Genomic DNA, 115343 nt, shown 5'->3' with positions numbered 1-115343 from the left:
GCACCATGTTGATCTTCAATGGCGTCGAGTTCAAATTCAATTTTGGCCACATCGCCTTTCGCCGCTGAAAGATCGAGGTTGAGCTCATCACGCTGCTCTTTCCACTCTTCATCCAACTGACGTAACTGCTGACCCAACGACTTTGATTGTTGCTGGTGTTCTTCCTGGCGCACCACTTCTTGCGTTTCGTCGCGCACATAGCCGCGCTTTAATCCGCCTAGCCGCTGCTCAACACTCAGTAGTTGGTTAAACTCCTGCTCAAGCTTTTCAAACTCTGGGCGAATTTGTTCAAAACCTTGTATGAGCTGGCTTTCGCGGATCCACGCTTCTACTCGTTGCGGATTTAAACGTGAAGCAGGCGGATTAACCCCATCCTCTTCTAAAATGGCAGCGATCATCGACTTGATGGTTTCCATCTTGCCTTCTTTTGAATGCACCGCTTTGGCGAGCTTTTCAATATGGCGCAATGAATGCTGACTTTCGCACAAGCTAAATTGACGCGCATAATTCCGCAGTTCAGTGCGATTACTCCCGGTACTAAGCAAAGTGCGGTCATTTTGAATAATGGCACGAAACTCTCGGGTATTAAGCAAATTGGTCACGCTGACACCAGCGCTTTTCATTTTTCTACCTAGCTCTGCCATCGTGTGGCATATAACGGTTTCGCCTTGCTGGGTTTTAATATAGTCATCAAGCTCAAACGCTTTGGCGATAAAGCGGTAGTTCACCCCTTTACCTTCACCGGCTGAAGCCAATACCGCCTGGTTAAGCTGGCCGTCGTCACGCTTATACTCATAGATGATAAAACTTGAATCGTGGGGCAAATACCAGCGCTCGAAACTATCTCGCGTTGAGGGCACAACACGACTGGGGTATTCACCATAAAACACCGGGACCAAACGCTGTAAGGTGGTTTTACCCGAAGCATTGGTACCACAAATGTTGGTATGGCCATCTAATAGTAATTCAACGACGCCAGGAAGGTGGGTGTTAATCAACACGATTCGATTCAAGCTTGGCATTTTTATCCTTATCCAAACAGTGCCGCAAGTAGGCGACATAAAACCAGCGGTATTAAGCCGTAATCTAAGGACTATAAGCGACTTAATGGGGCAAAACTATCCCTAAAATAAAACAAAAACAGCACACTTGGCAATGATATGCACCGCTGAGTGTTATCTAAGGATTAATAGCCGAGTATCATACGCTAATTTGACGAAAATCAGTGTTCAAGGAAGGAGCAGATAACTTAAGTTGTCGATGAAGATTTTAGCCGCTTGGGCAAAACAAAAACAGGATTGGCACGACGAAGTCGAATCACACCTTAGCGGGCAGAACAGTACAGGGACGCAGCGCCATAAGTCTGTTGACGCGACGGCGGCAAAATTTAACTTAGTGTCGATAAAAAAGCGCGCTAGGCGCGCTTATTTATATAGAGATTCAGTTACGCCGCTTCAAAGGCATGACGATAGCTTTCATAGTCTGCGACCATGCCAGCGGCCTTTTCAGCCTCATAAGGACGCAAGCCACTCATCACTAATGTTTTAACCCCAGTTCCCACTACACGGTCGTTGGCAAGCAGCTCAAAGCTCAATGTAACATCACCACGCTTACCCGTAATCTCAAGTTGTTGATCAACCAGCTTTAAAGACACTTGGTCAAAATCGAGGGTATGCAAATCAAACGACATGCTTTCATAAATGACCAATGGACGTGCAGGATTAATCATCATCTGATGTTGTTTCATCATGGGTACCAGCACATGAATGAAATTCAAACCTGAAAAGGCCACGTAACTGCGTACAAAAGACTCTATTTGGGTCGCGCAGTGCACCTTATCGCCGCTGGTTTCGACCTGCAGGTAGGTTTTATCACGTGAATCGCTAATAGCAAACTGACTAGCAACCGAATCGGCAAACTGTAATTCAACTCCATCGCCCACCATACCTTCAAATGTAAAATGCATTTTTTGATGCAAACCATATTGATTTAGGACCAAAGCAAACAATAGGTCTCCCGGTACACAAAAGCGCTTCGCGCCGACGTTATGAATGGGATTAAAATCACTGGCAATCGCTTTAGCAAAGTCACTGGCTTGCTGCGCTGTTACGTGAACGGTTTGGTCTTGCTTGGAAAAATAGGGCGTTAAAAACATGTCTACTCATCGGTTGTTAGCACTTCTGGGCGCATATTCTATAGCAGAACAGCAAAACAACTCACCCGATGACTTAACAGAGCCATTTTTTACCGTGAGCCTCACCATAGACTCTGTTGCAAACCAACCAAAATACAACTTCTCCTGCGACACAGATCACACCAAACGAACAAAACTGCCACTTTTGTAAAGAAAATGAGCGATTAAGTTAATTTTAATTTACCTTCTTTACAATTAAGACTTATAATGCGAATCAATCTCATTAGTGACAACATTAACCTTTATATTGGCTAACATTCGGAGAAACCATGTCTAAGCCTAAAGCTCTTCCTCTAAGCGTACTTTCAGTCGCTCTATTAACCGCCATGTCTCAAACTGCATTCGCGGATGAGTCTGCAGATACCTCAACCATGGAACAGATAACTATCTTTGGTAAAAAAAATCCATTGAACACCGTTCCTGGTAGTGGTCACCAAATTACTGAAGCTGAGTTAGAACAGTTTAAATATACCGACATTATGCGCACTCTTGCTTCTGTTCCGGGTGTCTATATTCAAGAAGAAGATGGCTATGGTTTGCGCCCTAATTTGGGTATGCGAGGCACCGGACAAAACCGCTCAGAGAAAATTACCGTAATGGAAGACGGTGTGTTAGCTGCACCAGCGCCATACGCCTCTCCAGCGGCATATTACTTCCCGACTTCGGGTCGTATGCAATCGGTTGAAGTGCTTAAAGGTAGCTCCACAGTTAAATATGGACCACGTACAACCGGTGGTGTGATCAACTTACTATCGCGTCAAATTCCAGAAGAAGATCTAGCCGGTAAAGTTGATGTAGCCGCAGGTCAAGATGGCTTTGCTAAGCTTCATGGCTGGGCTGGTGGTCAAGGTGAGCGTGTCGGTGGTGTGGTTGACCTATATCGCTATCAAGCAGACGGTTTCCGCAGTATCAATGGTGTCGGTGGTGACACTGGCTTTAAGAAAAATGATGCACTTGCTAAATTTAGCGTACGTTCTGCAAAAGATGCCAAGTTCAACCAGGTACTTGAGTTTAAGCTTAAGTATTCAGATGAAACTTCAAATGAGACCTACATGGGTCTAACCGATGAAGATTACGCAGCCAACCCTTATAGCCGCTACAGTGCATCTCAAAAAGATGTGATGGATACTGAACACAAACAGCTTCAGGTTAACCACATCATCGATTTCAGCGACAATGTCACTTTAGGCACCACCGCTTATTACAATGACTTTAAGCGTAACTGGTACAAAACCAGTAAAGTTGGCGGCGAAAGTATCAGCGGCGACGGCACGCAAATAGCGGCAGATTTTGATAAAGATCCAAGCAGCGGTGATTTAGAAGTTCAAGTTAAAGCCAATAACCGTGCGTACCTGTCTCAAGGTATTCAAACCGAACTAAATTGGTATCTAGATAGTCACGAGCTGGCATTTGGTGCACGTTATCATGAAGATGAGATGGATCGTTTCCAGTGGGTTGATAAATATAACTTAGGTTCAAACCAAGTTATGACCCTCACTGAAGCTGGTGTACCAGGTACCGATTCAAACCGTATCGATAGCGCTAAAGCTTTAGCCTTATATGTGCAAGATAAAATCTCTTTAGGTGACTTCAACATTACTGCTGGCTTGCGTTATGAAGATGTCGAAACCAACCGCGTTGATTGGGGTAAGACTAATCCTGGTCGCGATGGTCAGCCAAGTAAAGATATTAGCAACAGCTTCTCCGCAGTACTACCTTCACTATCAGCTACTTATCAAATCAATGATGAGCTATTGGTACTTGCCGGTGTACAAAAAGGTTTCTCACCTGCAGCACCGGGTAACGCTGATAGCCAAGAAGAAGAGAGCTGGAACTACGAAGCAGGTGCACGCTTCAATAACGGTGACTTCACATCAGAAGCGATTTTCTTCTACAGCGACTACAGCAATATGCATGGTGATTGTACTGCCTCAAAAGGATGTGACGACGATAACATTGGCAACCAATACAACGGTGGTGAAGTCGATGTTACCGGTCTAGAACTCAGCTTAGGTTACAGCTTTAACACTGCTGGCGACATTAGTTTCCCTGTGAAGGTGGCTTATACCTATACCAACGCAGAATTTGGCAATAGTTTTGAGTCTGATTTTGACCCTTGGGGGGATGTTAAGAAAGGTTACAAACTGCCTTACCTACCAGAGAACATGTTGTTTGCCTCTGCCGGTATTAAGGGCGGTAGCTGGGAATTGACCCTAGCAGGTCGCTACACCGATGATATCCGCACCCAAGCAGGTCAAGGCAGCATAGCTCAAGAGCAACTCATTGAAGCAAAAACAGTATTTGACCTATCGGGTCGCTACTACATTTCAGAGCAACAAGAAGTGTACCTAACAGCGGAAAACTTGTTTGATGAGAAGTATGTAACCACTAAAATCCATGGTTCAAACTTCGCTGGTAAGCCAATGACTGTAACTGTCGGTTATAGCTACCAGTTCTAATCGATACCACAGAGTTAAACTCAAGTGCCCGAAAGGTTAACTTTCGGGCGCTTTTTTATTTGATCTATCGATTACAGACCCTATATGCCACCGATGTCGCAAAAAGCTAACCACATCTCGACTAATATCGACCTCACTACAACGGGCGACACTGCGCATTTAACACATAAACTGCCCCTAAATCGCTCTTCGCAACCTATTATCTATTAAGGGCAATGATTGCTGCGAGTACACATGAAACATTGGACCAAAACCGAAAAACTTCACCTCAGTGTCAGCAACCCCAATATTCATATCAGTGGCACTCACAGCTACTACAGTGATTACTGGGATAGTGGATTTGAAAAGTCAGTGGTGCGTTACCTGCATGGCGACGAGATGACCCGAGATAACCCACCACCTTGGCCTGTCGACCAACTCTATATTGGTAATTATGTCTGTATAGGTGCAGAAGCCGTGATTTTAATGGGCGGCAATCACACCCACCGTACTGACTGGTTGTGCCTTTACCCATTTATGCAAACTATTACGGAAGCTTACCAGAGCAAAGGCGATACCAGGTTAGCTGACAATTGTTGGATAGGGATGCGGGCGATGTTAATGCCCGGCATCAGCATAGGTGAAGGCGCAGTTGTGGCCGCTAACGCTGTGGTGACCAAAGATGTACCTGCTTACAGCATTGTGGCGGGCAACCCGGCTAAAGTGATTAAGCACCGCTTTGATGAACATACCATCACGCGTTTGCTCGCACTTAAGCTATACCAACGTCCGGAATCTGAAATCATCAAGCTGATTCCCTACTTGTCAGCCACAGATATTGCAGGGTTAGAACAAGCAATTAGCCAGCTTGAGGCGTCAAACAATACTTGACGCCATCGCTACGCCTATTAGCCACCAGTCAGTTTTTGCCACCAAGACAGCGGCTCACCGCAGTTTTTTGCTGGCTGGTAGCTTACCGAGAGTGCCGGTAAGCGCTGAACATTGCCACAATCAGGTTCCATAGCTTGGCCTGTGGTTTTATCAAAGTAACCATTAACGATACCGTCAACCGGCGTGCGCCTTAGGCTAATTGGCGCACGATTGTTTAAAAACGTTTGATAAACCGCCATAGCACCGCTGCTGCCATACAATCCTGTTTTGCCATTATCATCCAGCCCGACCCACACCGCCGCGACATTCCGCTCATCAAACCCGGCAAACCATGAATCTCGCGAATCATTACTGGTGCCGGTTTTGCCCGCTAATGTCACCCGAGGAAACGCCTGCCCTAGACGTTTAGCCGTGCCCTGCTCAACCACTTGTGTCATCGCATGTTGCACTAAGAAATTAGGCGCTGCTTCAATCGCTTGGCTTTGCGGCACTCTTTCTACCGCGAGTGGATTGTCATGACTATCAAGCACTGCGGTTACCGAAGACAACTGCCGATAACGACCATTGTCAGCAACGGTTTGATAAACCTGCGCCACCATTAATGGCGATCCATTTACCGCACCAAGTAACATAGAAGGATACTGCGGTATGGTATCGCGCCAACCAGCTTTATCTAGCACACTGGCGACACTGCCGGTGCCCACCTGCATGCCTAAATTGACGGTAGGCACATTCATCGACTTCATAAACGCGGTCATTAGCGGCACTTCACCGCGAAATTGTCGATCGACATTTTGCGGCGACCAAGTGTTGCCTTGGCCATTTTTTAAGGTAATCGGTTTATCTGCCAGCGGCGTTGCTAAACTGTATTTGTCGCCCTGCGACAAGGCAGCCGCATACACAAACGGTTTCATCAACGAGCCGATAGGACGACGTATTTCAACCGCGCGGTTAAAACCTTGATACCCTGGTACCTTGTCACCGACCATTGCGGCAATACCTGCACTGTATTTATCTGTTACCACCATGCCCACTTGCAAGGCTTCGTCTCGCTGACCTAGCTGTTTCATAGTGGTCACCACCGCTTTTTCAGCCGCTTCCTGGGCCAGTGGATCGAGTGTGGTGTATACCTTAATGCCAGATTGCTGCAGCAGTTGGTCGCCAAAACGACGATTGAGCTCATGTTTCACTACGGCAAAAAACGCCGGCAGTTTTTGATGAACCGGCTTGCTTGCTTTACGTAAACCTAATGGTGACTCAACCGCGGCTTTATATTCAGCGACCGTGAGCTTGCCATCTTCCATCAAGAGTCGCAGCACCAAATCGCGACGCTGTTGAGCGCGCTCAGGGTAACGCCACGGGTTGTAATAGGATGGGCCTTTAATAACTGCAATCAAAAAAGCTTGCTGGGGCACGGTGAGCTCGGCAATCGGGCGGCCAAAATAAAACTGCGATGCCAACCCCATACCGTGCACGCCACGAGCTTTGTCTTGCCCCATGTAAACTTCGTTTAAATACGCCTCGAGGATTTCATCTTTGTCATAACGAAAATCAATGATCACCGCCATCAAAGCTTCGCGAACCTTGCGCACTAACGAGCGCTCACTCGATAAGAAAAAGTTTTTCGCCAACTGCTGCGTCAAAGTTGAGCCACCTTGCACTGTGCGCCCAGCGCTAATATTGACCATAGCGGCACGCACAATCGCAAATGGATTAACCCCATGATGCTGATAGAAACTGCGATCTTCGACCAAAATCAACGCATCGACAATCGCTTGCGGCATTTTGTCTGTGCTAACAAATAAGCGGTCTTCGTCGTTGCCAGTCACAATGCGATCAAGCAACACTGGCTCAAGGTGGAATACAGCAAGCTGGCGTTGGTCCGTATGCCGGCTCACTTTGCTGACGCCTTGGCTATCAAAACTTATCATCACCCGCTGCGCATCTTGCTCACCTTGAGGGTGCAAAAACGGGCGGCGCCATAAATCGACTTTGGTTTTAGAGGCAGAGAACTCCCCAACCTGACGAGGATTGGCGACTTTGCGATACCCCAACAGTTTAAGCTCAGCAATTAACTGCTGATGACTCACCGCTGCACCGGGATACAAGGCCATAGAGCGGCTGAAAACTTGTGCCGGCAAATGCCATTTTTGCCCTTCAAACTTACGCGCAATGATTTGATCTAAATAGATACAATAAAAAACCACCGCCGTGAGACCAATCAGTGACAGCTTCCAGGTCAACGACCACAACTTAGCCCAATGACTTCTGCTCTTCGCTTTGGGCTTAGTTTTAGCCGTCTTAGCTCTAGGCTTTGCTGGGCGTTTCTTGGCTGTTTGTTTACTTGTCATTACTATTCCATTACTACAGATAAATCATCACAGCCATTACTGCGCACGATTGAGAGTTTTCTTTTTGGTATATTTAGTTGGATTGGTATTAGCCGGATCGTCCGGCCACAGATGCTTGGGATAGCGCCCCTTCATCTCTTTTTTAACCTCAACATACGCCCCTTGCCAAAATGCTGATAGATCTGCAGTTAAGGCTATCGGTCGCTGTGCCGGCGATAACAACTCCATGGTGGCAACCAAATTGCCATTGGCCAACTGCGGACTTTGAGCCATACCGAGTGCTTCTTGTAGACGGACACTTAATAACGCACGTCCGGCATCATCGTATCGGATAGGTGAGCGTGTTCCCGTCGCCATAGGCCAATGCGTGGGTAACCATTGACTGAGTAACTGCTGTTGCTCCCAGGTCAGTCGGTTCAGCAGCAAGGTATAAAAATCAAGCTTAAGTAACTGTGGTAAGCGGCTAATATCCGTCAGGTAAGGCTGCAGCCAATCTGAGACTTCCGCCAACAACGACGGTTCATCATAGGCCGGCCACTGTGGATGCCATTGCTGCATTAGCTGGGCGCGCATCATCAGCTGCTGGGTTTTATCATTCAGTTGCAACCAGGTAAGCCCTCGCTCGACAACCAGTGCACACAATGCTGGCGCAATAAGTTGTGCATCGAGTTTACTAGGACGGCAGCTTAAAGTGATCTCACCAACACTGCGGCGCCATTGCGCATCGAACTTCTGCTTCGTATCGTCCCAGCCACATATTTGTTGCTCGTTCACCAATGACGCTAGCGGACCATCAAACAGTTCGTTATCCAACTCTGCTGCAAGGTAGACTCGGCCACTGGCTTGACCTTGGGTTTCTTGAAAATCCGCCACCACTAACCAAGGTTGATTGGCCAACGGATCTTGCTCATTAATACTGACCCCTGAACCACAGGCCAACTGAAACCCTTGACCACGTTTTTTGGCAATGCGGTCGGGATAGGCAAAGGCGAGTAACATGGCCACATCGCGACTATTGGCTGCATTTAGCAACTCTGCATCACTGCAATTAAGATTGAAATGACGTAACCACTGCCTAACTCTTTGTCCCGCTTCGCCGCGCAGTGCTTCGGCTAAATAACCCTGAATATCCGCGCCTTTTCTTGAGCGACTGCGCGATTCAATCACGCCAACTAATAGCGCTGCTAAACCAACCAGCATAGGTTGCTGTTGCGCATCGGCTAATAACTTGGCTTTTAATAGCATATGCGCCAAACGGGGTTCACAACCAAGCTGATAAGCCGCTTGTCCATGGGCGGTTATTTTGTGCTGATTGTCAGTTAACTCTAGTTGCTGCAGAAGTTGCCACGCAATTTGCTCATTAGCCGGTGCAGCTGCGGTTAATAATGGTAAGGCCGACAGTTGATTTACTCCCCAAAGCGCCGCATCTAGGCACATTGAAGTCAGATCATTATGGCTTATTTCTGGTTCGTCACTGCTCAGCAGTCGGTCATGTTGCTCTTTGCTCCACAAGCGAATACACACTCCTGGGGCAATACGTCCGGCACGTCCACTACGCTGGGCAGCAGAAGACTGACTAATGCGTTTCATCGACAGGCGAGTGACACCGGTTTTAGGGTTAAAGCTCGCCTGACGCTTATAGCCGCTGTCGACCACATAGGTTATCCCTTCAATGGTTAAGCTCGACTCTGCAACATTGGTCGCCAGCACAATTTTATTGCAGCCATCGATTGCTGGGGCGATGGCTAAATCTTGCTGTTTGGCCGTCAGTGCACCATATAATGGGGTAATAACAAACTGTGCATCATCGATTCGCGCGCTTAAATAACGCTGCAGCTGCATAATTTCACGTTGACCCGGTAAAAATGCTAACAATGAGCCGTCGATTCCGTTGCTACACAACTCGCTAATGACCGCCCCCATATGGTTTAGCCAATCGTCAGTCGCCTTTGCTGCGCGATATTGCACATCGACCGGAAAACTGCGGCCTTCACTGCGTAACTGAGCTGCATCGGGCATCAGAGATTGTAATGGTAAACCGGTTAAGGTGGCCGACATCGCTATCAAGGTTAAATCTTCCCTTAACGATGCTTGCACCTCTAGCGCTAAAGCGAGGCCTAAATCTGTGGTTAAATGACGCTCATGGATCTCATCAAAGATGACCGCAGCAATCCCTGTTAGTTCAGGGTCTTGCTGTATCATCCGCGTGAGTACGCCCTCAGTAACCACTTCTAATCTGGTATTTTGACTCACTTTAGTTTCACCACGGACGCGAAAACCGACTTCATCCCCTAAGCGACAACCACGCTGTTTAGCAATAAACTGCGCTACGCTACGTGCCGCGACTCGGCGAGGTTCTAACATCAATATTTTGCCGTCTATCTCTGGCCAATCAAGCATAGCCAACGGCAGAGCCGTTGACTTACCTGCCCCTGTGGGGGCTTCAATAATCAACTGCTGATGGCTTGATAATGCCTGACGAATTGGCTCAAAAAGGGAAAATATTGGAATGTGGTTCACAACAGGTAATCAACTATAAAATCCAGCAGCCAGTGTACTAGGATTCAGCACAAAGCGAAACTTGCCCTAGGCGGTTATTGCGCTTTATTGAGTTAAACAATATTCATGCTGACGGACTTAACGTGGCTGCCCATTGCAAATTATCAGCGCAGGTTAACTGGGTTAACGGTTGTGGTTTTGCAATACCGTATCCTTGTGCAAAATCGACACCGAAAGAGTGGACTAACTTACCTATATCTTCAGATTCTACAAACTCTGCCACCGTTTGAAAGTGCATATCTTTTGCTAACTCGCAAATGGCTTTCACAATAGCCTGATCCGCTGGGGTACTGCATATTTGACTGATGAACTGGCCGTCAATTTTAACAAAATCAACATCTAATAGTTTAAGGTAGGCAAAGCTAGAAAAGCCGGATCCAAAGTCATCTAAGGCTAAACTACAGCCCATAGGGTGAATGATATCAATCAGTCGCGTGGCATTATCAAGCTGGCTCACCGCTGCTGTTTCAGTAATTTCAAAACACAATTTGGCAACCAACTCTGGTTCAGATAGCAATCGCATTTCTAACCATTCCATGAACTCATCATCATCGAGTGACAACGCCGACAAGTTTATTGCCACCATCGACATGCTTTGCCAGGTTTCGAGATGGGCGTTTCCCCAACGCAGCACATGTTCAATCACCCACCGATCGACCTTTGCCGCTAAGTTAAAACGCTCCGCAGCGGGCAGAAAAATACCCGGTGCCACCAGCTCGCCGTCCTCATTGATCATCCGTAATAGTATTTCAACATGCAAACCAGCATCGCTGGTATTCACTGGCTCAATGGGCTGGTAAAACAAGGTAAAATGGTTCAGAGCAAGCGCGCCAACAATATCAACTGAAGCGCTCATATCCGTATGTATTCTATCCATCAATGGGTCGCCAAGGCGATAAAAATGCCAACCATTGCGGCCACCTTCTTTAACCACTCGACAGGCGGCATCCGCGCGACCCAGTACTTGGGTAATATCATCATCGGGATTGATGGCAGCCAGCCCCATACTCACAGTGACAGCGTGAGTTCGCCCTTGCCAAATAAACTCATGCCCTGCCAGCGCCTGGCAAATCCTTCCGGCCACTTGCTCTGCGGTATTTTGGCTAATGCCGTGCATGAGTATGCCGTACTCATCACTGCCCAAACGGGCCACCACATCACCTTTTCGTACCAGTTTCTTGAGCCGTTGCGCGACCTCGATTAGCAACTGATCACCGGCCTTATGGCCACTGATGTTATTAACGATTTGAAACTGATCGAGATTGATAAAGCCAATGAAGTTAAGCTCGTTCGCCTGCGACTGCTGACCACTACTAAAAATTGACTCAAAATAGGTTCGATTGGGTAATCCGGTTAGGGCATCAAAGTTTGCCTGTAATTGCTGACCGTGGCCGTCGACTTCATTACTGCTGCACTGCTCAGCAATCATCAGTAACATGCCATCATTGCTGGGCATGCGGCTAAAATTGAGTTTAAACCAGTTATATTTATCGGCTCCGGCCACAGTAGGTAATTCACACCATGCTTGCCCAAGAATGCGGTCGCGGACTAGCTGAATAGTATCAAGCAGTATGCCCCTTTCGGCCTCGCGCACTAACTCCTGCACCGCTTGCTGCTCACTAACAAGAAAGCCATGTTGTGCGGCATGGTTAAAAACACTGATTTGGTTGTGCTTATCTATGAGCACTGCCGCCATAGGCAGACGATACAAAATTTCGGTACTTGACTGATGATTGGCTTGTAATTCATTGAGTAAAAATTCGCTTTCAAAGCGTAACCCAAGCTGCTGCACCGCAAGTGATAATAGCTGCAACAACTCGGCCGGACACTGCCACTGTCTATCGCCGTTAGCAATACCAAGCAGGTAATCATGCATTGCAAGACGCTGCCTTGGCAATAAAGTTAACCGTTCAATGCTGGCAGATTGCAACAGCCTTGCTTCTTGAGAATTGGCTTCGGGCCAGCGTTCATCAATACGTAATAGCTGTAATCTATCTTGATTGATCAACTGAGTGAAATAGCGACTGGCCGCAGCCATTCGCGACAGTTCGTTAGTGGGAGGAACGGTTAGATCTTGTTGCTGATATTCACAAAACGTGATGTGACCATCAGGCTTAATTCGCATAAAGAACAGCCCATCACATTTAAGCAATGCACTTAACCTGTGCAGCAGAGTGGCATTATCTGATTGCTGCAGCAATTCAATAAATTCGTGCAGCCAATTATCTGATATTTTGGACACGCTGTTGGACATGGTGCGCCAAACCCTCAAAAACTTAGTTAAAATGATGAGTTAAGTATAGGCACAACAAATGAAACTGCCTGACTAAAGCAAAAAAACTCAATATGATGCAGCTATCTTGCTGACAGGCGCATTCGAATAAGGAGGGTCTATGAACAGAAGGTTATTTTTAGGCTTTGGTTTATCCGCAGCACAGCAACAGCAGTGCCAACAGCTACAACAAGCCATAGGTGCACCGTATCGCGCTGTTATTAGCGAAAACTTGCATGTAACGGCGCTATTCATTGGCCAGCTTAATGAGCCCCAAATACAGCGCCTTATTAGCGGCATCAGTGAGTCAATCTCAGCCCAACAGCTAGTGGGGTTTCAGATAGTATTTGATACATTAGTTTATTGGTCGAAGCCACAAATACTGGCACTTGAAGCCAGTTATTGTCCCGCTGCGTTACTGAATATACATACTTGCCTCACCCAATTGGCGGCACCCTTGACTGAGCTGCCAGCTCATGAGCAATACCGGCCCCATATTACCTTGTTTCGTAAAGCCAAGACGTTGATGCCTATGCCTATGCCTAACACTAGTGTTAAAGCATCGATGAACTCACTGGCGCTATATGAATCGGTCTCTACGACGCAGGGCGTGCAATATCAGGTACTAGAGCAGTGGTCACTTGCGAACAGCTAAAAACAAAAAACTCAGGTAAGCAAATGAGCTGCTCACCTGAGTTTTGTTACCTTGCACTGCCACCCTTGATGGCAGGCAACGATTGTTTAGCTATCTTACAATGGGTTGAGGTAAGACTTAACTGCTTGTAGCCTCACGGTTGCGCCACCGATAATATCGAGAAAGCCTAAAATACTATGAGGCTTTTCAGCACTAACCCATGCAGAGCCCGTGGCACCAATTGGCAACATATCCATGGTGGCTTTATCAATCTCTAATACTACAGTTCGACCAACCGGCATGGCTCCCATACTGATGTGTCTTGATACCATCTGCTCTCGTGGTAACAAATCGCCCTGCGCTTCACCGGTTGCCTCAACTTTACTGTGCACTCTCGCACGGAAAATCTGACCTGGATAGGCATCAATGTAAAACTCGGCAAACTGGCCGGTCTTAATATTGGCAAATGATTGATCTGGAATACGCATCTCGACAAACTTTCTCCCGGTATCCCATAAATGCATAGCGCCAATACGTGAGCCCCCAGCAAGATACACATGGGTCACCATGCCATCGAATGGTGCACGAACTTGCAAACGTTCAAGCTCAAATTGCTGTTTGCGCATCTGGGCGTATTGCACTTCAAGTTGCGCGCGCTGCACCTGCAAGTCTGCAGCGCAGATTTCTACTTGGTCTTCAGCGGTCTCTAAATCATGATCACTGACATGCTCACCTAAGTTCTGGCTGCGGATCAGTGTTCGCTTAGCTTGAGCAAGACGGACTTCAGCCGCCTCAATATTACGCTTTACCTCATTAATTTTGGCATTAATCCCATCGATGGCACTACTCACCTTATCGTCCACTAAGGTGTAGAGCAGCTCGCCCTTCTTGACGTGCTGGTTATGGTCAACATAAATATCACCAATCTGCTGACCAATGGTTGACGATAATACCGCATGCGGTGCACGTACTGTGGTTGATTGAGTTAAATCTGCTGGCGAATAAAATCGATGTGCAATAAATAGTGTCCCCGCAATTAACACTCCAATAAGCACACTAATGAAATAGTTTCTTGGGCGAGATTTGACCACTTTAAACTTAAACAGTAACCAAACAATCAAAATATAGGGCAACATGATCTCTTTCATTAACGCGTCCCCCTAAGCCATTCTTGTACTCGGTCCCAGTCGGTCACAATTGCTACCACCGCCAGTACCCATAGCGGCTTCCATGCTAAGCCCAGCATACATAACCAAAAGACGAGTTTCGCTTGGCGCATGCCTTTTTCTTTCGCAAGATACTTGGGCAACGAGTGCAAATGCCACAGCTTTAATAATACCCAGGCAAAAATGGCCACAGTCACTATGGTAACAAACCACATAAAGCCGACAGACTCTAACAGCGGCATAACGCTGGGGGTTTGATCATATAATAAATCAGTTGGATGGATGTTCATTGCACTCTCTAGTTGGCTATTCAAAGTTTGGCTACCAAAGGCGACAAACAGCGCGCGGTAACCCAATGGCTGAACTATACTGATTGAATGCTGAACCCAAGTTGAACTGGAAATTGTGCTGGAGGAGCCTTTAGCCTAGTCGAGGTGAGATTTGTGACAAAGTTAACATAAAAAAAAGCCACCCTGTTCAAGGGCAGCAATTGAAGAATACTTACGAACTGGTCCATACGTAGCAAACTGTTAATATTGATAACACACTGGAAAAAATTGATCATGGCTATAGATTTGAAAGAATTTGAAAAGTTTTGAATACCACTACTGACTACCGTTAGAAAACGTGAACTACCACCCTCCCAGTAAGAACAGTAAGATACTGATTTTATTTGCCATAAAATCAAAATCGCCCCAAATAACTCCCATTTAAAAATGCGATAGCACCAACTTGTAAAGCTGATTTGAGGTGACTGCCGCTCCTTGACCATCATGCTGACTCAAGGTGTCTCTAAGCCCCGGCGATGCCGCAATGGTATACAGATAAAAAGGGTTAGCATGTTGCGCCGCACGCATACGCTGCAATAACTTCATTCCAGCTAGTGGGTCACCATGACGCCCCATGTCAGAAATCACCACATCATAGTGATACATGCCAAGCAGTTTCAACGCCTCTTCTGAAGTAACCACAGAATAGACTGACAACTGTTTGTCATTAAAAAATTGCCGTTCGATATCATTGTTACTGGGGTTATCATCAACCCAGAGAATACGTCCGAGACTGCCAGCTGACTCACTGTGGATTAAGTCGGGTCGACTGGTAAATTGAACAAAACTAATCCCTAATACCAGTACCATAGTCGTGACCAGCAAGGGCCATTTAAATGTACTAACAAGCCGCTGATATTGTGGGACTTGCGGTGAGATTAGTGCTTGGTTGTGATGCGTCTCATCTTCCGATGACTGGCGAGTACGCAACTTAAGTTCATTAGATAAACGATAACCACGGCCATGTACCGTTTCAATCACATTGATTTGGCAACCAGATTGCTTAAATAACTTGCGCCCTTGCGATACTAATTTAGACAGCGATAGATCAGACACCACCGTATCCGGCCAACAAACCTGTAAACATTGTTGCTTACTGACCCAATTAGGCGCGTTGGCAATTAACAACGCCATCAAACTAAACAGCCTATCGTCGGCAGGAACTTTTTTCCCATTAATCAATAACTTACGAGACTCGCAATCTATCGAAAACGGCTCAAACTCAACCCACATATGCACTTTTCTCTACAGTGACAATTTATCCTCTTAAGGTTAAATAACTTGCCACTGAAACCTGCAACTGGCAACCGTAACGCATAGTGATGCCACTGAATATCGTTGCGACAAAATAAAAAGCGGACCCTAAGGTCCGCTTTTTGCCGATAGCCTATTTAGTGACAATGCTTATTCAGACTCAATTAAATTGGCAATGGTCAATACACCGTGGGTCGTTGCACCTGCCGCCCAAAGCTCATTAGCACTGTCAGCAAAAGCCGATGCTAAGTCCATGTGCAGCCATTGCACATCAGGTCTCACAAAGCGAGCTAAGAAACCCGCGGCATTAGATGCTCCGCCTGCTCCGCCACCTTTCATCGGCCGGCTATTGGCAGTATCTGCATAGGCTGATGGGCACATATCTTGATGCCAACGCTCTAATGGTAGAGGCCAAACTCGCTCCGCCACTTCAGCCGCTTTGGTTTGAGTGTGAGCCAGTAACTCGCTACTTGGCGAGAAAATAGCATTGTAGTTAGTGCCAACAGCCATGACCGCAGCGCCAGTTAAGGTGGCTGCATCGATAATTAGTGGCGCGCCTGTTTCAGATGCGGCTTGCAGGCCGTCAGCTAACACCAAGCGACCTTCTGCGTCAGTATTAACCACTTCAACCGTCACGCCATTTTTATAAGTGAGAATGTCACCAAGCTTATAGGCATGCCCACTAATGAGGTTCTCGGCACAACATAAGAATAACTTCACGCGCTTGTTAAGCCCTGACTTCATGGCTAAACCCAGGGCTGCGGTAACGGTAGCCGCACCACCCATGTCGCACTTCATTCCCAACATACCTTCAGAGGCCTTGATGCTGTATCCACCTGAATCAAACGTGATGCCTTTACCGACTAAAGACACAGCCACCGGCGCATCTTCACCAAGTGGATTGAAGTCCAGTTCAAGTAGTGCCGGTGGACGCTCACTACCGCGGCCCACCGCGTGAATACCAATCCATTGGTGTTCTAAAAGTGCTTCACCTTCAATAATGCGATAGCTGACTTTATCGTCACCAATGTCACTCAGCCATTTAGCCGCTTGTGTGGCTAAGCTCATTGGCGATAGATTTTCAGGAGTTTCATTAATTAGATGGCGAGCAAAACTGGCGCTAGCTAATTGGTCTGTTAGGCGCTGCTGTTCTGCCTCAGTTCCCGCCCAGTTAATCTGCGGGATCTGTTTTGCCGTAGCAAAACCTTGAGCGAAGGCCCATTGAGAATGGATATCCCACAGGTCACCAATGAGTGATACTGATTCAAGGCCTTGGCTACGCATTTTACGCGCTGCTTGTTGAACTTGGCGTAACTCATCCCCCCCATTAAGATGGATGGATGCACCTTCGCTGTTGTAGCTAATATCGGCTTTGCCCCAGTGAGCATCAGCTGTTGTTTTGGTCAGGGTAATCTTCATTGAGCTTGTCATTATTATTCCTTTTTAAACGCGATGTACGCATCAGCGCAGTGTACTCTATTTGCCTCAGTCATCGAAAGCCTCATCACAGTTTGGCTTTTCTGGTAGGCTAAGGCCACTGATGAATCTAGCCATTATATAGTTATACCTATGCAATTTACCCCTGAATTTGACCAAGCAAAGTTAATCAAACGCTATAAACGTTTTCTGGCCGATGTCACCTTAGCCGACGGCAGCACCGTCACCATTCATTGCCCTAATACCGGTTCAATGCGCAACTGTTTATTCCCTGAGCAAACGGTCTACTTTTCAGTATCAGATAACCCTAAGCGCAAATACTCTCGCACTTGGGAACTCACAGAAACGCCTGCAGGGCACCTGATTGGAATTAATACTGGCAGAGCCAACGCCTTGGCGGAAGAAGCTATCAAAGATGGCACGATTACTGAACTGCAGGGTTATAAAAACCTAAAGCGTGAAGTGAAATACGGCAGTGAAAATAGTCGTATTGACATTTTACTTTCTGAGCCTGACGATGACGCAAGCTCAAAAGCTAGCCAAGTCTATATCGAAGTTAAAAGTTGTACTTTGCTCGAAGATGACCGCGGTTATTTCCCCGATGCTGTTACCACACGCGGCCAAAAACATCTGCGCGAACTAATGGAAATGGTCGAGCAAGGTCACCGTGGGGTTTTGCTATTTGTGGTACAACATACAGGTATCAATATCGTACAGGCTGCTGAGCATATCGATCCACAATACGCTGAACTATTGAAACAAGCCGCACAATCTGGTGTCGAAGTGTTAGCTTATTGTGCGCAAATGTCAGCAAAAAGTACCCGCTTGATTAAATCCTGCCCTGTCAACCTCTAAAATGGCGGAAAAAGTTGTATTTGATTGGAATAGGGAACATAGTCAAAGGATACGAATAATGCAAAATAAAAAGTTTGCGTGACATATCAGTTTCTGATATAGATATCGGCCTTTAATAAAAGACGCCCTACAAACGCAAATGATTAACAGGAGATGCGTTATGCCAGAAGGCACTAAAAAACTTGGCGTGCTCGCTATCGCAGGTGTAGACCCTTACCAGGAAAAACCCGGTGAGGAGTACATGAATACGGATCAACTGGGCCACTTTAGAAAAATTCTAGAGGCATGGCGTGGTCAATTACGTGAAGAAGTTGACCGTACGTTGAATCATATGCAAGACGAAGCGGCTAACTTCCCAGATCCTGTCGACCGCGCAGCGCAAGAAGAAGAGTTCAGTTTAGAACTTAGAGCGCGTGACAGAGAGCGTAAACTAATTAAGAAAATCGAAAAGACACTTCAAAAAATTGAAGATGATGATTTCGGTTTCTGTGAGTCTTGCGGTATCGAAATTGGTATTCGTCGACTTGAAGCTCGCCCTACTGCTGATCAATGCATCGACTGCAAAACCCTTGCAGAAATTAAAGAAAAGCAGATGGCAGGCTAGTCATCACTGACAAAAAAGCGGGTGTTAAGTCCCGCTTTTTTTGTTTGATGCACTGCTGTTAATCTAGGTGTAACCTTGCAAGTCCCCGCTTATATAGGCCGATTCGCGCCTTCTCCTTCTGGTCCCCTGCACTTTGGCTCTCTTATCGCTGCGCTTGGTAGTTTTTTGCGTGCTAAATCTCAACAGGGAAAATGGCTAGTCAGAATTGAAGATATCGATCCTCCACGCGAAGTAGCCGGTGCCGCAGACGGTATTTTACGTACCCTTGAAAGCTATGGCTTACACTGGGACGATAGCGTGTTCTATCAAAGTCTGCGACTTGATGCATACCAGCACCAACTCGATGTGCTACTTAACCATGACTTAGCCTATTACTGTCAATGCACTCGCAAACAAATTCAAGCAATGGGCGGCCTCTATGACGGCCGTTGTGGCCAGCGGAACACCGCACATAGCCATGGTGCCATTCGTGTACGTAATCAAACCCAAAGCGATCACTTTGACGACCGCCACATGGGTATGATTCGCGTGGACAATCACTTTGCCAAAGAAGACTTTATTATTAAACGTCGTGATGGTCTCTATGCCTACCAATTGGCGGTAGTCATGGATGATATTGAGCAAGGGGTAACTGAAGTCGTTCGTGGCTGCGACCTGCTCACTTCTACGGTACGGCAGATAGACCTGTTTACCCTTTTTGATAAGCCCGTACCAAGCTGGCTGCATCTACCGCTACTGTGTGCCGAGCCGGGGCGAAAGCTGTCTAAACAAAACCATGCGCCCGCCATAGACAATCATGCACCGCAAGCAAGTATCAATGCCGCGTTGCAGGTATTAGGGCAACCACCGGTCGACACTCATTCAGATGTCACAGTCATGCTGCAGCAAGCTGTTGCGCAATTTAATCTAGCGGCCGTCCCCAAACAGCAAGAAATTGTCTTAGCCACAACGACATAAGTACCTATTGCTAAAGTCTGTTGCACAACACCGGTTGTCATATCAAATTTCGTGCAAATAACCAACGCATCGCAACACTCAAGGTATACTCATTAACCAATATTTGAGTTATCATAGCCGACCAGTTTCTAGCAATCATTACGACCCAACACCGAGGTGCACTATTTTTCGCCGCATTAGTCAATTCTGTAAACAGCTATTTGACGATAACTCCCATGATCAGCACAGCACAGATTCAGGCCTAAGCCTGCAAGTTGTTGCGCGTAAACACCACACTATTTCACGCAAGCAGATCAGCGAAAATGCGATTAAAGTGCTATACCGATTGCATAAATCAGGCTTTAAAGCCTATTTAGTCGGCGGCGGGGTCAGAGACATTTTATTAGGCTTACAACCTAAAGATTTTGATGTGGTGACTAACGCCACTCCTGAAGAGATTAAGAAGCTATTTCGTAATTGCCGTCTAGTTGGCCGCAGATTTAGATTAGCCCATATCGTTTTTGGCCGTGATATTATCGAAGTAGCCACACTACGTGGTCACCATGTCGATAGTGGCGAGAAAATTTCTAAAACCAATGCTGAAGGTCGCCTGCTACGTGACAACGTATATGGCACCATTGATGAAGATGCCGAGCGTCGCGACTTTACCGTGAATGCCTTGTATTACGATATCAGTGATTTCTCAATTCACAGTTATGGCGGTGGCTTACAAGATTTAGAGTCTCGGACTATACGTTTGATTGGTGACCCACAAAAACGATACCGAGAAGATCCGGTGCGTATGCTGAGAGCGGTGCGCTTTGCCACTAAGCTTGGTATGTCTATCGACGAAGCGGCGAGCCAGCCCATCTATGAACTCGCACCGCTGCTAAAAGATATCCCTGCGGCACGTATGTATGAAGAAGTGCTCAAGCTATTCTTTAATGGCCAAGCGCAGAATAACTTTACCATGATGCGCGATTACGGTTTATTTGAGCCACTGTTTCCGCAAGTAGAACAATTGCTGACTGAAGACAGTAAAGGTCCTAGTCAGAAGATGCTGCAGGCCATCATGCGTAATACTGACGCACGGGTCGATGCAGGAAAAACAGTCACACCCGCGTTTTTCTATGCAGCAATTTTGTGGTACCCATTACAGCAACGTGCTGATGATATCGCCTTAGAAAGTGGTTTAAGCAGTTTTGATGCTTACAATACGGCTATGGGCGATGTGATGGAGCAACAGTGCCGCTCTATTAGCATCCCACGACGTTTCAGTACTCCTGCAAAAGATATTTGGCAATTGCAGCTACGCTTTGACCGCAATCAAGGTACCCGTGCCTTCAAGTTTATTGAGCACCCTAAATTCCGTGCGGCCTATGATTTACTGCTATTACGTGCAGAAGCTGAAGGTGGCAACATCGCAAAATCTGCCGCATGGTGGCGCAGTTTTGTCGAAGGCAGTGAAGAGCAACGCAGCGTGATTGCCAGATCGGCTAACAAAGGGGGTCGCAACCGCAACACCCGACGTCGCCGTAAGCCCAAACCTAAAACGGCTGAGTAATGCTAACCACAGTCTATGTCGCATTGGGCGCTAACCTCGCCCAACCGCACAAACAACTGGATGATGCCGTACAGGCCCTAACTCAACTTGCTAAGCATACCAGTTTGCAAGTATCAGCTTATTATCAATCAACCCCTATGGGTGAAGTCGAACAACCTGACTATCTCAACGCGGTAGTCAGTTTTGATACTGACCTTACACCACTAGCATTACTAGACGCGCTGCAAGCGATCGAAAACCAACAAGGGCGTGAGCGCATTGTACGTTGGGGGGCTCGCACCCTTGATTTAGATATCCTCTTGTACGGCCAGCAAGTCATCTGCAGTGAGCGCTTAACAGTGCCTCACTATGGCATGAAACAACGAAGCTTTGTGTTGGTTCCCCTTGCCGATATTGCGCCATCACTGATCCTCCCCTGCCAAACGCCTTTGTCCGCGCTAATTGACGATGATCTGCGCGCTGAATTGCAACAACATAGCTGGGAACATTGCACTCAGCGCTAAGTTAGCTTATAACTGCTTGCAGCTTTGTATTTAGATTTATTTTCAACGCAAAATTAAGATTATCATTATGTCAAAGATCACCAGCTCTACCTTGCTCAAATTCAAGCAAGAAGGGAAAAAGTTCACCTCACTTACCGCCTATGACGCCAGCTTTGCCAGTGCATTTGATAGCGAGGGCGTAGACGTCCTGCTCGTCGGTGACTCGATGGGTATGGTACTTCAAGGGCATGACGATACCCTGCCAGTTTCTGTTGATGATATCGCCTATCATACCCGTTGTGTGCGCCGTGGAATCAAACGTGCATTGCTGATCGCAGACATGCCATTTATGAGTTATGCCACCGCAGAACAAGCGATGACGAACGCAACAACCCTGATGCAAGCCGGTGCCAATATGGTTAAAGTCGAAGGCGGACATTGGCTGTTAGAGACCGTAACCAAACTGACCGAGCGCGGTATTCCCGTATGCGCCCATTTGGGGCTTACGCCGCAATCTGTGCACGTATTTGGTGGTTTTAAAGTGCAAGGTCGCGATGCAGATAATGCTCAACGCATACTCGATGAAGCCAAAGCTCTACAAGCGGCTGGCGCCCAGCTGTTGGTCGTTGAATGCATTCCAGCTGAGCTTGCTAAGGCCATCACCGAAGCATTGACCATCCCCGTCATTGGGATTGGCGCAGGAGCCGACACTGATGGACAGATACTGGTAATGCACGACGTACTTGGTATTTCCAGTGGCTATATTCCTCGATTCTCTAAAAACTATCTTTCCCAAACTGGTGAGATTCGTGCGGCGATAAAAGCCTATATCGAAGAGGTACAGCAAGGTACCTTCCCAGGCGATGAACATACCTTTAATTAGGCCGATTTTTATTCTTAACTCTGGCCCTAGCTGCGGTTTCTAGGGCCAATTGATTCAAGATACTTTTATGCTAACCACCAGCGATATTAATCAAATTAGAACTCAGGTGCGTCAATGGCGCCAACAAGGTGAACGTGTTGCATTTGTGCCTACCATGGGCAACCTACATCAGGGGCATATAAGCCTTATAGAGGAAGCGAAACGCCATGCTGATCATGTTGTTGCCTCTATTTTTGTCAATCCAATGCAATTTGGTCAAAACGAAGATTTAGACGCCTACCCGCGAACATTAGCGAATGACCAGCAAGCACTTAGTCAGGCAGGTGCTGAATTACTGTTCACCCCTACTGCAGAGATTATTTACCCAAAAGGGTTAGCAGAACAAACATTTGTTGATGTCCCGGGTATTTCCGAACAATTGTGCGGACAAAGCCGTCCAGGGCACTTTCGTGGTGTCGCAACAGTTGTATGTAAGCTATTTAATATCGTGCAGCCTGATGTTGCCGTATTTGGCGAAAAAGACTTTCAGCAACTCATGGTCATTAAAACCATGGTAGAAGACTTATCATTGCCAATATCCATTGTCGGCGTCGCAACCAAACGCGAAGCATCGGGCTTAGCCATGAGTTCTCGTAATGGCTATTTAAGTTCGGCGCAAAAACAAAAAGCCGCAATGATTAAACAAACCCTAGATGCGTTAATTCTTGATATAAAACAGGGAATGAGTATCGAGCAGGCCACAATCAGTGCGCAATCCAAATTGCAACAAGCGGGCTTTGAGCCTGACTACCTAGCAGTTAGGAACGCTAATAACCTCGCAACAGTTGCTGCCAACGATACTGAGCTAGTCGTACTGGTAGCTGCCTATATGGGTAAGACTCGACTGATAGATAACCTCACTTTCAGCCGCTGATAAAACACTGATGTAGGCCCTGCTTTGCCATAGGCCTACATCAAGCTAACGCGCTAATCACTAAGCAAAATAAACTGTTATTGACGCTTTTTTCTGGTGTTAACCGTAAACATCAGCCATAGTAGTATATGCACTCAGTAGCGATAGAAAGGAAGTCCGACCATTTTGCTGTCGTCTTCTATCGGTGAGGCAAATCATTCATACTTTTGAAAGTATACTTGTGGACGCACAAAGGACGTCAGCTACATGGTAAAAATCTTGGTGATCACTTTCATCGCGCTCTATGGCTCTACTGCGTCCGCTAGTAGTATCTATAAGTGCATAAAAGATAATAAAATTGTATTTAGCCAAGAAAGTTGCCCTGAAGAATACCGTCAACATGAGATTAAATACTCCCTAGGTATTACCACAGAAACCGATTCTGACAAACGCAAAGAATATCAAGATCCACTGCAAGCTTTATTAAATAGGAGCACGATTTCTCAAGAGAAATTATTGCAGCTTATCAGTAGTGAAATTTATCGACTCAATCAAGAAAATAGCTACTTTGAAATCCTTCGAGCCAGTGAAGCCCAAAAACTAGAGCGTAAACGCTACTGGGAGAAACTCGACAAAGAAGATCCCGGTCATATAGCTGCGCTGGCAGAAATGAATAGCTACTTTGATGATTTAATTGTCAATAATCAAAGTAGCATAGACATATTGCAGCAGCATCAAACTAGAATAAACTCCGCACAAAACGATATAGATAATAGCGATAGCAGTCCACATTAACACTGCTTACTATTTGTTGCTATACTCAACTCCCCTCTTGCACTTCGCAAAATTGATGCCCAACACACATCTCGACCGAGTCTATTGCGCCACCAGAGACTAGATCTAATAATGCATCTTCAATTATCTCTACGCGCTTATTTACTTCGCCACGGTCACCAACATTGGTACTAGTGTTTAAATTTTCCTTATTCATAATCTTAATCCTTTTATTTAAAGCTTGTGTGATTTTAAAGGGCTGACGCATAAACAACGCTCATCTGATCTGTTAATAAATCGTTAACACCTGTACCCTTGGAGCAATCAATTTGGTATATTCTTGAGATGATTGTAAGGACTTAACTGGGATTAAATAAGGCTTTATTAGGATAGAATTTTATGGATGATTACCGCTATAATTGATTGTAAAACAAATACAATAAGTCAAACTCTACCCATAGGATTACTGCTTAAATAGTATCAATAAAAACTATTATAAAAGTGCTTTATTTACGCTCAACAACAAATAAACAAGGAAAGTAGTATGGTGATAAATCATCAAAGGCGCTTGGTCAGCGTGCTTTTATTACTGCTACTACTGTGTAGCAACAATGCTATTGCAGAGGCACTTTGCATAAACCAAGAGAATAAATCACTCAACCGTAGCCAGATAATTTTACAATGTAATCAGAGAATTCAAAGCTTGCACGAGAGTGACCCAGAGTTTTTCTCTTTATCTATCTCACTGGCTAAACTCTATAAGGAAACGGGAGATCTTAATTCAGCAGGTAAGATTCTCAACTCTCTGTTAAGTACGCCTCACAACATCAGTGATATCGACCGTATTCAAGTATTAAGACAGTCCGGTATTATTTACTTTCAACAGCGTCAGTATGAACAAGCTTTTAATGCTTTTGAGCCAGCATTAAGCTTATCAATCAGTTTAAAAGATAATCGAAGAGTGGCACTGGGTTATAATGATTTGGCCAATATATACCATGCCTACGGCGACCATGATACTGCTGCAAAGTTACTCTTAAAAAGCTATGAAATCCACTCTCAAGAAGGTAATGAGATTGGTCAAGCGAGTGTATTGAATAATTTAGGGTCACTGTATAAAGATAAAGCAGAATACGACGAAGCCATTGTTTCTTATCGCAATGCATATACTATTTATAGCAAATTAGGTAAAGATTTACGCGCAGCTCAAACACTGTCAAATTTAGGCGATACCTTTGATTTAAATGGTGAACCAGAAAAAGCTATTGAATTGCTAAAGCAATCAGCAAGTAGCCTTGAACAACTTAATTCTTACCGATTTCTCGCCGACATATATGTATTGCTCGCTGAGATATCAGTAAAAAATAACTTAGCTGATAGTGCACAACAATGGCTCAATAAAGCCAAGCAAACACAAAACCTATTACAAACTAATCAAGACACACCCAAATATTGGTTTGTACAGGGGTTGGTTTGGCAGTCTCAGCAAGAGCTAAAGCAGGCATTGACTGCGTTTGAAACGGCATTTTCACAGATAGATCGTTATAGAGAGTATAAATTCCAAAAAGAACTTTATACCGCCATGGCGGAACTCAGTGAGCAAGTAGAAGACTACCAGGCCTCGAGTCGATATTGGCGAGTCTACGCCGATACGCTGAAATCACAGCTGTCCCTAAAAGATGCCATTAACTCAAAACACATTCGCAGTACTTTCACCTTTGAACCAGCCGAAAATGACGATCCGACAACCTGGATTATTATTAGCTGTTTAATACTACTGCTACTCACCCTGGCAACCTATATTTTGTGGTTCAGACAACGACTGCCATCTGCCGACACCAGTACCACGAAAAAATCTCCCCAAAGCCACCAAGCAAATATAAAAACAGAGACACAATCAAAGCCACCAGCTCCAGAGAACTTGCGCCAAGATTTGGTTGAACTTATGCATTTGTCATTGCAGATGTGGGAAGAGTCAACCCAAACCGGTAAGCTTGAGCTGGCACAACAGAGTAAAATTTGGAGTGTAGGCATCGATGATGGACGGCTTAGGGCAAGGGCAATGGAGCGCTATTTTGGTATCAACACGTTGCCCCAGCGTCCAAGGTGGCGGTCAGTAGTCAGAACCTGTAACTTTGTTTTGCAACGTTGTCAGAACAGCAGCCTCTACCGAGAAGAGCTTCAAATCAAGCTTAAGCGGTTTCAAGATAATATGAAAAGAAAAGCTATTATTAATAGCCAAAGCAACAGTTTAGATGAAGAAGTCTGCCGTTAATCAATTCATCTGATTGCCATAAGACTTCTCAACCTAGACCAAGCGATTAATTTGCTGCCACGGGCAAAGGGGCTGCACCTATACCGCCGCTCGTTTTAGCACTTCTATAGTCTTCCTTACTAATCTCTAAACAAGCGCCTTTGGCAAAACGGATAATTCGGTCGGCAGACATGATAGTCTGTGGTCGATGGGCAATCATTATGCGAGTAATATTAAGTGCCCGAATGGCTTGGTTAACATGTTGCTCTGCTTTTAGATCTAAGCTAGCGGTGGCTTCATCTAAAAATAAAATTTTAGGCCGTTTATACAAAGCTCTGGCTAACAATAAGCGCTGCGCTTGACCACCGGATAAGGTGGAGCCCATATCACCAATCAATGAGCGATATCCCATGGGCAAACTGTTTATGTCGCGGTGAATTCCCGCGGCCTTGGCACACTCTTCAGCCCACTCTTTATCTGGCTCTTGACAGAAAAAACTAATGTTTTCAAGAATCGTCCCTGAGAGTAACTGGTCATTTTGCAACACACTTGCCACTTGGGTGCGGTAGTTGATTAAACCCACTTTGCGAATATCGCGTTGGTCAATTTGAACTTGCCCTTGGCTTGGCTTAAGCAAGCCAAGCATCACCTTCATTAAGGTGCTTTTCCCGCAACCAGACGGACCCACAATAGCTACAGACTCGCCCGCATTCACCTTTAAGTTTATGTCAGACAATACATCACGCTCTTCGTCTGAATAACTGAAATTGATTCCGTTAAGGTTAAGCTCACCAGATACGTTAAAATCATCATCACGCTCACCCAAATCACGTTCTTGCTCAGTTAAGGTAATATCGCCTAGACGTTCGAGATGTAGAGAACACATTTTGAACTCAATGTACTTATCAATGAGATTGCTAACCTTTTGTTCAAACTGGGTTTTGTAAGATACGAAAGCCAATAACATGCCCACTGTTAATAGGTTTTCCATCACCATGCCGGCGGCGAAGTAGATTACTAGGATATTCTCAATGCCAAATATCAACATACTGGTCCAACTGAACAACACTCGTAAGCGCTCTACTTTAATGGCACTATTTGCGCTATCTACATTGAAATTATTAAACAGGTTAAGTCTGTCGCTTTCTTTAGTGAACAACTTAATGCTTTGGATACCACGTACTGACTCCATAAAGTTACTGTCTTTTTTTGCTAAACAGACAATATTCTCACGGTTAACGTTTTTAAGCTTTGTGTAAGAGATACAGCGGACAGCAAGATAAAGCGCTGAAGCGCACAACACCACTAACATCAGGTCGACACTGTAAATATACATCATCACTAGCAGGCCAATAATGATTAGGCCATCGACGAGGCTTTCTATCAAAGTCGTCGTCAATAGATTCTTTAGCGACTCCAACGAACGAAAACGCGACACAACATCACCAATATGACGCTTCTCAAAATAATCCATCGGCAATTTAAATAAATGACTCACTAGATTCGCATTCATCTGCAGGGAGAGCTGATTACCCAGTAACATGATGATTAACGATCGCAACGCCGTTGACAGGGCTTGCAACAACAGAACGGCCCCGAAGCCGACCGCTAAGATATTTAACAGGCTATAGTCATTTGCAATAAGCACATCATCGACAGTCAACTGCATGTAAATTGGCGTCACCAAGATAAACGCTTGCAGCAACATGGAAAATAGGAACACGGTTAGCAACGACTGCTTCCAACCATCTAGGTTTGACCAAAATGACGCAAGTGAAGCCTGAGGCGCTGCTTCCTGTTTGGCAAAATTATCGCTTGGCTCAAGTTCTAGTGCTACGCCGGTAAAGCTTTGTGAAAGCTCTTCTGCATTGCAAGTATGCTCACCCAGTGCAGGGTCATGTAAGTAAAACTTATTGCCCGACACTTTCTTTAACACCACAAAGTGGTCTAGGTTCCAATGTAGGATGCAAGGTGTTTTTAGCTGCGAGATGCCTTCAATGTCACACTTAACAGCACGATGTGCCAAACCTACTTTGTCTGCTAGCTGGGTCATGCCTCTTAATGTTGACCCTTTGAGTGATACCCGATGCTTTTGGCGCATTTGAAACAGATCGGTTTGAAAACCATGGTAGCTGGCAATCATTGCCATGCATGCTAGACCGCATTCGGCAGCCTCTGTCTGACGAATTACAGGTAGCATCTTGCCGCCAGTAAAGTTAATTCTATCAATCAAGGTTTGCATCTTATCTATCCTTTAAGCTGTAGATAGGCTCAAGCAGCCATTGAACTAATGAGCGATTTTCTAGTTTGACACTGGCTTCGAGTTCCATGCCCACGCCAAGCGCGAGCTCTTCGCCTTTTGCTGCGATAGTTTGTGAATTTAGGCCAACAATGACTTTGTAGACCGCGCCCGTTAAGTCAACACTGGTTTCCAGTTCTTCTGGCAGTGAAATAACTTTAGAGACACTCAGTACAGTGCCTTTTTGCAGACCAAAGTGTTGATAGGGAAATGCGCTATATCGCATTGAGACTTGCTGATCCGCTTTAATAAACCCTATTGAGCTTGCTGGCACATAGAGTTCCGCTTGCAATTGAGATTCAGCAGGAATGATGCTCGCCATCACATCACCTTTGGTGATGAACTCGCCCACATGAGTGAGTTGGTTCCCTATCACGCCGCTCAATGGCGCGTATATGCGATAATCAACATTGGCAGCAACCTCGGCAATGCGTTGCTCATTTTCAATCAAACTACGTTTGAGGCGATTTTGCTTTTCTTGGAAGATGCCTGGCTTCATGGCAAGATCATTGTTTAGCTCAGTTAGTATCAATTGATTACTATTACGCTTCATTTTCAAATCGTTGCGCATACTGACTAGCGCTAAATGCTCTTCAATTACCTGGTCAAGCTGGGCTTGGTTGGTATGACCTGCATCCATTAAACTACGATTACGATTAAGGCCCTGTTCACTAATCGTGAGCCGTTGTTGGTACAGCGATAACTGTTCATCAAGGTGTACTATCTCAGCTCTTTTTGCTTCTACTTTGCTTTTAAGTAATTCGATTTCAAGATTAAAAGCCGACTGAGCAATTTTAATGTCTCGCTCCAACGATTGCTGCAATACCATTTGCTGCTGGAGGATATTTTGGTCAATGTTCTGATCCAAAGAACTATGGCGTTCAGTCGAGATAACATAGAGTAACTGGCCTTTGTCAACAAACTCGCCCTGGTGAAAGATTTGCTCAATGATTTGCCCTTCTCGGCGAGCGCTGACTTTAACAAGTCCTTTATCAACGGTAATAACGCCAAATACATCGGCATATTTTGTATAGGTGCCCACAAATAGGAACACGAAGGCTAGCGAGACAACTGCAAACAGCAATATGGCAATAATTTTGTACTCTTTGGGCTGCCTTAATAGCACAGTGCCCAAAGAATTTGACCCTGACTTATTCAGTACTTCTTTCCTAAATAGTTGGTCTGCCGACGAGTTATTTTGCATCGTTTCCTCCATCTCTCCTGTGATGTTTAAGCCGCTACTTGTCGAACTTGCTTAGCTTTTTCCAGCTCATCTCGCTTCGATTTTTGTCGCGCCTTTTCAGCCTCGTAGGCCATCTTGCTGAGTGTTTCCGCACCATATTTCTTAGGAAAAACTTTGTACCAACGAATGAATGTTTCTTCGCCTAAGTGATCATAAACAAACTCATACTGCCAACGTTTCGATTCCATGATTTCGCGCTTACGTTCGGCGATAGTCATGCCTGCAGTCCGCTGCTGCTCTTTTTCTATCTCTCGCTTAGAGTTCGGCGCATGGTGGCAAAAACGACCAAAGTAGGTTTGGCAAAACTCGCCGTATTCTCGTGAGAACAAAATAAAGTTGTGCCACATCTCATCCAAAACTAATAAGGCACTATCAATAACAACCGGCTTGTTGATCCCCTGTTGCTTTACTTGATTTGCCATCCACAACCAACGTTTTACATCATCAAACAACTGCTGTGCTTCAGCCTCTTCAACTGCAAATATTTTTACAAATCTATCGATAACATCCTGGTTTTGATAAGCCATTACCGACGCTAAACTTGGATTGCTCATGTCGTTCTCCTTAACCTTAAATAGATGGGGAGTAGCACTCCCCCGTCATGACTCTAACTTCAGCCTGGGCCTCACTACAGCATGAGGCCTGACTCAATTGCACGTTAGTCTTGGAACAAACATTCGATGCAACTGATGCAGCTGATTCGACATAAATCGATGTCTAACTGACCACCGGATACGCTGTCTAACAATGCTTCTTCAATCAGTTCGACTTTGGCTTGATTTTCCATTGCTATTTTCCTTGTATTAATCCGTTAATTAGTGCTGAAACAAGCATTCTAGGCAGCTGATACAACTGATATGACAAATGTCGATATCCAACTGGCCACCCGATACATTATCTAAAAGCGCTTCTTCAATTAGCTCAACTTTGTTTTGCTCTTCCATGGTGTTTTCCTCTTTTTAATCCGTTAATGGCTTAGTGTTGAAATAGACATTCGATGCAGCTGATGCAGCTGATATGACACAGGTCAATATCCAACTGGCCACCTGATACATTGTCTAAAAGGGCTTCTTCAATCAGTTCTACTTTGTTTTGCTCTTCCATGGTGCTTTCCTTTAATTAGTCCGCTAATGGTTTAGTGTTGAAATAAACATTCGATGCAACTGATGCAACTGATATGACATAAATCAATGTCTAGTTGGCCACCTGATACATTGTCTAAAAGGGCTTCTTCAATCAGTTCTACTTTGTTTTGCTCTTCCATGATGTTGTCCTTAAGTTGGTTAACCTGACTATTTAGTCTTGAAACAAGCATTCAATGCAGCTAATGCAAGAGATGCGGCACAAGTCGATATCCAATTGACCACCAGATACACTGTCTAATAGTGCTTCTTCAATTAGCTCTACTTTTTGAGTTTGGTTTTCCATATTGCTTTCCTTTCGTTTGTGAGTTTAAAAATGCGATTCAATATCGCTTTGCCAGTTTTACAATTTCATAGCTCAATCAATGTGAGTGATTGAGTTGTCGTTGGCTAAGTTCATTTAGCGACACTACACTTGATTTTGCTAGGAGATTAGCGGGATATAGGCAGGATGTAAGCGGGAAAATACACTGGGAACAAGTCTAGAATAAGGTATTGATAGGTAAATATAAAAACATCAAAAGTACCCGAATCATCCCTAAAAACTCACGCCAATAAACTCAGTACTATTCGGTCGTTTTTACTCATTGCCTTAAAGAATTACAACGATTTACTCCGCCAGTTTTTGCCGTTAAGCTGAGCTGACTAATGCAATACTTAGGGGGTGATATGCCAGTAATACCCAAATTACCGCTTTGGCCGGCAATGATGTCTGTCAATAAACATGATGAATTGGTCTATTTAGCTACGGCAGAGGACTTGTTGCAAGAATACGGGGCTTATGCGGGGCAAGCGCTGGAAATTATAGATAGCAAAGGTTATCGCTTTAGCGTAAAACAGGCTGAAAAAGCTATCCAGTCAAGCAACACCGAACCTAAACTAGCGCTCATATCCAGCGGCGAAGCGCCGCTGCCGGTGTCTAGGATATTGGCTAAGGTGCAACGTCACGCCGCATTAACGGGTCAATGCTGTACGGCAAAAATGGCAGCCACAGACTATAGCCAAGTATTTGAAATGTTAGCTTACTTAGAGGAAGGTGCCGTTAACCGCTAAAGAGATAGTCGGTTAACGGCTAAAATGATCGGGCTTGATTTAGGTTCGCAGACCAATACCGCGACTAATTAGGTAGTAAGCAACAAGCCATAGTCCAACACAAAAGCTTATCATCACCGCAATCGACATCGGCACACTCATATCGGCATAACCTAAAAAGCCATAACGAAATACATTAATCATATAAACCACGGGGTTTAACTGTGATACCCCCTGCCAAAAGCTGGGCAGAAGGCTTAATGAGTAAAATACCCCGCCCAAATAGGTTAGTGGTGTGAGCACAAAAGTGGGGACTATGCTGATATCATCATAGCTCTTAGCAAATACCGCATTGATTAAGCCGCCTAAGGCGAACAGGATTGACGTCAGTAATACGGTAATCGCCACTAAGCCTGCATGGTGCAAACTGATATCAACAAAAAACATCGCCACTAGCGTCACAATCAAACCGACACAAAGCCCGCGTGCCACTCCGCCACCGACATAACCGGCTATCATCACATAGTGAGGCACTGGTGCCACAATAAGTTCTTCTAAATTGCGCTGAAACTTGGCACTAAAAAAGGACGAGGCCACATTGGAATAGGATGCGGTTATGACCGACATCATAATCAAACCTGGCGCGATAAACTCCATATAACTAACACCGCCCATCTCACCAATACGCTTACCTACCAAGTTACCAAAGATCAGAAAATACAAAGTCATACTGATAGCGGGCGGAACCAAGGTTTGTACCCAAATACGGGTAAAACGGTTAATCTCTTTGGTGATGATACTTTTGAACGCGGTAAAATAGAGTGATCTCATATTCATTTGCTGGCTCATGCTACACGGCTCCCTTCGCTTTACCTTGCTCAACCAATTCTACAAATAGCTCTTCTAATCTATTGGCTTTATTGCGCATAGATAACACCGCAATATCTTGCTCTGTCAGCTGAGAGAAAACCTTGTTGATACTATAATCTTTGGCCACATCCACTTCTAATGTGTGCGGGTCGGTCAATCGGCACACCATGCCATCAAGCTGCGGCGCTTGTTTGATATCTTTGGCTAAATCTAGAATAAAGGTTTCCAAGTTCAGCCTGCTGAGCAATGATTTCATACTGGTACACTCCACCAGCACACCTTTGTCGATAATGCCGATATTGCGACACAACATTTCCGCCTCTTCTAAATAGTGGGTCGTCAATATTATGGTGACGCCTTGCTTATTAAGATCTGTCAGAAAGGTCCACATCGACCGACGTAACTCAATATCTACGCCCGCAGTAGGTTCATCTAGAATTAGCAATTTGGGTTCATGCATTAATGCCCGGGCAATCATCAAACGGCGTTTCATACCACCTGACAAGGCTCTTGCAGGACTATCACGCTTGTCCCATAAATCCAATTGAGTTAAGTATTTCTGCGCGCGCTGCATTGCCACCTCACGCGATACGCCATAATACCCGGCTTGGTTAACCACAATTTGAATTACTTTTTCAAATTGATTGAAATTAAACTCTTGTGGCACTAAGCCAATAGAAAGTTTGGCAAGTTCAAGTTGGCTATCAATATCATGCTCAAATACCTTCACGCTGCCAGCCGTCTTTTGCACTAAGGAGCTAATGACGCCAATAGTGGTCGACTTGCCTGCGCCGTTAGGGCCTAGCAAAGCAAAAAAGTCGCCTGCGGCGACGTTAAGGCTAATGCCTTTTACTGCCTCGACACCACCCTTATAGGTTTTCTTCAGATCTTCGATCACCAAGGCATATTGATTCGTTGCCATGTAAAACATCCATTCTTTCTATGAGCTAAAAACAAAAACTCCTGCCTAGGCAGGAGTCATTACCCAATGCCGTTTGGCACTAGTCGAGCGGCACAACTTTGGCGATATACGGCAAGTTGCGGTATTGCTCGGCATAATCGATACCATACCCAACAATAAATTCATCTGGAATGGTAAAACCGATAAAGTCTACCGGCACATCCACTTCTCGACGCTCTGGCTTATCGAGTAATGTACATAGCGCTAGGCTCTTAGGGCCGCGAAGCAGCAACATGTCACGTACTTTATTTAAGGTGTTGCCAGAATCAATCAGATCTTCAACGATCAACACATCGCGACCTTCGATATCAGACTGCACGTCTTTTAAAATTTTCACATCACGTGAGCTGGTCATTGCATTACCGTAACTTGATACCGACATAAAATCGATTTCAACATGCCCTTTAATGCGACGACAAAGATCCGCCATAAAGACCACCGACCCTTTCAGTAAGCCGATCATTAGCAGACGTTCACTGTCCTGATAGTGGGCATTGATCCTTTCTGCCAATATATCCAGTTTCTGGTCGATCTCTTCAGCCGAGATCATCACTTCTGTGGTGTGTTTCATACTCTTCTCAAATTGTCTTATTTGTCACCCGTATCGGCGCTATGTTTGTCATAGCCCCAACGTTGGGTTAATACGTGCTCGATACCTAAATGATCTAAAATGCGAGCGACCATGAAGTCTACCAGATCTTCAACTGATTTGGGACTATGATAGAAACCGGGTGCGGCAGGCATAATGGTGGCGCCAAGCCGTGAAAGCGACAGCATATGCTCTAAATGTATGGCACTAAAGGGAGATTCTCTAGGTACCAGTATCAATTGGCCGCGTTCTTTAATCACGACATCTGCAGCTCGTTCAAGCAAACTGTTACTCATTCCCGTGGCTACCGCTGCCAACGTGCCGGTACTGCAGGGACAAATGACCATCTGTTTGGGTGCCGCCGAGCCCGACGCTGGTGGCGAAAACCACTCATCTTTTCCTAATACATGAAGGCTACCACTCACAACCACACCTTGGTCGGCAAACAGTTGCAACAATTGCTGCTGCGCTTTGTCGCCATTGGCACTTAACTGCAAGCCATGTTCAGCTGCCAGTACCACTCGCGCTGCACTCGATATCATTAAAAACACCTGATATTCAGCACTCAGTAAACACTGCAGCAGCTTCAGCCCATAAGGCGCACCAGAGGCCCCCGTCCAAGCTAAACTAATTGATTTGTCGGTTCGTGGATAATTCATTAATACCTTCTCAAAGCTTGCTGCCCGCCACTACTTAGCGGCAAGTTGCGCCAATAACTTTTGGTGAATACCAGCAAAACCACCATTACTCATGACAATAATAGTATCGCCCGGCGCGGCAACAGCTGCGACGTCAGTCACGATTTGCTCGATGTCAGTCAATACTGTGACTGGCAAGCTCGCCTGCTGCATCGCCTCGGCGAGATCCCAGCCAACGTTGTCAGCTTGATATAGCCAAGCACAATCTGCCAATTGCATTGACTGTGCTAGCGTCGCTTTATGCACGCCGCTTTTCATGGTGTTGGAACGCGGCTCCAGCACCACAATAATCTTACCGTCAGCCACCTTAGCTCGGCAGCCTTGTAGTGTCGTCGCAATGGCGGTCGGGTGGTGGGCAAAATCATCGTACACCGCTACCCCGTTTTCTATACCCAACAGTTCCATCCGCCGTTTTGGTGGTGCAAACTGCGCCAGAGATTTCAGCGACTCACTAGGTTTAACACCAACGTGTCTTGCTGCAGCGATCGCCATACAAGCATTTTCAACATTGTGCTGACCAATAAGCTGCCAATCTAAACATCCCTGGGATTCGCCATTAAAAAACACTTCAAACTGATGACCGTCATCCGCTAACAATTTCGCACTCCAACCTTGTGCTGCCGCCTCGCTAGCGTAGTTGTGGTGGTAAGTCTCTTGCTCACTCCAGCAACCTCTTTCAATCACATTTTGTACTGCCGAGCTGTCAGATGGCCAAATCACCTTGCCTTCACCCGGCACTGTGCGGATCACATGATTAAATTGTTTTTGAATCGCATTTAGATCTTCAAAAATATCAGCATGATCAAACTCTAGGTTATTAATCACCAATGTGCGTGGTTGGTAATGCACAAACTTAGAACGTTTGTCGAAAAAGGCACTGTCATATTCATCAGCCTCAACCACAAAAAAGGCTGAGTCACCTAGTCGTGCCGATACCCCAAAATTCTGCGGTACCCCACCAATCAAAAATCCAGGCTGATAACCACAGTCTTCAAGAATCCAAGCTAACATGCTTGCCGTAGAGGTTTTGCCATGGGTGCCAGATACCGCTAACACCCAGCGCTGAGGTAAGATATGGTCGGCTAAGAACTGCGGCCCTGAAGTATATTTCAAACCACGATTGAGTGCTGCCTCAACACACGGATTGCCACGACTCATGGCATTACCTATCACCACAATGTCAGGTGCATCATCTTGGTTTTTCCCAAGTTGCTTAGGATCAAAGCCTTGAATCAATTCAATGCCTTGCTGCTCTAATTGCGTGCTCATTGGTGGATAAACATTGGCATCACTGCCTGTCACCTTGTGTCCCATCGCACGAGCTAAAAGCGCCAGCCCGCCCATAAAGGTGCCGCAAATCCCTAAAATGTGTACATGCATGTTGTTGGCTCTAAAGAATAAAGTACTGCCGCCATTCTAATCTATCGTGGTGCGAATTGTCAGTGTCGTCTAGTTGGATTTGACAGATTATTGCCCAGCTGCAACCGTGTATTGACCTATTTTGCTAACTAAATGGGCTATTGCCTTTGTGGCCACAAAAGTGGACTGAAAAATATATTCAAAATAAATAACCCTTTTTGAAATCCGCTGCGTTTATAGCTGTAAACAACCTTACTCAACGAGTTAAAAAATTTCAGGAGCATTACCATGACAAAATTTTCATTGAACGCCCTAATAGCAGCAACCGCCATGACTGTCGCCCCTTTTGCCACCAGTTACGCCGCAGACCTAAGCTTCCCTCACATTGAAACGATTGGTACCAGCCAGATCTCCATTGCGGCGGATGTGGCGATGATCAATGTCGAAGTGGTCATCCAAGAAGACTCTGCCAGTGCGGCAAAAGCCAGTTCAGATAAAGCTGTTGCCGAATTTATTAAGCGTTTAAAGGCCCAAGGCGTGGCAGCTAAGGATATTCAAAGTGCCAATATTCGCCTAAACCCACGCCACCTTTACGATCCAGAAACTCGTATTAACAAAGAGATTGGTTATCAAGCCAGACGCCAAGTGACGGTCACAGTGACCGAGCTCAACAAGCTCAATCAAATACTCGATAGTGCATTGGCAAATGGGATTAACAAAATTAATCATATTAATTTCAAAGCTAGCCAAGAGCAGGAGTTAATCGCCAAAGCACGTGCGCAAGCAATACAAGATGCAAAGCAAAAAGCCCAAGCATTGGCTTCTGGATTTGATAAAGAGCTCGACGGCGTATGGCAAATTCGTTATTACGAGCAACGACCCGTTCAACCTGCCATGTATCGAATGAAAGCGGGTATGGAAGCTGACGTAGCCGAGAGTTATCAGTAAGCCCAAACAACCATTAGTGATCGTGTCGAAGTGATCTACCGCTTAAAGTAACCGACACTAACAACAAAAAGCCCTAACAGGATTGTTAGGGCTTAAATTCATTAGAAATTATAGGTGACATTCACGCCAATGTTACGCGGATCAACCACAGCATCGTAACCATTGGGATACCAAGCGCTAGGTGGATCCGTTACCGTTACCGCCTGTTCGTCAAATAGGTTGTTAACAAATGCACTGACTCGCCAAGCGTCATTGATGTAATCAACGTTGAAGCGACTAATCACATAGTCACCCGCTTTGAGTTCTTCAGTATTGGCGATATCTCCCTGGTATTCGCTGACATAGTTAGCCGAAATACCAAAACTAAACTCATCATTTAACCAATACTTTAGGCCCAAATTGGCCGTTAAATTGGGAGCTGAGCTCAATTCATTGCCAATGATGTCACCAAATTCCGGTGCTGCCGCTTTAATCTCACTTTCAAGTAGTCCCAAGCCCGAAGTTAACTGTAGATCGTCGGTCAACATGGCGGTTAATTCCGCTTCAGCGCCATAGGTTACCGCTTGGTCTACATTAGTGATTCGACGTTGCGTATTTGATGCTTGATAGCCATCGAAGTCATTGTAAAACACATTGGCACTGAGGTTCACATCACCATTGGCAAAGCTACTTCGGGAGCTAAATTCGTAAGTATCTACTGACTCTTCATCATAGTAATAGTAGAGGTTTTCGCGAGATAAGGCGCCGCCACCTGCGTTGTAACCGCGTCGAGCACTCAAAGCTAATGTTGTGGTATCCGTGACCAGATATTGCAACACGAGCTTGGGCAACGTCACGGTGTTGTCAGTATCAAGATCTTCATTGATGACCCCGTCACCACTACTCATAACAAAATTACGATTCTGCTCATCCTGCATCACTCGACCGCCGACAGTTAACCGCCATTGGTCTGCAAAACCATAAGTTATTTCACCATAAACAGAAGCTGAGGTACTGGTATCATCACCATGATAAGCAAAGCCGCCAACACTGACAAAATCCTGTTTACGTTCAAAATAGGCTAAACCTAAGAAGCCATTGAATTCCGGATCATCAAGGCCAAAGGTGTATTTTCCATCAAGTGTGTAACTCTTATCATCCATCTGCACATTTTGTTGTCGAGCGGCCTGGGCCTCATAAGACTGAAACCCCCACTGATAATCCATATAAGCAACTAACAAATCTAGCGACTGGCCACTACCTAAATCATAATCGAACTTCAACGAATGAGTATCAGACTGTGTATCCATATAGCGGTGAAACATAGGCTTATATTGCCAGGGATCTTCACCATCGTAATACTTTCGACCCGAGCTACCTTTCTCTTGGTTATAGGCATAGGTATACATGACCTTTAGCGCATCTAATGCCGCCGGCTGCCAGAGCATTTTTGCCCGTAAACGGCTGGTTTTTAGCTCTTTTTGATCATAAGTATCTGGGTTGGTTTCATATATCACTTCTTGATTGTAATGCTCTCCATCAACATGCTGGCCGGTAATTCTTACGGCCAGTTGATCTTCAACAATCGGCCCCGACACCATAAACGCACTATCAATGAAGCTATCTTGATCTCGGTAACCCAATCGAGCTGCACCATTCCAATCAAAGGTAGGATCAAGGGTTTTGATGAACACAGTTCCACCAATACTGTTACGGCCATTAATGGTTGACTGTGGTCCTCTAAATACCTCAATCTGTTCAATGTCCCACAGACCCGTATCGCCAGTTAAGTCAGCAACAAAAGGTTCTGCCACACCATCTATTAATGTAGAAACCCGCGCTTTAGCGCCGCCGGTAAATGAGTTAAAGCCCCCTGCTGCACCATTACCCGTTACCCCACGAATATCCGGGGCGGCACCGGTTAATGCGACGATGTTGGGGATTTCAGACAGTGCGCTGGAAACTGATAAGTATTGACCGCTATCAAGCGTATCCTTATCAATAACAGAAACAGATGAGGTCGTGTCTTTTAAACTACGTTCTATTTTCTCACCGTGTACGGTAATAACTTCTATAGATTGTGTTGGTTCTGCGTCAGCCACGACTGCAGCTTGAGCAGCAGAAAGTGCTGTGCACGCCAACACACTGGTCGCGATGATGCTCTTTTTAAATACCCTGTATTCCATGGGATACCTCAGATTTCCAATGAACAAATTGTGATACAGCTTGTAAAACCGCCACAATTTACGTTAAAAATCGCAACAATGCAATTGCGAATCATTAGCATTTACATTACGATTGGTGCGGGATTTATTTTGGAAAAAGGGAAGTTAACCACATTATGTTTCAAATACTGGCATTCACTATTACGCTGTTTGGTGCCTATTTACTTTATCTCACCAGTCGCCATCAGCAGTTTCAAGCTCAGCCACTCAAGCAACGCTATCGCCTACTAGGCTACCTATTACTTGCTGCCGCATTATGCTGCTTTTATCAATCTCTTGACGGCGCACCGGCACTGTTTATGTGGTTATTTACCACAGCGACGTGCCTAACCTTGATGCCGATAGCCGCAATCCTTAGTCCATGGAGGAAAGCCAAATGAGTCGCTTGGCACAGGCAGAGAAAATACAGCCACACTGGTGGCGTAAATCTATCTTCTCAGTGTTATTGGGGTTGAGCTTAGCCTACGGTGTGATTGCCATTTTTGCTTGGTTTGGTCCTGGCGGGATTGATGCCGCGGTAAAAGTCCAATTCAATATGTGGGCAACAGCACTATTATGGTTATTGGTACTGAGCTTGAGTTTTCTATTTAAAACCGGCAACAAAACACTGATCTATTTGCTATTGGCCAACCTAGTTACCTATCTTAGCTATGCAACATTATGGTGGTTAGTATGAGAATTCGCGCAGACATTTTAAGACACTACCAAGTTATTCATACCTGGACAGGAATTATCGCAGGCTTAGTGTTATTCATCGGTTTTTATGCCGGTTCACTCACCATGTTTAAGCCGCAAATCCAGCAGTGGGCGACACCACCAACCCAAGTACTCGCTGCCATTGAACCGACTAAACTTGATCTATTGGTCAAACAGGCCTTGGCAGAATATCAATCCGCTCAGCAAGGGTTTGTCATTAATTTAACCGATAATGCTTCACCAATGTATTGGTACGAGCAGGGTGGTGGCCGCGGTATTCGCTTAGATGATGCACTGCGTCACGCCAGCCTGAGCAGCGAAGATACGCTCATCAGTACCACAAGCAGTAGCAACGAGCTTGGTAGCCTTATTGACCAATTACATCGTACCGCGGGAATTGTTGGCAAAGTCGGTCACGAAGATTTAGGAGTATTGATCTTAGGCATAGCAGCAGTGTTGTACTTTTTAGCGCTAGTTTCTGGATTGATCTTCTTACTGCCCACCTTAGTCAAAAGCTTATTTGCACTTAGATCAAATAAAGGCAGTAATCGCTTTTGGCTCGATAGCCACAACCTGTTGGGCATATTTAGCTACCCATTCCATCTCATCATCGCGTGGACTGTGGTGGTGTTTGCTTTTCATGACCTATTTTATGGTGGGCTTAGTCTTATTTATGGTGACAAGCCCTTATTTGAGCCACGCCAATCTAGCGAAGTAGTCTACCAAGTCGAGGATTTATCACCAATATCCTCCTATCTCACTAAGGCAACAGAAATGGCAAAAGATTATCAAGTGACTAAATTGGCGTTCTCTGATTTAAACAGCAATCGCCCTAGCCTAGCTATTGAAGTCGTTAGTGATAATCAAATGATGCGTGGTGGCTATAGCGATTTCATCTATATGAATCCGTATAATTTTGAGGTGCAATTTAGCACTATCAATGACAGTGAAGATGGTGCCTATGGCCCTATTGTTACCAGCTTCTTTGGCTTACACTTTGGCAATTATGCCGGAATAACGGGGCGTTGGCTTTATTTTGTCATGGGCTTAATGGGGGCAATGCTGTTTTACAGTGGTAACTTACTGTGGCTTGAAAAACGGCGAGTAAAGTCACCCACACAAACTAAGTCAAGCCGATTCATGGCGGCACTTACCGTGGGCGTTTGCCTAGGTTCCATGTTAGGAGTTGCAATCACCTTGTTATCGACCAAATGGCTGTATCTGCTTAGCAGTAATATAAACTCTCACTACTTGTGGAGTTACTATGTCATCTTTTTTGCTGCTATCGCCTATAGCTTTCTGCGCGGGGCCGCAATCAGTGCTATCCATAATCTTTATGCTTTAGCTCTAGCCTGCTTGCTCATTCCCATAAGCTCATTGCTTACCCACTACATTAGCGTCAGTGACTGGCATCAACAGTCTATGCCTGTGTCAGCAATCGATTGGGTAGCCATTATATTTGGCATTGGTTTCTATGTAATGGCTAGAAAGACCAGACAACGGGCATTACACGGTGAAGGACATAGTATTTGGGCAATCGCACCAGTCAAACATCAGCGCGAACAAGCACAAGAGCTTAACGATCAAACAGGAATAAAGGCCTAATAGCTCAGATTGCAGGGCTAACCATGTTAGTTAAGGTAACAGCATGCTAAACAGTATGCTGTTACCCATCACTTACTTATTAACGCCCGTCTTCAAAAGAAGCTGTGCCAGATTTAGATTCATAGGTGCCATCTTGATAAAGAATCGTTGCAGAGGCTTTGTGAGTCGTAAACCCTGTAATGGTAAATGAGCAAGAGGTTCCTCTTGTACCACAACTTGCAGCTTTGTCACCCCAAATCACACTACTAATCGGTTTAGCTGCACCGCTAATTCTAAATACAGCCGTTGCAGTACGTTGACCAGGAATCATCGCAAAACAATGGTTCTTGGTATAACGATCATAACCTTGTGTATCAACATAGCACTCTAGTGTTGCAGCAGAAGCCTGCGCGGCAATCATAGAACCAACTAACACCAAACCAGCAGTAATCAACTTTTTCATTTTAATTCCTTTTATAAATAGATCTAAATAAACGATTTAATGTGCGACTAGCGGCCATCTTCAAAAGACGCGGTAGCCGAAGCTGTTTCATAAGTGCCATCTTGATATAAAATGGTCGCAGAGGCTTTATTTGAAACAAATGGGCGGATAGAGAATGAGCATGAAGTTCCACTGGTACCGCAACTTGAAGCTTTATCACCCCATATCACTTTGTTGATAGGCTTATTGGCTCCACTAATGCGAAATACTGCCGTTGCAGAGCGCGCGCCCCAAACCATTGCGAAACAGTGATTTGGAGTATATTGATCATATGCTTGTGTATCGACATAACACTCCATCGTAGCAGCTGAAGCACTTTGTGCCATAAATGAACTAGCGACCAATAGACCTGCTGTAATAAATTTATTCATAACAATTCCTTTGTATCTAAATTAATATTATTAAATAGTTAATTATTAACGGCCATCTTCAAAAGAAGCCGTGGCTGATGCGGTATCATAAGTGCCATCTTGATATAGAATAGTTGCAGAAGCTTTATTTGGTACAAACGCACGAATCGTAAAAGAACAAGAAGTACCACTTTGACGACAACCTGTGGCTTTGTCGCCCCAAATAACTTTATTGATTGGCTTATTTGTACCGGTTATGCGAAAAACTGCAGTAGCCGTTCGCGCTCCCCAGACAATTGCGTCGCAGCGATCTGCTGTATAATTATCGTATGCTTGAGTGTCAACAAAACACTCCATCGTAGCCGCTGATGTTTGCAGTGAAAAAAAAGAACTGGCGACCAAAACCCCAGTAGCAATTAATTTATTCATGAAATTTCCTTTTATAATTTTATTTGGTGCTAGCGGTAACCAACACACAACTAAATTACAACAAGATGATCTAACTTCAATACAAGAATAAAAATTATTGAAAACAAATTAAATACCAAGCTAAAACTCAACAAAAACAAGAACAGTAAATCTCAAGTACTACACGACCAATACAAAATGATTAGTAGTAATGATTAAAACCTGTAGGACACATAAGCCATTAAAAAAAAAGGAATTAGTAAAAATTTGGGCCAAATTATTGTAAAACTAAATTTACAACAACCTTAAAAAATTATTTATATTGATCTAATACTCAAAAATAAAATTGGAAGTAAATTATTGCCACCCATGAATTTGAATAGTTTTAACAAACAGCGTATTCGAATAGTATTTAAATGCCCACTAAAGCGGCATCACTGCACCAACTTAGTGCGCATGGCGCTTGCAAAAAAACAACAAATCCATATTTAACAACACCTTGAAAGTTGGCACAGTTTGGGCATACCCCTAAAGAGGTATTTGATGGATTAAATTTGAGGAAGTCATCATGAGTAGAGCAATCAAACTAATTAGCCCTAAACTAGCCCACAAAATAGTTGAGGAGGTTAAACTGCAAAACTGCCTACTATCAGAAGTTGCCAAAAGACACGGCATTTCAACAAAGCTGGTATATCAGCTAGTTAGACAAAATGATCAGCAAAATAACAATGGCCAAGTCAGCCACCTAAAGTTTGAAATAAGCCAAGCCAAGAACAATCTAAAGCACTTGGTCAATGAGCTAACTCACCTACAACAATCAACGACCTAAGAGGTTATCCATAATAAGATCGTAAGTAAGGCGATAAATAACGCCTTGCATACAGTAAACCTATCCCTAAAGCGGGTATCAATAACATCAAAATGTTATTGATAAGGGCTGCACTACTGAGTGTGAGAACACTCAGTAGCAACTGCTTATAGTCAAATTCTGGCTTATTGTTGTGGCCGGTAACTGCAAGTGTTATCACGGCAAGCAGCAATAAAAAAGCCAATGACTTATATTGATTACTTTGCTGACTCTTTTGAGTGGTAGCCGGACCTACATAGCGAGGTGCGGTTGTTTGAGCTGCGTTAAACTCCGTAGCTGTACTGCTATCTGTAGCCCCCTCCACCAACCTGACAGGGCGCGGTTGCGTTGTGACTGCGCCGTCGCTCGTACCATATTGATAGCTATCGCCAATGAAGGCTCTATCTAATTGAGATACATTGTTAAATTGATGCAATGACCAAGCAGCCAAACAATACAAAAGTGCGATAACAATCGTCATCACTAGATTGCGAGCGCTGATTGTATTTACTTCTATTGCCATAGTCATCACCTACATCCGCTAAATAATCGTACCTTTTAAGGCACAGGCCATTGTAGTCATAATGAAAAGTTCACAACAAAAAATCAACAGCTCAACTATAAGCATTACAAAGTGATGCATATGTAAGAAAACTAAGTCTCTGCCACTCCCTATGCGCCCTAAAACATCAATAAAGAAAACTTGAATACTAGCCAAAAACTACGAATGTACTTTCAGAAAATTCAAAGACCCTTCAATAGTTATATTGAGAGCTGATAAAACAATAAGAAATGTCAAAGTATATATAATGATTAATGACTAAATGTAGACACATTAAAAAGAGGCCTGTGACCATTTTAGGAATGGGGATTTTATTAGGAAGTGGTGCAAATGCTAACCCAGGTCAATGGGAGCAAAGATATTGCGCTGAAAACCCAAGAGAATGTTACTGTGAATATCGTGGCGGTGTGAAGTACTGCTTAATTAAGTAACCGCAGATTGAGCGAGATAATTAACCCATCTCGCTCAATCATTTTATTCTGCCAACTTAATAAAATCGCTCAAGTCACTGATGGTAGATATGCCCTACTTTAAAATCACTTACATACCCAGTTCGCAAGCCTATTGATCCAGTTTTAATTTTTTGGCTAATGGCTCCAATGCCGCGCCTTGTAATAAAATAGAGAACAGCACGATAAAAAACACCATGTGCACAATATCAATGGAGCCTGGCACCCCTGCGGTCGCAGGTATTAACGCAAACACTATTGGCGTAGCCCCTTTTAGCCCAATAGCTGAAATCAGCATTCGCTTTTTCCAGCTTGCCTGGGTAAAAGGTAAGTAACATAGCTGTACTGCCAAAGGACGCGCAACAAACATCAGTAATGCCGCAGGTATTAACGACACCATAAATACGTTAAACAAGGTTTGTGGGAAAATCTGCAAGCCGAGAATAATGAACATCAACGACTGGGCTAGCCAAGACAAGCTATTAAAGAAGTGTTTAGATACTTCACCACCGCGACTAATGCCATTGCCGATGACAACCCCCACCACATAAGAGGCGATCAAAATATTACCGCCTAAGAGCTCACTGCCATATGCTGCAATAATAAAACTGGCCAGAATAAATACTGGAATAAGGCCATATTCTTCAAGCTTAACGTGGTTAAGTAAATAGACCGCTAACTTACCAATTAAATAAGCAAACACAATTCCGACGAATATTTGCTGCGCGAGAGTGATAGATATTGCGCTGTATGACACAACCTCTGAAGGGGCTAATGCGATAGCGGTAAGAATAGTCACCATCACTAACGCCACCGGGTCATTGGTAGCAGATTCAAACTCAAGCACGGTATCAGTTTGCTCTTTCAATTTCAGTTTTTTGGACTCTAAAATCGAAAACACCGCCGCAGCATCGGTAGATGAGACTATCGCAGCAAACAACAAGCAAGTGATCAGCTCCCAGCCCAGTATGAAGTGCAGCAGCGCAGCTAAGCTTACGGTGGTGAACAACACCCCAAATGTTGCCAGCATGCCTCCCTCTTTATAGGCCAGCTTAATACTTTGCGTTGACGTATTGATGCCCCCTACAAACACAATGATATTAAGTGCAATGGCCCCTACCGTTGATGTCAATGCCAGGTTATCGTAAACGAAATTAAACTCACCATTGCCTAGCCCTAGGCCCACCCCCCATAAAAATAAGTAGTGATGGAATGCCTAAGGTCTTCGATGGGTGATGCAGCAATATGCCAACTGCCACTAAAATCGCCACACCCAGTAAGATTATTTCGTATGTCATCAACACCTCATATAAGTTCTGCCACCTCAATTAGGGCAAAAGAAAAGACTAGTTTAGTTTATTGGAAAAGATTTAAGCTGAAAGGTATTACAACTAATCATGCTGTAACATCAAAAATTATAACACTTTAACCTTAGATTAGTGTTAAATATAGCATTTAGCTATAACAAAAAGCTCAGCCAATGCTGAGCTTTTATCTAACCTTTGGTGCCACTTTCACCGGTTTGTACAATCAGCGAAAGCGCTACTGTTCAAGCAATGCTGTCTATATGACTATGCCTGCGATGGCTTAGCCATATAAGCGCGAGCTAATAGCACTACGCCCACCAATAAGAAAGGAATACTCAGCAGTTGTCCCGCGCTAAAAGTCCATTCATCGGCATACACAGCTTGTTTGACTTTGACCATTTCGATGACAAAGCGTGAGCTGAACACCAAGACCAAAAACAGTCCAAATATCGCCCCGTAACGGCGCTTCATTTCAGTCATTTTAAATAGCATAGCCAAGCTAACAAAAATCAGTAAGTAGGCAATTGCTTCATATAACTGTGCTGGATGTCGCGGCAACAAATCCACTCGCTCAAACACGATTGCCCATGGCACATCGGTTTGCACGCCTAAAATTTCAGAATTCACAAAATTGGCCATCCGTACAAAAAAGCCAAATATTGCCGTGGCTATCGCTAAACGATCTAATAAAAACAAAAACGGCATTTTGACTTTACGATGGTAATAATAAAGGGCCAATATTGCCCCTAAACCACCACCATGGCTCGCCAACCCGCCTTCCCATATGGCAATAATCTTACCCGGATTAGCAAAGTAATAGGCAGGGTCATAAAACAGCACATGAGCTAATCGGGCACCGACAATAATCCCGACCACACAATAGATCAGCAAGTTATCCAGTGACTCAACATCAAGTTTTTCGCTGATGTAAATGCGTTTCATCACTTGATAGCCGCTGGCTATCGCAACTGCGAATAAGGCGCCATACCAATGTACGGTTAGCCCCATAAATGAAAACAATACCGGGTCAATATTCCAAATAAAATGTTCCAAAACTTAGCCTTATAAGATCTTTCAATGTCACAGCCTAGCTAAGGGAATTAGCTCCCTTAAAGCGGCGCTCAACCTGACACAGATAATACGCCAATTTTGACGTATTACTACCGCCCAGTAACGTTTATTAACGCTTTAATTTAGCTATCTATTCCACCCAAGCACAAGTACTTAATGTCGGTGTAATCATCAAGGCCATACTTGGAGCCTTCACGACCATGACCTGACTGTTTAACCCCGCCAAAAGGTGCTGCTGCGTTAGATATTATGCCCTCATTAATTCCTACCATACCAAACTCTAATGCTTCAGAGACGCGGTAAATTCGGCCTATGTCACGGCTATAAAAATAAGCGGCTAAACCGTATTCAGTGGCATTGGCCAGTGCGATCACTTGCTGTTCGGTGTCAAATACGCTAATGGATGCGATAGGCCCGAACACTTCATTGCACATCACTGGCATGGTTTCACTCACATCAGTTAGCACACAGGGCGACAGGAACTGACAGTCATCCTTTGCCGGTATTTGCCCCAACGCCAGTTTTGCGCCCATGTCGAGACTCTGTTGCACCCAATCAATTATTTGCGCCTTAGCTTGAGTCGAAATCAAAGGACCGATATTAGTGCGACTATCCAAGCCGTCACCCACAGTTAGATTGGCAGTTTGCTGTAGCAGCTGTTGCTGGAACGCTGATGCAACATCGCGATGCACATAAATACGGTTAACACTGACACAAGTTTGTCCCGCATTGCGAAACTTTGCAGCCATGACACCCGCAACCGCCGCTTCAATATCGGCATCATCAAAAACAATAAATGGCGCATTGCCTCCTAACTCCATCGACACCCGCTTGACGCCACTGGCACATTGCGCCGACAAAAGTTTGCCGACCTGGGTCGAGCCAGTAAAAGTGAACTTTGCCACGTCACTGTGTTGGGTTAATACCTCTCCAATCGCCTGGGCCTGCTCAGCGACCACCACATTGAACACCCCAGCAGGAATCCCTGCTTGCTGCGCCAGCTCCGCCAGTGCCAACGCCGATAAAGGTGTTAAAGGCGATGGTTTAACCACAAATGTACAACCCGCAGCCAATGCCGCTGCAGCTTTACGTGCAATCATCGCATTAGGAAAGTTCCATGGCGTGATTGCGCTCACCACGCCAACAGGTTGTTTGATGACCGTAATACGCTTATCCGCACCTGGCGCGGCAATGGTGTCACCATACAAACGCTTGCCTTCTTCAGCAAACCACTCGATAAAGGCTGCCCCATAGTGAATTTCACCCTTAGCTTCGGCCAACGGCTTACCTTGCTCTAAGGTCAATAATCTGGCTAGGTCGTCTTGATTGGCAATAATCAATTCATGCCAACGGCGCAATAAGCGGCAGCGTTCATTGGCGCTAAGTTGCCGCCAGTGCAGTTGTGCGCCTTTGGCTGCAACGATCGCATGCTCAGTTTGCGCGGCAGTTGTCTCGCTAACTTGAGCAATGGCTTGACCATTAGCAGGGTTATACACCGCAAACTTGTGCGCGGACTCCAGCCACTGACCATCAATATAGGCAGCAGTTTGTAATAACCGCGAATTGCGTAAACCTAGCATATTAGGACTCCGGACTAACCAACATAAACTCAACGAAATCATCGGCGGACACCGCTAACCCCAGCTGTGCTATTTGCATTTCAACCGCGGCAAGATCGGCTTCAAGCTTGGCAAGTGTCAGGGTATTATCATCGAGCAAATACACCAGTTTTTGGCTTTGGTAGTAAAAGCTCAGCACAATCAATGCCTGTTTATCATTTTGCTCGGCGCGTTGTCGCCACTGTTTCAACTGTCGATAAATACGGTTATGTAGACTCTTTAGCCGCGCGACATAATAGACTTCTTGTAAGTATTCATGATTGCGTAAACTGTATAACACGGTGCCGCACAGGCTTGCTGCCAGTATGACTCCTAGTAGGTTCCACTGGAAATTTCCGGTGGACTCACCGCTTACTGGGGCGCTTTGTCCAAACCAACTAATCAGCAAGCCACCAAAAACTAGCGATAAAATCGCCAACGCAGCAATGAATACCGCGATCACACGATTTAGCCGCTGGCGGTAACAAGCTTTATCTATTGCAATTAACTTCACTTGATATCTCAATTGGATAATTTTCAATTTGCCAAGGTTACCACGAGCGTGGGGGTTTGATTAAGCAACGATTACGCTTAGCCTCAGAGTTATACAGATTTGCTATTTGCTGATGAGGTTGGCACTTTAGGAGTTAAATAAGCGTTCACTGATACGTGATGTATCGCACAATTAGCGCACGCGGGTGATTAGAAGTAAAAACATCTAGACGTCTAAATTGACAGACGTCTGTGAATCTCATATGCTCTTCCCATAATCAAGAACCATTGCATTGAATGACAATGTGTTCCTGCAAGGAGGGCGCGGAACTGATGGTTTGCACGACTAGAATATAGAGAGAACACTTTGACAACTTCAACCACGACCTCATCGGCGAGCAACAAAGTAAGCCCATCGTTTATCGCCCTATTACCGTTATTTTTATTTTTGACTTTATTCATTGGTGCCGGAGTCTACTTCCAAAGCCAAGGGGTAGACTTTGCCTTCTATCAACTACCCAGTGTGGTCGCGATATTGCCGGCAATCATCTTAGGAATCTTACTGTCAAAGCAAAAGCTTAATCAGAGTATCGAAACCTTTATCGGTGGAATTGGCCATAGCAATATCATCGCAATGTGTCTTATCTATCTGTTAGCTGGTGCATTTGCTTCTGTTGCCAAAGCCACTGGCGGTGTTGATGCTACCGTTGCCCTAGGTTTATCACTGGTACCATCAAGTTTACTACTGCCAGGTTTCTTTGTGATTGCCGCCTTCATTGCCACCGCAATGGGGACCTCAATGGGTACCATTGCAGCAGTCGCACCCATTGCGCTTGGCGTCGCAACTGAAGCAGAAATAGGCCTTGCCGTTATGGCCGGCGCAGTGATTTCAGGGGCATTATTTGGTGACAACTTATCAATTATTTCCGACACCACCATTGCCTCAACCCGTACTCAGGGTTGTGAAATGAAAGACAAGTTTAGAGAAAACCTTATTTTTGCCATTCCAGCATCGATCATTACTCTCATCGTGTTTACCTTAGCTGGTCAAGGCCAAGCTGAAGTCGCCGCACAAGAGATAGACTTTATTAAAGTGATCCCTTACTTGACCATTTTGTTCTTAGCTGTTGCCGGCCTTAACGTATTTGTAGTGCTCACGGTAGGTATTTTACTTGCTGGGATTACCGGTTTGTTCACCATGGATTACGGTGTGATTCAGTTTGGTCAAGATATCTATGCCGGTTTTACCAACATGCAGGAGATCTTCATACTCTCAATGCTAGTAGGTGGCCTCGCGGCGCTCATGCAGCAGCAAGGTGGCTTAGCGTTTGTGAGTCAACAAATAGAAAAACTGATCACTAAGTTTTCTAAGGCTAAAGGCGAAGCATCAACTCGTGCTTCTGAGCTTGGCATGGCTGGCATTGTTGCAATGACCAATACTTGCGTAGCGAACAACACCGTATCGATTGTTGTAACAGGTGACATCGCCAAAGAGTTAGCGCAAAAGCACCAAGTCACGCCGAAACGCGCAGCCAGTATTTTGGATATATTCTCTTGTATTATTCAAGGCTTAATTCCTTACGGTGCGCAGGCATTACTGATTGCATCAACCTTCAGTATTAGTCCGCTTGAAGCCGTAACTCACGCTTGGTACTGCATGATTCTTGCTGTTGTCGCCATTTCTATTGTGATACTGCGGAAACGTACTCACTGATAACTATTTACGCAAATTGTTATCAACATGTTGGTAATCGCCTAGTTATGGCATACACTAGCTGAGATAAGGATAGCTAACTTGCCCATTACAGGCGGGGACGGAGAAGGAGAGCACTCACCATGCACTCCTTTTTTATTGCCTGATTAATGGGAGCCCTATGCAGCTGGCACAGCAACCGATCAATACTGACCTACACAAACTGGTTATCTGGATGATTTTTGGTGGTGCCATAGTCTCAGCGACCGGTATCTCAATTTGTGTATGGGCCCAATATCAAGAAATAGGTCCAGCGGTATTTGCACTACGGGCCGACTTTTTAGGCGATTATATGCGCACACCGCTGGCTTATGTGTATAACATGGCGTTAATTGTCGCGGGTTTATGCATCTTGTTGGCCATGTACGGCTTATTTTTACTTAAACTAGGGCATTTTGGCCTCTATATATCGTTTGCCGGACTCTGGGTTGGTGGCTCAATTATCTTGATGGGCGTATTTCCAATCAACTACCTCAGCGAACATCGCCTGTCCTCTACTAGTTTTTTACTTGGCACCGTAATTCTGCATTTTTTAACCTTAGCGGCGCGAATTAACCATAAAGAGATCTGCTCAAAGCGCCTATTTTTCATTAGCTCATTAGGGCTTGCCAGTGCATTGGGGCTAGTTTTTCAACTCAATTGGCAGACCTTAGACTTTGATGCCTGCATCCCACAAACCGGGGAAAATTGCTACGTGGCAATTAATATGTGGGGCCAAACTAACCTCACTATGTTGTGGTGTTTAATGTTAGCATTGACCATTAAGAAATTGACCCACACGCTACAGCAGCCTGCGCTGTAATAACTAAAGGCGACAACTTGTTGCTATGCGACTAGCCAAATACCTTGCGCTTACCGGACTATGCTCACGGCGCGCCGCAACGCGATTTATCCGTGATGGCCGAATTAATATCGATGGCCGCATCGCCAACCATATCGACACCATAAGCCTAGATCAAGATCAGCGCCAATGCCTGCAAGTCATACTCTTTGATGGTGAGCCCATAGCTGCCATTGAATCGCCGCACTATTACGCCTTCCATAAGCCCGTAGGCATTGATAGCCGCTTGCTCCCAGATAATCCTGCTAGCCTGATACACTTTCTGCCGCCCGCGCCACGTCTCTATCCTGTTGGCCGCCTAGACAAAGACTCCCACGGATTACTACTACTGACCAATGACGGTGAACTCACCCAGCGTTTGATGCACCCAAGCTTTGCCCATAAAAAGCACTACCTTGTTCAAGTTAACCGCCCCCTTGACGACGACTTTTGTCAGTTGATGGCGCAAGGGGTCAGTTACAAAGATATCACCACCCTCCCCTGCACGGTCGCAGCAACGGATGAAGACCGTTTTAGCATCACCTTAACTCAAGGGCTCAACCGGCAAATACGCCGAATGAGCCAAGCACTGGGCTATCAGGTTATTGATCTCAAACGAGTGACCATTGAATCACTGCAACTTGGCGATTTGGCCGCAGGTGAAATGCGACCGCTGACTGCGACAGAGATTACTGCGCTCAAAGGTTAATGGACTAGGCTGTGCAGCGCCCGATGGGTTATACCAATCAGTATAAACATTTAGTCACTCAGCGAGAGTTTAGCGGTTCTGAGGCAAGGCAACGAGTGAAGATCATAGTTGTTCTACGGTTAAGCTCGTTAACACAGCATCAGGACTGCTAAAACTCGCCATTCTGGCGCGTTTTTGGCTACCTACTTCTGCGTTGAATAACCTCACAAGGGAGCAACCATTGTTTCAGTGCTCACTTTGAATTAGCCGGCCTTGAATTAGTTTGCCAAAAGCGCGCTGAGTAGATCAAATTCTTATACTGATTGGTATTATGCAAATAGCAGTACCGACAGGTAAAGCAGCCAACAAAAAGGGCTTAGATTTTCACCTAAGCCCTTTATGCAAATCATGCTAATTTAATCATAGCGATTAATGCACAATTTCCATCTCTTCCAATAGGTTATCTGCATTATCTAGGTATTTCATAACCCAAAGCATATACCGGCTGTCCACTTGGATTGAACGGTTAGTTTGTGGGTCGTAACCCCAATCGCCAATGATACTTTCGTAAACGCCATCAAACAGCAGGCCGACTAACTCTGCACGCCCATTTAAGGTCGGCGAGCCTGAGTTACCACCAGTGGTATCTAGGGTTGATAGGAAGTTAACCGGTACTGAATCAATCTCCTTCATGTAGTAGTCACCGTATTGCTTATTGGCAATGAGCTCTAGCTGTTTCGCTGGCGCATCAAACGGATCAACACCCGTGTCTTTGGCTAAGATACCTTCAAGGCGAGTGAAAGGCACCGCTTTCAAACCATCTTGTGGTGAGTAGCCCTTAACATGACCCACAGTCACACGTAGGCTTGAGTTAGCATCGGCATACACTGGTTTGCCTTGCTCACGGTTATAGGCAATGATGGCGTCCATATATTGTGGGCGCACTTTCATTAGATCACCGGCAAGCTGCTCTTTCTCCTGTTCACGCTTCATGCGCTCATCATAAGTAGCAACAGCGTACTGAATGAAAGGATCTTTAGACTTTTTAAACTCAGCCACAGATTTGTCCATCCAGGCTAAGCGAGTGTCTTTATCAGACAGCTCAGTGTTGGCGTACATGTTATCTAATGTCTTGGCAAATTTAGCCTTGTCGAAGTTACTACCAATACCAAAGGCCTTATCGAACGCTGTTAAACGCTGATCTTTCGGCAATGCGGCATAACGACCCACTAAATCTGCCAATATCGCTTTATCGACACTTGCGGCATAGCGGCGCTCAATACGCTCCATACCTGAGGTAAAGCGGGTCATATCACGATCTTGATAGCCTGGTTCACGCTGCATATCTGGTAGCGCTTTTTCATTCGCTAAGCGATATAAGCGCTCAGCGGTACTCATCATGGTACTGTAACCCATGTAGCTAAGCAGTAGGTTGCGCTCTTGGCCTTGCTGACCTTTTGCGATTAGCTTGTCCAGTTGCGCTAATACTTCACCGTACTTAGCTTGGCGCTTTTTGTCGGCTTTAATCCAGTTGGCAAGGTCTTGCTCTACACCTTTGCGGTCGTCAAGCATGGTTGATTTACCATAGAACTCAATCATCGAAGTGAAGTTTTTAGCGTAGTTAGCTAAACCTGCAATGGCGCTTTCATACTTAATGCGCTCGTCGCTGCCTTCTGGTGCTGTCTCTTTGATGATATCAATAATGCGCTCACGCAGAACTTTGCCTTCTGGATAAGCCCATTCAAATTGGTTTTGTACTTCATTGGCTGTGCGATAGCGGTTAGTACGGCCAGGGTAGCCAGCCACCATAACAAAGTCGCCCTCACTCACACCTTTAGCCGATACTTTTAAGAAGCTTTTTGGCTCAAATGGCACATTGTTTTCGCTAAAATCAGCAGGCTTGCCGTCTTTAGATACGTAGGCGCGATAGAAAGAGTAGTCGCCAGTGTGACGAGGCCACATCCAGTTATCAATATCGCCACCATACTTACCTACACTACCGGCCGGGTTATACACTAAACGTACGTCACGGATCTCAAGCTGCTTAACCAAGTAGTACTCAAGCCCACCATGGAAGCTATACACCTTACAGCGGTAACCATCTTCTTGCTCACACTCGGCTACTAAGCTTTTTTCCTGTTGCTCAATACCCTTATAAAACGCGTTGCCCGTTTTACTATCTAAGCCCTTTTTCACCTTGTCAGTGACATCGACAACTGACTCGGTCACATAGATGCGCGAACCCGGTGTTGCCGGCAGTTCATCAGCAAAGCTTTTCGCTAAAAAACCGTCTTTTAGTAGGTTATTTTCAGGCGTTGAATTGTATTGAATTGAGCCATATGCACAGTGATGATTAGTCACGACTAGGCCTTTAGGTGACACAAATGATGCGGTACAGCCACCGAGGCTGATAACCGCATTCATTGGAAACTCGGTTAATTTAGAAATGGATTTAACATCAATTTCTAAGCCTTTGGCTTTCAGTTCGTCAGCCATGGCAGGAAGCTGGTAAGGCTGCCACATCCCCTCATCCGCTTGTGCAGCAAATGAAGCCGCTAGCGCTGCGGTTAACATAATTTTTTTCATGCTGTTAAGTCCGTTTTTATCGTTATTACGTCGATTGCTTGAGAATATATGCTGTCCAACTACAAAATTTAGCAATAAAAAAGTCGGGCAAGTGCCCGACTTTATCACACAACCTCATTCAACAAACAGCTAACGAGGCACAACAAACCGCAATCTAACCCGGCTTTGTTGTAAACATTTGTTATAGCGCTACCCAAAGTTGTGCCGCAATGATCACCGCACCAAGCAAACCTGCAACCGCTAAGGCTGGCGTGCCGCCACTGACTTGGTAACCCCCTAACTGCTGTTTACGCTGTCCTAACGCCATGGCAATCGGCAAGAAGATAATCATCATCACCAATGGAATTGCAGCAAAACCCAACACCTGAATGAAACCATCAGGGTAAAATAGCGCACACAATAATGGCGGTACGAAAGTGATCAACCAGGTTTTAGCGCGGCCCATCACATCATTTCTTGCTCGAGTTAGCTCGGCAATGTAATCGAACAGGCTCATGGTCACACCTAAGAAAGAGGTGATTAACGCTAAGTTAGCAAACAGATCAATGCACTGCTGCATAATTGATGACTGCGCAATAGCTTGCAGGGCTGTCACAAGTTTTGGCAATGAGCCTTCAAAGCCATGCACGGTTGCCCCACCCACAGTACCTAAAGTCACCATCAACCACAGGATGTAACACACTAGTGGAATGGTTGAACCAATGATCAACACCTTACGCAGTGACATGGCATCGCCATCTAAGTAGCGCACAATCGTGGCAATACACACGTGGAAGCCAAATGAGGTAAACACAACGGGGATCGCCGCTAACCACAAGTCACCCAGCTCAGCTTTCTCTACAATATTAGCCGATGATTCACGCAATATATAAGCGGGGCTAACTTCCGGCAATAGGAACACAACCACCAGTACAAACAGGGCGATCATCGCAGTAAATAAGATACGTGAAACTTTATCAATCCAAGCTACGCCAACCGCAATAAAGCCACCAAATACTAGGGTAAACAGCAACACTGCCGCTTTATTATCAATTTCAATGCCCATTTGATCAAAGCGTGACTCAAGCAGCGATGAGCCCCCCATCAAATACACCATCGTCAGGGCAAAGAGTAAGCTCAGCAGTGAGCCCCCCTGTAATAACTGGCCAGTTTTTCCGAGTGTTTTACCGGTTATGGCGTGGACGTTAAGCCCAACTCCCGTACGTAAGTTGATCTCTAACATCAACAAACTGGTGTAGATGGACACCCCCCAAATACACACTAAAAGTAATAGCGCGGGAATGGTACCCAAAGAAGCTGTCGCCAGAGGTAAGGCAAGCATACCGCCACCAATAGCAGTACCTGCAACAATGGCAATAGAGCCGAGGATTTTTAAGTTCACTACATTGTCCTGTCTTGATTTGTTTTAATAGTTTTGGGTCAGATTTAGAACAACGACAAGGAGGGGATTAGTAACAAAACAACTAAGCTTTTAGCCTCCTAATCGAATGGCATCATACTGCCCTATTTCGATTGGGTTTGGCCTCAACAGCTTGGCTAACATTACTTTTACCTAATCTTTAGCTAAGCCCCTGAGGCTGCGTAAATCGGTAAAAATATCGATAGGTTTGTTTCATCACTACCTTAAACTCTAAAAAATTGACTGTTAGGGACATTAACAGAGGCAATCACTGTGTACAAGCCATCAAAGGCAATCGTAAACAACTTTGTACAGCGCACAAATAAGTTGCCAACACCCTCACCACAAGCCGTTTACTATTGCTGATTTTTCCAGCAAAACTACGGCAAAGTCGCGCAAAAAACATGTTGCACTTGCAACCTTTTTTAGGGCGATTATAATGGCGCCAACCTTCTCAGGGGAGTAGCTACCAACCAATCGTCGTTTTTGGTTGGGTATTCATCAACATAATTGGCCACATGCCATGGTGAATACAGTGAGCCATCACCCAGCAAGACCTGAGCAGAGATCCCGTCCAATATTAGGGGGCGGCGGACTCTGCTTAGCTAATTTTGCCCCCTAAGGAACTCATTGTGGAAGCACTACTCGCCTCAACCTTAACTGTTGCAATTGCCGAAATCGGCGATAAAACCCAATTACTCGCTCTGCTACTTGCCGCCCGGTTTAAGAACAAAACCGCTATTGTCATGGGTATTTTTCTGGCGACGCTGGCGAATCACTTTGCTGCAGCCTGGTTGGGTCAATGGGCCATGGGCCTTATTTCACCGGAAGTTGGCCGTTACATCGTGGCTGGATCGTTCTTTGCCATTGCATTGTGGGTATTGATCCCCGACAAAGTTGAATCAGAAGAAAGTCGTTTGTATCAATGGGGCCCATTCATCGCAACTTTTGTGTTGTTCTTCATAGCTGAGATTGGCGACAAAACCCAAGTGGCAACAGTGGTACTGGCAGCCAAATATGATGCATTGGCAATGGTTGTCATCGGCACGACCTTAGGCATGATGCTAGCCAATGTGCCAGTGGTTTACGCCGGCCATTACAGTGCTGAAAAGCTACCTTTGACGTTAATTCATCGCCTATGCGCTGCGCTATTTGCGCTATTGGGCGTGATGACATTGCTACTTTAGTTAACAGGGTAGTAAATAAAATACCCACATAGCGTTGACGTTCACAGCTAAAAAAAGCCAGTCACTTTACAGTGACTGGCTTTTTCATCTCAGTTAATAAGTTGGCTTTTAACCTTGAATTGCCTTAGCAATTCGCGCTCCGTAGTCAGCATCTGCTTTGTCAAAATGCGCTAGCATACGTGCTTGTACATCGGCACTTGCTTGGCTAAGAGAGCCGGCGATGGTATCCACTAGGCGCGCTTTTTCATCTTCAGAGAACATACGGTATAGGTTGCCCGCTTGGCTATAGTCATCTTGGTCGTAGCGGCTATAGCGATCAGCTTCACCATCCAAACGCAGTGGTGGCTCAGCTAAGTGTGCAGGCTCAACCAACGCATCTTCACGGCTACTAGGACCATAGTTAGCAGCTGCATCGCCACCTGTTTGACTGCCGCTGAACTGACATTGGGTTCCAGCCATAGCACCAGCACGCTGATGATGATTCGCTTTTGCCGCATGTGGGCAGTTGACTGGCAACTGATTGTAATTAGTACCGATGCGATGACGTTGTGCATCTGCATAAGCAAAGATTCGCGCTTGCAGCATCTTATCTGGTGACGCGCCAACACCTGGAACTAGGTTACTTGGTGCTAAAGCCACCTGCTCTACTTCAGCGAAATAGTTTTGTGGCATACGATTAAGCTCAAGCTCACCAATTTCAATAAGTGGGTAATCGCTGTGCGGCCATACCTTAGTCAAATCAAACGGGTTGATGTGGTAAGTATTGGCATCCGCTTCTGGCATGATTTGCACATTCACTGTCCAACGAGGGAAGTTTTGCTCGGCAATCGCTGCCACCATATCGCGCTGCGATGAATCAGGGTCAATACCTTTGAGCTTATCTGCTTGCTCGTTGGTGAGATTGACAACGCCTTGTTGCGATTTGAAGTGGAATTTAACCCAAAAACGCTCGCCTTTGGCATTCCACAATGAGAATGTATGAGAACCATAGCCGTGCATCTGACGGTAGTTTGCAGGAATACCTCGGTCTGACATCAAGATAGTCACTTGATGCATCGCTTCAGGGTTAAGTGACCAAAAGTCCCACATTGCCTGTGGATCTTTAAGGTTAGTCAGTGGATTACGCTTTTGAGTATGAATGAAGTCCGGAAACTTAATACCATCACGCAAAAAGAATGTCGGGGTGTTATTACCCACGATGTCATGGTTGCCTTGAGCAGTATAGAAACGCAAACCAAAACCACGTGGATCACGCTCAGCATCAGCAGAGCCCATTTCACCGCCCACCGTTGAGAAGCGAACAAAAGTTTCGGTTTGTTTGCCCACACCGTTAAAGTGATCAGCTATGGTGTATTCGCTTAAATCTTTGGTCAAGGTAAAGGTGCCATATACCCCAGTACCTTTTGCGTGCACAACACGCTCAGGAATACGTTCGCGGTTGAAGTGAGCAAGCTTTTCAATCAACTGCCAATCTTGTAGTAATAGCGGGCCGCGCTCACCTGCTGACAATGAGTTTTGATCGTCTGCGATTGGGGCGCCGTTTTGGCTGGTTAAATAATCTTTTTGCGTAGTCATAGTCATCTCCAAAAATTCCGTAATCTAAAATGCTGTACCTGGCTTAGCTAAGCCAATCTTCAATAACATCAAATATCGTCGCCATATTGACCTCACAGTGGGCAGCGAAGGCTATTACCTGCTGAGTTATCCCGATAGCTAAATAATAGTCGGTAATAACCAACAATTAAAACGATTAGAACCGATGACTTTAATCGCTTTTGCAGAAAGCGAGTAAAATTGACAACCAAGTGATACTACTAATTAGGTATGAAAGGGGGAATCATTTGGGAGGTAAAGCTGTGTAAAGGAGGGTTATCTAAATAAGTAAATAATAACGGCAATCCACTGACGCAGGGATTGCCGCTAAACGACAAATTTGCTAACTGTCGTACAGGGCTAATCAGAAGCCTGTTGCCGCTCTTCTTGGTAGATTTTAACTAAATAGTAGATATCAATAAGTACAATAAAGAAGTTAACCAATGCAACGGGAATGGCGCCAATGGCCAAGCCATAAGCAACAAATAACGCTGCACCAATTAAATTCCACCAGCGTAGCTTCTTAATGTTCGACATCATCAGCGAAATAGCCACGACCACCGATGCCAAATAGCCGACCCACTCCCAAATAGTTGCGTTATCCATGCGCTCTCCATTGGTATTAAAGTTAATTAAACTTATTATGGCTAACTAAATAGGTTTGTAACAGGCCATTTACCCATCCACACGCAATAAACTGCGGTTATCGCTTAACTACCGCAGCAGTCATTCTTGAGATACAGCAGAGCTCACCGGCTCCATTGTGAATAAGGATCTCCCACACTGAGCTACGCTTACCCAAGTGTACCGGCTTAGCTGTGGCTGTTAGCGTGCCTTTGCGAGATGCTTTTAAATGGTTCGCATTAATCTCTTGGCCGACACAATAATAGTTATCAAAGTCCACTACAAAATTTGCCGCATAACTGGCGACAGTTTCTGCAAGAGCCACGTTGGCTCCGCCATGCACAATACCGAGCGGATTGTGTACTTGCGGTGCAGCTGGCATGGTCGCTTTCATGTAGTCGTCGCCAATTTCGGATATTTTAATCCCCATGGTTTGCATCAAAGTACCTTTACCATGCATCCCTTCGTCCATCTTATTGCATTGTGCAAGCGTGACCGGCCTAAACCAAATACTCATTACTACATCCATTTCAATTGATTATGCTGCCAGTCTACTGTGTCCATAGCTAAGATAAAAGCCAGTTAAGAGTATTGGCTCTAGTCGCAGAGAATATGAAGGGGTGGCTTTCAAGCATGCTTATGGGTATTTGTTGGTGCACACTTGAAAGCCGTAGGGTGTAGGGAGAAAGGTTAGAACTGAATCACTATTTCAGCTTACTGACTGCTTCTAGCGTCAGTTTAATCATCTCATTAAGCGTGTGTTGACGCTCTTCAGCGCTAAGGTGCAAGCCCTGACGTAAATGGTCGGTCACTGTCATCATGGCAAGTGCATTTGCGCCATATTCAGCGGCTACGCCATAAAGACCAGCCGCTTCCATTTCCACACCTAAAATGCCGTATTTTTCCATTAAGTCGTAACGGCTTTCATCGGCGCTATAGAAAAGATCAGAAGAATATAGGTTGCCAACATGATAGTTGACCGCCAGTTTTTCAGCAGCATCGACGGCGCCTCGAAGCAGGCCAAAGTCTGCAATCATGGCAAAATCAGTATTGGCGAAACGACTGCGGTTAACCGCTGAATCAGTGCTCGCGCCCATAGCCATAACGACGTCCATCAACTTGATTTTATCGCTCACAGCGCCACACGACCCGATGCGAATAATGTTTTTCACACCATATTCAGTAATGAGCTCTTTGGCATAAATAGAAATTGAAGGAATACCCATCCCCGATCCCATCACTGAGATACGTTGACCATTAAACTCACCGGTATAGCCAAGCATATTACGTACATCAGTCACTAAAGTGACGTTGTCGAGAAAATTCTCGGCAATGTACTTCGCCCGCAATGGATCGCCTGGCATTAAAACCGTATCAGCAAAAGCACCAGCTGGTGCGTTAATATGTGGTGTCATCGTGTTACTCCGTTATTCATGCTCCACACTCGCCTTTTGTAAGTAAGTATGGATATCAAGTATTTAGTTCAGTGGATTAGCCAGCTAGGCTAAATAGCAGACCAGCAATAGTACCGCTCATTAAGTTGGCTAAAGCCGCTGCAATTAGCGCTTTCATTCCAATGGCACTGAGGTCGTGACGACGCTCAGGACACAATGCAGCTAACCCGCCTATTACCATGGCGAGTGAGCCAATGTTGGCAAAACCGCACAACGCAAAACTAATGATAATTTGGGTTTTAGGTGACAGGTCTTCCGCCACTTTGAGGAAGTCGATATAGGCAACAAACTCATTGATCACCATCTTCTGACCAATAAACGAAGCCGCTTGCGTTGCTTCACTCCACGGCACCCCCATTAGCCATGCTAGCGGAGCTAACAGATAACCTAAGATCATCTGCATAGTGAGCTCACCATAACCAAACCAGCCGCCAACACCGCCAATTATACCGTTGACCAGCGCAATCAATCCGACGAACGCGAGCAGTAATGCCGATACATTAAGTACTTGCTGCATCCCCATTGCTGCGCCGCCCGCTGCAGCATCGAGTACATTAGTCGGCTTATCTTCCTGCTCATCCATGACTTTCTTGATGTCATTTCGCGGTGCTTCGGTTTCTGGCCACATTAGTTTGGCAAATAGTAGACCTGCGGGCGCTGTCATAAAGGCGGCGGTCAGTACATACTTAATGTCGACGCCCATCTGGATATAACCAATCATGGTGCCGCCGGCCACAGAAGCTAAACCACCGGTCATCACCGCAAAAAGCTCTGAGCGGGTCATGTGCTTAACAAAAGGACGCACCATAGATGGCGCTTCAATCGGACCAACAAAGATATTGGCAGTGGCAGACAGTGACTCTGCACGGCTAGTACCCAGTAACTTAGATAACGCTCCGCCGATAATGCCAATCACCAGCTGCATAATGCCTAGGTAATACAGCACAGCAATTAGTGCACTAATAAATACCACTACACACAGCACATTAATCACAAAAATGAACCCAACCCCGAACTTGGCCAAATCACCAAATAAAAAAGCTAAGCCTTCGTTGCCGTAGTTGATTACGTGCATCACACCGTTTGATGCGCTATCCAATACGGTTTGACCAAATGGTACATACATAACAAATGCGCCAAAAGCGACCTGAAACGCCAATGCACCGGCTACCGTTCTGACACTAATCGCGTGGCGTTGCTCTGAAAACAACACGGCAATCCCGATCAGCGTTGCCATCCCCAACAAACTGATGAAAACTTCCATACATTTTTACCCCCATAAACTTTGTTATGGCGGCAGTGTATACAGCTGGCTAGTACAGACAAGGGATCAAAATCACTTTGCAGAATTTATTTCATTCAACTGCTAACTTGGTAATAACTTTTGGTAAAGCGCTCAAAAATATCAATAAATATGCATCAATAGCGCATCAATCCATAAAGAAAATAACAACAACATTAACACCAACAACAACTAACACCCAATAGTGACACTTTTAAGCTGATTAGATGAATGATGATTTATCGTAATAAGCAGTACAAACACACGTAATAAAATTTCAATTAAGTAATTTTGTGATCGAAAATCCATTCAAAAAACATGCCTGCCAAGCAGTAGGCGCTGTATTTAGTCCAATTCACCACGAAAGAATATTTTTGCAGTTTAAAATTGCAGTTAAACTCAATAATTGAGGGCCTCAGTCGTTGCATCTCATCTGCTTTTAACGAGCAAATAATACTTTTCTACTAAGCGCATTGGATTACAAACAGGCGACTATTTGCAAGCACTCCAAAAATAACCCCCTATTTTTCAATCAATTGAACTGCAATCTCAGTGAATGAAAATTAACCAACAAATAGACCTTCTTCCAATTGTTCAATTGACGTTCACTCCGTACCTTTGTTCTACATTCGGCAGACTAAATTAGTTCACAACAGAACTTTGTGCTGATAGTGAATTAATTTTTTATACGAACCGCTAAATAGTCTTGCTCATTGACGAGCTGTTGTATCTGTTTGGCACATAACAAAGGAGTGTTTAGTGTCTGCTTTAATAAAAAGCGTTGTTAGCTTTGTACTCCTTATGTCGACCTTTGACTTGTACGCTAATGATATTCGAGCCAATCAAGTCAGCGAACTTCCCATTACTCTCCAAGTGTTGCTTGAGCAGGGCGGCAGAGATAACGCCATTGGCCTGATGCAACTTGGCTATAGCAATCACGCGGAAATGTTGCAATCTGGCCATGATAATACCAATGCGACCTTGCAATTTGGTGCTGAAAATCAAGCCAATGTTCACCAATACGGTAGTGGTAATGAAGTACAGCTTTTGCAAGTTGGGTGGTCAAATCAGGCCGACATCACTCAAGTGGGTGACGGCAATGTAGTCCAGCTCAACCAACTCGGAAGTGCGAATTTTTCAATTGAACAGATTGCAGATAATGCCGCAATCACTATAACTCAATATTAACAGGGAGCGTCCAATGAGATCGCAAGCAAAGAAGTCTATTATCGCGTTAGCTATTACCGCAAGCATCGGTATGTCTGCATCAGCTTTTGCTGCTTCAGATAACGAAGCCACCATCAATCAGACAATTTCAGTCGCAGCTGATGCCGCTGTTGTTGGCCAAGAAGTTGTGGTTACCCAGACAGGTGATTTAAACATCACCACTGTTGACCAAACTGGTGACGACCAAACAGCTACGATTACTCAAGATGGTGTATGGCATGAAGCTTACGTAACATCTGAAGGTGAAAGTAACAACGTTGAAGTTGACCAAGTTGATGATTGGCATGTATCAAGCATCGACATTGAAGGCAACGGCAACGAAGCAATCACTGATCAAACAGGCTTTTGGAACCAATCTGATGCCAATGTTATTGGTAATGAAAACAGCGTTGATGTGTTACAGGTTGGCGTGACAAATACCTCAGACATTGACCTTATTGGTGATAGCAACACCGCTGTTGTTGATCAAGCAGGTGACAATAACGAAGCTTTGTTCTTGGTAGAGGGTGACAATAACGACGGTAGCATTACTCAAATTGGTAATGACAACTTAGGCGGCATGGTATCTTTATTGGTTACACCTAACCTAGGTAATAACAACGATGTCACTATTTACCAAGAAGGTGACTTTAACGGTGGCGCTGTTCAAGGTGTAGATGGTAACAATAATACCTTTGATGTAAACCAAGTTGGTGATTCAAACCTCGGTTTGGTTTATGCCTTAGTCGGTGATGACAACACAATTAACATCGACCAGGATGGAAATTCAAACCTGGCGTTTATGGAGTTTACAGCCGGCGATGGCAATGACGTGACAATTACCCAAAATGGTGATGGTAACGTTATTGGCGATATCTTAATTGCTGATGTACAAGGCAGTGAAAATACCATCACGATTGACCAAGTTGGCGATACCAACGGCGCTGAATTCCAAGTTTGGGGTGATGAGAACACGATAGATTTAGACCAAACTGGTGACACTAACTTTGCTACATTTGGTGTTTACGGCGACGAAAATGATTTAACTCTGGTTTCTACTGGTGACAATAACCAAATCGTTGCTTTTGCAGTATTAGATGGCAATGAGATCAATGTCGAGCAAGAAGGTGACTTAAACTACACTGAAGTGGTTGCTGAAGGGTTTGATAATGTCATTACTTCAGAGCAATTTGGCAATGAGAATGAAGCAATTGTCACTGTAGCTGGCGACCTCAATGTTGAAGTCGATACCCTGCAAACGGGTGACTTGAACGTTATTGACTTGCTCATCAGCGGCGATGAAAACTACGCCAACATTACCCAACTTGGTGATGGTAACTGGGTTGGCGGTGATAACGGTACTGCTGAGTTTGCCGTAGTTGGTGACAACAACAGCTTAACTGTGTCGCAAACCGGTAATGATAACCTAGTGATGGGTTCTCAGACAGGTACTGAAAACATGATCAGCGTGACCCAAATGGGTGACTTCAATACCGCGACTGTTATTCAAAACTAAGTCAATATATCAACAATAAAAAAGGGAGCAAATGCTCCCTTTTTTAATTTAAAAATAAGTGACTATTAAGAGCACAATTCGAAATGACTTTGATAAGTTTGTGCCCAGCGTAATAACTCAACTCGATTACGTGATTGTGTTTTTCTAAAAATAGAAGAAATATGTGCTTTAACAGTATGTTCACTGATACATAAGCGATGCGCAATTTCTTTATTTCTAGCACCGCTAGAAACTAGCTGAATAATAGTTCTCTCTCGACCAGTGAGCATTTGCAACATCGCTACCGTATCTTGGGAAAAGTCATTAGCACCATCCAACCGTTTAACTAGCTGACGAAACATTTTAGAGATCAACGTTCTATCATACCAAAGCTCATCGCCTACCATTTTCCGCAAACCGGTTAATAATAGATCCATGCGCTGATCGGCATACAGTAAGCCTCGAATACCGAGCAGTAATGCTGATTCGGCTTCTAAAGTATCTCGCTCCACTTGATATAGCGCAACGGGCACATGAGGCACCAATCGAGAGGCTAATAAAGGGATTCCTTTATTGTCTAATGCCGCCCCTTTTTGGGCGATAAGATAAAAGCTATTATTATCCCGCTCAGGATCAAGCTCTGAAACTTGCTTAACAATCCGTGTTTTTAGACCGATAGACTCGGCCAGTACTGCTAAATGGCAAGGCGCTGCCACTTGATGCAGAAAGACTAACTCGTCAATTTTACTCATTTACTTCTCTCCCTGAAAAGTCAGTAATTAACTCAATAACCAGGTTAATCACATTTCCCTATCAACCAGAATAATGACTCTATCTGATAAGGTTTAGTAGGTTTGAATAAATCCTACCGAATTACCATAGTAAAAAAGTATGAACGCCAATATTATATCAACAAATGTTACAGAGGAATAACATTTAGTTATAAAGAGTAGAAAATATAGAATATGTGGAATTAAAAAGTGCACATAATTTATTTTATACAGAATAAAAAGCTATCTCACCGCATTAATATCGCTAATTAATCTGTCATGTACGCGGCTAAGTAATACAAGACAGCTTATAGCGCCAATGAGTGCCATCATCATGTCCGATTGCGTATCCCATACATAACCTTGTGTGCCTAAAAACGCCTCAGCATCTTCACCGGTTGCTAGCGCCACCCACCACTCAATTAACTCATAAAATGCTGATAGCGCTAGGGCAAAACAACAGACTAAGAAGTGGCACCAAGCGCCCGGCTGCAACACAGCCTGCCTAATCAACACCTCTCGAGCCAAAAGCGCCGGAATAAACCCTTGAGCCAAATGACCGACTTTATCGTAATTGTTGCGATCTGACCCCATCCACTGTGCAATATCATCAAACAGTGGCACTTCAGCATAGGTATAGTGACCGCCCACCATCAAAATCACCGCATGCACTAAAATTAGACCATAGGCCAATGAGGTTAACGGAAAAGACTTTCGCGTAAAAAATAGTAGGGGTAAGGCCGCAATTGCGGGGAGCACCTCTAAAAACCAAGTGAACTGATCTTTGGGTTGGTAACCTGACCAAAGCAACACCGATAAAAAAATCGTGAGCCAAATAGCGCTTTTATTCAAAATAAGAACTCCTTAGACGATATTGTTTTATTATCAGAATAATAACTTTAGCCATCTAGCCCTCCACAGTGGCGAAAAAAAGTGCTATTTTGGACGGGCATAATAATAATTACATCATTGATAGTGACATAGTAGCAACAACAAACAAGAGGGTACCCATATCATGGCGAAACATTCGCTGGACAAGGATAAGATCAAGATCCTGCTGTTGGAAGGCGTCCACCAGTCTGCCGTTGATGTATTTAAACGTGCAGGATACAGCAACATAGAGTATCACAAGGCATCACTCGGGGAGGAAGCACTATTAGCTTCCATTAAAGATGCTCACTTTGTTGGCCTTCGCTCGCGTACCCAAATCACTGAAACTGTGCTGAATCATGCCGAAAAATTAGTTGGTATTGGTTGCTTTTGTATCGGCACTAACCAAGTCAATCTTGCCGCTGCCGAAAAACGCGGTATTCCGGTATTCAATGCGCCGTTCTCAAACACTCGAAGTGTAGCAGAATTGGTATTAGGCGAGATAATCATGCTATTTCGCGGCATTCCGCAGCGAAACGCACTGGCACACCGCGGTGGCTGGTTAAAGAGCGCGGTCGGCAGTTATGAAGCCCGCGGCAAAACTCTTGGCGTTATTGGCTATGGTCATATCGGTACCCAACTAGGTATTTTGGCGGAAACCTTAGGCATGCGAGTCATCTTTTATGATATTGAAGACAAGCTGCCACTCGGTAATGCGCAACAGATCCACTCGCTACCTGAATTGCTATCTCTTGCTGATGTAGTCAGTTTACATGTACCAGAAACGGCACAGACTAAAGAGATGATAGCAGCAGCCGAGCTTGACTGCATGAAGCAAGGAAGCATCTTAATCAATGCCTCTCGCGGTACAGTCGTTGATATCGATGCCCTTGCACAAGCGATCAAGAGTGAGCGTATTGTTGGCGCCGCCATTGATGTGTTCCCTGTAGAGCCAAAATCCAATGACGATGAATTTATCAGTCCGCTACGTGGCTTAGATAATGTTATTTTGACTCCTCACGTGGGTGGTAGCACCCAAGAAGCTCAAGAGAACATTGGTATCGAGGTCGCGGGTAAGTTGGCGAAATACTCAGACAATGGCTCAACGGTAACAGCGGTTAACTTCCCTGAAGTCTCGCTGGCTCAGCATGAGAATGCTTCGCGACTATTGCACATTCACCATAACAAACCCGGTATTCTAATTAAGATTAACCAAGCGTTTGCGGAGAAAGGCATCAATATTGCGGCGCAGTACCTACAAACTACCGCTGACATTGGTTATGTAGTGATGGAAGTCGACTCTGACCAAGCCGTAGAAGCGCTAGAGCAGATGAAAGCTATCGACGGTACCATTCGCGCTAGACTGCTCAACTAGTCCGGCACATCGGTCATTAAAAAGCACATGTATGACATGTGCTTTTTTCATTTAAAGGCCATGATGAACACTCAAAAACTGCGTTGTTTGGACGTCAAAGCCGCTACCTTAAACGCTAATAGTGTTTCAGCATAAAATAGCGCGCTGGACTTGCCACTAATTCTGGCACCTCACCGACCACTTCAAAACCTAGCTTTTGATAAAAAGGCTGTGCTTGGAACCCCAAAGTGTCGAGTTGTGCCACCACACAGCCACGAGACTTAGCTTCCGCTTCAGCTTGCATCATTAAGCGCTTTCCAAGTCCGCTACCACGCTGATTTTCAGCGACCCACACCACCTCTATCAAGTAATTTCGGTATATGGTGCATCCTGCCACGCCGCCAATCAACACCCCGTGTTCATCACGGGCAACCACCATGAGTGGCTGCGATTTTTCATCCCCCATGTGCTCGACATTAAACTGCCTAACCCCAGCGACAAGCTGCTCAAAAACTGCGTCATCTTGCTGGTTAATAGTGTTTAAGGTTGCGCTATTGCTGGACATATTCCTTCCTTAATTGGCTCAGTTGTTATGCTTATCTATGCTCAAATATTGTTTTTGTTCTACGGATCACATTTGATCCCTTTATATTTTTATAAATGCCCATATATCTTTATCTAACCACACGATAGGATGACACTCTTTAGTGATTCTACCCGCTTTAGCTTAGGACGATTACCATGACTTTAAGCCTTTCGCAGCCACAATGGCTAGCAACCGACTCTACTCCTGCTGTAATGCTATCTGTACTTGACCATTTTGGCCTGATGCGCGTCACCGGAGAGCAAGGTCGAAGCTTTATTCATGGACAAGTTACCACCGATATCAGCTCTTTAGCTAACGATCAGTGGCGTTGGGGGGCATATTGTGACCCTAAAGGTAAAATGTTAGCGGCATTCAGAACATTTGCTATCGATGATGCACTGATGCTAATGATGCCAAAAGACACCTTAGCAGCCGATTTACCTCAATTAGCTAAATACGCCGTATTTAGTAAAGCAGAGCTAACCGATGCCAGTGAAGACTTTGTTATATTGGGCGTAGCAGGCACTGATGCTAGCCAGTGGATACAAGATCATTTTGGCGAAATCGACCAAGAGCTGAGCGGAATTCCCGGCGGCGTTTTACTTAAAGATGGCGAGCGCTACATCATGGTATTAGAACAAAGTGCTGCGCAGCCATTATTGGGCTCAATTAGTGAGCCTTTATACAGCGCCACAGCTTGGCAAGCGCTTGATATCAAAGCTGGCTACCCTAATATTGCTGCCAGTCATCAAGGTCAATTTGTGCCGCAGATGTGTAACTTACAAGCTATCAATGGCATCAGCTTTGAAAAAGGCTGTTACATGGGCCAAGAAACCGTCGCCCGAATGAAATACCGTGGTGGCAACAAGCGTGCACTGTATATTATTACTGGCACAGCAGAGTCAGCGGTTAATACCGACAGTAAATTGGAAATCGCCATCGAAGATGGCTTTAAAAAACTCGGCACCATTATTGAGGTTGCTCAGCAAGACAACCAAGTGCTGCTTAGTGCCGTGCTGCCTAATGATACTGAAATCGGTACCCAACTACGTATTGCTGACATGCCAGCATCGTCGCTGACTATTCAGGCGCTGCCCTATTCGCTGGACGAAGCATAATACAAGCCTCAGCCATCGCAATTACAATACGGTAACGAGTTCATTATAAGGCGCATCTTGCGCCTTTTTCTTATCTATGTCCCGCACACTCAACCGCCCAACCCCGACCAATAAATACCGCCATTATCGATATGATAAATGATCGTTCTAGGCACGAGTTAAGTATGTATTATCTAATACCGATTCAGGTATGATGAATTTGTGAAGTGAAGCGAACCAACCTAGATCTTGTATATGTAGCATTCAGAATCAAGATTTTATCGCAAAGCGATAGTGTCGCCATTTAAAGAGTTGTTAGTGGCATATGGGTCAAATCCACTCACCATCGCGTTAATATTCGGTATGGGTTCGAGTGGGATAATTGCAGCAGTTAGCAATGGAGTGATAATGAGTCATGCAATCGTTGAGCTAAATAATCTATCCAAGTCTTTTATGGATGGCGAGCAACAACACCAAGTACTTAATCAAGTCAATTTTGTGCTCAACAAAGCTGATAGCGTGGCGTTAACCGGCGCCAGTGGCTGTGGTAAGAGCACCCTGCTAAATCTCATTGCTGGCTTTGAACCATTATCAAGTGGTCAAATCATCCTTCGTGGCGAAGACACTCAGCAATGGCAAGACAAACAGTGGAGTCGTTTTCGACATCAACAATTAGGCGTCGTGTTTCAACAGTTCAATCTACTAACGCCAATCGATGTTAAACATAACATCGTCTTTCCCCTTAGTTTGAATGGCCATAAATGGAATGACTGGTGCGATCATTTAGTCACCACTTTAGGGTTGGGAGACCTGCTATCACGACATGTGCAGTCGTTATCTGGCGGTCAACAACAGCGGGTGGCCATCGCACGAGCATTAGCGCATCAACCGGCGCTGTTACTCGCCGATGAACCGACAGGCAATCTCGATCAGCAAGCTAGTATGGAAGTGATGCAGCTAATGACGGCATTGACAACAGAGCAGCAAACCAGTGTATTGATGGTGACTCACAGTGAAGAGTGCGCTGCTTTTATGCAGCGTCGCTGCCATGTAAAATTGGGCACAGTCCATGAATAGCTTTGGCGTACAAGGCTATTGGCACAGCTTAGCTATTTTTGCGGCCCATTATCGGCAATCTCCATTGCAAGCCAGTGCCATTTTAGTCGGGATCATACTCGCGGTGACCTTACTAACCGGCGTCAGGGCCACCAATGAAAACGCCATTGCCAGCTATGCCTCAGTCACTGAATTACTTAGCCAGCAGGCAAGCTATACCATCTCGCCAAAGTTCGCCCAGTCCCATATTAATGAATCACTCTATTTCGATATCAGGCAACAAGGTATCAGTCAGTCACTCGCCGTCATAGAGGGCGTACTGATGGACGCCAAACAGAAACCTTGGCGAGTGCAAGGCAGCGATTTAATTGCAGCTGTTAGCGCCCTAAGTCATCAAGTTGCAGACGATAGCCATAGCACAGCTTCCGCCCCTAACCCCTTTAGCGGTGATATTCCGCTAGCTCGATTGCTTAATGGCGCCCCCGTGGTGTTAATGAGTCAAAGCTTAGCCAACAAATATCTCACGCAACCATTTTCACTCGCGGGGCAGCCACTTGAAATCATTGCTGTAAGCGATGATTTTAACCTAGGTCAACGTTTGCTTATGGACATCTCTTTGGCACAGCGCTTAATGGGGCAAGAGGGTCAACTGAGCTATATCGCGCTGTTTGGTGAGCTGACATATCAAATACCGCAACTAGAAAGCTTGATCGCCCAGCAAGCACTGTTGGTCGAAAATGATAATGGCGCAAGCATGACCGCGCTGACAGACAGTTTTCACCTTAACCTGACTGCAATGAGCCTATTAGCGTTTATTGTTGGCTTGTTCATCGCCTATAACGGCGTACGCTACAGTCTGCTGAAACGTCAACACCTGCTGACTCAATTACAGCAGCATGGCATTTTAAAAATCAGTTTAATTGCAGCCGTGATCAGCGAATTATTAGTACTGGTGATTATCGGTGCCGTGATTGGTTTTATTTTAGGGCTTCAACTGAGCTACTGGCTTCAGCCTATGGTTTCAGTGACTTTAGAGCAACTGTATGGTGCCAATATTTTGCCCGGCAAGTGGCATTGGAGCTGGCTCGCCCAAGCACTACTATTAACCTTCTTCGCTGCACTGTTGGCCTGTAGTTCACTGTTTGTCGATCTGTATCGACAGCCTTTGGCACGTAATAGTAATAAACTCATCAATGAACATAGCGCACACCAATCCCATAAAGCCATGCTATTCATTGCTTTGGCACTAGGCACAATTGCCACAATCGGCATGCCTTTTAGTGATGACTATCGGATCACCATGGTATTGCTTGGCTTAGTGGTTATTGCCATTCCATTGGCTTTACCCTGGACACTGATGCAATTGGTTAGCCTTATAAGTCGCTTATTCACTAAGGGGTTAGTCGGTTATCAGGTGGCTGAAACTAAAGAGTTGGTGCCGCCACTATCATTGGCGATGATGGCAATTTTGTTAGCACTGACTGCCAATATCTCCATGAATACCTTAGTCGGCAGTTTCGAAATCACCTTAAAACAATGGCTAGATGCAAGGCTACACGCCGATCTTTATATGCGTCCGCCTAGCGATAAAGTCGAAGATATCGCCCGCTATCTACAACAGCAACCCGATGCCGACAAGGTCTACAAGCAGTGGTACCTTAAAAGCAGCTATCAAGGCTACCCCAGCTTTATCCTCACCCGTGATGCCAACTCCATTGAACAAACTACCGTATTGAAACAGGCAATGGAGGACATTTGGCAGCAGTTTTTTGATGGCCGATTCGTGCTACTCAGCGAGCCACTGGCCCTCAAGCTCGGGCTCAATGTAGGCGATAAACTCACCATTACAGCACTAGGTGACAAGCCATTTACCTTAGCGGGCGTCTATTTTGATTACGGTAACCCCTACGGCGAACTGCTGATTCCACCAGCACTGTGGCAACAACAAAATCTCCCCGCAATCCCCACCAGCTTAGCTGTTGCCGTCACAGGCGATGAACAAGCACTTATTTTACGCATTCAACAAACCTTCGAATTGTCGGACGCGCAAATCTATAGTCAGCAAGGAATTAAGCAGCTGGCGGTGACAATGTTTAAGCGGACTTTTTCAATTACCCAAGTACTCAACAGCTTGACCTTAATAGTGGCTGCTGTGGGCCTATTTAGCGCTTGCTTCATGCTAACTCAATCGCGTTTGGCTCCTATCGCCCGCTTATACTGTCTAGGTATCAATCGTGGCCAACTTAGACTTATGGTATTCGTGCAGATGTGGCTTATCGTTCTGCTTACCTGCTTAGTGGCTTTGCCTACTGGCGCCCTACTTGGCTATTTACTCATCCACAAGATCACCTACCAGGCCTTTGGCTGGACCATCGCCATGGTTTGGGATTGGCAGGCGTATTTTCAGGTTATTGTGCTCGCCTTATTAGCCAGTACGTTAGCGGTCATACTGCCACTCTATAAACAAACTCGCCGCCCCTTGGTCAGCAGTCTTCAAAGCGAGCTATTATGAATATCCTCAAGCTTCAATCAACCAAGAATTGGCCTCAATATCTCACCACAAATTTGCTGCTCACAGCCATAATACTAATGCTAGGCTGCTCTGATAGCCCCCCACAAGGCAGTGCGTCAATGGGTAATATCATGGGACAACAGAGCAGTGGTTTTGCGCCGGTACTCGACACGACAGAAATCCGCTTCCCAGCAGATCATAATGCCCATGATGACTACCGCTTAGAATGGTGGTATCTCACCGCTAACTTAAAAACCGCATCCGGTGAGCCCATCGGGGTACAGTGGACCCAATTTAGAATTGCAATGTCACCACCGCAACAGCAAAGCAGCGATAGTGGTGAGTCATCTGCATGGGCCACCAATCAGCTTTATATGGCTCACAGTGCGCTAACTAGCAAACAGAGTCATTTAGCCAGTGAGCGCTGGTCAAGACAACACAATCAACTCGCTGGCACAACCGCAAAGCCATTTAGTGTGGTATTGGATAACTGGCAATGGCGCGCCAGCGGCGAAGATTTATTTCCCGCCACCTTATCGGTCACTGACCCACAATATCGTTATGAGCTTAAGCTCACGACACAAGCACCCTATCAGTTGCAAGGTAATAACGGCTATAGCATTAAAGACCCAACTGGTGAAGTGGCCTCTCATTACTACAGCCAGCCCTTTATCGACGTGAGCGGCTGGATTGAGCGACACGGTGAACAAGTCGCTGTCACCGGACAAGCTTGGCTTGATAGAGAGTGGAGTTCACAGTTTTTAAAAGACAATCAGCAAGGTTGGGACTGGTTTGCGTTACGACTTGATGATGGCTCTGCTCTGATGGTGTTTCAACTGCGTGGCCAACCTAACTTCTATAGTGCGCGGCGCATGTTTGCCGATGGCACCGGTCATGCGATTGCCAATGAAGATATTCAACTCAGCCCCATTGGTTGGCATAAAATCAACAACCAAGACTATCCAGTAAAGTGGCAAGTGAGTATCGCTTCAGAGCAGATAGCGCTAGAGGTTTCTCCCTTAAACGCCAATGCGCTGCAACCTTTAACGGTGAACTATTGGGAAGGCCCAGTTAATGCTACAGGCAGCCACACCGCACAAGGCTATATGGAGTTAACGGGGTATTAAACATGGCTATGACTGACTATCGGCGCCATTTATACCTCTTTGTTAATAGACTTAACCCTAAACGATAATCAATCGCAATGGCTTAAATATCATTATTTTAGCCACTGATAGAGCTAGTTCGTCATCCCCTAAATAAGCTTTCATACAAGCAATTTGTATAAATTTCAATCTGTGATAAATATCACGCTCAAAAGTTTGATCTAGATCCACAATACCGCCCAATACCTCTTGTGGGGTATACCCACACTTTATATGAGGTTTAGACTCAATTTATAGCTTGAAGATTGTTTTTGTTTCGCAATTGGCGAAACAGCAGTAATCATAGCCATTAAGGATCCGTCCCAAAATGAGTCAAGAATATCATGTAACTAGCTTAGTGGTGCATGCTGCGCCCAAAGCACTAGTTGAAGTCAAACACAATATCGATGTCCTCCCGGGCACCGAGATCCACGCCGTGACCGACGAAGGAAAGTTAGTCGTCACCCTAGAGGGTGAGACACAAGCATCTATACTGGATAACGTCGAAGCCATTAATGCCCTAACGGGCGTACTATCAAGCAGTCTTGTATATCATCAAGTTGAACCATTAAAAGAAAAGAGTGAGGAAACACCATGAGCATTAGCCGTCGCGAGTTTCTAAAAGCCAACGCTGCCGTTGCCGCTGCAACCACAGTTGGTGTCACTCTGCCAGTGAAGATCGTTGAAGCCGCTGAGCAGAAGGACAACATCAAGTGGGATAAAGCGCCATGCCGTTTTTGCGGTGTAGGCTGTAGCGTTTTGGTGGGTACCAACAACGGTAAAGTTGTTGCCACTAAAGGCGATCCAGAAAGCCCCGTCAACAAAGGTCTTAACTGTATTAAAGGCTATTTCCTATCTAAAATCATGTACGGTAAAGACAGACTAGACTCGCCTTTACTGCGTATGAAAGATGGCAAATACGACAAAGAAGGTGAGTTCACCCCAGTAAGCTGGGATGTCGCACTAGACACCATGGCTGACAAGTGGAAGAAAACCCTAAAAGAAAAGGGTCCTACAGCAGTTGGCATGTTTGGTTCAGGCCAATGGACAGTGTGGGAAGGTTACGCAGCATCAAAACTGCATAAAGCCGGTTTCCTCACCAACAACATTGATCCTAATGCTCGCCACTGTATGGCGTCTGCAGTTGGTGGCTTCATGCGTACCTTTGGTATTGATGAGCCAATGGGCTGCTACGATGATTTAGAAGCCGCAGATCACTTCGTGCTTTGGGGCGCGAACATGGCAGAAATGCACCCGATTTTATGGGCTCGTTTATCTGACCGCCGCTTGGGTAATCCAGATGGTCGTGTACATGTATTGTCAACATTTGAAAACCGTAGCTTCGATTTAGCTGATAACCCAATGGTGTTCAAGCCACAAACAGATTTGGTGATTCTTAACTATATCGCCAACTACATTATCGAAAACAATGCAGTCAACAAAGACTTCATTAGCAAACACACTAAGTTTGTTTTAGGTACCACAGATATTGGCTACGGTCTGCGCCCAGACCATCCATTAGAGAAAAAAGCCAAAAATCCAGGTAATGGTAAATCAACACCGATTAGCTTTGATGAATACGCTAAGTTTGTCAGCAGCTATACCTTAGAGTATGCCGCTGAATTGAGTGGCGTTGAGCCAGAGAAGCTCGTTGAGCTAGCCAAGGCCTATGCCGATCCAAAAGTGAAAGTCATGAGCTTATGGACCATGGGTATTAACCAACACGTTCGTGGTGTTTGGGCCAATAACATGTTGTATAACCTACACTTGTTAACCGGCAAGATCTCAACTCCAGGTAACAGCCCATTCTCGTTGACCGGTCAGCCTTCTGCTTGTGGTACTGCCCGTGAAGTGGGTACGTTTGCCCACCGTCTTCCTGCAGACATGGTTGTGGCTAATCCTAAGCATCGCGCCTTGACTGAAAAGCTGTGGCAAATCCCTGAAGGCACTATTCCGCCGAAGCCGGGGTACCACGCTGTACTGCAAAGCCGCATGTTGAAAGATGGCAAGCTAAATTGTTACTGGACTATGTGTACCAATAACATGCAAGCCGGTCCAAACATCAATGATGAGATCTATCCTGGTTTCCGTAATCCAGATAACTTCATTGTGGTATCGGACCCTTACCCGACTGTCACCGCCATGGCTGCTGACTTGATTCTGCCTACTGCCATGTGGGTAGAGAAAGAAGGTGCGTACGGTAACGCAGAGCGTCGTACTCAAATGTGGCACCAACAAGTCAAAGCACCAAAGGGTGCAAAATCGGATCTGTGGCAGCTCGTTGAGTTTTCTAAGCGTTTCAAAGTATCAGAAGTTTGGCCTGCAGAGCTCATTGCTAAGCAACCTGAAAATGCAGATAAAACGCTTTACGACGTATTATTTGCTAACGGCACCATTAACAAGTTCCCAGTCTCTGACTGTAAAGGCGAAATGAACGAAGAGTCTGAGCATTTCGGCTACTACTTGCAAAAAGGTATCTACGAAGAGTACGCACAGTTTACCCGTGGTCATAAGCACGATTTAGCCAACTTTGATACTTACCATGAGACCCGTGGTCTACGTTGGCCAGTGGTTGACGGTAAAGAAACGCTACGTCGCTTCTCTGCAGGTGACCCGTATGTGAAAGATGGCAAAGATTTCGACTTCTACGGCAAACCAGACGGCAAGGCGCTAATTTTTGCCTTACCTTTTGAGCCTGCTGCTGAAGAACCGAATGCAGAATTTGATCTATGGATGTCAACAGGTCGTGTACTTGAGCATTGGCATACAGGTTCAATGACCGCACGTGTACCTGAACTTTACCGCGCCTACCCAGATGCACAAATCTTTATGCATCCTGAAGACGCGAAAACACGTGGATTAAAACGTGGCGATGAAGTGGTTGTTGCCTCTCCTCGTGGTGAAGTGAAAACCCGTGTAGAAACCAAGGGCCGCAACAAGCCACCTAAAGGTGTCGTGTTTATGCCGTTCTTTGATGCGCGTCAGCTGGTTAACAAGTTACTACTTGATGCAACTGACCCACTGTCTAAAGAGACAGACTTTAAGAAGTGTCCTGTGAAAGTAATGAAGGCCTAACAGCCTAATTGATGCATAGACGGAGATAACAATGAGTCGGGCGAAGCAAGCTTCCACTACAGCCAAAGGCGTAAACCGCCGTCAGTTCTTAGCCACTAGTGCTAAGGCAGGCTGTGCTGTGGGGTTAGTAGGGTTAGGGGTAACAGGGGTGGCGAAGTCATCACGCCTCGATCCTCTGGCTATTCGCCCGCCAGGCGCATTAGCAGAACAGGAGTTTCTTTCAGCCTGTGTTCGTTGTGGACTTTGTGTCGAAGCTTGCCCTTACGACACGCTCAAGCTAGCTCGCTGGTTTGAAGGCGCTGCAACCGGTACACCCTATTTCACTGCACGCACAATTCCATGTGAAATGTGCGATGACATTCCTTGCGTGAAAGTTTGTCCTTCGGGATCGTTAGATCAAGCATTGGACGATATTGACCAAGCAAAAATGGGAATTGCAGTACTAATAGATGAAAAAAACTGTCTTAACTTTAAAGGCTTAAGATGTGATGTATGCTATCGAGTTTGCCCTCTGATAGATGATGCTATCACCCTTGAACGGCAACACAATGAGCGCAGTGATCACCATGCGATGTTCCTTCCTACCGTCAACAGCGACAGCTGCACGGGCTGTGGAAAGTGTGAACATGTATGTGTATTGGAAGAAGCTGCAATTAGAGTGTTACCCAGTGCTATCGCACTTGGCAAAACTGCCTCACACGATACGTATATCGATACTGAGAGCACCACGCTAGAGATGCTGAATAAAGGGTTTGAGATATGAGTCAGGCAAAGTTCGCCCAGGCCGCAATAGACGAGTTAGGCTGGTTTAAAGCCCATCGTTTTTTGTTGCTGCGCCGCAGCTGCCAGCTCATAGTCCTTAGCCTATTTGCCATCGGCCCTTGGCTGGGTTTGTGGCTATTTAAAGGTAATCTCTCAGCCAGTGAATTTATGGGAGTCGTGCCGTTAGCCGATCCGCTAACCACACTGCAGGTCTTTATGACAGGCCACCTACCAGAAATCAGTCTGATAGTGGGTGGTGCGCTTATCGCGCTGTTTTATGCATTGGCCGGTGGCCGTGTATTTTGCAGCTGGGTCTGCCCTGTCAATATGATTACCGATGCAGCCAGCTGGTTACGCAGAAAGCTGGCCCTGCCCCGTATTGCCGAACTGCCCCGCAACTTGCGCTATTACATGCTAGCTATGGTAATGATTTTACCCATGCTAAGCGGAATAACAGCTTGGGAGTGGGTCAATCCGGTACCGCTGGTTTATCGTGCCGTGTTATTTGGGTCGCTAACTGGACTGTGGATATTAGTGGTCATATTTTTGCTCGATTTACTGATAAGTGAACGAGCTTGGTGTGGTCACCTATGTCCAACCGGTGCGCTATTTGCCCTACTGGGCAAAGTGAGCCCAATCAAAGTATCTGCGACTCGTGCGAGTGCCTGTGACAACTGTATGGATTGCTTTGAAGTTTGCCCTGAACGCCAAGTGCTTAAACCTGCACTTAAGGGCAGTAATCCAATGATAGTTGACAGTGATTGTACTCAATGTGGACGTTGTATCGATGTCTGTGCCCAACGCGTTTTCCAGTATCAAAACCGAATTGCCATAAAGGCGGAGAACAACCAATGAAAAAAGTACTCACCTTAGCCGCGCTGGTCATGGCGCTTAGCGCTTGTTCAGGCCAACAAGCTAACCAAAATGCCGAACCTGTAAATATCAGCTCACTAGGTAAATCAGAGATTACCGATGTACGTGCTGCTGATGCAATGCCAACCTATCCAAAACGCGGAGAATCAATTGAACGTGGATTTGCTCATCAACCACCTTTAATTCCTCATAAGGCTGATTACCCAATCACCTTAAAGCGTAATGGCTGTATTACTTGTCACAGCCCAGAAAAGGCGCAGCGTATGAAGGCAACAGCGGTTGACCCTTCACATATGCTTGCTAACGGCAAGTTAAACAATGAGTACTACAGCTGTACTCAATGTCACACGCCACAAGCGGAAAATAAGCAGCAACTAGTCGAGAACGATTTCTCAGCTCAGTAATTGACTGCTTAGATAAAAAAGCCCCGCTATTTTTGTATAGCGGGGCTTTTTTAATTTGCGGGATCACAAGCTGCCTTTGAGCATCGGCATAATAAGTTCGTAGTAACCGATTTTGTAGCTCCCAATAATTATCACGCTACTCAAAAATCCTAATACCCAACCTGGGTGCATGCCTAAAAAAGTCCACTGCATAAGCCAGAAAAAACTAAAAACCACTATCGGTGAGTGCACCACAGATAAAACCAGCATAATATTGCCTTTATGCTGCATGGCACCGGGGACTGCAAACATCATCGGTGAGGTCATTGACGCCGCAAACCAAACCATTAAAAATACCACGGTGATAACGATGATAAACCAGTGTGGGGAAGTCATTTTTCGCATCCTTGCTTAAAAATTTAGTGGCTCAGTCTAGCCAAATTTAGCCAAATAACAATAGCAGCACTGTCACGGTGAACAGAATCAGTATTAAGTTGTAAGCCCGCGCGCTAGTTGCATTAAAACAGTGAAAATAAACATAGTTCTGTGAAATGCCATCTGCTAATCACCCGATAAGTTTGTTATGGTAGCCCTACAACAGCGACATAATGAGTGTGACTACTGAGGATGTTTTATGAAGCAAGGTAAACATGATGCTCAATTGCTCAAGCTAGCATTAGAAATAGGCGTCGGCTATGCAAAAAAACGGGGCTTTGCCGATTTTGACAAAGGCATCTCACCGAAAGATAAGGTCGAATGTATCTACCGACTACTCGTGCAAGATAAGCTGATCCAACCGTTAGCGACAGATAAAGAAGATGGCCCGAATATGAAGCATAAACTGGTTCTATGGATTAGTCGCCAGTTACCTGAAGATCATGCGCTACTCAATTAACATTAACCCACAAACACCAGCCCGATTCAGCATTTAACCTATTAGATTATCCTATAGGTACTAACTTAGTTATTAGCTTAAAACCGATACAATAGCGGCATACACTGCCTTTGGATGCCGCTATGAACCCATTACTTCAAAAATTCAAACACTGCTTATTCAGTGGACTGTTATTTGTGGTACCGCTGTTACTATTTTACATTATGATTAGTGAAATCATCGACTTAATCGTTAGTATTTCCAATCCACTTGCAGAGATGGTGCCCAGTCATTTGCAACTGCTTAGCACCTCACCATTTGCCCAGGCATGCGCTTTACTAACGGTAACCTCATTACTATTTGGCACCTTGCTTCGCAGCCCATATGCTCGTCAGTGGTTAACCAAGGCTGAGCAACATACACTTGCCAAGGTCCCCTTATACCAAGCAATTAAGTCAATTTCTCGGGGGCTACTCGGCGATAAAACGGATTCGAGTTACTCAACAGGCTTATATCGCGGAGTCGACGACAGCTTACAGTGGGTGTATATCATTGAAGAAAGCGACAAATATTGCACCATTTTACTCCCTGATGCCCCGTGTGGCTTCAGCGGCCCAGTAAAAATAGTCGCTCGTGGCCGAATAACCATTACCCCTAATAGCGTAGGTGAGGTCAGCGGTGTGCTCACTCAATGGGGCCAAGGAAGCTTAGGCCTGAGTTGTTTGGCTAAGGCAGAAAAATCAGATGCGAGCTTAGTCCACAAAGACATGAGCAAACAATCAATGTGAGCGAGCTGCTCATTGAAAAGCACTGCAATTGTGTCGTTATGAAAACAGCGCACGAGTAGGCATGATAATGGTGAGTAAAATACCACCATCACCCAATATCAGTTGATGATATTGGGCAATGATGAAGTTGCGTATGTTGCCGCATATGAATGTCACCCTGGTGCGGCTAATGCAACACCGATACTCTGGCCTGTACGACGTTACTCTGGCTTGAATAGCACTTGCTCTGGGGGCAAATTTCATCGCTTATTGAATAGTACCCTGGGCCTCTCAATAAACAAACTTGTGGTCACTCACTATCATTCAATAATGGTGAAGGCTAGTTTTCTAGCTTATTATTTATCTATACGCACAAGTTAAGCCGGCATCCACAATACCTGAATCACTGTCAAAAAAATTAGACTAATTTATCGACAAGTGATAATAATATACCACTCGATTATTTGAGAATAAGGATGTTTCTCGTGATGCTAATACAACACAGCAAAAAGGGATTTTATGCTAAATACACCGGATATAGTCAAATCACTTCGCCTAACACAAGGATATAGTGTCAGTGAATTAGCCCAAAAAATGGGTTGTAGTCGGCAAACTATCTATAACTGGGAAGATGGTATTTCAGAGCCTAAACTGTCGCAATTTATCAAATTGTGTGTCGTTGTAGGCTTAAATCCGAATAATTTACTGCCGAGAAAAGCAATAGGGCAACATATTTCAGACAAGGAGGTACAAGATGAACATCACCAGTCAGCCGCCCATAATACAAAGTAGTGCAAGTGTTACCACAAAGCCTAAGCACGAAGAGGAAGTAGTAGAAGTTAATGTACGCCCTGCTGGCGGACTCCATCAGCCACCACCGACCATAAATGGCCAAGACTCAAATGTATATTCGCGTCAAACTCTACTAGCGAATAGCCATGAGAGCACTATGGACAATAAGAGCTACGTTGCAGAACATGCAAGAGTATCAATTACTGTTTGATCGCCTCGAATGGATAGCGATGTTTATCGCTTTTGCTGTTAGTGTCCAGTCACCAAACATTCGATGGCTAACAGGGACTTTAATTCTATTGAAGACCCTAGATGTTCTACTCATTGATAACATCATCACATGGGGCACATTTTTTTATGTATTCATTAGCTTTTATGACTTGCTAACTATATTACTTATATTAAAGCGGCAGGAATCTGCAAGGATAATAGCCAAGATAAATATTCCAATAGTAAGCAAGTTTGCAAAAAAATCAGAGAAATTTTATAAACTGACAAGCAATGAAATAGCCATAATACTCATTTATAGCGTCTCTATATTACTCAACATCGCTTCGATAGTAGAAAGGCTTATTAGAAAATGGACTGAGTTTAACCCTATGTATATTTATAATATCTACTCTCCGTCCAAGTTTGCTATGGCCATGATGATTTTACTCGTTCTGTGCGCGGTTGTTATTAATGGCACTAGGAATCTTTATCAAGATCGAGCAAACAGATTAACCTGTAATAAGTGATCTGCTTAAACAGTCTGCAGATAATATGGACATAAAAAAACACCCATCAAATGATGGGTGTTTTTGTTTGATTTAGCTTAGTGAACTGAGGTTACACTGGCGATACCACAAACAAGAGCTCACCTTGCGATACCTGTTGGCCATTGCCATTAAGGATACGCTCAATACGGTACTGCTTATCTTCAGGGTAAAGCACGGCATCTTTGCGGTTAAAGCCGGCTAAAGTCACCTGTGAGAACATCTTCATCGCTTCTGTCAGCGCTAAAGTCTGATCAACACTAACAATGTCACCTTCTTTAACAAAGTCGGCTTCACCTGGCGCTGGCGAGGTATAGAAGATACCGGCACCTTGAGCTAGGACTTTCAGTTCATTACTTTCACCAACACGTAATGACTCAGTATCTACCCCTTCGGTTTCAGCCGCAGCTTCCATCTCAGCGATCAACTCAGGAATATCAAGTTCAGCCATAAAGCGTGGTAGATAGTTAGTGTCATATACACCTTCATTGAAGGTGCCATCTTTCAAGATACGGGTCAGCAGCGGAATGTTAGTCGCAATGCCTTTGATAACTACGCTATTGGCTAAGTAGTCATGTAGCTTGTTAATTACATCTTCACGGCTTTCACCTCGACAGATGATTTGTGCAATCAAGCTATCGTAATAAGGTGAAACCTCTTTGTCCTGACCGGCAATCGAGATGATCTCTACATCGTCACGCTCAGGCATCACGCATTCAGTGATCTTACCTGGATGAGGTAGCAACTGCAGAATACCGTTGCTATCAAGCGCAGCTTTCTCTGCTGTAACACGCACCTCAATCGCATAACCGATATCTTGTGGCTCAAGATCTTCAATTGAGCGGCCAGCGGCAATATCAAAACCAGCGCTAACAATATCGATACCTGAGGTTGCTTCTGTCACTGGGTGCTCTACCTGCAGACGTGTGTTCATCTCCATAAAGTAGACTTCATTGGCATCTAGGTTGTAGATGAACTCAACCGTACCAGCACCCATGTAATCAGTGGCATCACCCAATGCTCGGGTATATTCCATAACTTGTTGCTTAAGCTCGTCAGGCAACATGGTTGAGCCAGACTCTTCAACCACTTTTTGGTTGTTACGCTGCACTGAACAGTCACGTAAACCCAGTACTTTGGTATTGCCAAACTTATCACGCAGCAATTGCACTTCAATGTGGCGCAGAGACGTCACGTACTTCTCTAGATACAAGTCACCGTTACCAAATGCCGCCGCGGCTTCTGTAGATGTTTTCTGGAATAAAGAAATCATATCTTCAGGGCGTTCAACAACTTGAATACCTTTACCGCCACCACCTTGTACCGCTTTAAGCAGCACTGGGTAACCAATTTCATTTGCCACATTCACTGCTTGCTCAGCGTTGGTCAAAATACCATGGCTACCAGGCACTACGGGCACGTTTTGCGCTTGTGAAGTCTTAATGGCGTTCGACTTGTTACCCATCGTCGTCATACTGTGGACACTTGGTCCGACAAAGTTAACGCCGTTGTTTACACACAAAGCCGCAAACTGTGGGCTTTCTGACAAGAAACCGATACCAGGATGCAATGCATCAACTTGCTCATATTCGGCAACTTTTAGCACTGAATATGCATTGAGGTAACTTTCATCAGAAGTGTTACCGCCGATACAAACGAGCTTGTCATCACCTTTTAGCATGTCAGCAGGCACTGAGGTCATATCAGGATCTGATGCCACCAATACCACATTGATGTTGTTGTCATGGGCTTTGCGGATCAGTTTAACTGCCGTACAACCACGTGCATGCACAAGTACCTTATTAATCGGTTTCATTAGCGCACGAGGATCGTCTTGAACAATCTCCTCTTCCGCTACCATCATCTCTGGCACTAAAGTTGATAGTGCATTGCCAATCACATCTTCAATCTGCGCAGTTGGCTTAGGCATAAGTGGATCAATGCTGCTTAGCTGATCATCAATGGTCGTACTAAATGGGTTAGTCACTAGTGCATTCATCGCACCAGGTACTTTCGACAAATAGTTAGATAATGTTGATGTAGAAGGCAGATAAGCCGGTACCACCATTTGGCCAGCAAATGGCATGTTAGTACCCGACAGGTAGTAAGTTTGCACAAGCGGGTGAGTCACAAAACTTGCTTGGGCGCCACCAGTACAATCACCGTAACCAAACATAAGTACCGGCAATTCGTTATCACGAATAAAGCGAGTAATACGATCGTTCACAACCGCCATAGAGAATAGCGCAGCGGCACCTTCTTTAGTTTGCATACCGCCAGAGCTAATGAAACAGATAACCGGCAATTTACGTTTAGCACACTCAATCAATAGCGCACTAAATTTCTCGGCACTCGCCATATCAAATGCACCAGCTTGGAACGCGGTATTTGATACTGCTACACCGACTTTAATCTTTTGACCATTGTGTTCAAAATCTGCAGTACCGGTGATCAGACCGCAAGGACGAATGCCTTTGTCTAACGCATCCTCAATCGATAAGCGGAAACCTGGGAAGTTAAGCAAGTTAGCCGACATTTTATCGCCATTGGTTTCATCAAACTCAGTGAAGAATTTGCCGATAACGTTTTCCCAACCCATCTTGCCGGTACGTTTCTCGTCACGCAGCACTTTTTGAATGAGGAGATCTTGATAACCCATGGTCAAGCGGTTCCAGAAGTCTTTACGACGACCGATACGCACAGGGTTGATTGCACCAGTATATTCGCCCTTCTCTTCTTCACTGGCGAAATACTCAGGAAGTAGACGCTCAAAGAAGTAAGTCAAAATAACAAATAAACTGTCATTTAACTGTGGGAAACCAACACTCTTCCACTGCTCTGTTTTAGTTAACAGTTCAGCGCGGTTGGACTGGTCCATGAAGTACTTAAGCCACTTATAGAACTTGCTCTTATCATTTGCGGTATCTTGCTTAGAAATCGCACGGTCGATAGAGTCATGTAGGAGATTATCAACAGAAGCACGAGATAAGCTTTTCGCCATCATAGCTTCTTTAGCAATCGAGGCTAAGTTACCGACTACATTGTCATATAAGGCGTTAAAAATAAGAATGTTATAGCACTGCCAGATAAAGTCTTCACGCAGTTCATCGTGAACAATCACATCTAACACTGTCAGCTTGTTAAGCTCAGGCCAATCCGCTTGAGTCACTTCAGCTGGTAAGGTTTCTAAGTACTGAATCAAACCTTTGAAATTATTTTCGGCGTTGCCTTTCCAGCGATGGTACAGCGACCAACCAATATTAAATAATAACGCCTTACGTGCTTTCTTATAGTTCTCTTTTGGTTCACCCAAAATCAAACGAGTCAGCATATTACGTTCGGTCGAGATATCATCGCGCTTAGAGGTAAAGTTACCCCAAAGCTTATTCAGCTCTTCGTCGTAAACCAGTTTATCTGGGGTCGATAACCACGATTGGAATACTTTATCTTGCTCTTGCTGAATACGTGCCAGTAAATCACCTTCAGGTACGCTCACCTTCGATAGGCGACCATATTGATCTTGAGAAATCGAATGGATACGGCTACGCAAAGTCAGGTAACGTAAATAACGGTAAGAGCTACCGAATAAGTTTAGGTGCATCGTTGGGTTATTAGCAACCGACAACTCTGCATGGTGCTCTAGGGCAGCAAGGTTCTTAGAAGGCTCTAAGAAGCGCGTCAAACTGCGGTCGTAATGCTCGCGTAAATCTTTAGATTCACGAACAAATTGCACTGCAGCTTGCTCTACGGCTTCAATACTACTGATGATCGCACGGCGAAGATTGTGCTGACGCTCATCTTTATCTGATGGAGAAAAATCAACAATGCCATCAATACAACCTGAGGTGTACAACTCTTCTGGAGACACACCGACTGACTTAGCACACTCTTGCCAAGACAAGTTATATTTACGAGCAATACTCTGCAGGCCCTGTGGTTGAATGGTATTGAAAATACCATCACGCAACGACAGCAAGATATTAGCTGCAGCTAGCGGAATTGCACCACCTGAGTAACCCGCACCAATCACGATACCGACAGTCGGTACGTCAACATTGGCACTTTCTGCAATCGCTTTTGAGATTGAATGCGCTTGGTTTTGGCTGTTGGCTATCTCACCAGCATCGGCACCTGGGGTGTCAATAAGGTATACGATAGGCATAGACAATTCGGCAAAGTGGCGAATAGCAGTACAAGCCGCTAAATGGTGTTCTGGCATCCACGCGCCATTATTGGTTGAACGCTCTTGTGCAATAAAACCTAGGCGGCGAGTACGAGATCCAAAATTCAGTTCAATCTCGGCACTATAAAAAGACCCCATGTGGTTTTCGGCAATGACCTTGCCTTTTAAATCGGCAATAACGCGTTTGGCGCCTGCGCGATTCTTATCTTGGGTAGGTTGGATAACTTTAGCAACGTATCCGTCAACGTCTAATTGTTCAAGCTCTTTAAGGTTGGCTTGAATAGCGTCATCACTCAGAAGACCTTTAATTTCTTCTGAAAGACTCTGTTTACTGTGTTCAGGAAACAAAGAGAAATCTTGTGCCAGATGTTCAGCTTGTAGAAAAAGCGGGTCGGCAGTTTGAGCCTGAGTCGTGTCAGCGGGCTGATTTGTGCTGGTCATTAAATTGATCCTCTGCTTAGCCTCTAAAATTTTTAGCCAATAAATATAACTTTGTATTGCGGTCAAATGCTATTAAACTGCAGTAGACGCTTTGTTCCATATTTGAGACAGTACAGTAAAGATGCCTGATTTAAACGGTATGATGCTATTTGCGGCGGTAGTGAGAGCCAAGGGATTCTCGCAAGCGGCACGTGAAACTGGCATGCCAAAATCCACGATTAGTCGTAAAGTTGCGCAGCTAGAAGAGCAGCTAGGTGTACGGCTTTTGCAGCGTGATACCCGCAATTTAAGCCTGACTCAAGTAGGGGTGTTGTTTTATCAGCATTGCAATAGTATTAGTGATGAAATCGAAGCCGCCAAAGCCACCATCGAAAATACCCACAATGATGTCTCAGGTTCATTACGCATTGCTATCCCGGTATCTTTTAGCCAAGAGCTCATTGCCAACTTATGCAGCAGTTTTATGCGCCTCTACCCCAAAGTAGAACTGGACGTGCAGTTTACCGACAGCGATGTGGGCTTAGTGGGTGAAGGCTATGATATCGCCATTAAATACGGCCCACTGCAGTCATCTGATCTTGTCGCGCGATTACTATTTGAAAGACAGCCCATTTTAGTCGCCAGCCCAAACTATTTAAAAAGCAATGGCACCCCAGCCACACCGCAAGACCTGACTCAACACAGTGGCATCTTGTTAGGGACTTCTCGCTCTGCGCCTATTTGGCCGGTGGGCAAAGGGTCTCATAAAACCATGGCAAGCTTTAAGCGCAAAGTTCGCGTCAACAGTGCCGTCATGGTTAAACAATTAGTCCTCGATGACTTTGGTATTGCCATGCTGTCGCACTCAGTGTGCAAAAACGAACTGGCAAGCGGCGCATTAGTGCCGTTGCTACAAGAGTGGCCTATCGAAGCTTTTAAGGTTTATGGTGTGTACTCAAGCCGCCGCCAATTGGCGACCAACATCAGTGTTTTTCTCGACTTTTTTACTAAACGATTTAGCAGTCAAGAGTCTCTGCAATCACTGATGATGTAGCAAGAACCTCCGCTACTGAGAGAGATGCGCTTTTATCGCCTGTTTGACTAACTTTTGCCTTAGCGGTAACAGATGCGGATCGCTAATATCCATATTTAATGCAAAAAATATCACCCGCTGGTTTTGTTGATACCAGCCCACAAACCAGCCAATACCGGGCGATGAGCTTACCCCATAGCCGGTCTTGCCAAACCACTGGCCAGGATTATTTGCCGGTAATAGCATCATTTGTTTGACAATTTTCTGGCTGCGTTGGCTCACCGGGAGATTTTGGTGATACAAACTATGCATGAATTCAACTTGTTGTACGGCTGAAATCGCTAATTGGCCCTCAAGCCAAAAACTATCTATGGCGCCGCTGATATCCATATTGCCATATTCCAACAACTTAACCCCGTCAGCCATCCGCTGTGAACCAAGCTCTTTGGCTAATGCTTGATATATTGGTACCACAGAATAACGCAGTGCGGTCGCAAAGCTGTGGTCTTGATTCCAGCTAGCGTAGCTGTGTTTTTCACCTGTCCATGGAAACGGGCTATGCTGATCTTTTACCACGCCCGCTTCAAGCAGTAATAAACTGTGGGGCACTTTAAAGGTTGAGGCAGGAATATAGCCTGTATTCGCGCGCTGAGTATCATTAGTCACCCACTTGTCATGCTGCTCATCAAACAGCACGATGACCCCGGAAACTTGGCGCTGCGCCATCACTTGGTCTACATCAGCACTGTGCTGTAAATCTTGGGCTTGCGCACTTAAACACAACATTGCGCTCATTAACAGCAATCCATGTAACACAGATATTCTCACAGTTCTTCACTCCTATAGCCTGATTACGCACTGGGAGGTTAATTCTAGCAAAAACCTAAGGTGAGATAGCGATAAAATGGGGTGCAAATAAGACAAAAAAAAGGCAATATCACTAACGGACTACTCGCATTGAAACGTTAAACCTTGTTGGTTTAACTCATTGATTACCTGCTCAACACAAAGGATATTGTTATGGCTAAGCTGGGTATTTTGCCGCTAACTATCACCACAATTTTAGCTCTAAGTGCCAATGCAGCGGCCCATGCTGCCACAACTGCACTTGATGTCGAAGAAGCACGTATCGACAAGGCGGTAAGCCAAATGCCGCAGGTTGCAAACCGTTACCAAGCCTTGGTTGAATCATTAACCGCCCAATACCAACAACAAACGGATGAGCTACAGCTCACCAAAATGGTGGCTCGACAAGGCGAGCGACTATGGCAACAAGCGGTGCGAGATGTGCAGTCCGGTGGTGAAGATGATAGACCATTATATTGGGGCCGTTTGATGATGCGCCAGCAGCTCAAGCAACAATCCCCGCAATTTAATATGGTTGACTGGCAGCAGAAAGTCGCTATCAATGCGGTTGAAAAGGCATCTCGAGGCTTCAGCAATATCCAATTTGATGACCAAGCAGACATCAAAATATTGCTAACCGGTTTTGACCCATTCTTTTTAGATCGCAACATAGATCAAAGCAACCCGTCAGGCTTAACAGCCCTAGCGCTAGATGGCTATGCTTTTAGCGTCAATGGCCGCCAAGCACAGATTGAAACGGTAATGATTCCAGTGCGTTTTGCAGACTTTGATCAAGGCATGATTGAATCTTTACTGACCCCCATTTACCGCGACAATAGCGTCGATATGATAGTCACTGTCAGTATGGGCCGCGATGATTTTGATCTTGAACGTTTTCCTGGGCGCAATCGTAGCGCAGACGCTCCAGATAATCTCAACGTTTATACCGGCGCCACTAAACAAAACCCGCAAGCACCTTTATTTAACGGTGGCACGCTCAACGGACCAGAGTTTGTTGAATTTTCCCTGCCAGTTAGTGCCATGCAATCGGCTGATGGACCGTGGAAAGTCATAGACAACCATACTGTTTCGAGCGTGAGCCGCGGGGAGTTTCAAGCAAAATCGTTATTAGAGTTAAGTAGTGAAACGTCAGTAGAAGGTTCTGGCGGTGGTTACCTATCTAATGAGATATCTTATCGAGCAGTCTTGCTACAACAGCAATTTAATAGCGCCATACCTGTTGGCCATATTCATACGCCAAGGATCAGTGCCTATGACGCTGACGCCGAAATGAACATCGTTAAACAAGTAAAAGCCATGGTAAAAGCAGCAGCGACTACTTTATAATGATAGGTCGTTGTTACCGAGTGACCTTTGAATTTGTTTAATCGTATCCGCCAGCGGTTAACTGCTGAGCATCGCCAAACTCTCGCGCCAAGCACGGCAGTTTTGAATAAAAAGCTGCCGCCTTTGACCGACGAGCAACAGCAAATATCACTGCGTGTGGAGCAATGCTATCAGCTAGCAGAAACTAAGCTGTGCCGCAGATTTCCCCGCCCTAGCGTATATTTCACTTTACGTGGAAAAAGTGCAGGCACCGCCCATTTGCACGAAAACAAGTTACGGTTTAACCCTGTGCTGTTGGTAGAAAATCAGCAAGAGTTTGTAAACACTGTGGTCCCCCACGAAATATGTCACCTACTTGCCCACCAGCTGTATGGTCGCGTGCGTCCCCATGGCAAAGAGTGGCAATCACTAATGATAAACCTGTTTGGGTTATCTCCCAGCACCACTCATCAACTTGATGTTGGCTCAGTAATAGGTAAACAGTTTGACTATCAATGCCTATGCGGACCGGTAAAGCTCAGTGTCAGGCGCCACAACAAAGTCGTCAGAGGTGAAACCCAATACCAGTGCCGGCGTTGTAAAACCCAATTATATCAATCGCAATAACTCGCGCTATCGGCTATTGCCAGTCATGGAAGCAATCACGTAGAATTCCCGTCGACGCTGACAAACGATCAGCGCATTAAGCCCATTTTTGTCTGTAGGTAATCCCATTGAATAATGCCGTTGTAATTGCATTAAGTGGCTTATTGCTGCTGTTTGTTCCACAAATAAACGCCAGCGAGGCGCAACACCCCACCAGCTTCAATCAGGCTAAGCGTATCGCTAAATCGATTTATGCTGACTATTTGCCGCACCAGAGTTTTTATTGCGGCTGTAACATTATTATTGAAGGTAAAAAGTGGCAACCCGATTTAACCAGCTGTGGCTACCAAGTCCGCAAACAGCAGCGCCGAGCCAATCGGATTGAGTGGGAGCATGTGGTGCCAGCATGGGAAATCGGTCATCAACGCCAATGCTGGCAACAAGGGGGCAGAAAGCACTGTGCTAAAACCGATAGCCAATTCAAAAAAATGGAAGCAGATTTACATAATTTAGTGCCAGCCATCGGCGAAGTGAACGGCGACCGCAGTAACTATCGTTTTAGTCTGTGGAACGCTAAACCTGAGCAGTATGGCGCGTGTGACATGACTGTCGATTTTAAAGATCGCAAAGTCCAGCCACCAGCAGCGAGCCGTGGTCAAATAGCACGCACCTACCTATACATGCAAAAAAAGTACAATTTGGCCATATCAAATAGCCAATTAAAATTATTTAAAGCATGGGATAAAAGCTATCCAGTTGATAGTATTGAATGCCGAAGAGACCAGCAAATCGCTGCAAAGCAAGGTAACCATAATCCTTTCGTGCAGCAGCAGTGTCACCTTTTTAAGTTGAATAACCAAGTAGCGGAATAAGACCATGAGAGTGCCAAGGATCTATCAAGACAGCGATATCAATGTCGGTGCAGCGTTAATGTTAGACGCTGAAGCCGCAGGCCATGTTGGCCGTGTGCTGCGCATGACCAGTGGCGAGCAACTGCAATTATTCAATGGTGATGGTCACGACTACCTTTGCGATATTGTCAGTGCCAGTAAGAAAAATGTCGAAGTTCAGGTCCTATCATCAAGCAGCAACGACAGCGAATCACCGCTTAAATTACACTTGGGCCAAGTGATCTCTCGCGGCGACCGTATGGATTTCACTATTCAGAAGTCGGTTGAGCTGGGAGTCAACACCATTACACCGCTGTTTTCAGAACGTTGTGGCGTAAAACTATCGGGCGAGCGTTTAGAGAAAAAAATCCAACAATGGCAAAAAATTGTCGTCAGCGCCTGCGAACAATCGGGCCGCAGTGTGGTACCGCAAATTCGTCCGGCAATGCAACTCAATGATTGGTGTGCACAAAGTACCGACGCCGTTAAGCTTAATCTACATCCGCGTGCGAGCCACGGTGTCAATGGCCTTAGTTTGCCTACGGGCAAAGCGCGACTATTGATTGGCCCAGAAGGTGGTTTATCAGCTGAAGAAATCTTGATGACTGAACAACATCAATTTACCGAAATTCAACTCGGTCCCCGCGTGTTGAGGACTGAAACAGCAGCACTGACGACTATCAGTGCATTGCAACTCAAATTTGGCGACCTTGGTTAAGTCCAAGCTCGCACAACAAAGGATGATACTATGATTAAGCTCGGCATTGTGATGGACCCCATCAGTGACATCAACATTAAAAAAGACTCAAGCTTTGCTATGTTGCTCGCGGCCCAATCCCGTGGTTACCAACTGTACTATATGGAAATGGCCGATTTAGCCATGGTTAATGGTCAAGCGATGGCAACCATGAGAGAGCTCAAGGTAGTCGATGACGCCGCCAGCTGGTATCAACTTGGCGAAGTCGTCGACACGCCAATGAGTGAGCTAGATGTCATTTTAATGCGTAAAGACCCGCCATTCGATACCGAATTTGTCTACGCAACTTATATGCTGGAGCGCGCTGAAGAGGCTGGCACATTAATCGTTAATAAGCCGCAAAGCCTACGTGATGCCAACGAAAAACTGTTCACCGCATGGTTTGCCGAATTTACCCCAGAAACTATCGTCACTCGCGATGAGCAGCGCATTCGTGATTTTTACCAAGCCAAAGGCGACATTATTCTCAAACCTCTCGATGGCATGGGCGGCAGTTCAATATTTCGTGTTAAGCCCAAAGATCCTAATCTAGGCGTGATTATTGAGACACTGACCAGCCATGGTCAGCAATACGCAATGGCACAAGCTTTCATTCCCGATATCACCTCAGGCGATAAGCGTATTTTGGTCGTCGATGGCGAACCCGTACCATACTCACTCGCCCGTATTCCGCAAAAAGGCGAGACCCGTGGTAACTTAGCCGCTGGCGGCCGTGGTGTCGCACAGCCGTTATCTGAATCAGATTGGGCTATTGCGCGTGCAATTGGTCCAGAGCTAAAAAAACGCGGATTAATCTTTGTCGGCCTAGATGTCATTGGCGACAAACTCACTGAAATCAACGTCACTAGCCCAACGTGCATCAAAGAGATTGAAGCGGCTTTCGATGTCGATATTACCGGCATGTTGATGGATGCTATTGAAACTCGTATTAACGCTAAAAAATAGGAACGATTGATGTTTGCCAAGCTGCCAACCACCCTAATAGCCATTGTTTTAGCCAGTTTCAGTAGTGGCAGCTTTGCCCAAATACTCGAAAACGAAGCGCCGGCAGTCCCTAAAAATATCGTCATCATGATTGGTGACGGTATGGGGCCAGCTTACACCAGCGCCTATCGCTATTATCGTGACAATCATGATACTGAAGAGATTGAACAAACCGTATTTGATCGGTTATTGGTTGGCAGTGCCAGTACCTACCCAGCAAGAGAAAGCGGCTATGTGACAGATTCAGCCGCCGCAGCAACAGCCTTAGCCACCGGGGTCAAAACCTACAATGGTGCTATTTCGGTCGACAGCGAAAAGCAACCCATCCCCACCTTAATGCAGCAAGCGAAAAAAGCGGGGATGGCGATCGGTGTCGCGGTGAGCTCGCAGGTCAATCATGCTACACCCGCGGCGTTTTTAGTGCACAACGAGAGTCGTCGCAACTATGAAGCCATCGCAAAAGACTATCTCGACACTGACGCCGACGTCATTCTTGGAGGCGGTCAGCGTTATTTTTCTCAAGCATTAATCGAACAATTTGAACAGCGCGGCTATCAGTATTTGAGTGATATGCAGCAATTGGATCAAATTCAACCCGGTAAGGTATTGGGGCTCTTTGCAGACGTGCAATTACCCTGGGCGATTGACGAACCTAACAGCAATCATCTTAGCCGCTTAACGCAAGTGGCACTTGATCAGCTATCCCAGCACCCACAAGGGTTTGTACTGCTAGTTGAAGGTAGCCTTATCGACTGGGCGGGACACAACAATGATATCGCCACAGCAATGATGGAGATGCATGAATTTGCTAATGCCATTGAAGTTGTAGAGCAATATGTTCGCCAACACTCAGATACGTTAATGGTGGTGACTGCAGATCATAGCACTGGCGGGCTGACTATCGCGGCTAATGGCACCTATGAATGGCACCCAAAGTATCTAAAGAATATTAGCGCCACTCCACGCAAACTTGCTAATGCCAGCCTGGCCGATCCGCAGTGGCAAACATCGCTGGTGCAGCAGCTAGGTTTTGACATTGACACTGACGAGTTACGGCTATTGGACCAAGCACGTATGCAAGGCGAAGCGGTGCTAGCAACCGCAATTAAGCAGCTCATCGACAAGCGCACCAATACAGGCTGGACAACAGGTGGTCACACAGGCATTGATGTGCCCGTGTTTGCTAACGGTCCCGCGGCCAAGTTGTTTTCAGGGCAGCAAGATAACACCGACATCGCCAACAAGATTTTCAGTTTGCTGCCAAGACCTGGTAAAGCGGCCACTAAACCTAAGCAGCCTGCCGCTGAAGTCTCTGCAACCGATAAAATCATGCGCGCGTTTCATCAAGATGAAAGTTTAACGACTGAAAGTGCAACTGACACGGTCGAAGCCAAAACCCAATCACCGGCTAGCGACGCGGCAGAAATAGAGCCTGAAACGACTAGTCAAACGACAGAAGAGCCTTCGAGCCTGACTACGGAAAAGCCTTCGAGCCAAACGGAAAGTCAGCCTTCAAGCCTAACGACGGAAGAGCCTTCGAGCGACAAAGCGATAGAAACTGAAGCTGAGTCCAAAGCGCAAACGCCGCAGCCAACTAGTGATGAAAACCCAGGCACTCAGCCAAACGTTGATACTGACAACCCAGCAAAAGCGCAACAAAGTGCCGATACAGTGCAAGCAACCCAAGCGGCTTCACCAAGTTCTCCTGAGCTCAACCAGTCAGCGACACAGCCTGCTACTCACTAGCCACACCTTAACACTGCCACCCGGCTGCGGTGGCAGTCATGCCAATTACGGTCATCACAGCCTTAAAAATTACTCAGTCTGCTGTTTTACGATATAATCAGCGCAAATATTTATTGATTGTGATCCGCTGTGTTATCAAACCCATCATTACTCATTGAAAAAAACAGCCACTTGCTCGAAGGGCAAGATGTACTGTTGCTCAACTATGAATCCGATACCCTTGCTAAGTCATTGCTGCAAGTGGCTAACCATGTCACCGCATTAGCACTCGATTTCAATCATCACCTGATGATGCAAAGCCATGCCAGTGACAAGTTAGCCCTACACTTTGGTCATTGCCTTAATAGTGACAGGCAATTTGATACAGTCATTATTTATTATCCTAAAGCGAAACCATTAACTGCCTACTTACTTAACTTAGCCGCTCTGCACCTAAAGTTAGGGGGACAACTGCTCATTGTTGGGGAGAACAAAGGCGGTATCCGTTCGATTCCCAAACAGTTACCCGACTATTTTGATAAGGCTTTTAAGCAAGATAATGCCCGTCACTGCATTTTGTTTTCATCTGAGCTAAACGCAGCAGCACCAAAAATCGATCTGCAAGACTGGTTAACTCGCTACCAACTCGACACCCCTCAGGGGCCGCTAACTATCTGTAACCTAGTGGGCGTGTTTAGTGAAAAGCGGTTAGACGCGGGTACCGCCTTATTGCTAGAAAACCTGCCAACACTATCTGGTCAAGTATTGGATTTTGGTTGCGGCGCTGGCGTATTGGCGGCCGCCTTACTTAAAGCTCAGCCCGAACTTAAGTTACAGTGTATCGATATCAACGCAATGGCATTAGCATCGTGCCAGCTAACGTTAGCTGAAAATGGTTTGGCCGCTGAGGTATTTGCATCCGATGGACTGACACAATGCCAAGGCCAATTTGACGCTATCATTTCTAATCCACCGTTTCATGACGGCTTAGTCAGTACCACTAATATCGCTACGCAATTTGTCGGCGATAGCCAGCGACATTTAAAACGCGATGGCGAGTTACATATTGTCGCTAACCGACATTTGCCCTATAGCGATGCGCTCGCCAATACTTTTGGCCAAGTTAACGTGATAGCCGAAAATAATAAGTACAAAGTCTATGCTAATAAAAACAATCACTAATACAAAAGGTGGATAAAAATAAAGCGAACTCAATGTTCGCTTTATTTTTGCGTGGCATCCATCACGAAAGCTTGAAGTTACTTACAAATTGGCGTCAAATATCACTTCATAGGTCAAAGTTTATGCTGTTATACTCAAAGTGACAAAATAATAACTATTAATGATATATCACCCTTTTCGGAAGCGACTATGCTGGATCCAGAGTTAATCGAACTAAGTGCTGACGGCAACCTAGTCGAGTTTAAAGTGACCCCGAACACCCATGGCCCCTTAACCGCTACCGCAGTTGAAGAGATATTGCAGTTGCCTGGTTTTTATCAATATTTCCCGCGTAAGAATGTGATCGACCAAGCTGTGATTAAAGTGAATCAGCTCGTAGGCCAGGACGATGGTCAATATGAGCTGTTCTTTGAAATAGCTGAGCGCCGAGATGGCGAAATCACCCTCACTGTTGATGACGACAAAATGCATGCGCAGATGACAGTTTCAGCCGCCTGGGGCGGTGAAGAAGCCACCTTACCTGCGGTACTCAAAGCCTTGAAAGCCGCCAATATTTCAATGGGGCTCAGTAAACTAAAAATTCAGGCCTTACTCAGCCAAATACCGCAACTAGATCCTGGCCAAAGCTGCACAGAAACCATCGCAAACGGTAAAGCAGCAGTAAACGGCACCAATGCAGAATTAACCCGTAAAGTCTCCCTTGCTCGTGAGCGCCTACTGCAGCCACAGCAGCGTGAAGATGGTACGGTAGATATGCGTAATTTGGGCGACATCATCATGGTAAAACCTAATGATGTACTGATGGTTAAGACACCCGCCACACCTGGCAGCCCAGGCTACGATGTCCACGGAACCAAATTAGCTCCGCAACCGGGTAAAGATGTAAAAATGACGGTCGGCAATGGCTGCGCTCTGTTGCAATCAGATGAAAATGTGCTTATCGCCACGGTCCCCGGCCAGCCTGTTGAAAGTAAGTCAGGAATGCAAGTTGATGATGTACTGCAAATAAAAGATGTTGATGTGGGCTACGGCAATGTCGACTTTAAAGGCAGTATTATGATCACCGGTGATGTCCACGAAGGCATGGTAGTAAAAAGCAGTGGCGATATAACCGTAATGGGCTTTGTTGACTCAGCAAGCCTCTATGCCACAGGCGATATTACAGTAAGTAAAGGTGTCATTGGTCGTCAGTTAAAAGATGATAAATTGTCGACAACTCTCGATGCTAAAGGCCAGATAACTGCACAATTCGTGCAGTATTCCAACCTGAATGCAACTCGCGATATTGTGGTCACTAAACAACTGCTCCATAGCCACACCACGACCCAAGAAAAGCTCATTGTCAGCGATGCCAATGGTCGCCGTGGTGACCTTGTGGGTGGTATCGCTAACACCGATAAAGGCGTCAGTGCTGTCATTATTGGTGCCACCGCAGGCACCAAGACCGAACTGTTCTGCGCAATGAAACAAAGTAGCTTAAAACAGCAGCTCAAACAGCTGGATGAAAGTGTTAAAGCTATGGTGGTTGCCAAACTCAACATTGAAGCGCAGTTAAAAAAGTTACCGCCTAAAGCTGAATGGCAAAATGATGAGATGATGGTCGAGCAAGTCAAAGCCATGCTAGAAGAAAAGCGACGTATCACCGAAGAGCGCGCTCGCGAAGAAGCGGAATTTAACGAGCTTGAAAAAGAAGTAAAGGCCTATTACCAAATGTACTGCATAGAAGCCAAGAAACACATCTTTGCTAATGTTGAACTACATATCGGCCAAGCCTTTGTCAAAACCCAGCGCGAACATGGACCCTGCATGGCATTTAACGAAGGCCAAGAGATCAAGTTCGATTACAATAATCGCAAATAGGCAAAGGTCAGTATCACATCAGGGCTACGTACAACACGTAGCCCTTTTCTTTATCTGCGCATAACAGGCATAATCTGCCCCTATATCCCTGTGGTCAATTTGAGAGTTTTTAGTGGAATTATTACATATCAATTGTTTAGGTAAGCCGCTGCGTTTAGAAGGTTCTATGGCAGGCTGGCAACAACTCTTCTGGGGCGATGATCTGGTGTCGGTGATTCCTGCATCGGCGGATTACCAAGGACAACGAAGCCACGAGTTCAACCTCAGCATGCAGCGCCAACAAGCCAGCACCACACCAGAGGGCGAGGTCAACGTGGCGCCAGTCGCAGAAACCATCAGTATACGCTTAGACATTGACCTGCAATGGCAGCCCTTCCTACTCAAGTTTGAGCTGCTACAAAATGGTCAAGTGATAGAACAGGGCCAGCGCGACACCAAAGATATTGAACGCCAAGTGCCGGTAAAACCGATAGAAGCTAAACGCCAGTTTAGCCTCATTGGACTAGCGTCTTTAGGGCTGAAACTATTTAAAAGTGCCAAAGTGATTAAAGTGGTGCTCGCCGGTGCCAGCGTCGCAGCATACTCGTGGTTGTTTTCATTTCAGTTTGCCCTCGCACTCATTGCCTGTTTGGTATTTCATGAATATGGCCATATTAGAGCGATGAAATACTTTGGCATGAAAACCAAAGGCATTTATCTGATTCCGTTTATGGGCGGCTTGGCACTCAGCGATGAGAAAATTAATACTCGCTGGCAAGATGTGGTGATCTCCATCATGGGGCCCACTTTTGGCTTGTTCATGTCCATCGCCGCCCTGTTTGCCTATTGGTTTACCGGCAATATCTTTTTTGCTGGCTTAGCCACCTTTAATGCCCTGCTCAACCTGTTTAATCTATTGCCCATTTTGCCATTAGACGGTGGCCATATATTAAAGAGCATTAGTTTTTCAATGAACAGTGTACTCGGATTGGTAGCTTGTATTGCAGGTGCGGCGATCGGTGTATTTATCAGCTATAGTTTAGGACTGGCATTGCTAGGCTTCTTGCTACTCATTGGTAGTGCCGAAATTGTATTTGAATGGAAAAGTCGCCATCAAAGTCACTTGCTCCCCTTAGATAGGTACGGTCAGTTATTTTCGGCGGTGTGGTATTTGTTAACTGTAGGAGCGCTTGTTGGCATTATTTGGTACTTCGCCGGCAGTGGTGATGACATGCTTGGTCTGCCTTTGAAGATATTGCAAAGCTAATAGTAATAATACCAATCAGTATAATAAGCCGAAGCAATGGGCTGTATTTGACTTTAATATCAAAGCAGTCCAACTTAACAAGGAGGATGTAGCACCGTTAACTAAGGGATAAAACGCATGTTCTCACAACTCAAAATTAAGGCAAAAATCACCTTAGTATTTGCCACTATTCTTTCAGTCCTGCTACTGACTATCGGCTTTATCATCTATAACCTGCAATCTAGCAGTGAAGACTTCAAACAATACCGTGAATTCGCCCGTGAAAGTGTACTCTCAGGCCGAGTACAAGCCAATATGTTAATGGCATCACGGGCGGCCGGCCGCTTTCTAAAAACCCGCAATGAAGATTATGCCAAAGAGTTTGACCACCGTATTAAGCTGGCAAAGCAGTTTTCTAGTCAGCAAGTTGAAGCGATGGACGACCCCATCAGAAAAACCTTAAGTGTTGAACTAGTCGACAACATTAAGCAGTACCAAGATGCATCAAAGCAAGTGTTTAACTACATGCGCCAGCGGGATTTAACTCTCAGCGAACGTCTCGACCCTCAAGGGCTATTAATGCGCCAAAGCCTAGAAGCTATCATGGTGTCGGCATTTGAAGACAATGATGCTGCAGCGTCATTCCATGCCGGAAAAGCACTGGGGAGCGTGTTACTAGGCCGTCTCTATGTGCTGAAATTTTTAGACCAAAATAGAGATACATACGTCGACAGAGTCAACTCGGCGCTTGGTGTGGGGTTTGAGCCGACCTTCCAAGAAATGGTGGTTAATATTCAAAATCCGCAGCGTAAAAAGTTGCTGCAGGAGTTTTCTTACGCTCGTGGCCTGTATTTGGCCGCCTTTGAAGATATGGTCAACACCATCAATGATCGCAACCAGATTATTGAACAGGAAATGGTACCGCTAGATAAACACATCGCTGCAATATCTGAACAAATTAAGCTGTCGATAAAAGATGCTCAAGATGCCCTTGGACCCCGAGTAGAAAACAGCAATGCCCAGAGTATAACTACCGGTATAACCAGTTCCATTCTCGCCACCTTAGTCGCGATAATTTTAGGCTGGCTACTGGTTCGCGCCATCTCTCGTCCACTCAATCAACTGGCCGATACGGTGGAGCAAGTTAAGCAAACTGGCGACCTTTCATTACGTTCAAACCACCAGTCGAAAGATGAGCTCGGTACGATATCTACAGCCTTTAATCACTTTTTAGATAGCATTCAACTTAAATCAACCGTGGCGAGCAACGTTGCCAAAGGCGATTTGGCAACCCGAGTCGAACTGCTGTCAAATAACGACTCGTTAGGTGAGTCGTTACGCACTATGCTCGACAGTTTCCGAACCAAAGAGCAGGCATTAAAATCTGCCTCCATAGGGGTTTTAGATACCGAAATTGTTGCACCGTCCCCCTCTGATGAACTAGCGGTAGCCATCAATAAACTGATCTCCAATATGCAGGAAATCGCCAACAAAGCTGACATTATTGCCAGCGGTGATTACTCCGTTGAGATTTTACCGCGTTCAAAACAAGACATTTTGATGCTGTCGCTATCGCGCATGACCAATACCCTGCAGGAAAATGCCCTCGCCGCTCAGCAAGCAAGTTGGTTAGAAGGCGGTTTAGTGGCGATGAACAGTGCCATCATCGGTCACTTATCCAAGCAAGACATTGCGAAGAAAACCCTTGAGCTTCTGTGCCAATATCTCGATAAACAAGCCGGCGTTTACTATCAAAAAACCGACCAAGACAGCCTAGTTTATCTTGAGAGCTACGGAGCCAATATGCTCAGCGATAGAGAATATCGCGCAGGTGAAGGCTTAGCGGGTCAGCAACTTATCAACCCTAAAATGAGCTGCATCTCCGCCCTACCCGAAGACTATTTTGAAATCAGCTCGTTAACAGGCAACACCCCCGCTAAACATGCACTGTTAAATCCGATTGTTTATGACGGCGAACTGTTGGCATTGATTGAACTACTGTCGCTAACTCCATTTACAGCACAAGAGCAGGAGCTGTTGCGTAAGGTCAATGAAACAATCTCTGTGACAATATTAACGGCCAGAAATAGAGCTAAAACCGAGGCGTTGCTCAGTCAAACTCAACAGCAAGCCGATAATCTCACTGAGCAAAAACGGGTCATTGAATCAACCAAGAATGAGCTTGAAGCCGCTATGCATGCCGCTGAAAGTGCTAACTCTTCTAAGAGTGACTTCCTTGCTAACATGTCCCATGAAATTCGCACACCGATGAATGCCATCATAGGCATGTCGCACTTGGCGCTAAAAACCCAGCTGACTAAACAGCAACGTAACTATATTGAGAAAGTTCATCGCTCATCAGAATCACTGCTTGGCATTATCAATGATATTTTAGACTTCTCAAAAATCGAAGCCGGCAAGCTTGATATGGAAACCATCGATTTCCGCTTAGAAGACGTATTTGATAACTTAGCTAACCTTGTCGGTTTAAACGCTGAAGAAAGTGGCCTTGAGCTGATTTTTGATATCCCTAAAGATCTGCCTACAGCGCTCATCGGCGACCCCCTAAGACTGGGGCAGATTTTAACTAACATCGGCAACAACGCCGTTAAGTTCACAGAAGAGGGTGAGATTGTTATCAAGGCTCGCGCCATTGAACAATCCGCTGAGCAGGTCAAAATCGCTTTCTCAATTAGGGATACTGGTGTCGGTATCAGCCCAGAGCAATCTAAAAAGCTGTTCCAATCTTTCTCCCAAGCAGACAGCTCTACAACCCGAAAGTTTGGCGGCACGGGATTAGGGCTGGCCATTAGTAAAAAACTCACCGAAATGCTCCATGGCGAGATCAGTGTCGAGTCAGAACCTGGACAAGGCAGCACCTTTCACTTTAGCGGCGTATTTGGCATTCAGCAGCATCAACCCGCGCCACGCCGTGAACAATTGACCGAGCTAACCGGCATTAAAACCTTAGTCGTCGATGACAATAACTCCGCCAGAGAGATTTTGGTCGCCATGCTTGAAAGCTTTGGTCTTGATGTCATAGAGGTCAATAGAGGCGCGAAAGCGATTGAGTTGCTTAAACAAGTCAATGATGAAAGCCCGGTAGAACTTATCTTTATGGACTGGAAAATGCCGGGTCTAAATGGCATTGAAACCACCAAAATCATCCAAAGCGAGCTATCACTAACCGCGCAGCCCAAAATCATTATGGCCACTGCTTACGGTAAAGAAGATGCCTTTAGTGCTGCTAACGAAGTGAGTTTTAGCGCCATTTTAAATAAGCCCGTCACCGCATCGAGTTTACTGGATTCCATTATGTCCGCTTATGGTCACCAGCAGGACATTCGACGCCAACATGACCGCTATGATGTCGACAGTAGCTTGCTTGAAAAACTTGCAGGTAGCCATATCTTGCTAACCGAAGATAATGACATAAACCAAGAGCTTGCTTGTGAAATCCTCACTTCAAATGGTTTAACTGTCGAAGTGGCAAACAACGGCCAAGAAGCCGTTGATATGGTTCAACAGCAGCACTATGACGGCATATTAATGGATTGCCAAATGCCGGTACTTGATGGCTACCAAGCAACAAAAATCATTCGTCAGCTACCAAATATGGACAAGCTGCCCATTCTCGCGATGACCGCAAATGCCATGGCTGGCGATCGCGAAAAGGTACTTGCTGCCGGTATGAATGATCACATCTCTAAACCCATAAATGTGCCTAACATGTTTGCCACAATGGCACGCTGGATCACCCCCAGTCGCAAGCCACAAGATGCTGCACATCTCACGTCACAACCAGTTGACAAAAAGCCAGAGTCGAGCCTAGAGTCAGATCTTTCCGACATGACTCTTGCCGGTATTGATATCGACAAAGGCCTAGCAACCATTCAAGGAAATCAGCAACTTTATAAACGTGTGCTACTGAAGTTTTATGAAGGCAACCAATCTTTTGTCAGTCAATTGCAACAAGCACTGGACTCTCCTGATTGGAACCAAGCGCAATCGTCAATTAAATTAATGGCCCATACGATGAAAGGTGTGGCGGGTAACATCGGTGCCGTGGCACTGCAGCAAAGCGCCGCTGAATTAGAGCAATCTCTCAACCAGCCACAAACCAAAGAACAGGTATTGGCATTAACTCAGTCACTCACCGAGCAGCTAACGGCGGTATTGCAAGGGTTAACACAGTTGCTCGATGCTGAGCAACAACCACAGAAAGACCTAAAACCCGCGCTTAGCCTCGAAGTCCGCAATGAAAAGTTGGCGCTATTGCTACAAATGATTGAATCAGGTAACACTGAAGTGCAAATACTCATAGAAGAAATTTTGCAGTCCGAGCTGCCGGCGCGACTAGCAGTCTTGTGCAGACAATTAAATGAGGCAGTCAGCCAATATGATTTTGAGCTAGCCCTCACGATTTATGAGCAAATACAAGCATTGCCAGAATAGCCTCGCTGTATTGGCAAGGTTGATACTAATAATAACAATGTGAAAAGTTACGATTAAACATACTTATTATTGGCTAAAAAACAACCGCAAAAGTGCTCGCTATATTGTTGTAATGTGTTAGTGTGTAACTTCTCCCTACCGCTTAGTAGGGACTTCTTTTCTTTTCCGAATTATCACTTCGGCACTCCTTAGTTGCCCTTCTAAGCCTTAAGATTAAGGCTTAACAATGTCATCAAAAAAACAACTCCCACTTATTTTAGAAGATGGAATAAACCAAGAACAAGCAGCTCAGTCAGTCGCCTCTAGCAAAATCAGCAACGGAGCAGTACCATCAGCAATTATTTATTGTGAAGGCCATTTTGGAAAAAATGATGGTAAGACAGCTAATGGATTAGTAAGACATTCACACTACTATCGTATTCTATCCGTCATTGATAGTCAGTGTGCAGGTTTAGATTCAGGCGAAGTATTAGATGACCAAAAAAATGGTATTCCTGTTGTGGCCAATATCAATGAGGCCATGATTAATGCGAAGACAACCCCGGACTATTTCATTTTTGGTATCGCACCATCCAGTGGATTACTGTCCGAAATTGAGAAGTGTATTATTCTTGACGCTATGACCAAGAAAATGCATATCGTTAATGGACTGCATGAGTTTCTAACCGATAGCCCCAGATTTGTCGCTGCTAGCCAAAAATCCAAGGTAACAATATTGGATGTTCGAAAACCCAAAGATAAAAAAAGCCTAACAACATTTACAGGGAAAATACACGATGTCCATTGCCCTAGAATCGCTGTAATGGGGACCGACTGTGCCATAGGGAAACGCACAACAGCGACAATCTTAACCGATGAATTACGTAAAATAGGCGTTAATGTTGTCATGATAGCCACAGGACAAACTGGGATCATCCAAGGCGCACCATATAGCGTTGCTCTCGACGCTGTGCCTTCTCAATATTGTGCAGGGGAATTGGAGTCTGTCATTGTTAAAGCGTATCAACATGAAAAGCCGGATATTATCATTATTGAAGGCCAAGGTGCACTGAGCCACCCTGCATTTTCGACCAGCGCTTTCATCCTACGCGGCAGTTGCCCTACAGCAGTTATTTTACAACATGCACCCAAACGCGTATATCGCAGTGATTTCCCAAATATGTTGATGCCTTCTATCGCATCCGAAATTAATTTAATCGAAACATTCTCCAAAACTAAAGTGATGGCTATAACCCTAAATCACGAAAACATGTCTAACGATGATCTCCTTAGTGCAATGGCGCATTATGCTGAGCAATTTGATATCCCGGTGACCGACCCGCTATCTCAGCCAAAAGAAAAGCTACTGCATATAGTCCTGTCTATATATCCTCAGCTATCGGCTACACAGGTGACACAAGAATGAACTATCCTAAGTTAAACATTGACTGTGCAAAAATATATCAAAATGCCTCGCAGCTGATCACCCAGCTCGCACTAAAAAATGTAACAGTGACACCTGTGACTAAAATATTTCAAGGTCACCCTATTATTAATCAATTGCTTATCGATGCGGGGGCAAAGATGTTTGCTGATTCTCGTATAGAGAATATTCAAAGAATTAAACAAGCGGGTTTTTCTCTACCAGCAATGCTAATTAGAACCCCCATGCTGAGTCAGTTATCACGCATTGTAAAATACTGTGAAATTAGCCTGAATACGGAAATCGAAGTCATACAGCAACTCTCTATCGCCGCCAAGCAAATGAATACCACCCACGGAATTATAATTATGGTAGAACTGGGGGATCTTCGCGAAGGCGTGATGCCTGATCGCGTTATTGGCTTCATTCGTAAAATTATTACCTTACCCAATATCACAATAAAAGGCATTGGTACCAATCTTGCCTGCCGATACGGTATTGCCCCCGACGATAGAAATATGACACTACTTTCAGAACTAGCAGATGAAGTTGACATAACATTCGGACTAAAAATTGATATCGTTTCGGCTGGAAATTCTGCTTCAATCAATTGGGTTTTAAATCACGATGGTCAAACTAGAATCAATCATCTTCGAATCGGTGAAGCCATTTTTCTCGGCAGTGTTCCTGCAGAGCAAGCAAAAATAGCCGGACTGCAATTCAATGCAATAACGTTGACTGCCGAGGTCATTGAGGCTAAGACTAAACCGTCTTTACCTTGGGGAACAAGGGGGTTAAATGCCTTCGGAGAAAAAGAAACTATCCTAGACAAGGGCTATGTTACGCAAGCTATTCTCGCATTGGGTCGTCAAGATGTGTGTGTAACCGGACTGCATCCGCCTGATGGTATGAAAATCATGTCATCGACCAGTGACCATTTACTTATTGAAGCTACAGACTCAGCACTTTTTGTCGGCCAGAAAATTCAATTCAACTTAGACTACAGCGCGATATTATCAGCCATCTCTTCTCGCTATATTCACAAAGCCTTTGATGGTCTACAAATCAAACGCCAAAATAATATAAAGCACATTGTGAAACATTGACTAAATTAGAGCCTAATTAGCTTGATGGGTTGTCAGGAAAAGCGCAGGCAAGATCTTGCCGATAAAATTTAGGCATAAAAAAACCTGCTTATTAGCAGGTTTCTTACTTTCTAATGAAAGTCTCTTCCAAAAGAGTATTTTGATTGGTACCGGTGGACGGACTTGAACCGTCACGCTCGAAAGCAACGGATTTTGAAAAGTACACGTCTAAATTTATCTTTATATTTCAAAGAAATAAAAGCAAAAGAAAACACTTTACAAATTCTTTGCAAAAAATTACTTTTTATTGAATACTAGCGTTCATGTCTACTCAAACTGCACGCCACGATATCCAAGACGGACTGTACGTCTATCAACAAGCCAACAGTAAACGTTGGTACGCTCGCTTTGTACTTTACGGTAAATGGTACAGCAAAGCGACCAAAGAAAAAGAACTCGATAAAGCTATTGCTCGTGCCCACATTACCTTAATGGAATATAAAGTTAAGGCTGAAAATAATTTACTGGTTAATAGTAAACGCTTTAAAGATGTCGCTGACCGAGTCATTAAAAATCTTCAAGCCGAATTAGATAATGGTGGTGGTAAAGTGACTTACCGCGACTATATTCAAGCATTAAATAAATACCACATCCCCTATTTCAAACGCACTTACGTAACCAGCATCGACCAAGAAAGTATCAATGCATTCAACAAGTGGCGCAAAGAAGAATTTGGCAGACTACCAGCTAAATCCACTTCATTGACGCACAACTCTGCAATGAACTTAGTATTTAAAGAAGCCATAGAACATAAATGGATGATTGCAGCTCAAGTACCAGTATTACATACCAAAGGTGAAAGCGGTAAAAGGCGTGCGGCCTTCAGCCAAGAAGAATACGATAAAGTTTACGACACTATTCTCGATATGGTTGGCACCAGCCGAAAAGAAAAAACAAAACAGATCCGTGAGTTGCTTCTTAGCTATATGGAGTTTTGTGTTAATACTGGCATTCGTCCCGGTACAGAAATGGAGGGTATAACTTGGGGCGATATTGAAATGACTCGCCAAGATCATAATGTACGCTTTAAGGTTAAAGTTCGTAAAGGCAAAACAACAAAACATACAGGTACTAGAACAGTAATAGCCCGCGATCAGATATGGGATTGTTTGGAGGAATTACGTGAACGTTTTCCTAACCGAAAACCTTACGACAAACTGTTTAGACTTGAAGATGGCGAAACTACCAATGAATTAGGTGTAGCCTTCCGTAAAGCATTAGAGGAATGTGATTTAAAAGATTCTCCTGATGGTCCGCGCACTCTTTACTCACTGCGCCATTCTTACATTACGTGGCAGTTACTACGCCGTGATTTGCGTTTAGATATTTTAGCCAAACAGTGTGGTACCAGTGTCGCAATGATCGAGCAACATTACAGTCACGTTGTTCCATCCATGTTTGAAGAAGAGCTGTCGGGTGTTAAGTTTAAAAAACAGGCTAAGAAAGAGAAACCTATGTCAGCAAGTACCTTAGCAACTATCGAAAACCGATTTAAAAGCTGGGAAGCCGAGTACAAAAAACGTGGCTGCATTTAATCTCCAACCACGTTAAATCAAACCCGACACATAAGTTAACTTTCACAATAGAGGTAAGTCATTGTTATTAAATAACTTTGAATTTATCGATTCAATAAAAATTGAAAAATGAATTTTAGAAATCCGCTTACAAATGCAAGCGGCTTCTAAAATAGTTGAGTTCACCGATAAGTCAGCTCAAACGAAGTTCTTAACACGTTGATTTTTCTAGACTTGATCAATTTACATATTTGAAAAATAACAGGTTTCTATCTCTCTTTCGCCCCAAAACGAGATAGGCAATCATATTCATTTCTATCGATTACGTAACGACTATTTTCCCTTTTGACCAATTGGTTGGTCATTCATACTGAAAAATATCCCCTGACCGACAAGCTCGCTGCCTTGAAAATAACGCTTTCCAAATAGCTATTTTCTATGCAGATTATTAAATAAAATAACTTTATTCTCCTTTTTAATCCATAAATTGATCCCCCCCCCTTGATTGTTCATTTTTTGACCCCATATATAAAAAATAAGTGACTAATTAAGGCCATTTATTCAGAGGGCATTATTATGCCAACTAACGTCACACCTCCTCCTCGAGGTCCATGGGGCGATAAATCGCCTGCTCCACCCGATTTAGATCAACTTTTTAAAAATGCTTTGCCTAAGTATCAAGGTTTTTTGCCTGGTGGGAGTTTCCTTAATTTCTTCTGGCTACTGCTTTTAATTCTTCTGGGTTTCACTGCCTGGACATCCGTTTATACGATTCCAAGTGATTCTGTCGCTATTGTTAAACGATTTGGCAAGTATGCTAGAGAAGTGCCTCCGGGGCTGCATTTTAAACTTCCCTTTGGTATTGAATCAGCAACCACTGTTCCCGTTAAGCGACAATTAAAGCAGGAATTTGGCTTTAAAACGTCTGGTGCACAAGATCCTTTTCAAAATAGCTTAAATCATGACGAACAACGTGAAACTCAAATGGTGACAGGCGACCTTAATGCCGCCTTAGTTGAGTGGGTCGTACAATATCGAATTTTGGATCCCGTTAAATTTCTATTTGAAGTTAGAGAGCCCAGTGAAACACTTAGGTATGTCTCTGAGTCAGTCATGCGTGAAGTAGTTGGAGATCGAACTGTTGATGAAGTGATTACGATTGGTCGTCAAGAAATAGAGTCACAAGCATTAGTAAAAATGCAAACCCTTTCAACCAAATACACTATGGGTATTAGTATTGATCAAGTGCAGTTAAAGAATATTAACCCACCTAAACCTGTACAAGAATCTTTTAATGAGGTGAATCAAGCACAGCAAGAAAAGAAAAAACTGATCAATGAAGCGAGGCGAGACTACAACAAAATTATTCCTTTAGCACTGGGTGAGAAAGATCAGCGAATTCGTGAGGCGGATGGCTATCGATTAAAACGTATCAATGAAGCGGAGGGGGATATAGCGAGATTTGATGCTCTACTGGTTCAATATGTTAAAGCACCTGAAGTCACACTTCGCCGTATCTATATTGAAACCATGCAGCAAGTGCTACCTCAAGTGCACTCTAAAATCATTATAGATAAATCAACAAGCAGTATATTGCCACTGCTTAACCTTGAACAATCAAATAAAATGTTAAAAATAGGAGAAAAACGATGATCTCTAAAAAAGTTACTATTTTCTTGGTCGTATTGGTGTGTTTAGTTATTACAGTGCAGCAATCACTTTATACCGTAGATGAAGTAGAGCAAGTGATCATTACCCAGTTTGGTAAACCAATTGGCGAACCAGTAATGACGGCTGGCTTAAACGCGAAAATGCCTTTCATTCAATCTGTGAACGCCATTGATAAACGCATATTAGAATGGGATGGTGCGCCCTCCGATATGCCAACTAAAGATAAGTTATATATTTCAGTAGACCTTTTTGCCCGCTGGCGAATAACTGACCCTCTGCAATATTTCTTAAGGTTACGAGATGAGCGTAGTGCTCAGTCGAGGCTCGACGATATATTAGGCAGTGAAACGCGCAATGCTGTGGCAAAACATGAACTCATCGAAATAATTCGTACCACGAATGACCGCAAGCCGCTCCGCGATGCCATGCTGACCAAAGCAGAAAGAGATTTAAAAATGGGTAATTTAGTGCCCATTAACAAAGGTCGAAAATGGGTTGAAGAAGAAATATTTACTGCTGCTGCAGAGAAAGTCAAAGTATTTGGTATTGAATTGCTTGATATTCGCTTTAAGCGCATTAATTACAATGAAAGTGTACGCCCTAAAATTTACGATCGTATGATCAGTGAGCGTCGCCAAATTGCTGAACGATTTTTATCGGAAGGTAACGGTGAAGCAGCAAGAATACGTGGTAACCGTGTTAGAGACTTAAATAAAATTCAATCTGAGGCTTATAAAGCGGTTGAAACCATTAGAGGATTAGCTGATGCACAGGCCGCGAATATTTACGCAAAATCCTACAGCCAAAGCCCAGAGGCTATGCAGCTTTATCAATTTACGCGCACCATGCGAGCCTATCCTGACATTATTGCTGATAATACAACGCTGGTTATGTCAACAGACAGTGATTTATTAAAATTTATTAATGGCATTAGCCATTCGGGCAAAAATTACTAGGTCTAATTGTTATGCGGTTCGCTTGTATTTACGCGCCGCTTCTTTTTAAACGTAAATGGAGTGAGCATAATGATGACAGTGACGGCTCAAAACGTATTGATGAAAAAATACGGTATTTTATACAAACAAATGACAATTTATTGTTATAAAAATTCACATTTTAATAATTTTCAAGATGCATTAAATACGGCAGCGTTAGATAAAGGTGTTCCTAAGGAGCAATCCAATGATCCCAATAAATAAAGCCGCATGGCAAGAAAGGTACTTAACGCGATTAATTGATAATAACAAAGGCAATAAAGGCAAAATTTATTACTATTGGTCGCTAAACAAGCTTGCTGAAGATTTTCAGTTCAATTTGGATGACCTACCATTCATTACCAAGATATTTTTAGAAAACGTCCTTAGAAACTGCTCAACTAATGACACTTTTAATTATCAAAATGTTGTCAAAACAATCAAAAATATAGTGGATTCAACATCTCCAACTAACTTTGAATTTCCATTTTTCCCCAGTCGTGTATTAATGCAAGACTATACAGGTGTACCTGCATTAGTTGACTTGGCAGCAATGCGGGATGCAATCGCAGATAAAGACTGTGATGCTACTATTATAAATCCCGTGTGCCCCGTTGATTTAGTAATAGATCATTCACTTATTGCAGATCAGGCTGGAAGCCCCAATGCATTGGCGCATAATCAACAACGTGAGATGGAAAGAAATCATGAGCGTTACCAATTCTTAAAATGGGCACAAGCTTCATTCAGTAATTTAACGATTATCCCGCCAGGGCGTGGTATTTGCCATCAGGTTAACCTCGAATATTTAGCACAAGTGGTTAGAGATGAAGTTAATGTGTTAATTCCAGACACATTGATCGGTACTGATAGTCATACAACGATGATTAATGGCTTGGGGGTACTTGGTTGGGGAGTCGGAGGTATTGAGGCCGAAGCCGTAATGTTAGGCCAACCGTTGAGTATAAGTGCTCCTCAAATAGTAGGCGTTAAATTGCTAGGAAAAATGCAGGTTGGTACCACAGCAACAGATTTAGTCTTAACAATCACTCAAATATTGAGAAACTATGGTGTCGTTGGCAAATTCGTTGAGTTTTATGGTTCCGGTGTTTCAGAATTAAGTATCGCCGACAGGGCAACGGTTGCCAATATGGCTCCTGAATACGGGGCGACCTGTGGTCTATTTCACATTGATAATGAAGTTATTGAATACTTAAAGCTTACTAATCGTTCATCGGCTTTAGTTGAACGTGTTCACACATATACATTAGCGCAAAAATTATGGAATGAAGATTCTAAGGCTCATGCAACATACCCTAAAAATATTGTCATAGACCTTAACACAATAGAGCCATCAATTGCAGGGCCAAAGCGACCACAAGATTGTTTTCCACTCAATACCATAAAACGAGTAACTAGAGAAGTAAGTGAACTTGACTGGCATTGTCCTACTAGAGAGAGTTTACCTTATAGACTAAGGCCATTAAGCTGCGGAGATATTGTTATTGCGGCTATTACTTCCTGCACTAATACCTCTAACCCGAAAGTCATGTTACAGGCAGGATTATTGGCAAAAGCAGCCGTTGAACGAGGGCTGAAGATTAACCCTAATGTAAAAACATCATTAGCGCCGGGCTCTCAAGTTGTTGCACGTTATCTTAATAGCACGGGATTACAGCAATACCTTGATAAATTAGGCTTTAACTGTATTGGTTTTGGTTGTACAACTTGTATCGGTAATTCTGGGCCACTAGATCCTGATATAGAACAGCAAATTAGCGAAGGTAATTTAAATGTAGGTGCTGTTTTATCTGGAAACCGTAATTTTGAAGGCCGTATTCATCCCTCCGTTCGATTAAACTGGCTAATGTCTCCTCCGCTTGTTATTGCATTTGCTTTAGTTGGACATACTCGTATCAATTTTGATAATGAGCCTCTGGGTATCGATAAGAATGGTCAACCGACATTTTTACGAGATATTTGGCCAAATGATTACTTAGTCAACGAGACAATGCGTGCGATAACCAAAGAGAGTTATGCATTGTCATATCAAGATATGTTAGTTGGCGATCATGCGTGGGAAGATTTACCAATAAGTAATACCGACTGTTATCCGTGGAATAGCCGTTCAACTTATATTATTCAACCTCCTTTTCTCGAGTTATTAGCGCAAACAGGCCATGAAGGGCTGAATAGTTGTAATCAAGTTCATGGTCCAATCAAAATTAAATCAGCTAACATTTTAGCAATTTTTGGTGATTCCATTACGACAGACCATATCTCCCCAGCGGGACAAATTAGCCCGTATAGCCCCGCTGGCAAATATCTTATCGCTAAAGGTGTGACACCAGAGCAACTCAATAGTTATGGCGCTCGGCGTGGTAATCATGAGGTGATGGTGCGAGGTACGTTTGCAAATAACAGACTACAGAATGAGATTATTGCGCCGAAACAAGGGGGAATAACGAGGATTTTTGATGACAAATATTTACAAAATAAAGCACATGTCTCAATTTTTGAAGCAAGTGAGTATTACGCAAAGAGTAACATCCCCTTGGTGATTTTTGCGGGTAAAGAATATGGCACTGGTTCAAGCCGAGATTGGGCAGCTAAAGGTTGTCAATTGCTTGGCGTTCAGGCCGTTATTGCAGAATCATTTGAACGTATTCATCGAAGTAATTTAGTTGGCATGGGGATCATGCCATTGCAATTACCAAAAGGTACATCTGTTGAAAGTTTACATTTACAAGGCAATGAATTAGTTGATGTTATATTCGACAATAATAATAGCAGTCACCGTTTAGCGCCAAACCAGACGTTACTAGTGACGATACACTCTACCGCAAATGATGAAACAAAAGGAGCAGTAACTTTACCTGTAGTTTTACGTATTAATAGTTCACTGGAGTTAGATTATTTTATTGCTGGAGGGGTTTTGCCTTACGTGGCAAACCAATATTTATGAACAAACAAACAACAGATAAAACCCCAGCTAAAAGGGATACACTTAAACAACTCTGGGGAGAGCAAACTCGGTTGTCGTTAAAGTACTTTAATATTGGTAAGCATAGTTTCTCGACAGAATTTATTGATACGCTCATTAATATCAAGCGAGCATGTGCACAAGTTAATTATGACGAAGGGCTAATAAGTGATGATTATTTGCAAGCTATTGTAATGGCTTGTGATGAACTCCTTGGTAAGCCCCTAGTTATCTAGACACTTTCTAGTTTCTCAAAATACTGCTTTTCGAACTTCATTGGTGACAGTCCGTTATTACTACCATGATGGCGCACTGGATTATAGAAATATTCGATATAGTTAAATATTTCTGAGCGTGCTTCATCTCTGGTTTTATAGACTTTTCGCTTAACTCTATCCTTCTTTAGGAGTGAGAAAAAACTCTC

The 115343-nt window shown here is 44.8% G+C and carries 103 protein-coding genes, 1 pseudogene and 1 riboswitch (1 of these 105 running past the window's edge); of the genes and pseudogenes, 57 read left to right on the top strand and 47 right to left on the bottom strand.

Going from position 1 to position 115343, the window contains the following annotated elements; translation table 11 throughout:
• Both L865_RS0104275 and L865_RS0104270 read right to left on the bottom strand, forming a co-directional pair.
• Positions 1-1022, bottom strand: the beginning of a protein-coding gene (locus L865_RS0104275) for an ATP-binding protein (protein WP_028772092.1). It extends 2653 nt beyond the left edge of the window; only the first 1022 of its 3675 coding nucleotides appear in the window; it begins with the start codon at positions 1020-1022; its stop codon lies beyond the left edge, outside the window.
• A 422-nt stretch (positions 1023-1444) separates the two neighbouring features.
• On the bottom strand, positions 1445-2155 hold the full coding sequence (locus tag L865_RS0104270) for a DUF3581 domain-containing protein (RefSeq protein WP_028772091.1): 711 nt from the start codon (positions 2153-2155) through the stop codon (positions 1445-1447).
• 308 nt (positions 2156-2463) lie between these two features.
• Here L865_RS0104270 and L865_RS0104265 point away from each other — a divergent pair, with 308 nt between their 5' ends.
• Both L865_RS0104265 and L865_RS0104260 read left to right on the top strand, forming a co-directional pair.
• On the top strand, positions 2464-4653 hold the full coding sequence (locus L865_RS0104265) for a TonB-dependent receptor family protein (RefSeq protein ID WP_028772090.1): 2190 nt from the start codon (positions 2464-2466) through the stop codon (positions 4651-4653).
• A gap of 234 nt (positions 4654-4887) precedes the next feature.
• On the top strand, positions 4888-5523 hold the full coding sequence (locus tag L865_RS0104260; protein WP_037470519.1) for a CatB-related O-acetyltransferase: 636 nt from the start codon (positions 4888-4890) through the stop codon (positions 5521-5523).
• A 17-nt stretch (positions 5524-5540) separates the two neighbouring features.
• On the opposite strand, the gene mrcB is transcribed toward L865_RS0104260, so the two are convergent.
• The 3 genes from mrcB to L865_RS23115 all read right to left on the bottom strand — a co-directional run bounded on the left by mrcB (position 5541) and on the right by L865_RS23115 (position 12687).
• The gene (gene mrcB, locus L865_RS0104255) at positions 5541-7874 is read right to left on the bottom strand and encodes a penicillin-binding protein 1B (RefSeq protein ID WP_028772088.1); all 2334 of its coding nucleotides are present in this window, start codon (positions 7872-7874) and stop codon (positions 5541-5543) included.
• Positions 7875-7910: 36 nt separating this feature from the next.
• Complete coding sequence (gene hrpB / locus L865_RS0104250) at positions 7911-10394, bottom strand: ATP-dependent helicase HrpB (RefSeq protein WP_028772087.1); 2484 nt, start codon at positions 10392-10394, stop codon at positions 7911-7913.
• A 103-nt stretch (positions 10395-10497) separates the two neighbouring features.
• Positions 10498-12687, bottom strand: coding sequence for a putative bifunctional diguanylate cyclase/phosphodiesterase (locus tag L865_RS23115; protein WP_051484434.1), 2190 nt, complete (start codon positions 12685-12687; stop codon positions 10498-10500).
• 139 nt (positions 12688-12826) lie between these two features.
• Between L865_RS23115 and L865_RS0104240 the strand changes: the two genes are divergently transcribed.
• Complete coding sequence (locus L865_RS0104240; protein WP_028772086.1) at positions 12827-13360, top strand: 2'-5' RNA ligase family protein; 534 nt, start codon at positions 12827-12829, stop codon at positions 13358-13360.
• A 95-nt stretch (positions 13361-13455) separates the two neighbouring features.
• Here the strand turns inward: L865_RS0104240 and L865_RS0104235 are convergent, their stop codons facing one another.
• From L865_RS0104235 to pepB, 4 genes are all read right to left on the bottom strand, one after another.
• Positions 13456-14487, bottom strand: a complete 1032-nt coding sequence (locus L865_RS0104235; protein WP_028772085.1) for an HlyD family secretion protein — start codon at positions 14485-14487, stop codon at positions 13456-13458.
• Positions 14487-14795 carry a hypothetical protein gene (locus tag L865_RS0104230; RefSeq protein WP_028772084.1) on the bottom strand — a complete coding sequence of 103 codons (309 nt, stop codon included), beginning with the start codon at positions 14793-14795 and terminating at the stop codon, positions 14487-14489. The genes L865_RS0104235 and L865_RS0104230 overlap by 1 nt, the downstream gene beginning before the upstream one ends.
• A gap of 420 nt (positions 14796-15215) precedes the next feature.
• The gene (locus tag L865_RS0104225) at positions 15216-16067 is read right to left on the bottom strand and encodes a winged helix-turn-helix domain-containing protein (RefSeq protein WP_028772083.1); all 852 of its coding nucleotides are present in this window, start codon (positions 16065-16067) and stop codon (positions 15216-15218) included.
• 171 nt (positions 16068-16238) lie between these two features.
• On the bottom strand, positions 16239-17519 hold the full coding sequence (gene pepB, locus L865_RS0104220; protein ID WP_028772082.1) for an aminopeptidase PepB: 1281 nt from the start codon (positions 17517-17519) through the stop codon (positions 16239-16241).
• Positions 17520-17657: 138 nt separating this feature from the next.
• Between pepB and sfsA the strand changes: the two genes are divergently transcribed.
• The 8 genes from sfsA to L865_RS0104180 all read left to right on the top strand — a co-directional run bounded on the left by sfsA (position 17658) and on the right by L865_RS0104180 (position 24536).
• Positions 17658-18380: a DNA/RNA nuclease SfsA gene (gene sfsA, locus L865_RS0104215; RefSeq protein WP_028772081.1), complete on the top strand. Its 723-nt coding sequence runs from the start codon at positions 17658-17660 to the stop codon at positions 18378-18380.
• 160 nt (positions 18381-18540) lie between these two features.
• Positions 18541-18984 carry an RNA polymerase-binding protein DksA gene (gene dksA / locus L865_RS0104210; protein WP_028772080.1) on the top strand — a complete coding sequence of 148 codons (444 nt, stop codon included), beginning with the start codon at positions 18541-18543 and terminating at the stop codon, positions 18982-18984.
• Positions 18985-19059: 75 nt separating this feature from the next.
• The gene (gene gluQRS, locus L865_RS0104205) at positions 19060-19941 is read left to right on the top strand and encodes a tRNA glutamyl-Q(34) synthetase GluQRS (RefSeq protein WP_028772079.1); all 882 of its coding nucleotides are present in this window, start codon (positions 19060-19062) and stop codon (positions 19939-19941) included.
• A gap of 103 nt (positions 19942-20044) precedes the next feature.
• The gene (gene pcnB, locus L865_RS0104200; RefSeq protein ID WP_028772078.1) at positions 20045-21484 is read left to right on the top strand and encodes a polynucleotide adenylyltransferase PcnB; all 1440 of its coding nucleotides are present in this window, start codon (positions 20045-20047) and stop codon (positions 21482-21484) included.
• Positions 21484-21987 (top strand): 2-amino-4-hydroxy-6-hydroxymethyldihydropteridine diphosphokinase, encoded by a 504-nt coding sequence (folK, locus tag L865_RS0104195; RefSeq protein ID WP_028772077.1) that lies wholly within the window; start codon positions 21484-21486, stop codon positions 21985-21987. Before pcnB ends, folK begins: the two co-directional genes overlap by 1 nt.
• A gap of 67 nt (positions 21988-22054) precedes the next feature.
• Positions 22055-22849 (top strand): 3-methyl-2-oxobutanoate hydroxymethyltransferase, encoded by a 795-nt coding sequence (gene panB, locus L865_RS0104190; protein ID WP_028772076.1) that lies wholly within the window; start codon positions 22055-22057, stop codon positions 22847-22849.
• 67 nt (positions 22850-22916) lie between these two features.
• Positions 22917-23762, top strand: coding sequence for a pantoate--beta-alanine ligase (panC, locus tag L865_RS0104185; RefSeq protein ID WP_028772075.1), 846 nt, complete (start codon positions 22917-22919; stop codon positions 23760-23762).
• 246 nt (positions 23763-24008) lie between these two features.
• Positions 24009-24536, top strand: coding sequence for a hypothetical protein (locus L865_RS0104180; protein WP_028772074.1), 528 nt, complete (start codon positions 24009-24011; stop codon positions 24534-24536).
• Positions 24537-24561: 25 nt separating this feature from the next.
• Here the strand turns inward: L865_RS0104180 and L865_RS25405 are convergent, their stop codons facing one another.
• Complete coding sequence (locus L865_RS25405) at positions 24562-24732, bottom strand: hypothetical protein (RefSeq protein ID WP_157577429.1); 171 nt, start codon at positions 24730-24732, stop codon at positions 24562-24564.
• A 327-nt stretch (positions 24733-25059) separates the two neighbouring features.
• Between L865_RS25405 and L865_RS0104170 the strand changes: the two genes are divergently transcribed.
• Positions 25060-26790, top strand: coding sequence for a tetratricopeptide repeat protein (locus L865_RS0104170; RefSeq protein ID WP_028772073.1), 1731 nt, complete (start codon positions 25060-25062; stop codon positions 26788-26790).
• 46 nt (positions 26791-26836) lie between these two features.
• Here L865_RS0104170 and L865_RS23110 read toward each other — a convergent pair whose 3' ends face one another.
• The 8 genes from L865_RS23110 to L865_RS25985 form a co-directional block, all read right to left on the bottom strand.
• Positions 26837-29011: a peptidase domain-containing ABC transporter gene (locus L865_RS23110; RefSeq protein WP_037470513.1), complete on the bottom strand. Its 2175-nt coding sequence runs from the start codon at positions 29009-29011 to the stop codon at positions 26837-26839.
• Position 29012: 1 nt separating this feature from the next.
• On the bottom strand, positions 29013-30272 hold the full coding sequence (locus L865_RS0104160; RefSeq protein ID WP_028772072.1) for an HlyD family secretion protein: 1260 nt from the start codon (positions 30270-30272) through the stop codon (positions 29013-29015).
• A gap of 26 nt (positions 30273-30298) precedes the next feature.
• Positions 30299-30865: a glycine-rich domain-containing protein gene (locus tag L865_RS0104155; RefSeq protein ID WP_028772071.1), complete on the bottom strand. Its 567-nt coding sequence runs from the start codon at positions 30863-30865 to the stop codon at positions 30299-30301.
• Positions 30866-30969: 104 nt separating this feature from the next.
• Entirely contained in the window at positions 30970-31098 is a 129-nt protein-coding gene (locus tag L865_RS26005) for a hypothetical protein (protein ID WP_256871039.1), read from the bottom strand.
• A gap of 28 nt (positions 31099-31126) precedes the next feature.
• On the bottom strand, positions 31127-31255 hold the full coding sequence (locus L865_RS26000; protein WP_256871038.1) for a hypothetical protein: 129 nt from the start codon (positions 31253-31255) through the stop codon (positions 31127-31129).
• Positions 31256-31286: 31 nt separating this feature from the next.
• On the bottom strand, positions 31287-31415 hold the full coding sequence (locus L865_RS25995) for a hypothetical protein (protein WP_256871037.1): 129 nt from the start codon (positions 31413-31415) through the stop codon (positions 31287-31289).
• 31 nt (positions 31416-31446) lie between these two features.
• Positions 31447-31575 carry a hypothetical protein gene (locus L865_RS25990; protein ID WP_256871037.1) on the bottom strand — a complete coding sequence of 43 codons (129 nt, stop codon included), beginning with the start codon at positions 31573-31575 and terminating at the stop codon, positions 31447-31449.
• A gap of 32 nt (positions 31576-31607) precedes the next feature.
• Positions 31608-31739 carry a hypothetical protein gene (locus L865_RS25985; RefSeq protein ID WP_256871036.1) on the bottom strand — a complete coding sequence of 44 codons (132 nt, stop codon included), beginning with the start codon at positions 31737-31739 and terminating at the stop codon, positions 31608-31610.
• A gap of 383 nt (positions 31740-32122) precedes the next feature.
• Here L865_RS25985 and L865_RS23105 point away from each other — a divergent pair, with 383 nt between their 5' ends.
• Entirely contained in the window at positions 32123-32506 is a 384-nt protein-coding gene (locus tag L865_RS23105) for a DUF4144 family protein (protein ID WP_037470511.1), read from the top strand.
• Positions 32507-32545: 39 nt separating this feature from the next.
• Here the strand turns inward: L865_RS23105 and L865_RS0104120 are convergent, their stop codons facing one another.
• The 5 genes from L865_RS0104120 to mpl form a co-directional block, all read right to left on the bottom strand.
• The gene (locus L865_RS0104120) at positions 32546-33316 is read right to left on the bottom strand and encodes an ABC transporter permease (protein WP_028772070.1); all 771 of its coding nucleotides are present in this window, start codon (positions 33314-33316) and stop codon (positions 32546-32548) included.
• A gap of 19 nt (positions 33317-33335) precedes the next feature.
• Positions 33336-34277: an ABC transporter ATP-binding protein gene (locus L865_RS0104115; RefSeq protein WP_028772069.1), complete on the bottom strand. Its 942-nt coding sequence runs from the start codon at positions 34275-34277 to the stop codon at positions 33336-33338.
• A gap of 79 nt (positions 34278-34356) precedes the next feature.
• A complete protein-coding gene (gene hpt / locus L865_RS0104110) occupies positions 34357-34887 on the bottom strand; it encodes a hypoxanthine phosphoribosyltransferase (RefSeq protein WP_028772068.1) in 531 nt (176 codons plus the stop codon).
• Between the two features lie 17 nt (positions 34888-34904).
• The gene (locus tag L865_RS0104105) at positions 34905-35564 is read right to left on the bottom strand and encodes a flavin prenyltransferase UbiX (RefSeq protein ID WP_028772067.1); all 660 of its coding nucleotides are present in this window, start codon (positions 35562-35564) and stop codon (positions 34905-34907) included.
• Between the two features lie 30 nt (positions 35565-35594).
• Positions 35595-36983: a UDP-N-acetylmuramate:L-alanyl-gamma-D-glutamyl-meso-diaminopimelate ligase gene (mpl, locus tag L865_RS0104100; RefSeq protein ID WP_028772066.1), complete on the bottom strand. Its 1389-nt coding sequence runs from the start codon at positions 36981-36983 to the stop codon at positions 35595-35597.
• A 267-nt stretch (positions 36984-37250) separates the two neighbouring features.
• Here mpl and L865_RS23100 point away from each other — a divergent pair, with 267 nt between their 5' ends.
• The gene (locus tag L865_RS23100; RefSeq protein ID WP_051484433.1) at positions 37251-37910 is read left to right on the top strand and encodes an SIMPL domain-containing protein; all 660 of its coding nucleotides are present in this window, start codon (positions 37251-37253) and stop codon (positions 37908-37910) included.
• Positions 37911-38011: 101 nt separating this feature from the next.
• On the opposite strand, the gene L865_RS0104090 is transcribed toward L865_RS23100, so the two are convergent.
• Complete coding sequence (locus L865_RS0104090; RefSeq protein ID WP_028772065.1) at positions 38012-40075, bottom strand: TonB-dependent receptor; 2064 nt, start codon at positions 40073-40075, stop codon at positions 38012-38014.
• Between the two features lie 155 nt (positions 40076-40230).
• Here L865_RS0104090 and L865_RS0104085 point away from each other — a divergent pair, with 155 nt between their 5' ends.
• The 3 genes from L865_RS0104085 to L865_RS0104075 are packed head-to-tail and all read left to right on the top strand — an operon-like array spanning position 40231 to position 42415.
• Positions 40231-40494 (top strand): hypothetical protein, encoded by a 264-nt coding sequence (locus tag L865_RS0104085; protein ID WP_028772064.1) that lies wholly within the window; start codon positions 40231-40233, stop codon positions 40492-40494.
• Positions 40491-40790 carry a hypothetical protein gene (locus L865_RS0104080; protein WP_028772063.1) on the top strand — a complete coding sequence of 100 codons (300 nt, stop codon included), beginning with the start codon at positions 40491-40493 and terminating at the stop codon, positions 40788-40790. Before L865_RS0104085 ends, L865_RS0104080 begins: the two co-directional genes overlap by 4 nt.
• Positions 40787-42415: a PepSY-associated TM helix domain-containing protein gene (locus L865_RS0104075; RefSeq protein WP_028772062.1), complete on the top strand. Its 1629-nt coding sequence runs from the start codon at positions 40787-40789 to the stop codon at positions 42413-42415. The genes L865_RS0104080 and L865_RS0104075 overlap by 4 nt, the downstream gene beginning before the upstream one ends.
• Positions 42416-42494: 79 nt before the next feature.
• On the opposite strand, the gene L865_RS24485 is transcribed toward L865_RS0104075, so the two are convergent.
• Genes L865_RS24485 through L865_RS23090 form a run of 3 tightly spaced genes read right to left on the bottom strand, consistent with a single transcriptional unit; the run spans position 42495 to position 43675 of the window.
• Positions 42495-42857, bottom strand: a complete 363-nt coding sequence (locus L865_RS24485; RefSeq protein WP_051484432.1) for a hypothetical protein — start codon at positions 42855-42857, stop codon at positions 42495-42497.
• Positions 42858-42904: 47 nt separating this feature from the next.
• On the bottom strand, positions 42905-43267 hold the full coding sequence (locus L865_RS0104065; protein WP_028772061.1) for a hypothetical protein: 363 nt from the start codon (positions 43265-43267) through the stop codon (positions 42905-42907).
• A gap of 45 nt (positions 43268-43312) precedes the next feature.
• Positions 43313-43675: a hypothetical protein gene (locus L865_RS23090; RefSeq protein WP_037470508.1), complete on the bottom strand. Its 363-nt coding sequence runs from the start codon at positions 43673-43675 to the stop codon at positions 43313-43315.
• 547 nt (positions 43676-44222) lie between these two features.
• On the opposite strand from L865_RS23090, the gene L865_RS0104055 reads away from it, so the two are divergent.
• Complete coding sequence (locus tag L865_RS0104055; RefSeq protein WP_051484431.1) at positions 44223-44483, top strand: hypothetical protein; 261 nt, start codon at positions 44223-44225, stop codon at positions 44481-44483.
• Positions 44484-44487: 4 nt separating this feature from the next.
• Here L865_RS0104055 and L865_RS0104050 read toward each other — a convergent pair whose 3' ends face one another.
• The 6 genes from L865_RS0104050 to L865_RS0104025 all read right to left on the bottom strand — a co-directional run bounded on the left by L865_RS0104050 (position 44488) and on the right by L865_RS0104025 (position 50002).
• Complete coding sequence (locus tag L865_RS0104050) at positions 44488-45024, bottom strand: hypothetical protein (RefSeq protein ID WP_028772059.1); 537 nt, start codon at positions 45022-45024, stop codon at positions 44488-44490.
• Positions 45025-45624: 600 nt separating this feature from the next.
• Positions 45625-46698, bottom strand: a complete 1074-nt coding sequence (locus L865_RS23085) for a cation:proton antiporter domain-containing protein (protein WP_342666124.1) — start codon at positions 46696-46698, stop codon at positions 45625-45627.
• Positions 46673-46810 (bottom strand): hypothetical protein, encoded by a 138-nt coding sequence (locus L865_RS26060; RefSeq protein ID WP_342666123.1) that lies wholly within the window; start codon positions 46808-46810, stop codon positions 46673-46675. Before L865_RS26060 ends, L865_RS23085 begins: the two co-directional genes overlap by 26 nt.
• 273 nt (positions 46811-47083) lie before the next feature.
• Entirely contained in the window at positions 47084-47872 is a 789-nt protein-coding gene (gene lgt / locus L865_RS0104035; protein ID WP_028772058.1) for a prolipoprotein diacylglyceryl transferase, read from the bottom strand.
• Between the two features lie 140 nt (positions 47873-48012).
• Positions 48013-49470 carry an NAD-dependent succinate-semialdehyde dehydrogenase gene (locus tag L865_RS0104030; protein WP_028772057.1) on the bottom strand — a complete coding sequence of 486 codons (1458 nt, stop codon included), beginning with the start codon at positions 49468-49470 and terminating at the stop codon, positions 48013-48015.
• 1 nt (position 49471) lies between these two features.
• The gene (locus L865_RS0104025; RefSeq protein WP_028772056.1) at positions 49472-50002 is read right to left on the bottom strand and encodes a DUF3087 family protein; all 531 of its coding nucleotides are present in this window, start codon (positions 50000-50002) and stop codon (positions 49472-49474) included.
• Positions 50003-50347: 345 nt separating this feature from the next.
• Between L865_RS0104025 and L865_RS0104020 the strand changes: the two genes are divergently transcribed.
• The 3 genes from L865_RS0104020 to L865_RS0104010 all read left to right on the top strand — a co-directional run bounded on the left by L865_RS0104020 (position 50348) and on the right by L865_RS0104010 (position 53262).
• The gene (locus L865_RS0104020; RefSeq protein WP_028772055.1) at positions 50348-51694 is read left to right on the top strand and encodes a Na+/H+ antiporter NhaC family protein; all 1347 of its coding nucleotides are present in this window, start codon (positions 50348-50350) and stop codon (positions 51692-51694) included.
• A gap of 160 nt (positions 51695-51854) precedes the next feature.
• The gene (locus tag L865_RS0104015; RefSeq protein WP_028772054.1) at positions 51855-52535 is read left to right on the top strand and encodes a hypothetical protein; all 681 of its coding nucleotides are present in this window, start codon (positions 51855-51857) and stop codon (positions 52533-52535) included.
• A 25-nt stretch (positions 52536-52560) separates the two neighbouring features.
• On the top strand, positions 52561-53262 hold the full coding sequence (locus L865_RS0104010; RefSeq protein WP_028772053.1) for a pseudouridine synthase: 702 nt from the start codon (positions 52561-52563) through the stop codon (positions 53260-53262).
• A 408-nt stretch (positions 53263-53670) separates the two neighbouring features.
• On the opposite strand, the gene L865_RS0104005 is transcribed toward L865_RS0104010, so the two are convergent.
• Together L865_RS0104005 and L865_RS0104000 are read right to left on the bottom strand one after the other, a co-directional pair.
• Positions 53671-55827 (bottom strand): S46 family peptidase, encoded by a 2157-nt coding sequence (locus L865_RS0104005; RefSeq protein ID WP_028772052.1) that lies wholly within the window; start codon positions 55825-55827, stop codon positions 53671-53673.
• 181 nt (positions 55828-56008) lie between these two features.
• Positions 56009-57208, bottom strand: a complete 1200-nt coding sequence (locus L865_RS0104000) for an aromatic amino acid transport family protein (protein ID WP_028772051.1) — start codon at positions 57206-57208, stop codon at positions 56009-56011.
• 463 nt (positions 57209-57671) lie between these two features.
• Positions 57672-57858: riboswitch (yybP-ykoY riboswitch) on the top strand.
• Here L865_RS0104000 and L865_RS0103995 point away from each other — a divergent pair.
• Positions 57859-58413, top strand: a complete 555-nt coding sequence (locus L865_RS0103995) for a TMEM165/GDT1 family protein (protein WP_028772050.1) — start codon at positions 57859-57861, stop codon at positions 58411-58413.
• A 108-nt stretch (positions 58414-58521) separates the two neighbouring features.
• On the opposite strand, the gene katB is transcribed toward L865_RS0103995, so the two are convergent.
• From katB to L865_RS0103970, 5 genes are all read right to left on the bottom strand, one after another.
• Positions 58522-59988: a catalase KatB gene (gene katB, locus L865_RS0103990; RefSeq protein ID WP_157577427.1), complete on the bottom strand. Its 1467-nt coding sequence runs from the start codon at positions 59986-59988 to the stop codon at positions 58522-58524.
• Positions 59989-60366: 378 nt separating this feature from the next.
• Positions 60367-60612: a YgjV family protein gene (locus L865_RS0103985; protein WP_028772048.1), complete on the bottom strand. Its 246-nt coding sequence runs from the start codon at positions 60610-60612 to the stop codon at positions 60367-60369.
• A 97-nt stretch (positions 60613-60709) separates the two neighbouring features.
• Positions 60710-61147 carry a PaaI family thioesterase gene (locus L865_RS0103980; RefSeq protein WP_028772047.1) on the bottom strand — a complete coding sequence of 146 codons (438 nt, stop codon included), beginning with the start codon at positions 61145-61147 and terminating at the stop codon, positions 60710-60712.
• 187 nt (positions 61148-61334) lie between these two features.
• Positions 61335-62045, bottom strand: coding sequence for a purine-nucleoside phosphorylase (deoD, locus tag L865_RS0103975; protein WP_028772046.1), 711 nt, complete (start codon positions 62043-62045; stop codon positions 61335-61337).
• Positions 62046-62121: 76 nt separating this feature from the next.
• Positions 62122-63348 carry a NupC/NupG family nucleoside CNT transporter gene (locus tag L865_RS0103970; protein WP_028772045.1) on the bottom strand — a complete coding sequence of 409 codons (1227 nt, stop codon included), beginning with the start codon at positions 63346-63348 and terminating at the stop codon, positions 62122-62124.
• Between the two features lie 819 nt (positions 63349-64167).
• Here L865_RS0103970 and L865_RS0103965 point away from each other — a divergent pair.
• A complete protein-coding gene (locus tag L865_RS0103965; RefSeq protein WP_051484438.1) occupies positions 64168-64554 on the top strand; it encodes a curlin in 387 nt (128 codons plus the stop codon).
• Positions 64555-64567: 13 nt separating this feature from the next.
• A complete protein-coding gene (locus tag L865_RS0103960) occupies positions 64568-66088 on the top strand; it encodes a curlin (protein ID WP_028772043.1) in 1521 nt (506 codons plus the stop codon).
• Between the two features lie 65 nt (positions 66089-66153).
• On the opposite strand, the gene L865_RS0103955 is transcribed toward L865_RS0103960, so the two are convergent.
• Together L865_RS0103955 and L865_RS0103950 are read right to left on the bottom strand one after the other, a co-directional pair.
• The gene (locus L865_RS0103955; RefSeq protein ID WP_028772042.1) at positions 66154-66819 is read right to left on the bottom strand and encodes a helix-turn-helix transcriptional regulator; all 666 of its coding nucleotides are present in this window, start codon (positions 66817-66819) and stop codon (positions 66154-66156) included.
• Between the two features lie 261 nt (positions 66820-67080).
• Positions 67081-67689 (bottom strand): DUF2238 domain-containing protein, encoded by a 609-nt coding sequence (locus tag L865_RS0103950; RefSeq protein ID WP_028772041.1) that lies wholly within the window; start codon positions 67687-67689, stop codon positions 67081-67083.
• Positions 67690-67852: 163 nt separating this feature from the next.
• On the opposite strand from L865_RS0103950, the gene serA reads away from it, so the two are divergent.
• Positions 67853-69082, top strand: a complete 1230-nt coding sequence (gene serA, locus L865_RS0103945; RefSeq protein ID WP_028772040.1) for a phosphoglycerate dehydrogenase — start codon at positions 67853-67855, stop codon at positions 69080-69082.
• Between the two features lie 115 nt (positions 69083-69197).
• On the opposite strand, the gene L865_RS0103940 is transcribed toward serA, so the two are convergent.
• Positions 69198-69626 (bottom strand): GNAT family N-acetyltransferase, encoded by a 429-nt coding sequence (locus L865_RS0103940; protein WP_028772039.1) that lies wholly within the window; start codon positions 69624-69626, stop codon positions 69198-69200.
• Positions 69627-69802: 176 nt separating this feature from the next.
• On the opposite strand from L865_RS0103940, the gene ygfZ reads away from it, so the two are divergent.
• From ygfZ to L865_RS0103890, 9 genes are all read left to right on the top strand, one after another.
• The gene (gene ygfZ, locus L865_RS0103935; RefSeq protein WP_028772038.1) at positions 69803-70765 is read left to right on the top strand and encodes a tRNA-modifying protein YgfZ; all 963 of its coding nucleotides are present in this window, start codon (positions 69803-69805) and stop codon (positions 70763-70765) included.
• Between the two features lie 387 nt (positions 70766-71152).
• The gene (locus L865_RS0103930; protein ID WP_028772037.1) at positions 71153-71821 is read left to right on the top strand and encodes an ABC transporter ATP-binding protein; all 669 of its coding nucleotides are present in this window, start codon (positions 71153-71155) and stop codon (positions 71819-71821) included.
• Positions 71814-74312, top strand: a complete 2499-nt coding sequence (locus L865_RS0103925; protein ID WP_028772036.1) for an FtsX-like permease family protein — start codon at positions 71814-71816, stop codon at positions 74310-74312. Before L865_RS0103930 ends, L865_RS0103925 begins: the two co-directional genes overlap by 8 nt.
• A 119-nt stretch (positions 74313-74431) precedes the next feature.
• Positions 74432-75439, top strand: a complete 1008-nt coding sequence (locus L865_RS0103920) for a lipocalin-like domain-containing protein (protein WP_245608389.1) — start codon at positions 74432-74434, stop codon at positions 75437-75439.
• A 346-nt stretch (positions 75440-75785) separates the two neighbouring features.
• Positions 75786-76055, top strand: a complete 270-nt coding sequence (locus L865_RS0103910) for a chaperone NapD (RefSeq protein ID WP_028772034.1) — start codon at positions 75786-75788, stop codon at positions 76053-76055.
• Positions 76052-78532, top strand: coding sequence for a nitrate reductase catalytic subunit NapA (gene napA / locus L865_RS0103905; protein WP_028772033.1), 2481 nt, complete (start codon positions 76052-76054; stop codon positions 78530-78532). The genes L865_RS0103910 and napA overlap by 4 nt, the downstream gene beginning before the upstream one ends.
• A 31-nt stretch (positions 78533-78563) precedes the next feature.
• On the top strand, positions 78564-79295 hold the full coding sequence (napG, locus tag L865_RS0103900; RefSeq protein ID WP_028772032.1) for a ferredoxin-type protein NapG: 732 nt from the start codon (positions 78564-78566) through the stop codon (positions 79293-79295).
• The gene (napH, locus tag L865_RS23080) at positions 79292-80149 is read left to right on the top strand and encodes a quinol dehydrogenase ferredoxin subunit NapH (protein WP_037470505.1); all 858 of its coding nucleotides are present in this window, start codon (positions 79292-79294) and stop codon (positions 80147-80149) included. Before napG ends, napH begins: the two co-directional genes overlap by 4 nt.
• Positions 80146-80571, top strand: a complete 426-nt coding sequence (locus L865_RS0103890) for a nitrate reductase cytochrome c-type subunit (protein ID WP_028772031.1) — start codon at positions 80146-80148, stop codon at positions 80569-80571. Before napH ends, L865_RS0103890 begins: the two co-directional genes overlap by 4 nt.
• 63 nt (positions 80572-80634) lie before the next feature.
• Here the strand turns inward: L865_RS0103890 and L865_RS0103885 are convergent, their stop codons facing one another.
• Positions 80635-80946, bottom strand: a complete 312-nt coding sequence (locus L865_RS0103885) for a hypothetical protein (RefSeq protein WP_028772030.1) — start codon at positions 80944-80946, stop codon at positions 80635-80637.
• A gap of 238 nt (positions 80947-81184) precedes the next feature.
• Between L865_RS0103885 and L865_RS0103880 the strand changes: the two genes are divergently transcribed.
• The 4 genes from L865_RS0103880 (at position 81185) to L865_RS25400 (ending at position 83194) form a co-directional block, all read left to right on the top strand.
• Positions 81185-81445, top strand: a complete 261-nt coding sequence (locus tag L865_RS0103880) for a DUF5062 family protein (protein WP_028772029.1) — start codon at positions 81185-81187, stop codon at positions 81443-81445.
• Positions 81446-81567: 122 nt separating this feature from the next.
• Positions 81568-82212, top strand: a complete 645-nt coding sequence (locus L865_RS0103875; protein ID WP_028772028.1) for a hypothetical protein — start codon at positions 81568-81570, stop codon at positions 82210-82212.
• Between the two features lie 498 nt (positions 82213-82710).
• A complete protein-coding gene (locus L865_RS23075; RefSeq protein ID WP_084632464.1) occupies positions 82711-82983 on the top strand; it encodes a helix-turn-helix transcriptional regulator in 273 nt (90 codons plus the stop codon).
• Complete coding sequence (locus L865_RS25400; RefSeq protein ID WP_157577425.1) at positions 82946-83194, top strand: hypothetical protein; 249 nt, start codon at positions 82946-82948, stop codon at positions 83192-83194. The genes L865_RS23075 and L865_RS25400 overlap by 38 nt, the downstream gene beginning before the upstream one ends.
• Before the next feature lie 617 nt (positions 83195-83811).
• Here L865_RS25400 and L865_RS0103860 read toward each other — a convergent pair.
• The gene (locus L865_RS0103860) at positions 83812-88362 is read right to left on the bottom strand and encodes an ATP-binding protein (RefSeq protein WP_028772026.1); all 4551 of its coding nucleotides are present in this window, start codon (positions 88360-88362) and stop codon (positions 83812-83814) included.
• Positions 88363-88483: 121 nt separating this feature from the next.
• Between L865_RS0103860 and L865_RS0103855 the strand changes: the two genes are divergently transcribed.
• The gene (locus L865_RS0103855; protein WP_028772025.1) at positions 88484-89395 is read left to right on the top strand and encodes a LysR family transcriptional regulator; all 912 of its coding nucleotides are present in this window, start codon (positions 88484-88486) and stop codon (positions 89393-89395) included.
• A gap of 12 nt (positions 89396-89407) precedes the next feature.
• On the opposite strand, the gene blaOXA is transcribed toward L865_RS0103855, so the two are convergent.
• Positions 89408-90202: a class D beta-lactamase gene (blaOXA, locus tag L865_RS0103850; protein ID WP_028772024.1), complete on the bottom strand. Its 795-nt coding sequence runs from the start codon at positions 90200-90202 to the stop codon at positions 89408-89410.
• Positions 90203-90394: 192 nt separating this feature from the next.
• Between blaOXA and L865_RS0103845 the strand changes: the two genes are divergently transcribed.
• From L865_RS0103845 to L865_RS0103760, 18 genes and pseudogenes are all read left to right on the top strand, one after another.
• The gene (locus L865_RS0103845; RefSeq protein ID WP_028772023.1) at positions 90395-91567 is read left to right on the top strand and encodes a hypothetical protein; all 1173 of its coding nucleotides are present in this window, start codon (positions 90395-90397) and stop codon (positions 91565-91567) included.
• 102 nt (positions 91568-91669) lie between these two features.
• Complete coding sequence (locus tag L865_RS0103840; protein ID WP_372847468.1) at positions 91670-92173, top strand: SprT family zinc-dependent metalloprotease; 504 nt, start codon at positions 91670-91672, stop codon at positions 92171-92173.
• A 125-nt stretch (positions 92174-92298) separates the two neighbouring features.
• Positions 92299-93024 (top strand): endonuclease, encoded by a 726-nt coding sequence (locus L865_RS0103835; protein ID WP_157577433.1) that lies wholly within the window; start codon positions 92299-92301, stop codon positions 93022-93024.
• Positions 93025-93028: 4 nt separating this feature from the next.
• Entirely contained in the window at positions 93029-93760 is a 732-nt protein-coding gene (gene rsmE, locus L865_RS0103830) for a 16S rRNA (uracil(1498)-N(3))-methyltransferase (RefSeq protein ID WP_028772020.1), read from the top strand.
• A gap of 30 nt (positions 93761-93790) precedes the next feature.
• Positions 93791-94744: a glutathione synthase gene (gene gshB / locus L865_RS0103825; RefSeq protein WP_028772019.1), complete on the top strand. Its 954-nt coding sequence runs from the start codon at positions 93791-93793 to the stop codon at positions 94742-94744.
• 6 nt (positions 94745-94750) lie between these two features.
• A pseudogene (locus L865_RS23070) lies at positions 94751-96058 on the top strand (alkaline phosphatase); the annotation flags it as partial.
• Positions 96059-96658: 600 nt separating this feature from the next.
• A complete protein-coding gene (locus L865_RS0103815) occupies positions 96659-97690 on the top strand; it encodes a methyltransferase (RefSeq protein ID WP_028772018.1) in 1032 nt (343 codons plus the stop codon).
• Positions 97691-97879: 189 nt separating this feature from the next.
• Positions 97880-99550 carry a flagellar assembly protein A gene (locus tag L865_RS0103810; RefSeq protein WP_028772017.1) on the top strand — a complete coding sequence of 557 codons (1671 nt, stop codon included), beginning with the start codon at positions 97880-97882 and terminating at the stop codon, positions 99548-99550.
• A 112-nt stretch (positions 99551-99662) separates the two neighbouring features.
• A complete protein-coding gene (locus tag L865_RS0103805; RefSeq protein WP_028772016.1) occupies positions 99663-100796 on the top strand; it encodes a site-2 protease family protein in 1134 nt (377 codons plus the stop codon).
• Positions 100797-100913: 117 nt separating this feature from the next.
• Positions 100914-105230 carry a response regulator gene (locus L865_RS24480; RefSeq protein WP_051484428.1) on the top strand — a complete coding sequence of 1439 codons (4317 nt, stop codon included), beginning with the start codon at positions 100914-100916 and terminating at the stop codon, positions 105228-105230.
• Positions 105231-105456: 226 nt separating this feature from the next.
• Positions 105457-106635: an N-acetyltransferase DgcN family protein gene (locus L865_RS0103795; RefSeq protein ID WP_028772015.1), complete on the top strand. Its 1179-nt coding sequence runs from the start codon at positions 105457-105459 to the stop codon at positions 106633-106635.
• Complete coding sequence (locus L865_RS0103790) at positions 106632-107738, top strand: alanine/ornithine racemase family PLP-dependent enzyme (protein WP_028772014.1); 1107 nt, start codon at positions 106632-106634, stop codon at positions 107736-107738. The genes L865_RS0103795 and L865_RS0103790 overlap by 4 nt, the downstream gene beginning before the upstream one ends.
• Before the next feature lie 302 nt (positions 107739-108040).
• Positions 108041-109312 (top strand): tyrosine-type recombinase/integrase, encoded by a 1272-nt coding sequence (locus L865_RS0103785; RefSeq protein WP_028772013.1) that lies wholly within the window; start codon positions 108041-108043, stop codon positions 109310-109312.
• A 555-nt stretch (positions 109313-109867) separates the two neighbouring features.
• Positions 109868-110944 carry an FtsH protease activity modulator HflK gene (gene hflK / locus L865_RS0103780; protein WP_028772012.1) on the top strand — a complete coding sequence of 359 codons (1077 nt, stop codon included), beginning with the start codon at positions 109868-109870 and terminating at the stop codon, positions 110942-110944.
• Positions 110941-111918 (top strand): protease modulator HflC, encoded by a 978-nt coding sequence (gene hflC, locus L865_RS0103775; RefSeq protein WP_028772011.1) that lies wholly within the window; start codon positions 110941-110943, stop codon positions 111916-111918. Before hflK ends, hflC begins: the two co-directional genes overlap by 4 nt.
• Before the next feature lie 69 nt (positions 111919-111987).
• Positions 111988-112161, top strand: a complete 174-nt coding sequence (locus tag L865_RS25395) for a hypothetical protein (protein ID WP_157577423.1) — start codon at positions 111988-111990, stop codon at positions 112159-112161.
• The gene (acnA, locus tag L865_RS0103765; RefSeq protein ID WP_028772010.1) at positions 112145-114901 is read left to right on the top strand and encodes an aconitate hydratase AcnA; all 2757 of its coding nucleotides are present in this window, start codon (positions 112145-112147) and stop codon (positions 114899-114901) included. The genes L865_RS25395 and acnA overlap by 17 nt, the downstream gene beginning before the upstream one ends.
• On the top strand, positions 114898-115155 hold the full coding sequence (locus tag L865_RS0103760) for a hypothetical protein (protein ID WP_028772009.1): 258 nt from the start codon (positions 114898-114900) through the stop codon (positions 115153-115155). Before acnA ends, L865_RS0103760 begins: the two co-directional genes overlap by 4 nt.
• On the opposite strand, the gene L865_RS0103755 is transcribed toward L865_RS0103760, so the two are convergent.
• Positions 115152-115343 (bottom strand): IS3 family transposase (locus L865_RS0103755; RefSeq protein ID WP_028772008.1); only part of this gene is annotated, 192 nt, incomplete at its 5' end. The genes L865_RS0103760 and L865_RS0103755 overlap by 4 nt on opposite strands.

Source organism: Shewanella waksmanii ATCC BAA-643 (genome assembly GCF_000518805.1).
Taxonomy (GTDB): Bacteria; Pseudomonadota; Gammaproteobacteria; order Enterobacterales; family Shewanellaceae; genus Shewanella; species Shewanella waksmanii.
This window is presented reverse-complemented; position numbering and strand designations above follow the sequence as displayed.

What these genes read in the sequence shown, in the direction of transcription:
- L865_RS0104270 (WP_028772091.1), bottom strand. Translation starts at nt 2,155, where the DNA reads ATGTTTTTAACGCCCTATTTTTCCAAGCAAGACCAAACCGTTCACGTA.
- L865_RS0104265 (WP_028772090.1), top strand. Translation starts at nt 2,464, where the DNA reads ATGTCTAAGCCTAAAGCTCTTCCTCTAAGCGTACTTTCAGTCGCTCTA.
- L865_RS0104260 (WP_037470519.1), top strand. Translation starts at nt 4,888, where the DNA reads ATGAAACATTGGACCAAAACCGAAAAACTTCACCTCAGTGTCAGCAAC.
- mrcB (WP_028772088.1), bottom strand. Translation starts at nt 7,874, where the DNA reads ATGACAAGTAAACAAACAGCCAAGAAACGCCCAGCAAAGCCTAGAGCT.
- L865_RS23115 (WP_051484434.1), bottom strand. Translation starts at nt 12,687, where the DNA reads ATGTCCAACAGCGTGTCCAAAATATCAGATAATTGGCTGCACGAATTT.
- L865_RS0104240 (WP_028772086.1), top strand. Translation starts at nt 12,827, where the DNA reads ATGAACAGAAGGTTATTTTTAGGCTTTGGTTTATCCGCAGCACAGCAA.
- L865_RS0104235 (WP_028772085.1), bottom strand. Translation starts at nt 14,487, where the DNA reads ATGAAAGAGATCATGTTGCCCTATATTTTGATTGTTTGGTTACTGTTT.
- L865_RS0104230 (WP_028772084.1), bottom strand. Translation starts at nt 14,795, where the DNA reads ATGAACATCCATCCAACTGATTTATTATATGATCAAACCCCCAGCGTT.
- L865_RS0104225 (WP_028772083.1), bottom strand. Translation starts at nt 16,067, where the DNA reads ATGTGGGTTGAGTTTGAGCCGTTTTCGATAGATTGCGAGTCTCGTAAG.
- pepB (WP_028772082.1), bottom strand. Translation starts at nt 17,519, where the DNA reads ATGACAAGCTCAATGAAGATTACCCTGACCAAAACAACAGCTGATGCT.
- sfsA (WP_028772081.1), top strand. Translation starts at nt 17,658, where the DNA reads ATGCAATTTACCCCTGAATTTGACCAAGCAAAGTTAATCAAACGCTAT.
- dksA (WP_028772080.1), top strand. Translation starts at nt 18,541, where the DNA reads ATGCCAGAAGGCACTAAAAAACTTGGCGTGCTCGCTATCGCAGGTGTA.
- folK (WP_028772077.1), top strand. Translation starts at nt 21,484, where the DNA reads ATGCTAACCACAGTCTATGTCGCATTGGGCGCTAACCTCGCCCAACCG.
- panB (WP_028772076.1), top strand. Translation starts at nt 22,055, where the DNA reads ATGTCAAAGATCACCAGCTCTACCTTGCTCAAATTCAAGCAAGAAGGG.
- panC (WP_028772075.1), top strand. Translation starts at nt 22,917, where the DNA reads ATGCTAACCACCAGCGATATTAATCAAATTAGAACTCAGGTGCGTCAA.
- L865_RS0104180 (WP_028772074.1), top strand. Translation starts at nt 24,009, where the DNA reads ATGGTAAAAATCTTGGTGATCACTTTCATCGCGCTCTATGGCTCTACT.
- L865_RS25405 (WP_157577429.1), bottom strand. Translation starts at nt 24,732, where the DNA reads ATGAATAAGGAAAATTTAAACACTAGTACCAATGTTGGTGACCGTGGC.
- L865_RS0104170 (WP_028772073.1), top strand. Translation starts at nt 25,060, where the DNA reads ATGGTGATAAATCATCAAAGGCGCTTGGTCAGCGTGCTTTTATTACTG.
- L865_RS23110 (WP_037470513.1), bottom strand. Translation starts at nt 29,011, where the DNA reads ATGCAAACCTTGATTGATAGAATTAACTTTACTGGCGGCAAGATGCTA.
- L865_RS0104160 (WP_028772072.1), bottom strand. Translation starts at nt 30,272, where the DNA reads ATGCAAAATAACTCGTCGGCAGACCAACTATTTAGGAAAGAAGTACTG.
- L865_RS0104155 (WP_028772071.1), bottom strand. Translation starts at nt 30,865, where the DNA reads ATGAGCAATCCAAGTTTAGCGTCGGTAATGGCTTATCAAAACCAGGAT.
- L865_RS26005 (WP_256871039.1), bottom strand. Translation starts at nt 31,098, where the DNA reads ATGGAAAATCAAGCCAAAGTCGAACTGATTGAAGAAGCATTGTTAGAC.
- L865_RS26000 (WP_256871038.1), bottom strand. Translation starts at nt 31,255, where the DNA reads ATGGAAGAGCAAAACAAAGTTGAGCTAATTGAAGAAGCGCTTTTAGAT.
- L865_RS25995 (WP_256871037.1), bottom strand. Translation starts at nt 31,415, where the DNA reads ATGGAAGAGCAAAACAAAGTAGAACTGATTGAAGAAGCCCTTTTAGAC.
- L865_RS25990 (WP_256871037.1), bottom strand. Translation starts at nt 31,575, where the DNA reads ATGGAAGAGCAAAACAAAGTAGAACTGATTGAAGAAGCCCTTTTAGAC.
- L865_RS25985 (WP_256871036.1), bottom strand. Translation starts at nt 31,739, where the DNA reads ATGGAAAACCAAACTCAAAAAGTAGAGCTAATTGAAGAAGCACTATTA.
- L865_RS23105 (WP_037470511.1), top strand. Translation starts at nt 32,123, where the DNA reads ATGCCAGTAATACCCAAATTACCGCTTTGGCCGGCAATGATGTCTGTC.
- L865_RS0104120 (WP_028772070.1), bottom strand. Translation starts at nt 33,316, where the DNA reads ATGAGATCACTCTATTTTACCGCGTTCAAAAGTATCATCACCAAAGAG.
- L865_RS0104115 (WP_028772069.1), bottom strand. Translation starts at nt 34,277, where the DNA reads ATGGCAACGAATCAATATGCCTTGGTGATCGAAGATCTGAAGAAAACC.
- hpt (WP_028772068.1), bottom strand. Translation starts at nt 34,887, where the DNA reads ATGAAACACACCACAGAAGTGATGATCTCGGCTGAAGAGATCGACCAG.
- L865_RS0104105 (WP_028772067.1), bottom strand. Translation starts at nt 35,564, where the DNA reads ATGAATTATCCACGAACCGACAAATCAATTAGTTTAGCTTGGACGGGG.
- mpl (WP_028772066.1), bottom strand. Translation starts at nt 36,983, where the DNA reads ATGCATGTACACATTTTAGGGATTTGCGGCACCTTTATGGGCGGGCTG.
- L865_RS23100 (WP_051484433.1), top strand. Translation starts at nt 37,251, where the DNA reads ATGACAAAATTTTCATTGAACGCCCTAATAGCAGCAACCGCCATGACT.
- L865_RS0104090 (WP_028772065.1), bottom strand. Translation starts at nt 40,075, where the DNA reads ATGGAATACAGGGTATTTAAAAAGAGCATCATCGCGACCAGTGTGTTG.
- L865_RS0104085 (WP_028772064.1), top strand. Translation starts at nt 40,231, where the DNA reads ATGTTTCAAATACTGGCATTCACTATTACGCTGTTTGGTGCCTATTTA.
- L865_RS0104080 (WP_028772063.1), top strand. Translation starts at nt 40,491, where the DNA reads ATGAGTCGCTTGGCACAGGCAGAGAAAATACAGCCACACTGGTGGCGT.
- L865_RS0104075 (WP_028772062.1), top strand. Translation starts at nt 40,787, where the DNA reads ATGAGAATTCGCGCAGACATTTTAAGACACTACCAAGTTATTCATACC.
- L865_RS24485 (WP_051484432.1), bottom strand. Translation starts at nt 42,857, where the DNA reads ATGAAAAAGTTGATTACTGCTGGTTTGGTGTTAGTTGGTTCTATGATT.
- L865_RS0104065 (WP_028772061.1), bottom strand. Translation starts at nt 43,267, where the DNA reads ATGAATAAATTTATTACAGCAGGTCTATTGGTCGCTAGTTCATTTATG.
- L865_RS23090 (WP_037470508.1), bottom strand. Translation starts at nt 43,675, where the DNA reads ATGAATAAATTAATTGCTACTGGGGTTTTGGTCGCCAGTTCTTTTTTT.
- L865_RS0104055 (WP_051484431.1), top strand. Translation starts at nt 44,223, where the DNA reads ATGAGTAGAGCAATCAAACTAATTAGCCCTAAACTAGCCCACAAAATA.
- L865_RS0104050 (WP_028772059.1), bottom strand. Translation starts at nt 45,024, where the DNA reads ATGGCAATAGAAGTAAATACAATCAGCGCTCGCAATCTAGTGATGACG.
- L865_RS26060 (WP_342666123.1), bottom strand. Translation starts at nt 46,810, where the DNA reads ATGACATACGAAATAATCTTACTGGGTGTGGCGATTTTAGTGGCAGTT.
- L865_RS0104030 (WP_028772057.1), bottom strand. Translation starts at nt 49,470, where the DNA reads ATGCTAGGTTTACGCAATTCGCGGTTATTACAAACTGCTGCCTATATT.
- L865_RS0104015 (WP_028772054.1), top strand. Translation starts at nt 51,855, where the DNA reads ATGCAGCTGGCACAGCAACCGATCAATACTGACCTACACAAACTGGTT.
- L865_RS0104010 (WP_028772053.1), top strand. Translation starts at nt 52,561, where the DNA reads ATGCGACTAGCCAAATACCTTGCGCTTACCGGACTATGCTCACGGCGC.
- L865_RS0104005 (WP_028772052.1), bottom strand. Translation starts at nt 55,827, where the DNA reads ATGAAAAAAATTATGTTAACCGCAGCGCTAGCGGCTTCATTTGCTGCA.
- katB (WP_157577427.1), bottom strand. Translation starts at nt 59,988, where the DNA reads ATGACTACGCAAAAAGATTATTTAACCAGCCAAAACGGCGCCCCAATC.
- L865_RS0103985 (WP_028772048.1), bottom strand. Translation starts at nt 60,612, where the DNA reads ATGGATAACGCAACTATTTGGGAGTGGGTCGGCTATTTGGCATCGGTG.
- L865_RS0103980 (WP_028772047.1), bottom strand. Translation starts at nt 61,147, where the DNA reads ATGAGTATTTGGTTTAGGCCGGTCACGCTTGCACAATGCAATAAGATG.
- deoD (WP_028772046.1), bottom strand. Translation starts at nt 62,045, where the DNA reads ATGACACCACATATTAACGCACCAGCTGGTGCTTTTGCTGATACGGTT.
- L865_RS0103970 (WP_028772045.1), bottom strand. Translation starts at nt 63,348, where the DNA reads ATGGAAGTTTTCATCAGTTTGTTGGGGATGGCAACGCTGATCGGGATT.
- L865_RS0103965 (WP_051484438.1), top strand. Translation starts at nt 64,168, where the DNA reads ATGTCGACCTTTGACTTGTACGCTAATGATATTCGAGCCAATCAAGTC.
- L865_RS0103960 (WP_028772043.1), top strand. Translation starts at nt 64,568, where the DNA reads ATGAGATCGCAAGCAAAGAAGTCTATTATCGCGTTAGCTATTACCGCA.
- L865_RS0103955 (WP_028772042.1), bottom strand. Translation starts at nt 66,819, where the DNA reads ATGAGTAAAATTGACGAGTTAGTCTTTCTGCATCAAGTGGCAGCGCCT.
- serA (WP_028772040.1), top strand. Translation starts at nt 67,853, where the DNA reads ATGGCGAAACATTCGCTGGACAAGGATAAGATCAAGATCCTGCTGTTG.
- L865_RS0103940 (WP_028772039.1), bottom strand. Translation starts at nt 69,626, where the DNA reads ATGTCCAGCAATAGCGCAACCTTAAACACTATTAACCAGCAAGATGAC.
- ygfZ (WP_028772038.1), top strand. Translation starts at nt 69,803, where the DNA reads ATGACTTTAAGCCTTTCGCAGCCACAATGGCTAGCAACCGACTCTACT.
- L865_RS0103930 (WP_028772037.1), top strand. Translation starts at nt 71,153, where the DNA reads ATGAGTCATGCAATCGTTGAGCTAAATAATCTATCCAAGTCTTTTATG.
- L865_RS0103925 (WP_028772036.1), top strand. Translation starts at nt 71,814, where the DNA reads ATGAATAGCTTTGGCGTACAAGGCTATTGGCACAGCTTAGCTATTTTT.
- L865_RS0103920 (WP_245608389.1), top strand. Translation starts at nt 74,432, where the DNA reads ATGGGTAATATCATGGGACAACAGAGCAGTGGTTTTGCGCCGGTACTC.
- L865_RS0103910 (WP_028772034.1), top strand. Translation starts at nt 75,786, where the DNA reads ATGAGTCAAGAATATCATGTAACTAGCTTAGTGGTGCATGCTGCGCCC.
- napA (WP_028772033.1), top strand. Translation starts at nt 76,052, where the DNA reads ATGAGCATTAGCCGTCGCGAGTTTCTAAAAGCCAACGCTGCCGTTGCC.
- napG (WP_028772032.1), top strand. Translation starts at nt 78,564, where the DNA reads ATGAGTCGGGCGAAGCAAGCTTCCACTACAGCCAAAGGCGTAAACCGC.
- napH (WP_037470505.1), top strand. Translation starts at nt 79,292, where the DNA reads ATGAGTCAGGCAAAGTTCGCCCAGGCCGCAATAGACGAGTTAGGCTGG.
- L865_RS0103890 (WP_028772031.1), top strand. Translation starts at nt 80,146, where the DNA reads ATGAAAAAAGTACTCACCTTAGCCGCGCTGGTCATGGCGCTTAGCGCT.
- L865_RS0103885 (WP_028772030.1), bottom strand. Translation starts at nt 80,946, where the DNA reads ATGACTTCCCCACACTGGTTTATCATCGTTATCACCGTGGTATTTTTA.
- L865_RS0103880 (WP_028772029.1), top strand. Translation starts at nt 81,185, where the DNA reads ATGAAGCAAGGTAAACATGATGCTCAATTGCTCAAGCTAGCATTAGAA.
- L865_RS0103875 (WP_028772028.1), top strand. Translation starts at nt 81,568, where the DNA reads ATGAACCCATTACTTCAAAAATTCAAACACTGCTTATTCAGTGGACTG.
- L865_RS23075 (WP_084632464.1), top strand. Translation starts at nt 82,711, where the DNA reads ATGCTAAATACACCGGATATAGTCAAATCACTTCGCCTAACACAAGGA.
- L865_RS25400 (WP_157577425.1), top strand. Translation starts at nt 82,946, where the DNA reads ATGAACATCACCAGTCAGCCGCCCATAATACAAAGTAGTGCAAGTGTT.
- L865_RS0103860 (WP_028772026.1), bottom strand. Translation starts at nt 88,362, where the DNA reads ATGACCAGCACAAATCAGCCCGCTGACACGACTCAGGCTCAAACTGCC.
- L865_RS0103855 (WP_028772025.1), top strand. Translation starts at nt 88,484, where the DNA reads ATGCCTGATTTAAACGGTATGATGCTATTTGCGGCGGTAGTGAGAGCC.
- L865_RS0103845 (WP_028772023.1), top strand. Translation starts at nt 90,395, where the DNA reads ATGGCTAAGCTGGGTATTTTGCCGCTAACTATCACCACAATTTTAGCT.
- rsmE (WP_028772020.1), top strand. Translation starts at nt 93,029, where the DNA reads ATGAGAGTGCCAAGGATCTATCAAGACAGCGATATCAATGTCGGTGCA.
- gshB (WP_028772019.1), top strand. Translation starts at nt 93,791, where the DNA reads ATGATTAAGCTCGGCATTGTGATGGACCCCATCAGTGACATCAACATT.
- L865_RS0103810 (WP_028772017.1), top strand. Translation starts at nt 97,880, where the DNA reads ATGCTGGATCCAGAGTTAATCGAACTAAGTGCTGACGGCAACCTAGTC.
- L865_RS24480 (WP_051484428.1), top strand. Translation starts at nt 100,914, where the DNA reads ATGTTCTCACAACTCAAAATTAAGGCAAAAATCACCTTAGTATTTGCC.
- L865_RS0103795 (WP_028772015.1), top strand. Translation starts at nt 105,457, where the DNA reads ATGTCATCAAAAAAACAACTCCCACTTATTTTAGAAGATGGAATAAAC.
- L865_RS0103790 (WP_028772014.1), top strand. Translation starts at nt 106,632, where the DNA reads ATGAACTATCCTAAGTTAAACATTGACTGTGCAAAAATATATCAAAAT.
- L865_RS0103785 (WP_028772013.1), top strand. Translation starts at nt 108,041, where the DNA reads ATGTCTACTCAAACTGCACGCCACGATATCCAAGACGGACTGTACGTC.
- hflK (WP_028772012.1), top strand. Translation starts at nt 109,868, where the DNA reads ATGCCAACTAACGTCACACCTCCTCCTCGAGGTCCATGGGGCGATAAA.
- hflC (WP_028772011.1), top strand. Translation starts at nt 110,941, where the DNA reads ATGATCTCTAAAAAAGTTACTATTTTCTTGGTCGTATTGGTGTGTTTA.
- L865_RS25395 (WP_157577423.1), top strand. Translation starts at nt 111,988, where the DNA reads ATGATGACAGTGACGGCTCAAAACGTATTGATGAAAAAATACGGTATT.
- acnA (WP_028772010.1), top strand. Translation starts at nt 112,145, where the DNA reads ATGATCCCAATAAATAAAGCCGCATGGCAAGAAAGGTACTTAACGCGA.
- L865_RS0103760 (WP_028772009.1), top strand. Translation starts at nt 114,898, where the DNA reads ATGAACAAACAAACAACAGATAAAACCCCAGCTAAAAGGGATACACTT.